The 115,343-nt window shown below is 42.6% G+C and carries 92 protein-coding genes, 1 tRNA gene and 2 pseudogenes (2 of these 95 cut by a window edge); 41 read left to right on the forward strand and 54 right to left on the reverse strand.

Annotated features, from left to right (window positions below):
* Both FNW02_RS07690 and FNW02_RS07695 read right to left on the reverse strand, forming a co-directional pair.
* Positions 1–524, reverse strand: the start of a protein-coding gene (locus tag FNW02_RS07690; RefSeq protein WP_191756959.1) for an NFACT RNA binding domain-containing protein. It extends 1,207 nt beyond the left edge of the window; the window shows 524 of its 1,731 coding nt (coding positions 1–524); its start codon is at positions 522–524; its stop codon lies off the left edge, out of view.
* A gap of 172 nt (positions 525–696) precedes the next feature.
* A complete protein-coding gene (locus FNW02_RS07695) occupies positions 697–1,473 on the reverse strand; it encodes a choice-of-anchor W domain-containing protein (protein WP_191756960.1) in 777 nt (258 codons plus the stop codon).
* A 282-nt stretch (positions 1,474–1,755) separates the two neighbouring features.
* Between FNW02_RS07695 and FNW02_RS07700 the strand changes: the two genes are divergently transcribed.
* The gene (locus FNW02_RS07700; RefSeq protein ID WP_225225506.1) at positions 1,756–2,085 is read left to right on the forward strand and encodes a hypothetical protein; all 330 of its coding nucleotides are present in this window, start codon (positions 1,756–1,758) and stop codon (positions 2,083–2,085) included.
* Positions 2,086–2,198: 113 nt separating this feature from the next.
* On the opposite strand, the gene FNW02_RS07705 is transcribed toward FNW02_RS07700, so the two are convergent.
* From FNW02_RS07705 to prfC, 4 genes are all read right to left on the reverse strand, one after another.
* Positions 2,199–3,467, reverse strand: a complete 1,269-nt coding sequence (locus tag FNW02_RS07705; protein ID WP_191756962.1) for a glycosyltransferase family 4 protein — start codon at positions 3,465–3,467, stop codon at positions 2,199–2,201.
* Between the two features lie 1,089 nt (positions 3,468–4,556).
* Positions 4,557–5,057 carry an RNA recognition motif domain-containing protein gene (locus FNW02_RS07710; protein WP_191756963.1) on the reverse strand — a complete coding sequence of 167 codons (501 nt, stop codon included), beginning with the start codon at positions 5,055–5,057 and terminating at the stop codon, positions 4,557–4,559.
* Between the two features lie 657 nt (positions 5,058–5,714).
* Positions 5,715–8,015 carry a M48 family metalloprotease gene (locus tag FNW02_RS07715; RefSeq protein ID WP_191756964.1) on the reverse strand — a complete coding sequence of 767 codons (2,301 nt, stop codon included), beginning with the start codon at positions 8,013–8,015 and terminating at the stop codon, positions 5,715–5,717.
* A 112-nt stretch (positions 8,016–8,127) separates the two neighbouring features.
* Entirely contained in the window at positions 8,128–9,777 is a 1,650-nt protein-coding gene (gene prfC, locus FNW02_RS07720) for a peptide chain release factor 3 (protein ID WP_191756965.1), read from the reverse strand.
* A gap of 132 nt (positions 9,778–9,909) precedes the next feature.
* Here prfC and FNW02_RS07725 point away from each other — a divergent pair, with 132 nt between their 5' ends.
* From FNW02_RS07725 to hemB, 3 genes are all read left to right on the forward strand, one after another.
* Complete coding sequence (locus FNW02_RS07725) at positions 9,910–10,251, forward strand: DUF4870 domain-containing protein (protein ID WP_191756966.1); 342 nt, start codon at positions 9,910–9,912, stop codon at positions 10,249–10,251.
* A gap of 342 nt (positions 10,252–10,593) precedes the next feature.
* Positions 10,594–10,731, forward strand: coding sequence for a hypothetical protein (locus FNW02_RS07730; protein ID WP_191756967.1), 138 nt, complete (start codon positions 10,594–10,596; stop codon positions 10,729–10,731).
* Positions 10,732–10,886: 155 nt separating this feature from the next.
* Positions 10,887–11,867, forward strand: a complete 981-nt coding sequence (gene hemB / locus FNW02_RS07735; RefSeq protein ID WP_191756968.1) for a porphobilinogen synthase — start codon at positions 10,887–10,889, stop codon at positions 11,865–11,867.
* Between the two features lie 366 nt (positions 11,868–12,233).
* Here hemB and FNW02_RS07740 read toward each other — a convergent pair whose 3' ends face one another.
* Together FNW02_RS07740 and FNW02_RS07745 are read right to left on the reverse strand one after the other, a co-directional pair.
* Positions 12,234–12,602, reverse strand: coding sequence for a putative toxin-antitoxin system toxin component, PIN family (locus FNW02_RS07740; RefSeq protein WP_348535375.1), 369 nt, complete (start codon positions 12,600–12,602; stop codon positions 12,234–12,236).
* A 50-nt stretch (positions 12,603–12,652) separates the two neighbouring features.
* Positions 12,653–12,895 (reverse strand): AbrB/MazE/SpoVT family DNA-binding domain-containing protein, encoded by a 243-nt coding sequence (locus FNW02_RS07745; RefSeq protein ID WP_348535376.1) that lies wholly within the window; start codon positions 12,893–12,895, stop codon positions 12,653–12,655.
* A 565-nt stretch (positions 12,896–13,460) separates the two neighbouring features.
* Between FNW02_RS07745 and FNW02_RS07750 the strand changes: the two genes are divergently transcribed.
* The 6 genes from FNW02_RS07750 to FNW02_RS07775 all read left to right on the forward strand — a co-directional run bounded on the left by FNW02_RS07750 (position 13,461) and on the right by FNW02_RS07775 (position 19,049).
* Positions 13,461–13,751, forward strand: a complete 291-nt coding sequence (locus FNW02_RS07750) for a helix-turn-helix domain-containing protein (RefSeq protein ID WP_191756969.1) — start codon at positions 13,461–13,463, stop codon at positions 13,749–13,751.
* Between the two features lie 544 nt (positions 13,752–14,295).
* Positions 14,296–15,279, forward strand: a complete 984-nt coding sequence (locus tag FNW02_RS07755) for an alpha-ketoacid dehydrogenase subunit beta (RefSeq protein ID WP_191756970.1) — start codon at positions 14,296–14,298, stop codon at positions 15,277–15,279.
* A 181-nt stretch (positions 15,280–15,460) separates the two neighbouring features.
* On the forward strand, positions 15,461–16,876 hold the full coding sequence (gene secD / locus FNW02_RS07760) for a protein translocase subunit SecD (protein WP_191757103.1): 1,416 nt from the start codon (positions 15,461–15,463) through the stop codon (positions 16,874–16,876).
* On the forward strand, positions 16,873–17,859 hold the full coding sequence (secF, locus tag FNW02_RS07765; RefSeq protein ID WP_191756971.1) for a protein translocase subunit SecF: 987 nt from the start codon (positions 16,873–16,875) through the stop codon (positions 17,857–17,859). The genes secD and secF overlap by 4 nt, the downstream gene beginning before the upstream one ends.
* 214 nt (positions 17,860–18,073) lie before the next feature.
* A complete protein-coding gene (locus FNW02_RS07770) occupies positions 18,074–18,466 on the forward strand; it encodes a hypothetical protein (protein WP_191756972.1) in 393 nt (130 codons plus the stop codon).
* A 115-nt stretch (positions 18,467–18,581) separates the two neighbouring features.
* Positions 18,582–19,049, forward strand: a complete 468-nt coding sequence (locus FNW02_RS07775) for a GNAT family N-acetyltransferase (protein ID WP_191756973.1) — start codon at positions 18,582–18,584, stop codon at positions 19,047–19,049.
* Here FNW02_RS07775 and FNW02_RS07780 read toward each other — a convergent pair.
* The 6 genes from FNW02_RS07780 to FNW02_RS07805 all read right to left on the reverse strand — a co-directional run bounded on the left by FNW02_RS07780 (position 19,015) and on the right by FNW02_RS07805 (position 24,038).
* The gene (locus FNW02_RS07780; RefSeq protein WP_191756974.1) at positions 19,015–19,932 is read right to left on the reverse strand and encodes a sensor histidine kinase; all 918 of its coding nucleotides are present in this window, start codon (positions 19,930–19,932) and stop codon (positions 19,015–19,017) included. The two genes, FNW02_RS07775 and FNW02_RS07780, sit on opposite strands and share 35 nt — an antisense overlap.
* A gap of 171 nt (positions 19,933–20,103) precedes the next feature.
* Positions 20,104–20,700, reverse strand: coding sequence for an L-threonylcarbamoyladenylate synthase (locus tag FNW02_RS07785; RefSeq protein ID WP_191756975.1), 597 nt, complete (start codon positions 20,698–20,700; stop codon positions 20,104–20,106).
* 64 nt (positions 20,701–20,764) lie between these two features.
* Positions 20,765–21,667: a peptide chain release factor N(5)-glutamine methyltransferase gene (gene prmC, locus FNW02_RS07790; RefSeq protein ID WP_191756976.1), complete on the reverse strand. Its 903-nt coding sequence runs from the start codon at positions 21,665–21,667 to the stop codon at positions 20,765–20,767.
* Positions 21,668–21,670: 3 nt separating this feature from the next.
* Entirely contained in the window at positions 21,671–22,507 is an 837-nt protein-coding gene (locus FNW02_RS07795) for a Tic22 family protein (RefSeq protein ID WP_191756977.1), read from the reverse strand.
* A 617-nt stretch (positions 22,508–23,124) separates the two neighbouring features.
* Positions 23,125–23,198: transfer RNA gene (locus FNW02_RS07800), tRNA-Pro, on the reverse strand.
* A 288-nt stretch (positions 23,199–23,486) separates the two neighbouring features.
* Entirely contained in the window at positions 23,487–24,038 is a 552-nt protein-coding gene (locus FNW02_RS07805) for a GNAT family N-acetyltransferase (protein ID WP_191756978.1), read from the reverse strand.
* Between the two features lie 407 nt (positions 24,039–24,445).
* Between FNW02_RS07805 and FNW02_RS07810 the strand changes: the two genes are divergently transcribed.
* Positions 24,446–25,165: a hypothetical protein gene (locus FNW02_RS07810; protein WP_191756979.1), complete on the forward strand. Its 720-nt coding sequence runs from the start codon at positions 24,446–24,448 to the stop codon at positions 25,163–25,165.
* A gap of 99 nt (positions 25,166–25,264) precedes the next feature.
* On the forward strand, positions 25,265–26,197 hold the full coding sequence (locus FNW02_RS07815) for an alpha/beta fold hydrolase (protein WP_191756980.1): 933 nt from the start codon (positions 25,265–25,267) through the stop codon (positions 26,195–26,197).
* A 34-nt stretch (positions 26,198–26,231) separates the two neighbouring features.
* Here FNW02_RS07815 and tsaD read toward each other — a convergent pair whose 3' ends face one another.
* Positions 26,232–27,278: a tRNA (adenosine(37)-N6)-threonylcarbamoyltransferase complex transferase subunit TsaD gene (gene tsaD / locus FNW02_RS07820; protein ID WP_191756981.1), complete on the reverse strand. Its 1,047-nt coding sequence runs from the start codon at positions 27,276–27,278 to the stop codon at positions 26,232–26,234.
* A 272-nt stretch (positions 27,279–27,550) separates the two neighbouring features.
* Here tsaD and FNW02_RS07825 point away from each other — a divergent pair, with 272 nt between their 5' ends.
* The 3 genes from FNW02_RS07825 to FNW02_RS07835 all read left to right on the forward strand — a co-directional run bounded on the left by FNW02_RS07825 (position 27,551) and on the right by FNW02_RS07835 (position 28,980).
* The gene (locus FNW02_RS07825; protein WP_191756982.1) at positions 27,551–28,048 is read left to right on the forward strand and encodes a Photosystem I reaction center subunit III; all 498 of its coding nucleotides are present in this window, start codon (positions 27,551–27,553) and stop codon (positions 28,046–28,048) included.
* A 39-nt stretch (positions 28,049–28,087) separates the two neighbouring features.
* On the forward strand, positions 28,088–28,222 hold the full coding sequence (locus FNW02_RS07830) for a Photosystem I reaction center subunit IX (RefSeq protein WP_191756983.1): 135 nt from the start codon (positions 28,088–28,090) through the stop codon (positions 28,220–28,222).
* A gap of 236 nt (positions 28,223–28,458) precedes the next feature.
* Positions 28,459–28,980: a photosystem I reaction center protein subunit XI gene (locus FNW02_RS07835; RefSeq protein WP_191756984.1), complete on the forward strand. Its 522-nt coding sequence runs from the start codon at positions 28,459–28,461 to the stop codon at positions 28,978–28,980.
* Between the two features lie 141 nt (positions 28,981–29,121).
* Here FNW02_RS07835 and gmk read toward each other — a convergent pair whose 3' ends face one another.
* Together gmk and remA are read right to left on the reverse strand one after the other, a co-directional pair.
* A complete protein-coding gene (gene gmk, locus FNW02_RS07840; protein WP_191757104.1) occupies positions 29,122–29,718 on the reverse strand; it encodes a guanylate kinase in 597 nt (198 codons plus the stop codon).
* A 175-nt stretch (positions 29,719–29,893) separates the two neighbouring features.
* Positions 29,894–30,160: an extracellular matrix/biofilm regulator RemA gene (gene remA, locus FNW02_RS07845; RefSeq protein ID WP_191756985.1), complete on the reverse strand. Its 267-nt coding sequence runs from the start codon at positions 30,158–30,160 to the stop codon at positions 29,894–29,896.
* A 350-nt stretch (positions 30,161–30,510) separates the two neighbouring features.
* Here remA and FNW02_RS07850 point away from each other — a divergent pair, with 350 nt between their 5' ends.
* Entirely contained in the window at positions 30,511–31,410 is a 900-nt protein-coding gene (locus FNW02_RS07850; protein ID WP_191756986.1) for a phosphotransferase, read from the forward strand.
* 90 nt (positions 31,411–31,500) lie between these two features.
* On the opposite strand, the gene FNW02_RS07855 is transcribed toward FNW02_RS07850, so the two are convergent.
* The 3 genes from FNW02_RS07855 to hetZ all read right to left on the reverse strand — a co-directional run bounded on the left by FNW02_RS07855 (position 31,501) and on the right by hetZ (position 36,298).
* Complete coding sequence (locus FNW02_RS07855; protein ID WP_191757105.1) at positions 31,501–33,825, reverse strand: transglutaminase TgpA family protein; 2,325 nt, start codon at positions 33,823–33,825, stop codon at positions 31,501–31,503.
* 309 nt (positions 33,826–34,134) lie between these two features.
* Positions 34,135–35,115, reverse strand: coding sequence for a PatU (locus FNW02_RS07860; RefSeq protein WP_191756987.1), 981 nt, complete (start codon positions 35,113–35,115; stop codon positions 34,135–34,137).
* Positions 35,108–36,298: a heterocyst differentiation protein HetZ gene (gene hetZ, locus FNW02_RS07865; protein ID WP_191756988.1), complete on the reverse strand. Its 1,191-nt coding sequence runs from the start codon at positions 36,296–36,298 to the stop codon at positions 35,108–35,110. Before hetZ ends, FNW02_RS07860 begins: the two co-directional genes overlap by 8 nt.
* Before the next feature lie 206 nt (positions 36,299–36,504).
* On the opposite strand from hetZ, the gene FNW02_RS07870 reads away from it, so the two are divergent.
* Positions 36,505–36,978, forward strand: a complete 474-nt coding sequence (locus FNW02_RS07870; protein WP_191756989.1) for a hypothetical protein — start codon at positions 36,505–36,507, stop codon at positions 36,976–36,978.
* A gap of 87 nt (positions 36,979–37,065) precedes the next feature.
* Here the strand turns inward: FNW02_RS07870 and sds are convergent, their stop codons facing one another.
* Complete coding sequence (gene sds, locus FNW02_RS07875; RefSeq protein ID WP_191756990.1) at positions 37,066–38,037, reverse strand: solanesyl diphosphate synthase; 972 nt, start codon at positions 38,035–38,037, stop codon at positions 37,066–37,068.
* Positions 38,038–39,478: 1,441 nt separating this feature from the next.
* Between sds and FNW02_RS07880 the strand changes: the two genes are divergently transcribed.
* Positions 39,479–39,676, forward strand: a complete 198-nt coding sequence (locus tag FNW02_RS07880) for a hypothetical protein (RefSeq protein ID WP_191756991.1) — start codon at positions 39,479–39,481, stop codon at positions 39,674–39,676.
* Positions 39,677–39,729: 53 nt separating this feature from the next.
* Here the strand turns inward: FNW02_RS07880 and murI are convergent, their stop codons facing one another.
* The 5 genes from murI to FNW02_RS07905 form a co-directional block, all read right to left on the reverse strand.
* The gene (gene murI / locus FNW02_RS07885) at positions 39,730–40,608 is read right to left on the reverse strand and encodes a glutamate racemase (protein WP_191756992.1); all 879 of its coding nucleotides are present in this window, start codon (positions 40,606–40,608) and stop codon (positions 39,730–39,732) included.
* Between the two features lie 131 nt (positions 40,609–40,739).
* Positions 40,740–42,647, reverse strand: coding sequence for an N-acetylmuramoyl-L-alanine amidase (locus tag FNW02_RS07890; protein WP_191756993.1), 1,908 nt, complete (start codon positions 42,645–42,647; stop codon positions 40,740–40,742).
* A gap of 615 nt (positions 42,648–43,262) precedes the next feature.
* Entirely contained in the window at positions 43,263–45,143 is a 1,881-nt protein-coding gene (locus tag FNW02_RS07895; RefSeq protein WP_191756994.1) for an N-acetylmuramoyl-L-alanine amidase, read from the reverse strand.
* 641 nt (positions 45,144–45,784) lie between these two features.
* Complete coding sequence (locus FNW02_RS07900; protein WP_191756995.1) at positions 45,785–47,257, reverse strand: cation:proton antiporter; 1,473 nt, start codon at positions 47,255–47,257, stop codon at positions 45,785–45,787.
* Positions 47,258–47,346: 89 nt separating this feature from the next.
* Positions 47,347–47,760, reverse strand: a complete 414-nt coding sequence (locus tag FNW02_RS07905) for an EVE domain-containing protein (protein ID WP_191756996.1) — start codon at positions 47,758–47,760, stop codon at positions 47,347–47,349.
* Between the two features lie 311 nt (positions 47,761–48,071).
* On the opposite strand from FNW02_RS07905, the gene FNW02_RS07910 reads away from it, so the two are divergent.
* A complete protein-coding gene (locus tag FNW02_RS07910; protein WP_191756997.1) occupies positions 48,072–48,818 on the forward strand; it encodes an SIMPL domain-containing protein in 747 nt (248 codons plus the stop codon).
* A 117-nt stretch (positions 48,819–48,935) separates the two neighbouring features.
* On the opposite strand, the gene FNW02_RS07915 is transcribed toward FNW02_RS07910, so the two are convergent.
* Positions 48,936–49,298 (reverse strand): single-stranded DNA-binding protein, encoded by a 363-nt coding sequence (locus tag FNW02_RS07915; protein ID WP_191756998.1) that lies wholly within the window; start codon positions 49,296–49,298, stop codon positions 48,936–48,938.
* Between the two features lie 373 nt (positions 49,299–49,671).
* On the opposite strand from FNW02_RS07915, the gene FNW02_RS07920 reads away from it, so the two are divergent.
* From FNW02_RS07920 to ribD, 4 genes are all read left to right on the forward strand, one after another.
* Positions 49,672–50,679 (forward strand): rod shape-determining protein, encoded by a 1,008-nt coding sequence (locus FNW02_RS07920; protein WP_191756999.1) that lies wholly within the window; start codon positions 49,672–49,674, stop codon positions 50,677–50,679.
* 97 nt (positions 50,680–50,776) lie between these two features.
* Complete coding sequence (gene mreC / locus FNW02_RS07925; RefSeq protein WP_191757000.1) at positions 50,777–51,586, forward strand: rod shape-determining protein MreC; 810 nt, start codon at positions 50,777–50,779, stop codon at positions 51,584–51,586.
* Between the two features lie 23 nt (positions 51,587–51,609).
* Positions 51,610–52,293 (forward strand): rod shape-determining protein MreD, encoded by a 684-nt coding sequence (gene mreD, locus FNW02_RS07930; RefSeq protein WP_191757001.1) that lies wholly within the window; start codon positions 51,610–51,612, stop codon positions 52,291–52,293.
* Positions 52,294–52,563: 270 nt separating this feature from the next.
* Positions 52,564–53,796 (forward strand): bifunctional diaminohydroxyphosphoribosylaminopyrimidine deaminase/5-amino-6-(5-phosphoribosylamino)uracil reductase RibD, encoded by a 1,233-nt coding sequence (ribD, locus tag FNW02_RS07935; protein WP_191757002.1) that lies wholly within the window; start codon positions 52,564–52,566, stop codon positions 53,794–53,796.
* A 48-nt stretch (positions 53,797–53,844) separates the two neighbouring features.
* Here the strand turns inward: ribD and FNW02_RS07940 are convergent, their stop codons facing one another.
* Both FNW02_RS07940 and FNW02_RS07945 read right to left on the reverse strand, forming a co-directional pair.
* A complete protein-coding gene (locus FNW02_RS07940; protein WP_191757003.1) occupies positions 53,845–54,063 on the reverse strand; it encodes a hypothetical protein in 219 nt (72 codons plus the stop codon).
* 409 nt (positions 54,064–54,472) lie between these two features.
* Positions 54,473–56,266: a serine/threonine-protein kinase gene (locus FNW02_RS07945; protein WP_191757004.1), complete on the reverse strand. Its 1,794-nt coding sequence runs from the start codon at positions 56,264–56,266 to the stop codon at positions 54,473–54,475.
* 99 nt (positions 56,267–56,365) lie between these two features.
* Here FNW02_RS07945 and FNW02_RS07950 point away from each other — a divergent pair, with 99 nt between their 5' ends.
* Positions 56,366–56,656 carry a hypothetical protein gene (locus FNW02_RS07950; protein ID WP_191757005.1) on the forward strand — a complete coding sequence of 97 codons (291 nt, stop codon included), beginning with the start codon at positions 56,366–56,368 and terminating at the stop codon, positions 56,654–56,656.
* Positions 56,657–56,839: 183 nt separating this feature from the next.
* Here the strand turns inward: FNW02_RS07950 and FNW02_RS07955 are convergent, their stop codons facing one another.
* The 9 genes from FNW02_RS07955 to rpsT form a co-directional block, all read right to left on the reverse strand.
* Positions 56,840–58,420, reverse strand: a complete 1,581-nt coding sequence (locus FNW02_RS07955) for a serine/threonine-protein kinase (protein ID WP_191757006.1) — start codon at positions 58,418–58,420, stop codon at positions 56,840–56,842.
* Positions 58,421–58,666: 246 nt separating this feature from the next.
* Complete coding sequence (locus FNW02_RS07960; protein WP_191757007.1) at positions 58,667–60,154, reverse strand: protein kinase domain-containing protein; 1,488 nt, start codon at positions 60,152–60,154, stop codon at positions 58,667–58,669.
* A gap of 176 nt (positions 60,155–60,330) precedes the next feature.
* Positions 60,331–60,876, reverse strand: coding sequence for a GIY-YIG nuclease family protein (locus FNW02_RS07965; protein WP_191757008.1), 546 nt, complete (start codon positions 60,874–60,876; stop codon positions 60,331–60,333).
* Between the two features lie 67 nt (positions 60,877–60,943).
* Positions 60,944–61,267 (reverse strand): hypothetical protein, encoded by a 324-nt coding sequence (locus FNW02_RS07970; RefSeq protein ID WP_191757009.1) that lies wholly within the window; start codon positions 61,265–61,267, stop codon positions 60,944–60,946.
* Between the two features lie 377 nt (positions 61,268–61,644).
* Positions 61,645–65,724, reverse strand: a complete 4,080-nt coding sequence (locus FNW02_RS07975) for a DNA-directed RNA polymerase subunit beta'' (RefSeq protein ID WP_348535377.1) — start codon at positions 65,722–65,724, stop codon at positions 61,645–61,647.
* 161 nt (positions 65,725–65,885) lie between these two features.
* On the reverse strand, positions 65,886–67,763 hold the full coding sequence (locus FNW02_RS07980; protein WP_191757011.1) for a DNA-directed RNA polymerase subunit gamma: 1,878 nt from the start codon (positions 67,761–67,763) through the stop codon (positions 65,886–65,888).
* A gap of 164 nt (positions 67,764–67,927) precedes the next feature.
* On the reverse strand, positions 67,928–71,227 hold the full coding sequence (gene rpoB / locus FNW02_RS07985; RefSeq protein WP_191757106.1) for a DNA-directed RNA polymerase subunit beta: 3,300 nt from the start codon (positions 71,225–71,227) through the stop codon (positions 67,928–67,930).
* Between the two features lie 756 nt (positions 71,228–71,983).
* Positions 71,984–72,769 carry a TatD family hydrolase gene (locus FNW02_RS07990; RefSeq protein ID WP_191757107.1) on the reverse strand — a complete coding sequence of 262 codons (786 nt, stop codon included), beginning with the start codon at positions 72,767–72,769 and terminating at the stop codon, positions 71,984–71,986.
* Between the two features lie 114 nt (positions 72,770–72,883).
* Positions 72,884–73,177, reverse strand: a complete 294-nt coding sequence (gene rpsT / locus FNW02_RS07995) for a 30S ribosomal protein S20 (RefSeq protein WP_191757012.1) — start codon at positions 73,175–73,177, stop codon at positions 72,884–72,886.
* Positions 73,178–74,195: 1,018 nt separating this feature from the next.
* Between rpsT and hisD the strand changes: the two genes are divergently transcribed.
* The 3 genes from hisD to FNW02_RS08015 all read left to right on the forward strand — a co-directional run bounded on the left by hisD (position 74,196) and on the right by FNW02_RS08015 (position 77,027).
* A complete protein-coding gene (gene hisD, locus FNW02_RS08000; protein WP_191757013.1) occupies positions 74,196–75,497 on the forward strand; it encodes a histidinol dehydrogenase in 1,302 nt (433 codons plus the stop codon).
* 493 nt (positions 75,498–75,990) lie between these two features.
* On the forward strand, positions 75,991–76,434 hold the full coding sequence (locus FNW02_RS08010) for a universal stress protein (protein WP_191757015.1): 444 nt from the start codon (positions 75,991–75,993) through the stop codon (positions 76,432–76,434).
* Positions 76,431–77,027, forward strand: a complete 597-nt coding sequence (locus FNW02_RS08015) for a Uma2 family endonuclease (RefSeq protein ID WP_191757016.1) — start codon at positions 76,431–76,433, stop codon at positions 77,025–77,027. Before FNW02_RS08010 ends, FNW02_RS08015 begins: the two co-directional genes overlap by 4 nt.
* A 369-nt stretch (positions 77,028–77,396) precedes the next feature.
* Here the strand turns inward: FNW02_RS08015 and FNW02_RS08020 are convergent, their stop codons facing one another.
* Positions 77,397–77,783, reverse strand: a complete 387-nt coding sequence (locus tag FNW02_RS08020) for a hypothetical protein (RefSeq protein WP_191757017.1) — start codon at positions 77,781–77,783, stop codon at positions 77,397–77,399.
* Between the two features lie 725 nt (positions 77,784–78,508).
* On the opposite strand from FNW02_RS08020, the gene hslO reads away from it, so the two are divergent.
* Together hslO and FNW02_RS08030 are read left to right on the forward strand one after the other, a co-directional pair.
* Positions 78,509–79,420 carry an Hsp33 family molecular chaperone HslO gene (hslO, locus tag FNW02_RS08025; RefSeq protein ID WP_191757018.1) on the forward strand — a complete coding sequence of 304 codons (912 nt, stop codon included), beginning with the start codon at positions 78,509–78,511 and terminating at the stop codon, positions 79,418–79,420.
* A 146-nt stretch (positions 79,421–79,566) separates the two neighbouring features.
* Positions 79,567–81,651 (forward strand): chromosome segregation ATPase, encoded by a 2,085-nt coding sequence (locus tag FNW02_RS08030; RefSeq protein WP_191757019.1) that lies wholly within the window; start codon positions 79,567–79,569, stop codon positions 81,649–81,651.
* Between the two features lie 77 nt (positions 81,652–81,728).
* Here FNW02_RS08030 and FNW02_RS08035 read toward each other — a convergent pair whose 3' ends face one another.
* Both FNW02_RS08035 and crtD read right to left on the reverse strand, forming a co-directional pair.
* Complete coding sequence (locus FNW02_RS08035) at positions 81,729–83,192, reverse strand: serine hydrolase domain-containing protein (RefSeq protein WP_191757020.1); 1,464 nt, start codon at positions 83,190–83,192, stop codon at positions 81,729–81,731.
* Between the two features lie 47 nt (positions 83,193–83,239).
* Complete coding sequence (crtD, locus tag FNW02_RS08040) at positions 83,240–84,754, reverse strand: C-3',4' desaturase CrtD (protein ID WP_191757021.1); 1,515 nt, start codon at positions 84,752–84,754, stop codon at positions 83,240–83,242.
* A 705-nt stretch (positions 84,755–85,459) separates the two neighbouring features.
* Between crtD and FNW02_RS08045 the strand changes: the two genes are divergently transcribed.
* Positions 85,460–86,797, forward strand: a complete 1,338-nt coding sequence (locus tag FNW02_RS08045; protein ID WP_191757022.1) for a P-loop NTPase fold protein — start codon at positions 85,460–85,462, stop codon at positions 86,795–86,797.
* Positions 86,767–91,848, forward strand: a complete 5,082-nt coding sequence (locus FNW02_RS08050; protein WP_191757023.1) for a WD40 domain-containing protein — start codon at positions 86,767–86,769, stop codon at positions 91,846–91,848. The genes FNW02_RS08045 and FNW02_RS08050 overlap by 31 nt, the downstream gene beginning before the upstream one ends.
* Here the strand turns inward: FNW02_RS08050 and FNW02_RS38485 are convergent.
* Both FNW02_RS38485 and FNW02_RS38490 read right to left on the reverse strand, forming a co-directional pair.
* Positions 91,845–92,045, reverse strand: a pseudogene (locus FNW02_RS38485) (GNAT family N-acetyltransferase); the annotation flags it as partial. The gene FNW02_RS08050 and the pseudogene FNW02_RS38485 sit on opposite strands and share 4 nt — an antisense overlap.
* A 12-nt stretch (positions 92,046–92,057) precedes the next feature.
* Positions 92,058–92,267 (reverse strand): hypothetical protein, encoded by a 210-nt coding sequence (locus FNW02_RS38490; protein WP_225225508.1) that lies wholly within the window; start codon positions 92,265–92,267, stop codon positions 92,058–92,060.
* A 262-nt stretch (positions 92,268–92,529) separates the two neighbouring features.
* On the opposite strand from FNW02_RS38490, the gene argZ reads away from it, so the two are divergent.
* From argZ to FNW02_RS08070, 3 genes are all read left to right on the forward strand, one after another.
* Positions 92,530–94,641, forward strand: coding sequence for a bifunctional arginine dihydrolase/ornithine cyclodeaminase (argZ, locus tag FNW02_RS08060; RefSeq protein ID WP_191757024.1), 2,112 nt, complete (start codon positions 92,530–92,532; stop codon positions 94,639–94,641).
* A gap of 84 nt (positions 94,642–94,725) precedes the next feature.
* The gene (locus tag FNW02_RS08065) at positions 94,726–95,220 is read left to right on the forward strand and encodes a DUF2085 domain-containing protein (protein ID WP_191757025.1); all 495 of its coding nucleotides are present in this window, start codon (positions 94,726–94,728) and stop codon (positions 95,218–95,220) included.
* Between the two features lie 26 nt (positions 95,221–95,246).
* Positions 95,247–96,023 carry an Rpn family recombination-promoting nuclease/putative transposase gene (locus FNW02_RS08070; protein ID WP_191757026.1) on the forward strand — a complete coding sequence of 259 codons (777 nt, stop codon included), beginning with the start codon at positions 95,247–95,249 and terminating at the stop codon, positions 96,021–96,023.
* A 168-nt stretch (positions 96,024–96,191) separates the two neighbouring features.
* On the opposite strand, the gene FNW02_RS08075 is transcribed toward FNW02_RS08070, so the two are convergent.
* Positions 96,192–98,009: an N-acetylmuramoyl-L-alanine amidase gene (locus tag FNW02_RS08075; protein WP_191757027.1), complete on the reverse strand. Its 1,818-nt coding sequence runs from the start codon at positions 98,007–98,009 to the stop codon at positions 96,192–96,194.
* An 85-nt stretch (positions 98,010–98,094) separates the two neighbouring features.
* Here FNW02_RS08075 and FNW02_RS08080 point away from each other — a divergent pair, with 85 nt between their 5' ends.
* Together FNW02_RS08080 and FNW02_RS08085 are read left to right on the forward strand one after the other, a co-directional pair.
* Positions 98,095–99,696, forward strand: a complete 1,602-nt coding sequence (locus tag FNW02_RS08080) for a CTP synthase (RefSeq protein ID WP_191757028.1) — start codon at positions 98,095–98,097, stop codon at positions 99,694–99,696.
* Between the two features lie 158 nt (positions 99,697–99,854).
* A complete protein-coding gene (locus FNW02_RS08085) occupies positions 99,855–100,277 on the forward strand; it encodes a hypothetical protein (RefSeq protein ID WP_191757029.1) in 423 nt (140 codons plus the stop codon).
* Positions 100,278–100,364: 87 nt separating this feature from the next.
* Here FNW02_RS08085 and FNW02_RS08090 read toward each other — a convergent pair whose 3' ends face one another.
* The 4 genes from FNW02_RS08090 to FNW02_RS08105 all read right to left on the reverse strand — a co-directional run bounded on the left by FNW02_RS08090 (position 100,365) and on the right by FNW02_RS08105 (position 103,233).
* Positions 100,365–100,991 carry a type I restriction endonuclease subunit R gene (locus tag FNW02_RS08090; protein WP_191757030.1) on the reverse strand — a complete coding sequence of 209 codons (627 nt, stop codon included), beginning with the start codon at positions 100,989–100,991 and terminating at the stop codon, positions 100,365–100,367.
* Positions 100,992–100,994: 3 nt separating this feature from the next.
* On the reverse strand, positions 100,995–101,885 hold the full coding sequence (locus tag FNW02_RS08095) for an ROK family protein (protein WP_191757031.1): 891 nt from the start codon (positions 101,883–101,885) through the stop codon (positions 100,995–100,997).
* A 153-nt stretch (positions 101,886–102,038) separates the two neighbouring features.
* Positions 102,039–102,230, reverse strand: coding sequence for a hypothetical protein (locus tag FNW02_RS08100; RefSeq protein ID WP_191757110.1), 192 nt, complete (start codon positions 102,228–102,230; stop codon positions 102,039–102,041).
* A 106-nt stretch (positions 102,231–102,336) separates the two neighbouring features.
* Positions 102,337–103,233, reverse strand: coding sequence for an ABC transporter permease (locus tag FNW02_RS08105; protein ID WP_191757032.1), 897 nt, complete (start codon positions 103,231–103,233; stop codon positions 102,337–102,339).
* 201 nt (positions 103,234–103,434) lie between these two features.
* Here FNW02_RS08105 and FNW02_RS39890 point away from each other — a divergent pair.
* Together FNW02_RS39890 and FNW02_RS08115 are read left to right on the forward strand one after the other, a co-directional pair.
* Positions 103,435–103,791: pseudogene (locus FNW02_RS39890) on the forward strand (element excision factor XisH family protein).
* Complete coding sequence (locus FNW02_RS08115; protein WP_191757033.1) at positions 103,779–104,114, forward strand: XisI protein; 336 nt, start codon at positions 103,779–103,781, stop codon at positions 104,112–104,114. The pseudogene FNW02_RS39890 and the gene FNW02_RS08115 overlap by 13 nt, the downstream one beginning before the upstream one ends.
* Positions 104,115–104,212: 98 nt before the next feature.
* Here the strand turns inward: FNW02_RS08115 and trxB are convergent, their stop codons facing one another.
* From trxB to FNW02_RS39505, 4 genes are all read right to left on the reverse strand, one after another.
* On the reverse strand, positions 104,213–105,586 hold the full coding sequence (gene trxB / locus FNW02_RS08120; protein ID WP_191757034.1) for a thioredoxin-disulfide reductase: 1,374 nt from the start codon (positions 105,584–105,586) through the stop codon (positions 104,213–104,215).
* Positions 105,587–105,926: 340 nt separating this feature from the next.
* Positions 105,927–106,103, reverse strand: a complete 177-nt coding sequence (locus FNW02_RS39495; protein WP_263627722.1) for an Rpn family recombination-promoting nuclease/putative transposase — start codon at positions 106,101–106,103, stop codon at positions 105,927–105,929.
* A 145-nt stretch (positions 106,104–106,248) separates the two neighbouring features.
* On the reverse strand, positions 106,249–106,341 hold the full coding sequence (locus tag FNW02_RS39500) for a DUF2887 domain-containing protein (RefSeq protein WP_348535378.1): 93 nt from the start codon (positions 106,339–106,341) through the stop codon (positions 106,249–106,251).
* Positions 106,342–106,402: 61 nt separating this feature from the next.
* Positions 106,403–106,519, reverse strand: a complete 117-nt coding sequence (locus FNW02_RS39505) for an Rpn family recombination-promoting nuclease/putative transposase (RefSeq protein WP_263627726.1) — start codon at positions 106,517–106,519, stop codon at positions 106,403–106,405.
* A gap of 110 nt (positions 106,520–106,629) precedes the next feature.
* On the opposite strand from FNW02_RS39505, the gene FNW02_RS08130 reads away from it, so the two are divergent.
* From FNW02_RS08130 to FNW02_RS08140, 3 genes are all read left to right on the forward strand, one after another.
* A complete protein-coding gene (locus tag FNW02_RS08130; RefSeq protein ID WP_191757035.1) occupies positions 106,630–107,196 on the forward strand; it encodes a Uma2 family endonuclease in 567 nt (188 codons plus the stop codon).
* Positions 107,197–107,400: 204 nt separating this feature from the next.
* Entirely contained in the window at positions 107,401–107,979 is a 579-nt protein-coding gene (locus FNW02_RS08135) for a type IV pilin-like G/H family protein (protein ID WP_191757036.1), read from the forward strand.
* A gap of 150 nt (positions 107,980–108,129) precedes the next feature.
* Positions 108,130–110,349 carry an O-linked N-acetylglucosamine transferase, SPINDLY family protein gene (locus FNW02_RS08140; protein WP_191757037.1) on the forward strand — a complete coding sequence of 740 codons (2,220 nt, stop codon included), beginning with the start codon at positions 108,130–108,132 and terminating at the stop codon, positions 110,347–110,349.
* Positions 110,350–110,415: 66 nt separating this feature from the next.
* Here FNW02_RS08140 and FNW02_RS08145 read toward each other — a convergent pair whose 3' ends face one another.
* Both FNW02_RS08145 and FNW02_RS39895 read right to left on the reverse strand, forming a co-directional pair.
* Positions 110,416–111,048: an REP-associated tyrosine transposase gene (locus FNW02_RS08145; RefSeq protein ID WP_191757038.1), complete on the reverse strand. Its 633-nt coding sequence runs from the start codon at positions 111,046–111,048 to the stop codon at positions 110,416–110,418.
* A gap of 215 nt (positions 111,049–111,263) precedes the next feature.
* Positions 111,264–115,343: the 3' portion of an FkbM family methyltransferase gene (locus FNW02_RS39895; RefSeq protein WP_191757039.1), read on the reverse strand. The gene runs 1,629 nt beyond the window's last position; only the last 4,080 of its 5,709 coding nucleotides appear in the window; its start codon lies beyond the right edge, outside the window; the stop codon is at positions 111,264–111,266.

A 115,343-nucleotide genomic window follows, 5' to 3' on the forward strand; every position in this document is an offset into this window, starting at 1 on the left:
TCGCTCAAACTGGGGATTGTGCCAGTGAGTTTAGGTGGTGTTTCATAAGTTTGTCCAGTTTGAATCGGTCGAACACTGGATTGTTGCTGACTAACTTGATGGGCAGCTGTGATAATTACATTGCTGGCGTCGGTGAGGATAACGTTGCTATATTTGCCCATAATTTCTGCATACAGATGATATAGGGCACTTTCTCCAGGACGACGAGCAAATTGTAAATCAACAACACGCTCCCAAGGGGCGATCGCTTCAATCCCCACCAACGCCAAACCACCCAACTGGTGTATTAGTTGCTGACTGAAGGTGAAGGTATCTGGTATTCTTGGTGGCGGATCGCCGATGCAAATATGTGCAGCTTGGGGATGCCAGGAAATCTCTAGCCAACTCCGCTGTTTGAGGGTGCGTAATGCCATAGCAATAGTGTAGCGATCGCGCTGATAAACCTGTTCTATCCGCGAGGGTAGCCAGTTAGCGCGTAGTTCGCTACAAGCAGCTGTGAGGGTGGTAAAGTCAACTGGTTGCACAGCGATTAGTGGTTGGCGTTCAAATGTCGATGCTCAGTATACTTCCATCTTCTCTGATTTAGATGGAATAATGCAAAAAAGCGGTCAGCTGTCCTTATCTTTTTAAAGGTCATGCTGATCGCTTCTGTCTTAAGCCGTCTTGTCATTTTGACAAAACTTTAATTGCTGTAGTTTAAGCTAACCCGATTTTTGCCACTTTTTTTCTTTTGGTTGCAACTGTGCCTATAATCCCAACCGCGAAGACAGCGCCGAGTGTACCTGGTTCTGGTACTGATTTTTTTGGTGAATTACCCACTTTAATTTGAAAAGCGAGATTAGAACGCATTGGTTGTGTAGCCGTCCAGCTCATCGCCGCTTTGCCTGTGATTGTAAACGGAGATGTGATGTCACTGATCTGAAGATAATCTATGTCTCTGCTGGAAGTACCTACAGAAGAAACATTGCTTATTACCTGTCCCTGAGAATTCTTCATTTCCTCGTTATTAAAAAGGAGGTTACTTAGTGTCATGGTGCTATTTGTAGTAGCAGTTGTGCGAAGGAAGATATCACTTGCTGAACCGTTAAAATCCATGCTACTTAGCAACTTGCCGCCCAGGGTATAATTAACCTTGCTTCCTGTATATTCTAAGGTAAAATCCCATAAGTTACCATTTCCCCAAACAAAGTCATCTTGGATACTAACTGGAGCACCTTGCTGCACATCACCATTAATCTTTAATTCCCGCTCCCCCGTGTTTAAACTATTGTTGCCAATACGACCTTCAGCAACAAATAATTCTTTAAAATCCCCTTTATTCAGTATTGAGATAAACTCTGCATCTGTAGTCCAGGATTTAGACTCGAATGTAGCAGCTTTCGCTGGATTACTTACGGCAAATGAACCCAGCGTAATTAATCCTAAAATAAAAATCGATTTGTATTGATTTATAGACTTGCTTACAGACAGCATTTTATCTCCTTCGGAAAAAACAACTTACAGTTTCCCAAGCTTAAAACACTGTTTTCTCGGCTGTCGATAAAAAGCCTTCTAGTTCACTAAAGTTTTTATGTATAATCAAGAATTTAAATATTTAAGTATTTACACTTAAAAAACTCAAAATAATTTAGATATCATTTTTGTAAAAAATACTTTAGCATATTACGCATAAATACGTGTAATACTTAAACCAGGATAAAGATTTGAACAAAATATAAATGCTTTAGAAAGCCATAATCTTCTCACAGCAGGTATTTGAGACAAATACACCAGGCTAAACACTCTCTATTATCATTTAAATTGTTTAGCGGTACGCTGAAAAATAACAGTATCTCAGGTATAAAAATTGATTTAGAAATTGATATTGGCGATCGCTCAGTTGATATGACTATTACTCACTTGTTGGTGCTAGTGCAATCTTATCCCTTGATTCTGAATCAGCCCTACCAAACTTGTCATATTGCTTGCATCTCTGCTATTAGTATAAACTTATACTATTTATCAATATTCAAAACAAATGCGATTAGCCGTACACAATTTGTCAAACAAAACTTGCAGGGAATCACTTTAATGAGGCGGAAATAGGGAATTGACAGTTAGTCATGAGTAATTACAAAAAGTAAAACAACAGACTGCTGCCAAATTCCTTGTTCCTTTTTTGCTCTTAACTATTACCGATTAAAGAAGCGAGTGGAGCATTATTGAGCGAGTAGTGCGGGTTCTTGGACTGATTGCTCCAGCAGTTGGCTGTAAAGTTCGCTTAACTGACTTGCTACACCATGCCAACTAAACTTGGTTTCAACACGTTTTCTGCCAGCTTTCCCTAACTCATCTCGCCACTCTGGAGAGATGAGAATTCGATCAATGGCAGATGCAAAGGCATCTACGTCTTCTGGTGGTGCTAACAAACCTGTTTGTTCAGGAACTACAGTAAATTGAAGTCCGCCGACATCACTTGCTACCACTGGTGTACTGCTTGCCATCGCTTCAATTGCCACGAGTCCAAAGGGTTCGTAGTGACTAGGAACGACGCAAACATCGGCGGCTGCGTAATAAGTTGGTAGGATTTCCTGACTGAGACGACCGGCAAGGGTTGTAAAGTCGCTCATCCCCAATTCATTAATAATTTTCTCAATGCGATCGCGTTCTCTGCCATCGCTGTTACCTGGAGTGCTACCACCACCAATAATTAGCTGAAGATTATTAGAGTCACGTAACTTAGATTTGTTTAATGCACGCACTAAGGTTTCTATACCTTTGCGTGGGTCAAAGCGTCCTACATACAATACAATTTTGGCTTCGGGAGCAATTCCTAACTCAGATCTGGCTGCTTCTCGTGTAATTGAACCAAATCGATGAATATCTGTACCACAAGGAATTATATCTATATTGCCTTTAAGAGAAACGAGCGATCGCATGTGTTGCTTTTCCTGCGGACTCGTCGCTACAATCTTTTCTGCTGTCTCTAACACCTCTTTTTCCACTGCTAATCGCTTACTAGCAATTAGAGGAATTGTCTTTATCGTGTTGTACTTAACTGCTCCTAAAGAGTGGTATGTGTGAACCTGTTTGCTCCCTTGAATTTTTTTAAGCTGCATCCCCACCCAGCTAGAGAGCCAATAGTTTGTGTGAACCAACTGATATGTAATACTGTTTTCTTTTTGAAACTCAAGAAAATTATCTACAAATTCTGGTAAATATCCAAAAAGCTGATCTCGCGGCACAAACTCAAGGGAACCAGCTTTTAAACGAATGGTTCGGCAATTTTGGCTATGTTGAACAATTGTGTCTTGCTCTAGACTAACTTTGCGGGTAAACATATCAACTTGCCATCCCAGCTGCGCTAGTGCTTCACCCACATGGCGCACATAAACATTTTGTCCTCCAGCTTCTTCCTTGCCGATTTCAATCGCCGGATCTCCATGGACGGAAATCAAGGCGATGTGTTTTTCAGTGGTAGAGTTCATAGTTTCTGTGTTGCTGATGGTAATAAAGTCTCAGGCCGTTTTAAGTTTGCGCCTAGCACGCTTACCTGAATTATTTAAGAACTTTGAGTAATATTTATTTTAATTTAATATGTCTAATATTTATATACATCTACTGCCAGAAGTATACTTTTTGATTAAGTATTTGTATTTAATTTATTTATTGCATATAATACTTTTGGTAGATGCAATTATTTTTTTTGTAATATAAACACAACTTTAATTTTTTATAGATATATGCATGAGCACATTATTTATCGCTGTGTTAGCAACTACTGTGGCGATATAATACAAAATAGTATTAGTTTTAAAGCTTAAATATTTAGTATTTTTAAGAAGTATTTTATCTATTAAAAAACTAAAACTAATTAATAGTTGAAACTGTAAATTTTACTAAAGTAATTCGATAATGAAATATGACAACTTTCAGCTGCAAATAACTGTATAAAATTTGCTCTAAGTTGTTTATAAACGAACAAGCGAAAACATAAAAAACTCTGCCCATAAGCAAAAAGTATGTAGGCAGTTTTCCCACGCCTTAAAAACTTTTCAAGCTATAGGATGGAGTTTTTGGGCATGAAGGATAGAGCATTGGTGATTCTTCCACATCCTCTATGCGGTGGGTCGGCTTTCCTCTTTATCTACTTTCTTGACAAAGTTTATTGCAGCTTTCGATGAAGATTGACAAATAAAAGCCCCCTCAGTTGGAGACTGAAGAAGCTTTCATTTCATCTACTTTTATGATTTATATAAAGGCGGTTTTTGGTAAAATATGCCTATGTAACAATTAGATTTTATTTCTACTGAACAGTTTTATTTTGCCTAACTCTAATACTTCAGACTTTGGAATATTTGCAAAAACTCCATTTAATGTCATAAAATTTAGCGCCGAGACAATTTGCATGAGAGAAATTTAGCCAAAGGCTATGTTCCATCCCATAGATGCGATTCGCACTCACAAAAATAGCTGCAAGTACTTTTAACTATGCAGCTAGGGAATAATTGATAATTAAAAATTAAAAATCAAAAAACAATTCTGATTTTTAATTTTTAATTTATTTCCCTTGGGGATTAATTTGTGGCTTGTGCAGCTAGCATCTGCTTGAGCTTTTCTAATTCAGAAGCCCAACGGGGATCTGGACGAATAGCATCTGAGTCTGTATTACTTGTACTTTCGCGGGAACCGCCACCACTACCACGACGCGGCTTTTTAGAGCCTTTCTCGCGACGACTACCTTCTTTATTGGGGCTAGGAGTAGGGCTACTACTACTGGGACTAGCAATTTTGGGAGCAGATTGTTCTTCGCTCTCATCACCCTTTGTACGAGGTAAAGCCTTTTCTAGTTTGATGGCTGTATCTTTGAACAATTGACCATTGTACTTTTCAATTATTTGATCAGCTTGGTCGTCATTGTTGACCGTAAGAAAACCAAAACCACGGCATTTGCCAGTTTTTCGGTCTTTAATTAGTTTAGTGGTGACAGCATCACCTTCATCTGCAAAAACTGCTTGCAGTTCTTGACGATCTATTTCTTCTTTTGGCAAATTACCTATATATAGGCGAACGGACATGAACTATACCTCCAGAGTTGAATGAACATGGCAAGGCAAGAAAACAATTACTTGGCTTTGGCTTTTAAATAGATGCTATTGACCAAGACTGCCATAAACCAATTTTTTTATTCCAAACTGTCAACCTATACAATACAGTTTTTCCTCGGGTTCAAGCTTGTTTAATCCAAAAGCTCACACTATGCTGAGCTAATAAAACCTTAATTCTAAGAATTGTAAATTTATTAGCTTACTGCCTGCCAAAATACACGCTTTCTTCAATGCCTTGTTTCGCAGAATTAAATACCATTCCTTACATTATCACGGTATTTTCTACGTAGCTAGTTCAGCGCATACATTTCCAACCATAGTATGATCGCATCGTAGCATAAAAGACAATTTTTTTTTCAAGAGGGGATATTCGGAAACAAAAACCAGCCATTGGCTGGTTGATTTGCTGCTGTGTTGGGAGAATACACGTCGATGTATCAGCAAAAGCAGCCAGACCTATAACAAAGCTGGGGCGCTGAGTTATGTTGGTTGCTATTGATTATGTAAATAAATGTAACACTTGGCAAAAGAACCTGCAACTTTTGTTTACATTCTGGTTTGTCATTAGTCACTTGTCCTTTGTTATTTGTTAGTTAGTTATTTATTTACTTACTACTTACAAAGTAACTAGCCTGTGAGAAAAATATATGCACCCCAAGCCTGTGCCGCGACTGCTAAGACAGTAGACCAAATGGGATGAGGGCTGTTAATGGTTTTACCACTTTGAGTTTGCAGAGTTTGGATGTCAATCCAGGGCGTTGCTCCTCGTCGAAACCAACCTGTGACAGTAATCTGCCGACCGATTAAGTCTTGGTGATTGACCGACTGTCCCAGCCAAGAAATATGATGTAATTTCACCAAACCTGTGCTGGACTGGAGGATTAGGTCTTGTGCCAGGCAGTTGCTAATGCCTTGACGACCTATTAGTTTGCCGACAAGACATACGCTGATGCTGTCAATGGGTAGAGCAGATGGGTCAGCTAATAAGCTGGGTAAGCAGTCGTCAGTTTGTACGGTGGCAGGTTTGATATCGGGAAAAAAAGAATTCATCCGCATTACTGTACCAATGCTAAAGCTAATAAGCAGGCAACCTGTAATGAAAGACCAATCTTCGTATATCCACTTTAGATTCAAAAACTTGAGTGCGAATGCTATTTGCCAAGTCAGCCATATTACTCCTGCAAACAGAAAACCCAAGGGAATTCCCAACCAGGGAGCAATTTGTAATAAGAAAGACTGACGTTTAACCTTTAAGGATTGCTCACTAATAAGATTTAGTTCGGTTTCTAGATGCCAGTGACGAGCTATTTGACAGAGGCGTTTGATGCGATCGCCAATCAAAGGATGGCTATTGTTGATTGTAAACCATCGGCGATAAGGATTAAGAGCATCCCACATCAAGAATGATTCAAAAGATAGATGACTGGCAATAGTACCCAAAGAAAGGCTTTGTTGCTGTCCCACTGGTGTCAGAAGATTTAAGCTTTCCAACTGCCAACTGGTGTGTTCTTGCTTTTCAATATCAGCCGCAATCCCAATAGCAATTTTGATTAAGGCACGAATCAGAGCATTGGGATTACCAGTAATTTCAGCGGCGAGGCGATCGCTATAGTAAAGCCGTAACCGCGACAACCACAAAGCAGTCCCAGTTAGCAAACACCACACTCCATAAACGAGACTAGCTAAGATTGTCACCGGCCAGCGCCAAATTCCTGATATGTTGTTTCCCCACTCCGATACTTGTTGATATAACCCGTAAATCATTAGTGTCACCAGCAACACCACAGACATCACAACAAAATCCCAGTGAGCAATATGCCCTAACTGCGTAGCGTAGATAGTAGCGATTTCATCATCTGCCAGTTGCTCTAACAACCCCTGACTCACCACAATCCGAGCATTATGTGGTAAGTTACCATAGGTCAGAATAATTGGTGCAGCCATTGGTAAAATCCGCAGTTTGGGTAGCTGCCAACCTCGCTGTTGGCAAGAACGTTGTAATACTCTGACTGCTTCGCGACTATAGTTATTCAATACATCTTTGGACAATTGTCGCTGTCCATAAAAGTTTGCCAGTAGCCAATCTAGCAACCAGGGTGATACTCCAACCAAAATCACCAATATTAGTAGCAACAATGGGGTAGGATCACGATACAAAAGCTGCAATGGCTCTAAGAATGGCAGTTTGACTAAAATCTGGTTGGTTAATCCCATGACTAACTTGAGCATTTCCCGGATCACCCAAAACAGGGCGATGAATGTTCCAGCCGCCAGCAGCCGCAAGGGCATTAAATTCAGCTTACGCAGGGGTTGCCATGCCTTGGCTCGTTTTGCTTGTCGCCAATAAATAACGCCAAATAGTTTGGCTTGTGTGCGGCCCACAGATCCCATGAAGCCATTTAGTGAGGCAGTGGGTGAGATGTCGTGGCTCTTGGTTTCTATTATTGTCTCTTTTGGCTTCTCTGGTACAACTGGAGCTTTGAGGCTACTAGGTGGCAGAGGCGAGATTTTGTGGCTCTGAGTTTCTTCTGCTGGAGGATCTTTCGGCTTTTCCTTTAATGCAGCACTTGCTGGGGGAGAATCTGGACGGGAATTATCAAAAGCGATAAATCCAGTTTCGGAATTTTTTGATTCCTTAGATTCCTTACTACGTTGTTTGCGTTTTGTCAGGTGTTCGAGAGCGCGTGTTGCCCACTCTTGAACTTGCGGATGATTACTCCCAGTGAGATTTTGACACAGGGCGATCGCCTTGGGGACTTCGCCACTGCGTGCATAAGCCATCACTAAACCAACCTGGGCTTGCAAGCTAGCAGTTCCATTTTCCTGGTTGCTAGCAATAGGTTCTAGTTGAGTGATCGCTGTTTGGTAATTTCCTTGCTTGAGGGCAACTAAACCAGCCTCCAAAGACGATTCGGCATGTGAAGGCATACAAATTCTGGCACTCCAATCTCTTCTAGGTGATCCACGTTTGTTTTTTGCAAAAGCGCGAACCTCGGATGCCGTGGAAATCAACCGCGCCCGGTTAGTCCTGTCGAGTGAATTATTCTTCCACTGGTTGTTGACTGGAAAATACTGGGGCGATGCCTACGGCGGGCTTCGCCAACGCGCTTAATTTTAACTCTGGATGGTCGCCCTGTAACTGTTGGCAATTCCATTCATTTCGGAATAGCAATACTGGGCGTCCCATGCTGTCTTTGACTGTAGTGGTATTGAATAAACGTCCCACCTTATTCAAAGCTTCCCAACCACCCTCAACCCAACGAGCGACACTATAGGGCAATAAATCTAGTATGGTTTCTACACCATACTCGTTTTGTAAGCGAAACTGCACTACCTCGAATTGCAACTGACCCACCGCGGCCATAATTGGATCGCGCTTGGCTTCATCAGTTGAGTACATAATTTGCACAGCACCTTCTTCTCTCAATTCTGCAACGCCTTTTTGAAATTGCTTAAACTTCGAGGGGTTGGGGTTTCTGAGAGTCGCAAACAGTTCTGGCGAAAAATACGGAATCCCTTCATATTCCAGTTTTTGCCCCGTGTAAATTGTATCCCCGATCGCAAATACACCGGGATTGTTTAAACCGATTACATCACCAGGATAAGCCTCATCAATCGATTCTCTTTCTTGGGCAAAGAGTTTTTGTGGACGAGACAAGCGGACGACTTTACCAGTTCGGGCATGATTCACTGTCATATCTTTTTCAAACTTACCAGTGCAGACCCGGACAAAAGCCACACGATCTCGGTGCTTCGGATCCATGTTTGCTTGCAGCTTGAAAACAAACCCAGAAAACTCCGGGTATGTAGGGGAGACATCACCGACACTACTGTGGTGGGAACCGGGTTTGAGGGCATAGTCAAGGAAGTACTTAAGGAATAACTCTACCCCAAAGTTAGTCATGGCGCTACCAAAGAACACTGGCGTCATTTTGCCTTGATGTATCAACTGCAAATCTAGTTCTGGCCCAACTCCCTCTAACAGTTCTAAATCATTTTTCAGTTGATAGTAAAGGTCTTGTTCCAGCAGTTCTTCAATTCTCGGATCACCTAATTCTACTATCGTATCACGGGCTTCTCTGCTGCCGTGGGCGCTACGTTCAAACAGGTGAATTTGTTGTTTGTGCCGATCAAAAACACCTTTAAAGCGATCGCCCATACCAATCGGCCAGTTTACCGCATAGGTTTGCAATTTCAATTCTTGCTCAATCTCATCCAACAGTTCCAGCGGTTCCCTTCCCGGACGGTCGAGTTTGTTCACGAATGTAAAAATGGGCAGACCCCGCAGTTTACAAACTTCAAATAGTTTGCGGGTTTGGGGTTCTAAACCTTTGGCGGCATCAATTAGCATCACTGCATTATCGGCGGCGGCTAAGGTACGATAAGTATCCTCACTAAAATCTTGGTGTCCAGGGGTGTCTAGTAAATTTATTTGACAGTCCCGGTATTCAAATTGCAACACCGTCGAGGTAATAGAAATACCCCGTTGTTGTTCCATCGCCATCCAGTCGGAGGTAGCCTTACGCTGTGCTCGTCGCGCCTTCACCGCCCCAGCTTCGTGAATTGCGCCTCCGTATAGTAATAACTTTTCTGTGAGTGTAGTTTTACCCGCATCGGGGTGAGAAATAATCGCAAAGTTGCGCCGAAGTTCGACTGCATGATGCAGTTCAGACTGAAGTTCAGTTGACATAACTGTATTTGTTTGCTTTTTACTTAACTTAACTTAATTTTTTCTGACTCTAGCAAGTCTTTCAATCTTAAGACAATGATGCTCGCGATCGGGTCGTAATATAATTGAAAGCCTGTTTAATAGGAGAAAAGAATGTACGACACAGATAAACGAAAGCTTTTATCCGCTCTGTCTCATGGAGCCATTTTTTTTAGCACTGCATTTATATCTGTAGGTGTACCTGTGGCCATATTTTTTGTATCAGATGATCCTGTTGTTAAGGAAAACGCCAAAGAATCCATCAATTTCCACCTTAATGTATGGTTTTATGGCTTCATTATTACAGGATTGGTTTGGATAACATTTGGCTTGCTGTTACCACTAGCAGGTCTTGGCTATCTATTGCACTGGGGACTAACAATTTGGGCATTAGCACAGGTTTTTAGCAATCCTGATACACCCTTTCGCTATCCTTTGATTTTCCGAATTTTATAGCACAAATTATGGTATTGAGTAATCTAGTTTCTGAAACAATGCTTCATTACCCAATTTCCGTGATTAATTAATTTGGTCAGATTTTTTAAATTGTTTCTTTCAATTCGTCCAAAAGATGTCAACCAAGCTGTAAAATACAAAATTGCCCCACAACTTCATGAAGAGTAGGGCAAGGGACAGTTAAGCACTATTTGTAGTCTGTCTGACAGCAGTAGCGTTTAACTTTACTTTTGTGACGCTTTGTCTTGTGTCCATTAATTTTATTTAAAAGTGTCTGATGTTATTTGCTTTCAAGTAAGTAGCAAAAGGTGCTCTAACTTGTGGTAAGCAGTTCTATAAAATATGCAACTGGATGTTGTTTTATACATCAGCTTCACTGTAGATGTTCAAGTTGTCCATGCATTCATACAGCAAATAGTACGTTATCAATTGGATAAAGCTAACCTACTCGACAGTTTGCATTTAGTTACCCATAACTAAGGAACACTTATCTTGTTGGAGTAGATGTTAATGTTTAATAATTAATAATTAATAGTGTGAATACTTGGCTTAAGGGCGTCGTACCATACTTCATGGGACAAGTAAGCACCAGGGTGCAGCATTGACCCGCTTAGTCTTTACCTTTAAAAAGCTCTATGTTTCCGACACATCGCCCCCGTCGTCTGCGTACCCATCCCCAATTGCGCCGGATGGTGCGCGAAACTGTATTAACAACGAATGATTTAATTTATCCTCTGTTTGCCGTACCCGGTGAGGGTATTGCCAATGAAGTCAAATCAATGCCGGGAGTTTATCAGCTTTCGGTAGATAAAATTGTCGAAGAGGCAAAAGAAGTTTATGACTTAGGTATTCCTGCGATTATTTTATTTGGTATTCCTGCGGATAAAGATGTAGATGCTACTGGCGCTTGGCATGATTGTGGCATCGTACAAAAAGCGGCTACTGCTGTCAAGGAAGCAGTACCAGATTTAATTATCATTGCAGACACATGTCTGTGTGAATACACCAGTCACGGTCACTGCGGTTATCTGCAAGTGGGTGATTTGACAGGACGGGTTTTGAATGACCCCACCTTGGAATTGCTGAAGAAAACAGCGGTTTCCCAAGCAAAAGCTGGTGCTGACATCATCGCACCTTCTGGGATGATGGATGGTTTTGTGCAGGCAATTCGTGTGGGTTTGGATGAGGCAGGATTTCAAGACACGCCGATTTTGTCTTATGCTGCTAAGTACGCCTCAGCTTATTATGGCCCATTTCGGGATGCAGCAGACTCAGCACCGCAATTTGGCGATCGCAGAACTTACCAAATGGATCCAGGTAATGCTCGTGAAGCCATCAAAGAAATTGGACTGGATATTGCTGAAGGTGCTGATATGCTCATGGTTAAGCCAGCTTTGGCATACATGGACATTATCTGGCGGGTGAAGGAAGCGAGTAATTTACCAGTTGCCGCTTACAATGTTTCCGGTGAGTATTCAATGGTTAAAGCTGCGGCTCTCAATGACTGGATTGATGAGGAGCGGGTGGTTTTGGAAACTTTAACTGGATTTAAACGCGCTGGCGCTGACTTGATTTTGACTTACCATGCTAAAGATGCGGCGCGATGGTTGCGGTAAAGTAGTCATCTTGAATACTAATTTTGTGGTAAATCTCACGCAGAGACGCGGAGGCGCAGAGTTTTTTTGTGTTTTGGTGTCTGGGCGTGAGATTGTTGTATTTTGGCTTGTAACTAGTGCGAATTTATCTAAACACTCAAACCGTAAGAAAGCGATCGCAGAATATTTCAACAAGTGCCACCCATGACCTACTATCGGCTTATACTCGTGGATAGCGGGTTTTTGTTTGCGTACTACAGCACTTGATTTTGATATTTATCGGCGTTATCGCAAAAAGCCTTTCGAGCGGGTATTTTAGAGATGCGATCGCACCAGCTATAAAATTTAGTTATTCGATAACTTTTAAGTTCTTTCCGAGACTTCTATTTATAAGTCTGAGAAATAACAACTTAGAAAATCTTGCGGTGTCAAAATTGGAATTCCGTTAAATTCTATTAATATCAATAAATCTAAATCACCAGTAACAATTGCTTCGACATTTGCTGCAACAGCCGCAGCCAGAATTATACTATCTTTTTGATCGCGTAATTGAGGCGCATCTACAGAGATAGTTAGACAAGACTGTAGCACATCTTTTGTGGCCTCAATCACATCTTCTAAGTTTAAATTTAAAGACTGGATTTTGGACTGAAACTTTGGACGACGTAAAGTAGTTTCTAGTTCCAGAAATAAAGCATCAGAAGCAAATATAGTTATTGTCTGTTTTTGTGCCAGTATCACAACTTTATCTGGCACTCCTCCCTACAGTAATGCTGAAATCCAAACGTTAACATCAACTACAACCCTCATTTGTCAGTCCAAAGTTCTTGTCTAACTTCTTTGACTATTTGACTGATTTCTTCAAGCGTTGGTTGATTTGGATCTGAACCAGCCTCTTTGACTCGTTCTCTTAATTCTTGTAGTGTTAATCGTTTATAAGTTTTTGTGAAAACTATCTCATCTTCCGTAACTGAGATTTCATACTCAGTAAAGGGCTGAAGCTGTGCCAACACCTCTGGAGGAATTTCTAACTTTCCATCAGCCGTCACTTTAGCAACAATATTTGTACTTATAGTTAAAATTTTCTACTTTTATAGATTTTATCCTTTTCTCCTTCGTCACTTCCATCTCTCTAAATCACCATTGAGATAAAGGTTTATTATCATGCTGTGGGTAAGGCTTTCTCACAGCATACGAAACTTAGGGAACGAATCTATAAAGGTTATCGGTGATGCAAAATATCTTATCCCAGGCGTATTTTGCTATCAATAAAATAATTAAAGTTTTTAGTAAGGACTTTAGTCCTGATAGTCTTTGTTTTAAGCGATGAATCGCTTACTACGAACTAAGATTTTATTTTATGTTTAATTATACGAATCTACTTACAACAGATTTCTTAGTTTGACGTGACTTCCGTTAGTTTGCTATCTTTCAAATGTTCGTTTTATGCAGATTTCCTCCGTGATAATACATAAGTAAAGGTTTACCTTGTTTGCCAGAGTGGGAGGCGATCGCTGATAAAATGAAGATAGTTAATAAATTTTTCTCAAATTGGCATTTAATGTTGAGTTGATTGATTTAGAATATTCTTGATTTTCAAGGGAAGCATTAGATATGGATATGCAAGTCTTGAGAGAACGTGCGGGGCTTGGCCGTGCAGAGGTTGCCTTCAGGCTTGCAATCAGTGAGACTAGTGTTCGCAATTGGGAGGCTGGGCGTACTGAACCGACAATGACGCCAAAAAAATATTTAGATGCTTTGCGTCTATTCAAATGTACACCTGAAGAATTGGCAGCGGCAAGTGAAAAGTCAATTAATCAGCGGCATAAACGCAAACCAGGAAGACCGAAACGCTTTCCTGATAATCAAGTATCTCACGTAACTGATTCACCACTTTACACCTGATTACGCCCTAGATGAAGTTTAGTAAGTATCTTATTTTGTGTCGAGACTTCAGAAAAGCTATAAAATCTAACTTATGCTTTCGCTTACTCCAGTGCGGTTGCTTTAGAGTAATCGACTAAATAATTAATACTAATGTACTACAAAGTAAATTTCCAACATTTTATTGTTGATTAGTCTTAATTATTACTGTATCAACATCTCTTGGTGACAAAGTTTTCCTGTACGAAGCTGCTCAAACTAGCAAAGTTGCCCTATCTTTCTAATACATTGTCAGTGCATAATTTACAGTATATTTACGCTTATTTCTGGTTTGGGGAACAGCTTTGGTATAGTTATCTCGATAATTAATCCCTGCCTAGAGGCAAAATAGCAATCAGAGAGCAGAGGAGTGAAAAAGGCAGAATCTTTTTACCTTTAACCTTTTATCCTCTGTAGTTGGAGCGATTAGTTCAAACAACCTAATCTCTAACTAGTGCGATCGCTCACGGTAATTGCCAAAACGGCACGATAAAATTCTAAAACCATAATCGTACTAAAGGTCTAAATGGCAGAAACACTATTTTTTAACGCCTTACGGGAAGCCATTGATGAAGAAATGGCGCGTGACTCCAGTGTCTTTGTTCTCGGTGAAGACGTAGGACACTACGGCGGTTCTTACAAAGTTACCAAAGACCTGTACCAAAAGTATGGCGAACTCCGAATTTTAGATACTCCCATCGCTGAAAACAGCTTTACTGGCATGGCAGTAGGAGCCGCCATGACTGGGTTACGACCCATAATCGAAGGCATGAATATGGGCTTTTTATTGCTAGCCTTCAACCAAATATCCAACAACGCTGGGATGTTGCGCTACACTTCTGGCGGTAACTTTAAAATTCCTATGGTAATTCGGGGCCCTGGTGGTGTAGGACGGCAGCTAGGAGCAGAACATTCTCAACGACTAGAAACTTACTTCCAAGCTGTACCAGGCTTAAAGATAGTTGCCTGCTCCACACCAAGAAACGCTAAAGGATTACTAAAATCTGCTATCCGCGATGATAACCCAGTGTTGTTCTTTGAGCACGTTCTACTTTACAACTTAAAAGAAGACCTGCCAGAAGAAGAATATCTGCTGCCTTTGGATAAAGCAGAAGTTGTACGTCAAGGAAAAGATGTCACAATTATCACTTATTCCAGAATGCGGCATCATGTGATGCAAGCGGTAAAAACTCTGGAAAAAGAAGGTTATGACCCCGAAGTAATTGATCTAATCTCACTTAAACCGTTAGATTTTGATACAATCGGCGCATCCATACGCAAAACCCATCGAGTGATTGTTGTGGAAGAGTCCATGCGAACTGCGGGTATTGGAGCAGAAGTTATTGCCTCAATTAATGACCGCTTGTTTGATGAATTAGATGCGCCAGTGTTGCGGCTTTCTTCCCAAGATATCCCTACGCCTTACAACGGTAATCTGGAGCGATTGACAATTGTCCAACCAGAGCAAATAGTCGAAGCTGTAGAAAAAATGGTGGCCCAGCGAGTCTAGGGATTGGGGACTGGGGACTGGGGACTGGGGACAAAGTGAATAAATAATCAATGCCCAATGCCCAATACTTCTCTAAGAGAGGCTGCGCTCAGTACAAGTGCTCAATGCCCCATCCCCTAACTCATACTCATAACTCGATAAAAGAGCGCTATTATAGCCTTTGTCAGTTGCGAGTTATGGTATGCAAAGACAGCGATCGCTATTAGTCTTGATTTTAGTCTTGGTAATCGCCGCAATAGCGGTGATTGCCACAATTCCCATACCTTTGGGGCTTGACTTGCGTGGAGGTTCACAGCTAACAATTCAGGTGAAACCATCAGCGGAAATTCCTCAAATCACCGAACGAGAATTAGAAGGTGTGAAGAAAGTCATCGAAGGTCGGATTAATGGCCTCGGTGTTTCTGAGCCAGTAATCCAAACAGTTGGCACAGACAAGGTTTTGGTGCAACTTCCAGGGGTCAATGATCCAGAGCAAGCCGAACGAGTATTGGGAGGTACGGCACAGTTAGAGTTCCGCACGCAAAAGGCTGGAACCGAAACTCAACTGTTTGCTTTCCAAACATCAAGAGCCGAATTGAAGGTAAAGCAAGAAGAGTTGCGAAAGAGCAACGACAAAACAGCTATTGCCAAAAATCAAGAAGACTTACAGAAAAATAATCAAGCGATCGCTGAATTGTTTGAAAGCACCAACCCGCCACTAATTGGCAAGTACCTCCAAGATGCCTACGGCGAACCCACTTCTCAAGGCAGCAATTGGAATGTTGCCATTCGCTTCAACCAAAATGGTGGTGAACTGTTTGCCCAATTGACAAAAAGTCTTGCCGGTACTGGGCGGAGCATCGGTGTTTTTCTCGATAATGAACTAATTAGCGCTCCTACCGTTGGCCCAGAATTTGCTGCTACTGGTATTACTGGTGGCTCTGCGGTAATTACAGGCAGGTTTACGGCACAAGAAGCCAACGACTTAGGCGTACAGCTACGCGGTGGGGCATTACCCGTACCAGTAGAAATTGCAGAGATCCGCACTGTTGGGGCAACCTTGGGTAAAGACAGTATTACTAGCAGTATCTATGCAGGTATCGGTGGTTTGACTTTAGTATTAATATTTATGGTGGTGTACTACAGACTACCAGGAGTAATCGCCGATGTAGCATTACTAATATATGCCTTGTTGACTTGGGCTACCTTTGCTTTGCTGGGTGTCACCCTAACCCTGCCAGGAATTGCCGGTTTTATCCTCAGTATTGGGATGGCGGTGGATGCGAATGTGCTCATTTTTGAGCGGACACGGGAAGAATTGCAAGCAGGCAAATCCCTGTATCGTTCTATAGAATCTGGCTTTTACCGCGCCTTTTCCAGTATTTTGGACGGTAACGTTACCACAATCATTGCCTGTGCCGCACTATTCTGGCTAGGGGCTGGTTTGGTGAAAGGCTTTGCCCTAACTTTAGCTTTAGGCGTAGCAGTGAGTATGTTTAGCGCCATTACTTGTAGTCGCACCTTCATGTTTTTAGCATATACAATTCCCGCACTGCGGAAACCAGAACTTTTCTGTCCGAACTTGCCAGCATCAAATAAGGCAGAGGTGGCGCGATGAAACTGAGTATTAACAAATCGCGATCGCTTTGGTGGACTATTTCTTGTGCCATCATCCTTGCTGGTATCATTTCAATGGTGATTTCTTGGCAAAACCCAAGCATTCGCGCTCCCCTACGTCCTAGTTTGGATTTTGTCGGCGGTACACGATTGCAGTTTGAACGGGATTGTACTAAACCTGGTAACTGCGATCAACCAATTGATATCAATGTCGTCCGAGAAATAGCTAGGGCTGAGGGATTGGGTGACAGCAGTATCCAAATTGTTGCTGACAGAGAAACAGGCGCAGAAAACGGCATATTAATTAGGACAAAAAACTTAGATCGTGAGCAGCGTACCAACTTACAAAAGGCCTTAAGCGAAAAAGTAGGCACTTTTGATGAGCAAAAAAACCAACTTGACACAGTTGGCCCGACTCTGGGGGCAGAACTATTTAGATCTGGAATCATAGCTCTGACAGTTTCCTTTATAGGCATCATTATTTACTTGAGCTTCCGTTTCCAGCTAGATTATGCCGTGTTTGCGATCGTTGCGCTATTACATGATGTCCTAATTACGGCAGGAATTTTTTCGATTTTGGGTTTAGTACTGGGTACTGAAGTAGATAGCCTCTTCATCGTTGCTCTACTGACAATTACAGGTTTCTCAGTTAACGATACTGTGGTGATTTACGATCGCATTCGTGAAACCTTGAAAATAAATCCTAATCGACCAATTGCTGACATTGTGGATGATGCTGTTAACCAAACCCTAGCAAGGTCTATCAATACGACCTTTACCACAATGCTGTCATTGTTTGCGATCTTTCTTTTTGGCGGCGAAACACTAAAAAACTTTGCCTTAGCTCTAATTATTGGCTTCACTGCCGGAGCTTATTCGAGTATTTTCATCGCCAGCACTCTTCTGACTTTGTGGCGAGAGCGTAGCGGTCAAGCTCAAGCGGTGGCTAACGCTGAGTCGATTGATACATCCACTAGTAATTAGTTGTTTGTCATTAGTCATTTGTGATTAATTATTCTCTTCCTCTGCCCCCCCTGCCTCCCCGCTCACTGAGCGTACCCCTACGGGGAAGCAAGCTAGCTGCGCGTAGCGTCTTGTAGAGAAGCCATAAAGCCTGCGGCATAGTTACGCTTGGGGCGCAGCCTCTCAAAAGTGCTGCTCTTTTGCTCCCTCACTCTCCTACCCCCATCTATAGCCTATGGATCAATCCGAACAACCTTCAATAACTGACCCAGCTTTCGCTCAACAGGTGCAAAGGTTACATCGGTTGACAGTATATGGCAGGTGGCTATTTGTTGGCTGCTTGTGGCTCACCATTGCACCTATTTGCTTGTGGAATCTACGTGGAGAAATTGCGCTCTGGCAACAATACTTTACCTGGGTAGCAGTGCGATATGGACTCTTCTATCATCCACTGTCTACTCTGGGTTTAGGCTTTTGTATTGGGATGACCGTTGCTGTTTTAGTTTGGCAAAGTCGGAATATCTTACTGGGACTACCACAACAGGAAAGGCAACGTTTAGAAAAACAAGTTTTTCAAATACGTCAGCAGGGAGCAACTCATCCTTTATGGAAGTGGGTTTGTCATTAAATATTTGAATTGATGCTCGAATTTTTAAATAGTTATTGGTAGATAAATATTTAGCGCTTCATAGCAAAATATGACTTAACAATCACCAAGATATTACCAAAATTGGGTGCTATACATGAATTATCCTCAGCTTCAATTTAGCGATCGCAAGTCTGAAATTGACCTTTGCCAACTCCAAGAACTGTTCAATATTTCAGCTTTCTGGGCAAAAGAACGCAGTCTTGAGGATTTAGGCATAGCCATTGCCAATAGTGACCCAGTAATTTCTGTCTCGGATGGAAATCGACTCATTGGTTTTGCCAGAGCTACTTCCGATGGCATATATCGCGCCACAATTTGGGATGTTGTTATTCATCCAGAATATCGTGGTAGTGGAGTAGGAAGTAATTTAGTACAAACAGTTCTGAGTCATCCCCGCATGAAGTGGGTTGAACGTATATACCTGATGACCACTCACCAGCAGGAGTTCTACGAAAAAATTGGTTTCCAACCCAACACTACCACCACGATGGTGTTATGCAGCCAAGCTAATATTGATGCCCTGTCTGCTACAGAACAGCTTCAGAAATCACTAGGGGGATAGATACTTGTAATCTAATAAACTGCTCACCTGGTTCCTTCGCAATTGGATAAGGCAAGATTTCCAACTTTCCTCCCATAACTTCCACCAAAGTTTGATTGAGTAATAGTTTCATTCCTGGGGAAAGACTGGCATTATCTTGGTCAGTCTGAGGTAGCTTGTCTCCAGACTTAATCAAATCAATTGATTCACTCCAGGGCATAGCATGAGTTGGCACATCTAACCAAATATGAACCAAATTATTTGTAGATATAATGCTACTTGAAATATTAATACTGCCTTCTTCCATCTGAGAAATAGCAGTGTCCACTAAATTTATCAATACTTGGCGCAGCCAACGGTGATCTGCCAAAACATAAATTTCTGAATCTGCGGGCAACATTTGTAAAGAAAAATTGCGATTTGCTGCCAGCATATAAGTTAAGTCATAAACCTCCTCCAAAACTTGGGCTAACGGTCTGGGTTGAATATCCAATTTGTTAGTACCATGTTCGGTTCTAGCAACACTGAGAATTTCATCCATTAGCTTGAGCAATTTTAGTGTCCGCTCGTGAGCTTGGGCAATGAATTCTCGTTCTTCTGCTGGATCTTCACACAGATCTGACAAAATTAACTGATGCAAGCCAATTAAACCATTAAGAGGCGATCGCAATTCATGAGTAGTCCGTGCCAAAAAGCCAGCTTTAAACTGGCTCATTTCCTTTGCCATTTGGTACGCCAGCTGCGTTTGCTGAATTTGCTGCTGAATTAATGGCACATGCTGTTGCTCTAATGGCGCTACTGGGGATGAGCTAGATGAAGCGTTTAATGATCGCGCAAATAACCAACGAAAACCCAACCCCAGTGCTAGTCCTACTCCTAGGTATATCCAGTTGCTCCAATTCATAGTTTGCTAATTTTCAACTTATTAATTGACCACAACAGCGCAAAATAAAGTTCCAGATTTCCCCATTGTTAATCAATCCAACAGAGTCTTCTAGGAGTCGGCTTTGCTCACGAAATTTAGCTACAAGATATCAGACCAAAATGAGGAAAATAACATTATATCTATCTATTGCTAGTTCCCAGTCGAAAAATCTAACTTAACTGCACCTTGACGCAAAATTTGCCAATCTATCCCTGTCCATTTAGCAACGGTGGAAGGTACACCAATTCCAGGCATTTCATCTTGGTAATCTGTAGTTGCGACAAGAATTTGGGAGAATGTAGCCTCAATTTCTGCCATCGTCTTTAAAGGCGGCTGACCGGATAAATTAGCGCTAGTGGTTGCAAGAGGGCCTGTTTCCTTCAAAATAGTTTGGGCGATCGCACTTTTTGGCACTCGGATACCAATTGTCGTCGGGTCAATGGGGTTCATGACTTTTGGTAGGCGATCGCTCGCTGGTAAGACTAAGGTCAATGCTCCCGGCCAATATTTATCTACTATTTCTTGCCAAATTTTATACTCCGTTTCACTACCTTTGACATAAGGCCACAAATCCTCAGCACTAGCTGCCATCAATATCAGAGGTTTGTCCTGACTACGCTGCTTAGCTGCAAAAATTAATTCTGCTCTCTCTGGTACAGCTGCAAGTGCAGGAACGGTATCTGTGGGAAAGCTCACTAAGAGGCCGGCACGCGCGCCAGCTATTAGGGTTTCTAGAGATTGGGTCATATTTACAAAGTTAGGAGTCAGGAGTCAGAAGTTAAGCGCTACTTCTCAACTCATAACTCTACACTCATAACTCAGCACTAATATAGGCAAGGGCAAAGCGTTCAATTCCAGCTAAATCAGCGTGAATTTGAATGTTGCAATAACTACCTTGATTTTGTAGAAGTTCTCGTACTGCATCCGCTTGTCCTGCCATCATCTCAATTAGCCACACGCCACCAGGTTGCAAATAACTGGGAGATATTTCTATCAAATGGCGGATGCAATCTAAGCCATCAGCGCCACCATTCAAAGCTAGACGTGGTTCATGGTTGACGACTTCCGGTTGCAGGGTAGGCAAGATACTGGTGGGGATATAAGGCGGGTTTGACACCATACCACTAAACTGACCTTTGAGGACTTCTAATGGCTCCCACCAGCAACCTTGATAAAATCTAATACGGTCAGCAAAACCTAAATTATGGGCGTTAGTTTGTGCGATCGCTAAAGCTTCGAGACTGTAATCAACGGCGTGAATTGTTGCCTCTGGTAAGACATCTGCTAGTCCCAAGGCGATCGCGCCACTCCCAGTACCCAAATCTACCCAGTGTCCTGACACACTGCTAGCAGCCGCTACAGCTAGATCAATTAAGCACTCTGTTTCTGGTCTGGGAATTAAAACTGCACTCGACACCGCGATTTTAAACTGTCGCCAAGGTGTGACTCCCGCAATGTACTGTACTGGTAAGCGGTCATGTAGTCGCCTTTGCCAAAGTTGCTCTAACTCTTCTAGAGGCTGCTCCATCTGAATCTGAGGCCAATTTTTAAAAGACTCCAAACGAAGCGCCAAACGATCTAACCCGGCTATTTCTTGCAGAAGCCAATCCACTTCTGCTGGTGGGACATTAGAGGCGATCGCCGCTTGGATTGCCTCATAACGCCACTGCCAAAGTTGTAAACCAGAAACTACCTTTGGCTGCTGCTTTGCCATCCCTTAACGTTGCTGAGGCTTTGCAGGCTGTGAATTATTTCGATTGGGAGCAGCAGGGGTCTTAGGTGTGTTGTTATTCCTAGGCAGCGTCTTGATATATTCTCTAGATTCTGGAGACGGCACTAGCACAACTTGATTCAACCAAGGATCGTTTTTATCTTGTAAAGTTTTAATAACCCCATCTACGTCTATTACTTGAATATCAGCCTTGGGATTCTTTGACTTCACTTGGTTCAATAAACCTTGTGCGTCTTGCTTGCTCAAGAATAAAGGAATAAGTTGCTGATTATCAGCTGTCAGTTTAATGGGTACATACCCCTTATCTGGTGCAAATCTGACAGCAAAAACAGGCACACTCTTAAACTGAGTTACCTGTTGCCCACTTTGGCGCAACAACTCCATTGCTCCCTTAATTTCTTGCTCGACAGGTTTAAAAGCAAACAAAAGACGGTTTGGTTGGTTTTTGGTTTGTTGCAATTGCTGATATATCACTCCCATTGGCACTGGTGTAACTTGTAGGTTTTTCACCATTTCGTCCATTTTGGGGTCTTTGCCTTTTGCATTCTTTAGTTCGTTGATAAAAGTCTGGGCTTCCTGCCGACTCATATAAACGCCCGTCACCGAACCACCACCTTTTTGACCATTTTGACCTTCAGGTAACGCACGACTTAGCGGTAAACCTTTGTCGTTAGTAATCAAGTAAACCGGTACTGAGTCTAATTTCTCTTTTATTTGTTGTTCTGACAATGCTAGCACTGGCACACTTGCACCAAGTACTGTTCCCAGTAAAGTACTACCGATTAAGCCCCATGTCGCGCTCCAGCGAACCAATGATTTCATAACTACTCCTCGTATCAATAGTTCAATTACGTTAGATAAATGGTTGGATTTGCACAACACTAACTTGTTTTAGTTATATAGCAATCTACTTGAGTTGTAAAAAACTCATGGTAGCTGTTGACTGTTAACTGTCAATGGTCAAAAAATTGACTGTACTAAAGTTGTGTTTTCCTTTTTTTTCGCCTTGCTATTCACTGCAAAATGCTATGGATGCCTGTTGTATGTCTTCTCAAGCAATGAAAAATGTCTGTAACCCTGAATGTGATGAATGCCATTTTATTGCCTTTGTCTAATACGTGTGACGCCATTTCTTAATTTATCGTTCCACCTGCCGTTAGTTTAATATGTGCTCGAATTTATACAAAACACGATTTTAGAAGTAATTTACTCCTTAGCCATCTAACGTACCTATTAGTCTTTAAGATTCGGCATAATAGTAGCAAAGTAAAATTTGTCTTTTCCGGGAAACTAAGCAATTTAAATGCACATTTTAGCAATAAAACCTCTAGTCAATCTCTAATTAAAACAGAGTAAATTTTGATTTTTTTATTTTATATATCAATAAACCCCAGATTTACTAATGTATCTAGGGTTTATTAACTGAATATTATATAAAATCGGGATGACAGGATTTGAACCTGCGGCATCCTGCTCCCAAAGCAGGCGCGCTACCAAGCTGCGCTACATCCCGTTTAGATAGATCTACATTATTTATGATCTGGTTTTGGCTTGCCAATCATAAAAGCGGGCTTCATCGTAATTATATCAGATGAAGCAGCTTATTGCTCACACTTTTTATTTTTTGTAAAGATGATAGTTAATTTTATCTTTACACTAATAAAAGTTTTAAGCTGACCTAAGCTCTACAAAACATAATACTTGCTTATGTGTCGGTTGAGCTTGTCCAAACCTACTAAATATAGACTTTAACTATCATAGCTGATTTTCTTAGCGCAAGCTGTTTTATTTAGAGTGAGCATCAGTGAGGATACCAAAACATGCCTTTGATCCCTTCTGGATCGGCCATAAACCCCATTGTTCGGTAAAAATCTACGACATGCGGGTCAGCGAAGAGAGTAACATTGCTAATCTCTTCACTTCTGAGTTTCTTGAGCACGTATTTCATCAGCGCTTTTCCCAGTCCTTGATTTTGAAAGTCTGGGTGAACTACCACATCCCAAATAGTGGCATTAAACGCATGATCCGAGGTAGCACGGGCAAAGCCAATGAGCCGCCTTTGGTTTCCTCGTACTTGCCACATTGAGGCAACGAGAAAACTATGCTCAATGGCTTTTTTGACTTTTCTTAGAGGACGACGCGACCAACCAACTGCATCACAAAGTTCTTCTAGTTCATACAGGTCAATGTCTCGCTCCGTGCTGAAGACGATGCGAGTCTCTTTTTGAGAGGCTTCGCCAACGCTACTAGGGCTGGAGTTACCCACAGTTTCCGCTGTATGCTCTTCAAAAGGAGTTGTTCTAGTTGTCGCTACAGATTCAGGAGTACTAAACCAAGTTTTCCAAAAACCCATGCCAACGCGGTTCGGGTAGTATAACTGAATTGGTTTCCACTCTCAAGAGTGTTGATTTACGCTTAACATAGCTACTGCCATTTTTCTCCCTAATACTCAAAGTTTTTCGGTTATTTTCGGGATTTGCAATGGTAAGAGCTAGTTTGAGCGTGTTTCACACCAATCATTTTCAACTTTAGCATTTTGTTGTAAAGCCTAGGAGAAATTCACCAAAAGGGAGGATATGAGAGTGAATTGTACATAAGTAGAGGTATTGAGGATTGGAAATTAGGGACTGGACAACCTCAAAGTGAAACGATATTACATAGTCCCCAGTCACTATTACCCATTGCCCCTTATCTCCAGAGGGTGCTCCCAGTTTCCTAGTTCCCTAATGACACGAAAGCAAGCGAGTCTTACACCTAACAATGGCTTCTGGTTTAAAATCCTCGACACTGGAACTCCTAAAGCGCTTTAACCGAGCGTTTCCTCAGTTTTATGAGCAATTTGTCAGCAGTGAGATTCAACTGCAAAATTTGCGGTTAGCCTACCGTCTCTATAAAACTAGACGCGCTGTTATAGAACTGAAACCGGAAGGTAGCAAGAGTGCCCTGCATTTTGCCTACCGTAACCAGTCTTTTCTCCTCAGCGATATTTTTGGTGTGCTGGCAGCTTATGGGTTGACTATCCACGGCTTAAGTCTATATGGTCAGATCCGACCACCAATGTTAGTTTTTATCAAGCTGCTGGTATCTCGTGGCAGCAAAGCGCTGACCGATAAAACCGCAGAAAATGTCTGCCGCGCCATTCGCGAGGCTCTAGGAGGGCGGTTTGAGGTAGAAGAGATGCTAGCGGTTGAATTCAACCTTGACACTGGCTTAGAGCAGGTACAAACAGAGTTTTACGTCGATCCGGTCTTTCATCTTCCTGCTTTAGTTGTTGAAGCCGATAATCAACCAGGATTATTTTATAAAGTAATGTACGCCATCTGGCAGGAAGACCTGCTGGTAGTCAATGCCAATTTGTTGGTTTGGCGCGGACGTACACGTCTAATTCTCTACTTGTTGGGGCCAAATGAAAGCCTCATTCCTGAGTATCTGGGTCACAAAATTGCTGAAGGGGTGCGACAGAGGTTGCTAGGTCAATAAACATGCAATTAAAAATGCAAAATGCAAAATTCCAAATTTTTAATTTGCCTCTCCAGTTCCATATTTAGTCGCACTCGCCCTTAAGGGTACGATAAAAGTATGGCAAACATCGAAATCTTGGGCGTTCCACACGCATACGAGCTTACAGCTCCCATGTCTTCCTGCCCCCATACTTTAGTGTTTATCCACGGTTGGCTCAATAGCCGTGGATACTGGCAACCTGTGATTTCTCGTCTATCAACCGATTTGCAGTGCCTATCTTATGATTTGCGGGGTTTTGGTGAGTCCCAATCTCACGCAAAAACCGATTTTAGTCAAATACCAACTTCTGCGAGCCTAAACTCTATTTCCAATAGTGTGGTTGGCTCAACTTTCGATTCTCTTTATACTCCTGCTGCCTATGCTCAAGATTTAACAGTCCTCTTGCAACAGATGAATATTACCAGTGCTTGGCTAATTGGTCACTCTTTAGGAGGCACGATCGCCCTTTGGGGAGCTGCTCAAATGCCTGAGTGTGTTAAGGGAGTTATCTGTATTAATGCAGGCGGTGGCATTTATCTTAAAGAAGCTTTTGAGCAGTTTCGCTCAGCAGGTCAGAAATTTTTGCAAGTTCGGCCGCGCTGGTTATCTCAGATGCCTTTGATTGATTTGCTATTTACCAGAGCGAGTGTGGCACGTCCCTTAGAGCGCTATTGGGCGCGTCAGAGAGTGATTGATTTTGTTGTAGCTGACCCGGAAGCTGCTCTAGGAACACTGCTAGACTCTACAACTGAAGAAGAAATTAACCGCTTACCCCAACTAGTATCTCAGCTTAAGCAGCCAGTTTATTTTTTAGCTGGTGCCGAAGACAAAGTTATGGAACCTAAGTATGTGCGGCATCTAGCTAGCTTTCATCGACTATTTCAATATTGTGGTGATAATGTCATCGAAATTCCTGAGTGTGGACACCTGGCTATGTTAGAACAGCCGGATGCAGTTGCAGAGCACATCCAGGCAATAGTCAACAGTCAACAGTTAACAGTCAACAGTTAACAGGCATTAACTTTGAACAAATGATAGATGACTATTAAACAGCTTGATACAACTTCATTACCTGAGTCAGCGCTAACCTAGACTCAACACCCAGGGTGAGAGGCGATTTATGACCACAAGATAGATGTTCAGCAGCCGCACACCCAATCATAGCAGCGTTATCGGTACAGAATTTTAGAGGGGGAAATAGCACACGCAGGTTATGTTCGGCAGCTGCGGCTTGTAGGTTTTTTCTTAGACCGCTATTAGCTGCTACACCGCCACCAACAGAAATTGTGTCTAGACCATAATCAAGAGCACAGGCGATCGCTCTTTTGGTTAGCGATCGCGCTACGGTTTCCTGAAAGCTAGCTGCTATGTCTGCTACTGGTACTTGCTCACTATCTTTCTCTAACTGCTGCACTAAACGTAGTACTGCTGTCTTTAACCCACTAAAACTTGCGTCATAACGGTGATACCCGCCACCAGGTAAAGAAACTTTTCCTTCTGGTAAGGTAAAGGCTTGAGGATTACCTACTTGTGCCAACTTGTCAATGACTGGCCCACCAGGATAACCCAGCTTTAATAATCGCGCCACTTTATCAAAGGCTTCACCCGCAGCATCATCACGGGTTTCACCTAGTGTTTCGTACTTACCACAATCCTTGACGTAAATCAAGCTTGTATGTCCGCCAGAAACTAATAAACTTAAGAAAGGGGGATTTAAACTTGGCTCGCTCAAGTAAGTTGCGTAAATATGTCCTTCCAGGTGATGAACACCCAAAAAAGGTTTGTTGTGTACCATCGCCAAGGTTTTAGCAGCAGTTAACCCTACTAACAGCGCTCCTACGAGTCCAGGGGCACAAGTAGCGGCAATCCCGTCAATTTTTTCCCAGTCTAGTTCTGCTTTTTGCAAAGCTTTGGCGATCGCCTCATTTATCGTTACCAAATGCTCGCGAGAAGCCACTTCCGGCACTACCCCACCATACAACTGATGGACTGAGATTTGTGAGGCTACGATACTACTGCAAACTTGACGATTGTTAACAATTGCGACGGCAGTTTCATCACAACTAGTTTCTATTGCTAAAACGGTTGCCATTAAGAGTGCTGAGTGATAGAGACAAAATGCTGCTTCTCTACTACCCTACAACAACTTCCATACTCAGCACGAGCTAAACCATAGCTATCAGCGCTTCAGTACTCGGAACTCGACAACGACTTGTTTGAGAAGCTTTAACTTTTATTTACTTAAACTTTACTCAGTTCCCACGCAAGAGTATGATGACATCCTAGTTATGCAAATAAACACTGTACAAGCCGCTTCGTTTTGTACAAAAAACTTTTTGTTTTGTAATAAAAGGAAACAACTCCATGCGACGATTGTTTGCTTTGATTTTAGCGATTGGTCTTTGGTTCAATTTTGCCCCTCCAGCAAAAGCTCTGGGGGCTGACCTTGTACCTTGTAAAGACTCTCCTGCTTTTCAACAGCTAGCAGCAAATGCCCGTAATACCACCGCCGATCCCGAATCCGGGATCAAGCGATTTGAGCGTTATTCTCAGGCGCTGTGTGGTCCTGAAGGTTATCCCCACTTGATTGTTGATGGTCGTCTTGATCGCGCTGGTGACTTCCTGATTCCCAGCATTCTCTTCCTCTATATTGCTGGTTGGATTGGTTGGGTAGGTCGTGCCTACCTACAAGCGATCAAGAAAGAAGGCGGCAACGTGGAATTGAAAGAAGTAATCATTGAAGTTCCTTTGGCATTGCCACTTATGCTGTCAGGCTTTACTTGGCCCCTAGCAGCCATCAAAGAATTTCTGTCTGGCGAATTAATAGCTAAAGATACCGAAATTCCCATTTCGCCACGCTAACCCTTTTTGCAACTTTTGATTTATTTGGGAGAATGATTCATGCAGCAGAACTATTTCGTTAAATATCTATCCTTGGGACCAGTTTTACTTTTTGTCAATTTGTCTTTTACAGCCGTTGTGTTGATTTTATTTAACTACTGGTTTCCTGACCTACTTTTCCACCCATTACCATAAATTGAAGACAGGATTAAATAATTTGTTAGCAGTTAGTTGACAATTAACTAATAACTACTAACTACTAGCAAAATAGTTCTTTGAAACTCGTAATGCTGGAATCAGCTAGCGAGTTTCATACTTTTAAAAGCAGGTAAATTAATTTTTCTAAACTTATTAGTTAAAAAACATCTTTGGCTACAATTATTATTAATATAAAAATGCCACCATTCTAATTTAGAGGCGAACATAACAATATGGCGCAAGCAGTAGATGCATCAAAAAATCTCCCCAGCGATCCGAGAAATCGTGAGGTTGTTTTTCCCGCAGGACGCGATCCGCAGCAGGGCAATCTAGAAACTCCAATTAATGCTTCTCCCTTGAGCAAGTGGTTTATTAATAACTTGCCCGCTTATCGCCCAGGTATCACTCCTTCCAGAAGAGGGTTGGAAATTGGTATGGCTCATGGTTACTTGCTGTTTGGCCCCTTTGCTAAACTGGGCCCTCTGCGTGATACAGCTAATGCCAATTTAGCGGGATTACTGGCAAGCATAGGTTTGGTTGTGATTCTTACTGCCTGTCTATCCTTGTATGCGAGCAGCAATCCTCCTAAAGCACTCGCCAGTGTTACCGTACCCAATCCTCCAGCCGATGCTTTTAACTCCAAGGAAAGCTGGAATAACTTTGCCAGTTCTTTCTTGATTGGTGGTATCGGTGGTGCAGTTGTTGCTTACTTTTTGACTAGTAACTTAGGACTAATTCAAGGTTTAGCGGGTTAATTTAGTCATTAATCATTGGTCAGCAGTTAGTAGTTAGTAGTGAAGAAATATCGACTAACAAATGACAAAGGACACAAAGTTTTTTCTTTGTGTCCTTTTCTAATTATTACTAAAAATGGGCGTGTTGTTAAGGGTACTAAATTATCCAAATAAAGCTGCTTCAATGTCTTTTAAAGCGGTTTCAAAATCGTCATTAACGATTTGAATATCAAATTCATTTGCGGCTTTAATTTCTTCTTGAGCACAGCGCAGACGCCGGGCGATCGCTTCTTCAGAATCCTGGGCGCGACCGCGTATACGTTTCTCCAATTCATCAAAGGAAGGTGGCAAAATAAAAATGCTGAGGGCGCTAGGGAAGGAAACACGAATTTGCCTTGCTCCTTCTAGCTCAATTTCCAGCACCACCAACTTGCCAGAGCGAATTTGGTTAAGCACAGCTTCACGGGGAGTGCCATAATAGTTACCAGCAAATTCCGCCCATTCTAAGAATTCGCCTTGAGCAACCAATTGTTCAAACTTACTGCGGCTGATAAAGTAATAGTTTTTGCCATCGATTTCCCCTGGACGGGGAGAACGAGTCGTCACGGATACAGAATAATATAGTTCTGGATGACGCTGTAGAAGCGATCGCATTAAAGTGCCTTTTCCAACCCCACTAGGGCCAGTCAAAACAATTAGCCTGCCACTGGGCGGGCATTCTTTGGTAGCACCACTCTCAATAGGTAAAACTTGCATCATCCGTTCAATCTGTGAATTAATCAATAAATATTATTCATTAGCCAGTAGTCTTGTGTTCGTTACCAAAACCACTGTTGACTAAGGAATTTGTAGCACGGGTGACAGAAAACTTGTCTAATTCACATGGTACTGCTGATACGGTGCAAATAGAGTGAGGCTGTTAACCGATTCTTAATTAATTATCTACAGCCTGATGATCGCGGGAAATTACGAAGCGATTTGCTACCGTTTCCGGCTGAATCGCTGACAGAATTACGTGGCTGGAATCAGTGATAATTACAGCCCTAGTCCGGCGGCCGTAAGTTGCGTCAATCAGTTGGCCTCTGTCCCGTGCATCGGTAATGATCCGCTTAATCGGGGCAGACTCTGGACTGACAATAGCAACTACTCGTCTGGCAGACACGATGTTGCCAAAACCAATGTTGATTAGCTGAATGTCCATATAAAAAAACTGACACCAAATGCGGTGTGAGAAGCTTGTAAGAAACTTATTCCCATGTTATCCCCAAAAATGGGAGTTAAAACGCTTAAATTCACGTCAGCCTTAGTTTTTAAATAAGGTCTGCTTTTTTTTAGCGGTTTATCAGCTAAATTAACTTAAAATCTACCCAAAGATATAGGCGAGATTACACTGATACAAGCTATTCGACTGATGTAAATTTATTTTTAATCACAATCTGATATGGAATTTGATGGAGAACAAAATTGATTGGAACAGTCTCGCGCTGACTGTGTTGGCTCAGTACAATGTCAGTACAGATCGATTAGTGTTTTTGGGTCATAGCGAACAATGTGACGTTTCGCATTAATACACGGGATGCTGAAAATTGCGAGTCATTTCTTCTCCGTATCCATCACCCAATCGCCCAGTTCTGCGATCGCATTTGGCAGCAACACGCCGTTATTGAGTCGGAACTCACGTGGCTGATCGCATTGCATCAAGATACTGATTTGGTTGTGCCATACCCCGTGCAAAACCTTACTGGCACTTTCATCACCTCTGTCGCAATTGATGACATCAGCGAAACGTTCAACTGTACACTATTAAACTGGGTTGATGGTTCTCCCCTAGACACCGAACCCACATCAAAACAGGCTTGGCAAGTCGGGGAACTTATGGCTCGGTTACACCAACACGCAAGCCTTTGGGAGTTGCCTTCGGGCTTTATACGACCAAAATACGACTTTGAAAAATTACATACTTCACTGATGGGGTTGCGATCGCTAGTTAATACTGGCACAATATCTGTTACTGATTTCGCTGTCTTTGAGACTGTGGTGCAGCGAATTTGTGAGGTGATGAAAGCACTCGAAAAAACACACCATAGTTGGGGTCTAATTCACGCAGACCTGAATGAGAATAATTACATCTTTCACGCCAAAGAAGCACGACCCATTGACTTTTCCTGCTGTGGTTTCGGTTATTATCTTTATGACATTGCCTCTACATTAAAACATCTATTTCCCGAAAACCGTAAATCGTTCCTCAGTGGCTATCAGAACGTGCGCCAACTGCCCCATGAATATCAGAATATTTTGGAGGCATTCTTTATTGGGGCAACGGTAGACAATTTTGCTTTTCTAGCATCACAGCCAAATGAACATGATTACCTGTCGCAGGATATACCTTATGTAACCGAAAAGCTCTGTAGCAAATATTTGAAAGGCGAGCCATTTTTGTTCGATTTCTAGCTGTTCTGCTTTGGTATCAGGCTCTACTAGTTATTGTTATAAGTAACTATTTATACAAATATTCTTTATTAGTTGTTTGGCTAAAATGAATTATTCTATGTTTTTAACAAGTTTTCTTGATTTAAAGTCCTTTTTCACTTCTTCCCATCTTTGTCGAAGTTGCTTCAAGTCAGGAGGATGACCACCATAACGCCAGCTAACATAAGCTTGACAAATTTCATCTATTACCTGAGCGATCGCCGGAGTATGATGCTGATGTGATACTTGAGCATATTCCAATGGTGTTTGTGCTGGATGCTTACCTAAACCTTTTTGAGCCGCCCATTGCAGCATTTGTTGATAAAGGCTTTCCATCGCAGGCAATTTCTTTAACCATCGGCGATTGCGCCACTCTCGCCACTGACCCCAACCCAGCCAACCTAAGAAAGCTCCTATAGTCGTTAAGATTAAGCCAGTCAATACACCAAACCAACCTTGAGAAAATAAAGCGAAAAACCAAGCGATCGCCCTAGTTACCCAGCTAAATATTATCCCAAACACATTATTCAGCAAACCCGTCACCGGAGAGGGTAGCCACCCTGCAACCCATTGCCATAAATGGCGTAAGACGCTAAACGTCTGAGTATCCTCAACTGACGGGGGAATTAGGGGATGATTGGGAATTGGATCAAAAGCAAACCAGCCATATTTGGGAAAGTACACTTCCGTCATCGCGTAGGCGTCTGTATTTCGGACAACATACATCCCCGTGAATGGATTAAACTCTCCTGCACTAAACCCCGCCACCAACCGTGCTGGGATGCCAATGGAACGCAGCATCACTGTGAGAACGGTTGAGAAGTGGTCAGGATAGCCTCCTTTGTGCTTGAACAAAAAAGCTTCTACTAAGTCTTCTTTTTCACCCAAATAAGGCAGTTCTAAGGGATTTTGGGGAAGAGAGTAGTTTTGCTTTAAGTACTGGGCTAAGTAGAGAGCCTTTTCATAGGGTGAATCGAGTGTTTTAAAAGACTTTGCCACTCGTTCCCGATTGTAGTTAGCGAATATTTCTTCCGTGCGTTGCCGGACTTTTTCAGCAATTTCAGGAGGAATTTGTAGATAATACTTTTGAATTTGCTGCGGATATTTTGTCGGAGCTTGTCCTAATAAAGTGCGATCGCGGTATGGTACTTCAGATATTACTGTATAGGTGAGGTCTTCTGATAATTCCACAGGCGATCGCAACCCGTCTTCCTTATCAACAGCAATTATTGGTGTAGGAAAGTAAATTTCTTTGGGATAAGCCATCGCTGGAATCAGGTTAGGCAAATCTGATACCACTGTATAAGTTTGCACCACCTCTTTGGTTTTACTAGTAATCCAAGGTGGGGAAAGAAAAATTTGGTAAGACCAAGGCGATCTCTTGATGGTAGTAACATCTTCATTACGAGAAACCTCCCATCCCTTACCTGTATAACGGTCAAATCCCAGGACTCGCCAAAAACCCTCGGCTTGCGATCGCACCCGCATCACAACTTTCGGTGTCATCTCACCCCGGAGATTTTGATTAATCTGGCTATTAAAACCGTAATAAAAGCCCTTATCTACTTTTCCTGGTTGGCCGGTTTTGTTTTGCCCCGTACCACTACTACTGCCCCCCTTATTACCATTACCTCGGCGAACATAACCGGGATTGATAATGCTACGCCCTGTAAAACCTCCTTTTACATCGATAGGAGAACTTACAGGAAATGTCCGTAACTGGTAGCCAGGAAACCGGGGTAAAATAGCAAAAATTGCCAGCCCCAGACTGACAATTATCAAAAAATTAATAATTAAAAATTTTATATTTAAACTTGAAAACTTCCCTTTTTGGAATATTTCCTTTTTTGTTTTTAATTGCTGTAAGCCCAAGCGTGAGCGGTAATCTAATACTAAAGTTGGCAGAGCGATCGCTAAAAATAATAACAGCATCGGTGCAAAGGCTAAGGTCTGACTCAACGTCCCAGCCACACCGATTAAAATTAGTCCTATGACAATTGAATAACCCAAGTTTTTGCGGCGGGGTGTATCAAAGCTATGCAGCACTTGGAGTTGTATTAATAATTCTGCTAAACCCAACCGTGTATCATTCAACTCTCCCACTAACCGCCCAAAGAAAGCGCCCAGTGCTACTAACATCCCTATAGCAATACAGAACTTGATTGTAATATTGGCGTAACCACGACGGTAGTAACTCCAAATTGCACCGACTAAACTCAAAAATAACGCCCAAGGACTGAATGCAGTCTCAGCGGCAATATCTGTTGCCACAATTCCCAAAATAACCAACGCTAGCACTAGCACCCGCAAAGAAATAGAATCTTCCACTTCTGTTAAAGGCGACTCCTGCGTATGCTGCCAGAAATTATTTACAGGGAGACGCCAAAACCGATTCATCCTGGATAAGTTAAACATTTTGAGTCTAAGTAAAGCAATGATGTAGATGCTACGCGGACATAATACTAGTGACGTAAACGACCCCCACCTGAAGCTACTCCCCTTGAGAAAGCTTTCTTACCCTTTCTTTAGAGACACTTTAGGTATTTATGGGGGCCTTGTGCGTCTTATATTAAATGCCCTTCTCAGAGCCGCTTTTCCTAAACCCCTAATGACCGCATGTTGAAAAATAGGATAAGCTTCAAAACCAGGAAAATCATCTTTATATATCGGCGTTGATTAACGTAGAGTGCTAGCGCTGGCAATTTGCTACATTGTGGAACTAATCAAAAACAACAGTGGTTGTTCACCTATTTCTGGAAACTCAAATTCCAGGGTATAGGTCTGGCTAAGTTGCCTACAGTATAATTCTACACTTAAGCTTTCTGGGCTGGAAGACTGTGACGTTGCTAGGGTGCCATTCCCCTGAAGCGTCATAATTCCTTTGGTCGGTAAATCTGCCTGAACAAGCAACTTTGTCAAGTTACCCAAAGACTGGCATTCTACCTTGATGTTCAGAGTACCGACACTAGTTAACCACTGTCTTTCTACCACTGGATTAGTTGATGAAAGTGGTAAAGTTAGATTCTCCAGCAGTTGTTTAGCTGCCAGCAATGACAGTGCCATCTGTTGACGTGGTAGTAAATCTGTGTATTCGCTCTGAATGTTGGGCATTGTTTCCAGGGCATCTACAGATCGATAGGTGCTTCTTAGCACCAGTCCAGCTATATCGTTAAGCGTCTGGGACTCAGTAGGAAAAAAGCTTTCCACCACCTGAACTAATTTTGCCCCTAACGGTACTGAAGACGTGAGTAAAGCTTGACACTGCTCTAGTAATTGCCGGAAAACTCTTTCTGGCAAAGGAAGTGGCAGATTCAGCTTCGATTGCTGTGCCATCCATACCCAGGTAGGTACTAGTGCGATAGATGATTCGTCAACAAAATCTGGATAGTCTGTTAACTGTGTTTCCCAAGGAAACAAAGGTGGGTGGTCTTGGATTTGGATTTGTAACCGACGCTTAAGGACGGCTTGGAAACGTTCTTGCACAGTAGGAATTTCTCCCAGTTGAAAGGTTTGGGGTGTTCCTCTCAATTTTTGCTGGTCACTTTTTGAAGTGGCAGCTTCTTTGAAAAGGTTTTCTCCCTCGTCAATTTCCTTACACTCTACCAAAGGCTGCTCGCAGTTTTTGACATTGTCTGTCAGTAACAAATCGAGAAACTGGTGTTGTAAGGATTCTGAGTCACTATTCATGAGTAGATGCACCTGATCCGGACACTAACGAGTTACGAATTTCCCAAGCTTGTTCAAGAATCTTAAACCATCGTTTTTGTAGTTGTGCCATTGACAGCCCCAAAGTTTTTGCAATTTTTTCGTCGGATTGTCCTTGTTGCTTCAACTCTAGTAAAGAACGCTGTTTATCGTCCAACTGTGCTGTGTATACTTGCCATTGCTGGGGAGTTAAGCCCAAATTTGTGTGCAAAGAAGCTTCCAACCACTCATGAACTAGTTCCCAGCGATGCAACAAGGCAAATCGGATCAGATGATACTTGAAGCGTTGCTGTAAGTAATCCCTCTGACGAGGGGTTAAACCTAAAACTGACTCAATTTCTTGTGCTGATAAATCCTGGAGGCGGAGGGAAAAGTAATCAGCACAGTCAGATTGTTGCCGTTGTTCGAGATAATCCATTAATTCCGTAATCACTACGGAACGTAATGTATCTTCTTCTGGTTCTGGTTCAGATTGCGTCGCCATCGTTGAGCGCAATTGCTGCACTGCTGGCTCCTCCCAAGAACCATCGGCTTCGTTGCTGCTACCTTCTGCTGCTTGTTCTATGTCTACGCTGGTTTCTGGGGGTTGCTGTTGAGAGAAAGTTTGCGCTCGCAAAATAATTAGCTGCTGTTGACGACCTGGTAAGGGAATGCGTCGTTTGCCATAGCGCTCGGTAAATGCCATGTACTCTGCCAACTCCAGTAATGTCTGGGGACGATAGGTGGTGCTGAGTTGGTTTTCCCTGCGGAAAGCGTTTAAGGCCTCCAGATAAAAACTCTGTAAGAAATCTTCAATTATGGTCAGCCGACCTTGATAGCTCAGTTGCCTCTGAGGCGGATTAATGTAACGATAAATAATTGCACTCAAAGTACTGTGTAATTCTACCCGTCCGCGATTTGAACCCAACAGATAGTACCTGAGACACTGTTGTAGGCGATGTCGGGCTAGGGTCATTGCCGAATTTTCTACAGCACCAGAAGCTTGGATACGTTTGCTTTCACTGCAAATCCGGTAGACTTCGGTGTTAATTCGTGTCGCCACATCGTGGCAATTCTGTTCCGAAGCTTTGGTTGACTGCTGAAGCTCCTTGAATAGGAGTTGAAATATCACCTCCACGCCGATAGAATTTTCTCCCAGAATAGTTGCTGTTGCGGCTGAATTCATAGTCTCGGTTTTTTAAAGGCCCTAACATACTTAAATACAACCTGTGCGACTGTGGGTATTGGCTTTGTGTGTTTTGCGTATAAGCTAAACGCAGGCCAATCCTGCGTTGAGGATTTGGCTTAATTTATTGTTCCCAATTTTGTTTCGATTATTCACACTTTAGATAAATGTTATAGCCATTACCCAGGAGCCGTTTACAAGTCATTATGGATTTAGAAGCACAAATTCAATTGCTGATTGACAATGCACCCCACGATGGTATAACACCACAACTTATCGCAGCAATCGCCCCTGCGCTCAGCGCGATCGCTCAAAAGTTACGCTACCCCCAGTACTATATTCTTCAAAGCTTGAAGAAAGATTGGGTTCTAACTACATTGAGCAACCGTGCAAATCCAAAATTGGAAAAGCGCGTGATTTATGCTTTTCCTACCTTACAGGATGTCTCACTAATCTCCTCTGCTGGGCTTGACCCTCAACTAATGGCTACAGCCATTCCTGTCATTAATATTTTGTTCCAGTTGGTGGCACTAGAACCCGTAGATAGCATAGTTTTTTTTGAAACTCCTGGTGCTACTACCAATGCCATTGAAGTACTACGAAGTGAGTTGCAAAACCTCGTTCAACAAAAGCTACAACAAAGCAAATCACAGAGAAGCATACCCCCTGATATCGCTTGAGTTGGTGACTGGGGATAGGGGGAAATGGGTTAGCTGCGGGGAAAACTGTTTCCTAATTCCTAATTTCTAATCCCCAGCCCCTAGTTTTTAATAGAGTCGGCTCAGATTATATTCAGCTATGTTAAGCAAGGCCTGGTGGGATTCTGAGGGTGGCAGAGCCGCAAGATGCTCAGTCGCTAACTTAGCATGGTGAGCAGCTAATTCTCGCGATCGCTGTATACCTTGACTATCTTGAATCAGCTCCAGCGCTTGCTCTAAATCACCTTCTTGGGCAAACTGTCGTTTGATTAGTACTTCCAAGTATGGTTTTTCCTCTAAAGCAAATAAAACTGGTGCAGTCAAATGACCACTTTTGAGATCCGATCCCACTGGTTTACCCAATGTATCTGTTGTACTGGTGAAATCTAAAATATCATCCACAATCTGAAAGGCTAAACCAAGATGACGCCCGTAGTTATACAAATGCTCGGCTGTTCCTGGCGAAACTTCGCCCAGTAATCCAGCTGCTTTAGAGCTGTTGGCAATTAACGAGGCGGTTTTGTAATAGCTCTTTTCCAGGTAAGACTCAATTGAGATTTCAGTATCAAAGCGACTCAATCCCTGCTGGATTTCCCCAGATGCCAGATCCATAATTACTTCCGAAAGTAGTTTCACCACCTCCAGATTGTCCAAATTAGCCAAATACCAAGATGATTGAGCGAAGAGAAAATCTCCTGCTAGTATGGCAATGCGGTTTCCAACGAAACTATGAATAGTCGGAACACCACGTCGCATATTTGACTCGTCCACCACATCGTCGTGTACCAAGCTAGCTGTGTGAATCATTTCCGTAATTTCTGCTAGGCGTCGGTGACGAGGTGTAATGTCTTGTTCTAACATGATCGCCCGCGATATCAGCAAGACAATTGCTGGTCTGATGCGTTTCCCCCCAGCCCCGAATAAATGTTCGGCTGCTGCACAGAGGATGGGGTGGCGATTTCCAACTAGCTGTTTTAGGTTATCTGCTAGTATTCGCAAGTCTGCTTCCACAGGGGTAAACAGGGAGGTGGCTGGGGTCATGAATGGGCGGACTCTGGCTTAGGTTACGAAAGTTTACATATCCTATACTCATTTTAAGATAACCCTGTGCCAGCGCAAAGTTTTCATCAAGTAATCCTACACTTAACTTATTCTTCAAGAAATCTTGATGGCGGTAAGAGTGTCTGTTGCTGGCAGCAAGAACCTTTTTTGTGCATTTCTAATCTTTTGGCTTCGCTTTTCTACACTCATTAGTCTCGAAATAAATGTGTGTAAGCATTACTTCTAAAGTAGTAATGTGCATTTTTGCTCATTTTCTGACAATAGTCCCACATATATCTTTATATTTATGTCAATAAGCAATTGTGCTCTACTTTTTACGAATACGTAGGTATTCTGTATATGGAGCAGAAGGTTTCTTAAAGTTATATTACATCTTATTCCAAAATTGTACGTTTTCTGACATGTAATCAAGACTAAACAGAGTAATATTACTTATTGACAAAATAGATGTTGATTTAAAATTATTACAAATAGAGTTAAGATTAGTTTATAGAAGCTTGACGTTCAAGCATCTAAAAAATTTTAAATTTAGCAAACAAGTTGGCTGAAAAGTCAGAGTCATTGTGTTACGCTAAAATCAAGGGATTTTAAATTTTTCAGATATTCGCCCTCCAAAGGTAGATCACCTACAGATGATTTTACCTAATTGGTGTTGCGAGTCTAAAATAACTCGTCGTTGGTTGAATCTAGGAGATTATTCCTTTGATTGAACCTACGGTATACAGAACTCCTAAGTAAGAGCTACGTAATTTCCTTATAGGAAGTCCTTCGGGTAATCTTCTCTTGTAGGCACTTTATGTACCTTGTTTATTCTTAGGAGTACGATAACACCTTTGAGAAGCGTAGCTACCTACGGAGGAGCCGGCACTATCTTAGGGAGCTAGTCTGTTGCAAAGAGAAGTCTGTAGCTTGCTTTCCTACGGAACGCTACGCGAACCCGCAGGGTGCGTCGGCTACTCTATGGGAATGCCTAAAGGCAAATCGGCGTAGACCTTCGGTAGATGCACAGCGGCTTCTCGCAGAGTAGCTGGCTTGTCAGAGACATCAAAACTTCGGGGAGTTCTCACCTTTGAAGAAACTGGGGTAGTTTATCTCATGCATGACTGGCGTTGGAAACGTCTTCAGCGCAGTTTAAGGCAAGCGTTTCTTTACTATAGTAGTGCGTAAGAAAATAATGCAGGCCAGGTAGACTGCTGAGGAGTGTAGTTATAAATCGCTAGTTAGCAATTTATAACTGCTGTAGGATGTATGGTCTGCAAAAAACTAAATTTAATAGAAATTCGTTAACCGAAGAGAACTGAACTCTCTGCGGAAAATTTTGATATAGCAAATTATAGCCATTAAGGATGCACTTGGTTGGCTAAAGCTTTGCTAATTTTATGAAATTCCATATTCGTTTGGCAAAAGTGCTGGTAGAACAATGATTCACGGAAGTATGTCTATGATGATTTTTATTTTAGCGGCTGGATATTTGTTTACAGTCTACTTGTTATTAGCATTGGCAAAGCGAACGGTTAAAAAAAATGTTTCTGCAAGTGTGCTTTCATCTGACAAAGGTAAACATCAACATGAGAGATCAATAAGAACAACGGTGACTGAAGCTGTCAATAGTCAATAGTCATTAGTCTAGAGTCAAAATAATTTTAATCCTTGACTCTTGACTAATATTAATTATCCAACATGATCTTGTTGGAGTTGGGATGCGGTATCTGTGAAGCATACCTTGTCAACCATTGGCGTATACCCTAGCCATTTTACTCCTGACTGGGCAAATTGTTGCGGACAACCGCTGACAGCGAAGCGAGTTGGTAATGGTAGGTGGGTATTCTTTAAGCCTAGTAAGTCTAATTCTTGGGTACAAGCTGCCACAACATGGACAGCTGGATCAACTAGCTTTACATGAGATGGGAGGAGCGATCGCAATACTGGTGCAAGATGAGGATAATGGGTACAGCCGTGGACTAAAGTGTCAATTTCCTGTTGCAATAAAGGCTCTAGATAGGCTCGCGCTACTTCAGTAGTGTAGGGGTCGTGAATGCGGTTCTGCTCAATCAGTGGTACAAATTCTGGACAGCCGACTTGCCAAACTTGGACATTAGGATCAATTTCGAGAATAGCTTGCCGATAAGCATTACTCTTGGCTGTGGCAGGAGTCGCAATTACACCGATGCGTTTTCCTTGTTGCACAGCTGCCCTTGCCCCAGGTAAAATCACTCCCAGAATAGGTATATTAAATTCCTGACGCACAGTTTCTAGCGCGAGGGCAGAACTAGTATTACAAGCCATAATCACCATTTTTACCCGCTGCTGTTGCAGCCAGGTGAGGATTTCACGCGCAAACTGTAAGATTTCTGCTTGGGAACGAATACCATAAGGAAGTCGAGCCGTATCCCCAAAGTAAACAATTGATTCATTGGGGAGTTGCCGATATACTTGCCGCAATACTGTAAGACCGCCCACACCACTATCAAAGATGCCAATTGGGGCACGTTGGGGTTCTTGATCAGAAAAATCGTAAAGATTCCCTTCAAAAATGGAAGATGAATACACAGGCAGATGTTGATTTAGGTTTTTGAATTTAAAATACAGAATTTAGCAGAAAATTCACCAATTAACCACTAAATACTGCACGTAAAAGAAGTCTAAATACTACCTCTTTAATTAGTAAGTTGTACTACATTTTACCTCTGTTGTAAGTACCTGATGATGCCGCGAGCGATCGCCTCTGCCATACGATTTTGATAATCTGCCGTTGCCAATCTGGGATTATCCTCCCGACCAGACATATAGCCTGTTTCAACTAAAATCGAGGGCATAGAGCTTTTCCTGAGAACGTAAAATCGGGCTTTGCGCGTTCCCCTATCTTTGAGGGTATCGATATTCTGAAGAATGGAATTACGAACTACTTCAGCCAAAGCATAACCACTGTCGTAATAATACACTTCTAATCCATTTACATCAGAACGACCATCAACAGAATTAGCATGAACGCTGACAAACAAAGTAGCATTAACTCGCTCGGCAATATCTACCCGTCCCTGAAGTTCTACGAAAAAGTCAGCATCTCGTGTTAGTACTGCTTGGACACCATTTTGCTCTAAAACGGCTGCTATTCTTCTACCAATAGGTAAAACTACATCCTTTTCTAGCAGTCCGCCTAAACCAGGAGCTCCAGAGTCCTTACCGCCATGTCCGGGGTCAATAACTACTAATAATTTCCCTTTGGGAACCGAGGTACGCGGCTGTGGCTGTGATAAAGGTTGAGGATTATCTGTAGGATCTGGCAATGGTCTCTGATTTAGCGACGGCACAGGCGGCAAAGCAAGGGTTGGTGTTACTCCTTGAGAACTTTGTAATTGTAGAGCCAAAAGCTGGTCACTAACTTGATTGAGTTCCCCAATTTGCACTCCCGCCGCTGGTTGAACCAAGACAACTACAGTATTAGATTCTTGTGGTTGTAAGCGTACCCGCAGGATGGGGCTATTGGCATTAAAAGCAGGGCCGGTGACTTTAGGAGCTAGGTTAGCGTTGTTAATAGTAATGCGGAACAAACCAGACGTTCTATCCCAACCTCCTGTAGCAGATAAAGTTTGGTCGGCTCTAATCAGCAGTTGTGTACCATTACCAGCCAGTTCCACAGATTGAATAGTAGCAGGCGAGGTAGTAGGTGGTATGGGCGGTGTATTACCTCCAGGTAATTGAGCAACACTACGACTGGGCAGAATCACGAAACCACCGATACTGCTCTTGGTTGCCCGCCAGTCAGGACTATTTTTGTCCACCTGCAACGTCATACGAACAACAGGTGTTCTTGTTTGCCGTTGAGTGAATTGGATACGACTGACACCATAGCGATTAATCACCACATCACCTTGCTCTAAACTGGGTGATAAAGATGCGCCAGCAATGTCGATGTTAATTAATCTTTGATCGTCGCTGCGATTTACCTGAATTTGAGGATTACCACCACTGGTGCGGATAAAAAAACCATCGCCTGTGATTCGCAAGTTCTCAATTTGAGTCACGCCTGCTGCTACAGTATTGAGTGTTCCTGTGTTAGGTGTGTTAATAACAGGTTCCGTAACAACATTGTAAATATTTCTTGGGGAGAACAAGGGCGTGGATATCTTTGGGGGAGGTGCTGTCGCTGTAACTTCTCTTTGCTGACCTCCAATATCCGTTGACGAGACTACTTGCTCAACTTTTGGCGTAGGTAATTGTACTGTCCAATTACTAGAACTATTCCCGACAAATTGTACTTGCTTGGGGTCTAGAGTATAACCAGGAGTGAGTTCGACGACTATACGCGTTGTTTGTTGGTCAAACTGCCCAACACGGATAGAGCGAATTGCACCGCCTACCTGTTGTGTTAGCTGCGGACGCCCAAATGTGGTTTCTGGCAAATCAATGACCAGACGAGTTGGGTTGAAGACTAATTGCGCTTTGGGTTGGACAGCCCCCAAAGTGTTGATTTCTAATTTGTTTTGGTTGGCATCAAAACGCCAAGATTCAAGTCTGGCAGCCATTGCCGGCAAAGACAGCATGAAGATAGTTCCAATAGTACTGGGTAGTAACCAGTGTAGTTTCACAGTATTTTCTCCTGATTCACATTTATGGGAGCAGTCAATATTTCAACCTATTGGCAATCCTCACACCCTCACTCCCAGGCTTGAGCCTTGATGCCTTGCTTGAGTTTTGCGCTGATCTAAATACACACTTAATGGCGTAAGATTTTAGCACGTTACTCTGATTTTGCCATGCTGTTAACGCCTAAAAATTTGACCAGCAAAGCATCAAATTACACCAAAAACGAGAAATTAACCAGAATTTAGATAATTCTAATCAATCACACTGGTATCAGTCAGAGATTCTCGCTGTCTTATTAGTGAGCAATGCAACAATACAAAAATTTTCTATTGCTGTCACCAGTTGACAGTCACTATAAGATTAATGTTTAGAAAAATATTTACAGTTAGATATGTCGAATTTTACACAAAATAAGTCTGAGTGACGGCTTGCTTCACTCAGAACTTCTGATAGAAATGAATGCTTCTTGAAAGAAATCAGTGGTTTGAAATTTCCATGAATTAAAATGGCACGAATTTTTTCTCGACACCAGTAATATTCCTAACATATTGATTACTAAATTGTATAAAACTGGAAATCATTGAGATTTTTTTACTCAAGGTTCTAGATTAAATTACTTATCTTCTCTTTAGGTACTGAAGGATACCGCGAGCGATCGCCTCTGCCATTTGGTTTTGGTAAGCTGAGGTTCTTAACTTAGCGATATCCTCTCGACCAGTCAAATAACCTGTTTCCACTAGAATAGAAGGCATGGAACTTTTTCTAAGCACATAAAATCTAGCTCGGCGCACTCCTCTATCTCTGACATTTAAACTTTGGAGAATGTTGTTGTGAACAACGCGAGCTAGTCCCAAACCACTATCGTAATAATACGTTTCTAAGCCACTGACATCCGAACGACCCGGCCCTATTGCATTAGCGTGGATGCTGACAAACACATCAGCGTTAGCTCGCTCCGCCATCGCTACTCGTCCTTGAAGGCTGACGAAAAAGTCAGAATTTCGCGTTAACACTGCTTGCACGCCATTTTGCTGCAAAATCGCTGCGATTCTTCTACCGATAGGTAAGATAACATCCTTCTCACGTACTCCCCCAATACCAATTGCTCCAGGGTCTTTACCACCATGTCCAGGGTCAATGAGAACTACAACCTTTCCTCTGGGAATCGGGCGTGGCTGTGTAATAGGCTGGGGATTGGGATTATTTGGGTCTGGGAATGGTATTCGATTGGGTGGTGGTAGGGGGGGTAAGGGGAGTGTTCCAGAGCGTGTGACGGCTCGACGAGAGCTTTGTAGTTGTAGAGCCAAAAGCTGGTCACTAACCTGGTTGAGTTCCCCAATTTGCACTCCTGCTGCTGGTTGAACCAAGACAACTACAGTATTAGATTCTTGTGGTTGTAAGCGTACCCGCAGGATGGGGCTATTAGCATTAAAAACGGGGCCTGTAACTCTAGGAGCTAGGTTAGCGTTGTTAATAGTAATGCGGAACAAACCAGACGTTCTATCCCAGCCTCCAGTCGCAGATAAATTTTGGTCAGATCTAATCAGCAGTTGTGTACCATTACCAGCCAATTCTACAGATTGAATTGTGGCAGGTCTAACAACAACTGGTGTACGGGGCAATGGCAATGGGTTTGACTGATTATCCGGTGGGTTGGTGAGATTATTATTTCTGGGCAATCTTCCAATCCGAGTAGGCAAAACCACTAGACCACCATTGCTGCTCTTAGTTGCTTGCCAGTCAGGACTATTTTTATCTACCCGCAATGTCATGCGGACACCAGGTGGTTGGGTTTGCAGTTGAGTGAATTCGACACTACTAACACCGTGTCGATTAACTGACACATCATCCCGCCGTGCCAGAGATGGCGATAAAGTTGCGCCAGAGATATCCATGAAAATGGTATTGCGATCGCGGCTGCGATTTACCTGAAGCTGAGGATTACCACCACTGGTGCGGATAAAAAACCCATCGCCTGTTACTTGCAAGTTCTCAATTTGAGTCGCCGCTGGTGTGGCGTTGGCGGCAACCTTTGAGAAATCAGGTTTGGCTTCGGGGTCTGGTGTGACTACACTGTAAATGTTTCTGGGAGATGATGCTACTTTCTCAAGTACTGGCGCGGGTAATTGTACTGTCCAACGACTACCAGTGTTACCAATGAATTGTACTCGTTTGGGGTCTAGAGTATAACCAGGAGTGAGTTCGACGACTATACGCGTTGTTTGTTGGTCAAACTGCCCAACACGGATAGAGCGAATTGCACCGCCTACCTGTTGTGTTAGCTGCGGACGCCCAAATGTGGTTTCTGGCAAATCAATGACCAGACGAGTTGGGTTGAAGACTAATTGCGCTTTGGGTTGGACAGCCCCCAAAGTGTTGATTTCTAATTTGTTTTGGTTGGCATCAAAACGCCAAGATTCAAGTCTGGCAGCCATTGCCGGCGAAGACAGTATGAAGATAGTTCCAATAGTACTGGGTAGTAACCAGTGTAGTTTCACAGTATTTTCTCCTGATTCACATTTATGGGAGTAGTCAATATTTCAACATATTGGCGATCATCACACCGACACCACTTAAACTTGAGTTTTGATGCCTTAGTTGAGTTTTAGGCTGATATAAATACGCACTTAATGGCGTAATTTAGAGTCTATTCTTGTGATTTTGCCATGCTGTTAGCGCCTAAAAACTTGACCAGCAAAGTACCAGATGGTAACAACAAAGAGATAGCCAGAATTAACTCTACTCAGTCAAACCCAGTCAGCAATACTTGAGTTAGTCAGGAATTGATGTTTATTTGTTTGATTGCTGCAATTCATGTACTGAGTAAATAATTCCCACTATGTCAGCGGATCTAGCAAAATTTATGGAAACTCCCTAATTACTTGGAAAATATTCGGATTAGGACTGTGGAGTAGAGTGAGATGAGAAATAGATAACATTCCGAATGCTGGTAAAAATTAGAAACAAACGATAATTTTACAATCTCACGGGACGGAGATTTGAGGAGAGAAGTTTCCACTTGACTTTAGCAAAATCCACCAATCACTTATAGAGTCCTGAGTTCTGAGAATTACTCAGAACTCAAGTTATGCTCTACATCAAGACGCTACCAATAACCGATTTATACTCAGGACTTTGATTAACTGTCTTTAGAATCTGGGGCTGTTTCCAAAGTATCACGATCATTTGACACCATTGCCTGAGGTGGTTCAATTACTAACGACTTTCCAGAGGAACCGTCTAGAATCAGTTTCTCTGAACCCATATCCAAGCTTTCTGGATCTGGAAATACGAATCGTAACAAGGGAGGAGCTAAAAAGGTTGTCAAGATAACCATCATAATAATGGCTGCTCCTAGTGGTTTCGACAGAGCACCGCTGGCAGCGCCGACACCAGCAAACACTAAACCGACCTCGCCTCTGGGAATCATGCCTACACCAATGGCTAAACGGTTGATTTGCGGTTGACCAAACACGCTTAAGCCTGTGATCACTTTACCGAGAATGGCTACTGTGATCAGGAAAGTTGCCATAATTAGACCTTCCCGATTGTCAGGAATTGCTGGGTTCAAAACTCCTAAATCAGTTTTTGCCCCAACAGTCACAAAGAAAATGGGTACAAGCATATCGGCAATGGGACAGACTTGTTTTTGCAGTTCTTTGCGCTTATCTGTCTCCTCTAGGACTAAACCTGCTGCAAAAGCCCCCAGAATTGCTTCTAACTGGATGATGGCAGCAAAGTATGCCATAACAAAAGCGAAGATGAATGCTGGTATTACCAGTCCACCGCGTGTCTTCAGTTGATTAGCGATCGCTACAAAAGACTTATTGAAAACATTGCCTAGCAGAATTGCTCCAAGCAGAAAACTACTGGCGCTGATAATCAAATAAATGACTTTACTCACATCTACCACGCCATCTTTCGCCAAGCTAGCAACTACAGCCAGAACGATGATTCCCAGTACATCATCAATCACCGCAGCGCCAAGAATAATCTGCCCTTCTTTGGAATTCAGCCGTCCTAGTTCTGATAACACCTTGGAAGTAATACCAATACTAGTGGCAGTCAAAGCTGCCCCAGCAAAAATTGCGGGTACAGCGTCGATACCAAATAAAGTCATTAGTCCCACAGTACCAGCTGTAAAGGGGACTACTACCCCCACTACTGCCACGACAACAGCTTGAGTACCAACTGCCATTAGTTCTTTGAGGTTTGATTCCAAACCAATTTCAAATAGCAGGATGATCACACCCAATTCTGCTAAAACAGAAACTACCTCCGACTGCGCTGCAAATACTTCGGGAGTGGCTTCAGGACTTAAACCCGCGGTGGTTTGGAGAAAGGTCATGATCAAAGAACTAGAACTGTCTGCTCCGCCCTCTGGAAACACCAAAAGATGTAAAACAGAGATGCCAACTACTACACCTCCTACGAGTTCGCCTAAGACAGGCGGTAAACCCACTTGGTTTGATAACTCTCCACCAAGTTTACTGGCGAGATAAATTACCACTAAGCTCAGTAGCACCGCTGCTACTACCATTGAACTGTCTGCTGCTTTTGTCGCACTTGCTAGCAGAGGAAAAGAGAAGTTAATTGGCTCTAACAAATACATTTGGTTTTGCGAAAATCCTTCTCCTTATTTTTACGCGTTTATGGAATTTAGCTATTTTTATAGGTGCGCGATAGCTTAGCACCCCTCAATTATTTTGTGCCGCCTATCAACTCAATTAGGTACTGCCAATAAAGTTCAGATATCGGAACTACAGATAGTCTAGGAAGTCGCAGCAAGTCAAAGTCTATGAATTTGCTGTCCTGCTTAATTTGGGTTAGGGTAACGGGCTGATTGACTCTTCCCACTGCCCGTACATCCACAACTACCCTTTTGCTATCATTGAGTGCTGGATCGGCATAAGGTTGACTAACTATCTCTGCTATACCCATGACTTGACGTTCTTTGCCTGTGTGATAAATTAACGCCAAATCGTTCAGGAGCATCATACGTAGATATTTGAGCGCTAAGGCATTGTTGACTCCATCCCAAACTGTACTGCCGTCCCGTTCTAAATCGAAGTAGGAATAATCTTCCGGTTCGGTTTTCAGCAGCCAATACGCCATTACAAAAATCTCCAAATGGGTTGGTGTAATTTTTTAAGTTTCTAAAAATGTAACCATTTCAGCTTTTGACTATGGCAGTGTCAAAGTAGAAACATACTTGAGTACGGAGTCATAAGTGCTGAGTTATGAGTGAAAGTAAAGAGACTATGAGTAATTATGGATTTAGTTTTGCTTAGCACTCAGCGATAACTCTGTAGACGCTTGTACGGCTACCCGCAGAGTGCGGCGGCTCCCGCCGCTCAGAAGTTCAGTGACTCATTGCTTAGTACTGTTGAAGCATTTGTAGATATTTTTCAGAGGAGTGCAAATCGATGCATAGAGCTGCTTTATCCGGTTCTCGGTTTCAAGTTGGGAATCTGTGGAAAACACTACCTTTAGCTTTGCTAGTAGGTGTAATTTTTACATTACCTGCTTTGGCACAAGAAAAAGAAAAATTGTGGCGAACCCTTACTGTTAGTGGTCGTGGAGTGGAAACAATTCCTACAACCCTGTCACAAGTCAGTTTAGGAGTGGAAATTCAGGGTAAAACCGCACAAGATGTACAGCAAGAGGCAGCTCGTAGGTCGTCAGCTGTGGTGGCATTACTAAAGCGCCAAAATGTGGAAAAATTGGAAACTACTGGTATTCGTCTCAATCCAGTTTATAGCTACAACAATAATGTACAACGGATTACAGGCTATGCAGCCAATAATACTGTGAGTTTTCGGATTCCTACTGAGAAAGCAGGTACATTATTGGATGACGTGGTCAAAGCAGGTGCGACACAAATTAACGGCATTAGTTTTGTTGCTAATGATGAAGCGATCGCTAACGCCCAAAAACAAGCACTCAAAGAAGCTACTCAAGACGCTCAACAGCAAGCTGATGCTGTTTTCAGTACCCTCGGTTTCAAGCCTAAAGAAGTGGTAAACATTCAAGTTAATAATGCAAGTGCGCCTCCACCACCTATTTTGTATCGTGCTGAAGCTACTAAAGTATCCAATGCTGATGCTTCCACCCCAGTTATTGGCGGTGAACAACAAGTAGAAGCATCGGTGACGCTACAAATTAGTTATTAGTCGTCTTTTGTCATTCGTCCTCTCTTACAAAGTTCTGAGCACCGCAAGCCGGCGCTCAGACTTTGCGCTTTGTCACTCGTCAGCACAAAGGACGAATGACAGCTGACAAATGACGAATTAAAAATGTTCTGAAGACATATCTGCTGTACCGCCTTCACCATCACGCTTAGAACCTAATAAATCAAGTTGGTCTACTTGTATAACTGGGGTGGAACGGCTGGCTCCTGTTTGGCGATCGCTCCATGTGTCAAACTTCAAAGAACCCTTGACAGCAATTTGCCTGCCTTTACGTACATAATTACCCGCTACCTCTGCCGTTTTTCCCCATAGTTCCAAATTAAACCAGTCAGTATGTTCTCCTTCCTTAGTGCGCCGATTGACAGCTAGTGTCAATTTACACTTGACACTACCAGACTCGAAATATTTTATATCTGGGTCGTTGCCTACACGACCGATGAGGGTGACAACATTGATGCTCATGGGTGTTACCTTTCAGTACAGGCGTACTCATTAATTCAGACTCCCATCATAGCGAATTGTGAAACTATTGAAAATAATGTGTTAAACAGTTAACAATATGAAGGAGATGAAAAATGATACAAACTACTAAGGGAAAACTCGAAAAGTATACGGATATACTGGCTTAACCTGAGAATATAAAAAAGTAAAGGCCTGAGACATAGTAAATATTGCCGGGAATTATATAAAAATATAGTCTGGTTTACTGGACTCAGGATAAAAAAGGTAATAGAATCCAGCACGATTCACTCTTAACCGTTGTAGTAAAAAGTATCGCAAATAGGGGGCGTACAGACGCGTGGGTCTTTTCAGGAACTTTCGCACATCATGGGATATGGGTATCGACCTCGGTACCGCCAACACCCTTGTTTACGTATCTGGTAAAGGCATCGTACTCCAAGAGCCATCGGTAGTTGCAATTGATCAAAATGAAAAGGTAGCATTGGCAGTAGGAGAAGAAGCAAAAAAAATGCTTGGTCGGACACCTGGAAATGTGATTGCTCTGCGTCCTTTGCGCGACGGTGTAATCGCTGACTTCGATACAGCGGAGTTAATGCTGAAAAGCTTTATCCAGCGCGTCAATGAGGGTAGGTCTCTAATTTTACCCCGGATTGTCATTGGTATTCCCAGTGGTGTTACAGGTGTAGAAAGGCGAGCTGTAATGGATGCAGCAGCTCAAGCTGGGGCTAGAGAAGTTTACTTAATTGATGAACCGGTCGCTGCGGCAATTGGTGCGGGACTACCTGTTGCCGAACCGACTGGCAACATGATTATCGATATTGGTGGCGGCACAACAGAAGTTGCGGTGCTGAGTCTCCAAGGTACGGTAATCAGTGAGTCTGTACGCATTGCCGGGGATGAATTGACTGAAGCAATCATCCAGTACTTGAAGAAAGTTCATAACTTAGTGATTGGAGAACGTACTGCTGAGGACATCAAGATTCGGATTGGCTCTGCCTATCCGACTAATGATGATGGTGATGCAATTATGGAAGTCCGAGGCTTACACTTGCTTTCTGGTCTACCGCGAACTGTAACAATTAAGGGGCCAGAAATCCGTGAAAGTATGTTGGAACCTCTATCAGTAATTATTGAAGCTGTAAAACGGACACTGGAACGTACACCTCCAGAACTGGCAGCAGACATTATTGATAGGGGTATTATGCTAGCTGGTGGTGGTGCTTTGCTCAAAGGCATAGATACCCTGATTAGCCATGAGACAGGAATAGTAACACACATTGCTGCCGATCCTTTAAGCTGCGTTGTGCTGGGAACGGGTCGTGTGTTAGAAAACTTTAAACAGTTGGAACGAGTCTTCAGCGGGCGTTCTCGCAACATGTAGCAAAAAATATTAGATATTGGGTGATATTTGGGTTCTATTTGGGTTTTATATAAATAGAATCCAGTATCTCCTTAGATGATAAAAATAATAGGTATAGATGGTTACTGTACGTAGATGGTGGGGTCATAAAGGGTTACAAATCGGTCTGTTATCTCTACTAGTTGGTAGCGCCTGGATGCTGAGACAGACTCAAGGTGCATTACTGCTTGAAATGTACCAAATGATTACCCGTCCTTTGCAGATGTTACAGCCAGGGCCAAGTTCAGAAGAACGTCTCAGCGATGTTCGGTTATTGGAGTTGCAAACCCGCATAGTAGATCTGGAGAGTCAAAATAAAAAGTTACAGGATTTATTAGGCTACGTTGAGAAAGAACCTCTGACATTACGCCCAATTCCAGCACGGGTAGTGGGACGTAGTGCTGACAACTGGTGGCAACAGGTTACGTTAAATCGTGGTTCAAATGTAGGAATTCAAGAAGGCTTTGTCGTTAAGGCTGACGGCGGATTGGTCGGTTTAGTAGAGAGTGTAACTCCTAATACTAGCCGCGTATTGTTAATCAGTGACCTCAAGAGTCAAGTGGGTGTCACGATTAGCCGCACCGCAGCTAAGGGTGTTTTAAGGGGAGATGCTTCTGCGGAAGCTGTGCTGGAGTTTTATGAAAAAGTCCCAAATGTCAAAGTAGGAGATTTAATTTCCACATCTACTTACAGCCAAAAGTTCCCTGCTGGCTTGGCGGTAGGACGTGTGAAGTCTTTAGATTTAAAAAAACTCCCAGCATCAGTTGCAAGAGTTGAGCTTTTCCCGCCGATCCGATCGCTAGATTGGGTAGGTGTATACCCGAAGCCGACAAATCAAGAGTTGGAAAACCAAACGTCGGCAAACCAAGAACTGCAAAAATCTAATTAGATTCTTGAAAATCTTTCAAAACAATGAAGATACCTTCATTTGGTGGCAGCAAGCAAAAACAGCCGAAATCGTCAGAGTCCGTCTTAAAAAGTTCTGAGGGCCCGAAGTCGGCGCTTAGATTTTCTACAAAATCCAAAATCCCAAACAAGCCTTTTTCTCATTGGCATCCTGGGCTACATCAACTTGTAAATTGGACAGTGACGGTTGGGTCTGTACTGTTATGTTTACTGTTATTGCCTACCCGCTTACCAGGTATGGAATTATTGGAAATTGGCCCCAACTGGCTGTTAATTTGGGTAGTAACTTGGAGTGTAAAGCGGACAGTTTTTGCAGGAGCGTTGGCAGGTATAGTCCTGGGGCTACTTCAAGATGCAATGACATCACCTAATCCTACTCATGCTGTAAGTCTGGCGATAGTGGGAATTCTAACTAGTCTGCTCCAGAAACAGCGTTTTATGGAAGAAGATTTTATCTCTATTGCTTTAATCGCCTTTGGTATGGCTTTTTTGGCAGAAACTATCTTTGGGTTGCAATTGACTTTAATGGGCGATGCCTACGGTGGGCATGGTCTACGTAAAGTGGTAGATATCTGGACATACTATCAGCGTGTTGCTCTTGCCTCTGCTATTCTCAGTAGTCTGTGGGCACCTGTTGTCTATTATCCATTAAATCTTTGGTGGCAGCGGATGAAATTGTTAGAGCAGTAGACAGGAGAGCGGAGATAGGAGACAGCAGTGAGGAATCATCGGTGCAGACCTTTGATCCTCACTTTTCAATATTTAGGGATTTTGGGCAACCTCTGGCAATATGGATTCAAGCTAGAGTGAGGTGTAATGTGAATATTAAGGCTGATTTAAGTTGAGACAGCTAATAATATTAACTGGATATTACTGTTTAGTTATCACGATCAAAGCGCGATTCTTCTGTAAAGAGGCTGCGCTAACGCGTCCAAAATATTTACAGTATTGCCCAAAATTATGGATAATTCCCCAGTGGTCGCACAAGCAGATGCATCCCTACCCAATTACACTCAAGAAAATTCACTTCTAGTAACACCGGGAGTTGGATCGAATTCACCAGCAAAGGAAAGAATTGGAAGTGAGTTTGACTCTCGGATGATGCAGCGGTGTTTGGAACTTGCTCGCCGTGCTTTAGGACGCACTTCGCCAAATCCGCTTGTGGGAGCGGTGATTGTTAAAGATGGCGAGATTGTTGGGGAAGGGTTTCATCCGCGTGCAGGTGAGCCTCATGCCGAAGTTTTTGCTCTGAAAGCCGCAGGTGTTGGCGCAGCCTCTCCTCAAGAAAATCGCGCTCGTGGTGCAACAATCTATGTCAGTCTCGAACCCTGTAATCACTATGGACGCACGCCTCCTTGCTCAGAAGGGCTGATAGCGGCTGGGGTGGCAAAGGTAGTGGTGGGCATGGTTGACCCCAATCCATTGGTAGCAGGAGGTGGCATTGCGCGTTTACGTGCGGCGGGGATAGAAGTGTTGGTAGGAGTGGAAGAAGAAGCTTGTCGTCAGCTAAATGAAGCTTTTATCCATCGCATTCTCTACAAACGACCTTTGGGAATTTTGAAATATGCCATGACTTTAGATGGTAAAATTGCTACCAATTCTGGTCATAGTGCCTGGGTAACTAGCCAGGACGCCCGCAGTGAAGTACATCAATTACGGGCAGCTTGTGATGCAATAATCGTAGGTGGTAATACAGTACGACAGGACAATCCTTACTTAACTAGCCATCAGGTGGGGGCACATAATCCGCTGCGGGTGGTGATGAGTCGTCATCTCAATTTACCGGAAAATGCCCGCCTGTGGCAAACTGCGGAGGCTCCTACTTTGGTGCTAACAGAACAGGGAAGCTCTCCTGATTTTCAAGAATTATTGCTCAAAAAGGGAGTGGAGGTGGTGGAATTAACATCACTTACACCAGATAAGGCAATGGCGTACTTATATGAGCGAGGTTTTTGTAGTGTGTTGTGGGAATGTGGTGGTACTTTAGCTGCAAGTGCGATCGCTCAAGGAGCAGTACAAAAAGTTCTGGCATTTATTGCCCCAAAAATCATTGGTGGTAGTAATGCCCCTACGCCTGTGGGCGATTTAGGTTTTTCCACAATGACTGAGGCTCTACCTCTAGAACGTGTGCGTTGGCGCGTAGTAGGTTCTGACTGCTTAGTGGAAGGTTATTTACCTCAAAAAAGTCAATAGTTATTTTATTTAGTCTTGACTGTGGACTAATCCATTGTGATTTTATGATCATGAACACTGACGTTCATGAGCAAGATCACGAATGAGGGATAGCCGAGATTGAATGTAGTGGCTGAGAAAGTCAGTTTCGTTGGGATCTAATAACACTTGCGTTTCGGTTTGTTTTACCAACCACTGCACCAAGCTGGCATCGTCCAGTTGTAAGAGGATCTTTGCTTGGGCGGTTTCAACCACAGACCAAAGCTGACGCATTATCGTAGGAGTCATCAGACCTCAATTTAATCATTAGCTTAGCTGTTTTCAGATTACACAATTCCAGCCGCACCTTAGACATGAATGTAGAACCTGAGACAAGTATTATTAAAAGCTTCATAATGAGACTTATAACTTTTTATAACTTTATGAAGATTAAGAATAGAAAACCCTAGCTTGAAATTGGGCATGAGACATTGGGGAGTCGGTGCTACCCAAAATGTTAGCGAATGTAATACAGATTGTGCATAAAGATACTACAGATACTAAAATCCTTAATTTGCCGTACATATTCTGATTGCATTTCAAATACAACTTAACAAAGAAGACGTTTGCATTGCAGGTATGGAGATAAAAGGTATTTTAACTGCGATCGCCACCTTTGCTAAAAGAACTGTCTCAGATTTAGCATCAAATTATCTGATTAACACCGTTTGGCACTAGACGGATTCACAAAATCATGTAAATCTGCATCCCAAACACTAATGTAAATAAAATCACAGTTTTGTCGGATAATCTGACCTTTCAATTGACCTTTTGAAAAACGAAAATTATCAGACTGACGCTGTTGTACTTTTTGGAGTCCTTGCTGAATGTCGTCAGTGGCTTGTCCATTTAACATCCCATTTAAGGTTGCCTGCATTACTTGTGGGTCTACCGATTGGGCAAAAGCTACCTCGGTTTGACGCAGCACTTTAGAATTACGATCAAATAAGTAGCCAAGGTCAATTTGGTTTGGTACAAGTTTGTAAACAACAGCACGAGTATTGCCCCAAATGCCTCTTAAATCTTGACTTGGCTTACCAAGAGTAGCTTCTACTGAGCTTCTTGATGTACCTGGGGGAAAGGCTGGAACGTTTTGCCTGTTGGGAGTAGCAGTTAATTTCTTGCGAGGCTGGTTGTTTTGTGGTGTGGGAAATGCAGTCGTCTGGTTCTCTGGTTCTGACTGGGATGCTACTGGAGTATTTGAAGTTATAGGCTGGTTTGCTGGTGATGGTACGGGTGCGACTGGGAAGGGGGATACTTTCGGGTTGGGTGTAGACAAAGGAGCAGGATTTACTTGCTGGGGTGGAGAGGTAGGTACAGCTGAGGTTGGAGAAGGTTGGGAAGAAATGGGCGGATCATCAGTAGATACAGGAGTGGGAGGCGAAGATTCTGGCGATGTGGTGGGACTTGTGGCAATGTCTACTTTTGGCTGTTGTTGGCGAGTGATACCAGAAATTGCGATCGCACCTATCAAACCACCCACCACTAAACTGCCAACAATCACAGCAGGTTTTTGCCAACTGGGAATACCAGATCTGTTGATAATTGTACTTTGTTCAGGTAAAGATAATGACTGGGTTGGCCGGGTTGATGCCACAGTTGCAGCTGGCTTTGGAGGAATATGACTCGCAGACTGCAATGCATGTAGCATTTTACTCGCAGTACTGTAGCGATCGCTCGCATGGGGCTTAATTGCTTGATTGAGTACCGTTGCCAGTTGAGGGGAGACATTCGGGGCGTGCTGTTGCCAAAGTATTTCTCCAGTTTGCAGATCAGTTAATATTTGTTGCGGGTGTTTGCCAGTCAGCAGATAAATTGCTGTCAAGCCTAAGCTATAAATGTCAGTAGCGTATACTGGGCGTCCAACAGCTTGTTCACTAGGCATATAACCAGGTGTACCAATCACTAGTGATTGTGTAGAGTGTCCTGGGAAACTCACAACTGAGCGTATCGTCTCCTTCACTGCACCAAAATCAATCAAAATAGGTTTGCTATCAAGGAAACGGAGAATAATGTTCTCAGGCTTAATATCTCGATGAATAATACCTTTACTATGGACATAATCCAATACTATCAGCAGATTCCAGAGAATTTGCCGGACAGTAGTTTCGCTCTCGGCTCCTTTAACTTCGATGATTTTTTTCAAGGTTTGACCGTGAATCCATTCTTGGACAAGGTAAAACTGCCCATTCTCAGAAAAGTAGGCGTAAAGTTTGGGAATTTGGTCACTACTTTCACCCAAATACTCTAAAGTTGCTGCTTCCCGTTCAAAGCGCTTTTGAATTATCTGGTATGTTTGCGGGTCATTATTGGTTATCGGTTTGAGTTGCTTGATAACACAGCGACGACGAGAAGGCATATGGGTATCTTCTGCCAGTAAGGTTTCACCAAACCCACCGACACCGATTACCTGGATAACTTGATAGCGATTGTTCAGCAGCGTTATTGTCATGAAAGGTTATAAGCGTAGACACGCAGCGGTGAGGGGGTTGCAGTCTTCTCTACGAGAGGCTTCGCAAAGGCAAAGCCTCTCGTAGAGAAGGCGGTTCCCGTGGTTAGCGCAGCAGTAGCGAGCCTTGCTTGCGGCACGCTTTGCGAACGAGCGCCTTGCAATAGCCCAGCCCTACGGGAAAGCAAGCTACGCGAGTCTTGTCTACGGCACGCTTTGCGAACGAGCGTCACCCCCGTTCGCGTGTGGCGTGCCGGAGGCATCACCTGGACGGCTTGTCGTCAGCAGTCTATGTGCGGGGCGCACCTTCAAGATGGAACAAAGCAAGAGACAGGTTGGGTATTTGTAGCAGGGAACATGGGACAGGGGACAGGAAATAGGGAACAGGCTTGAAAATCTCTTGGTGTCAGGATTTTATGCTCAGATGATGTCCTAAACTACCTGGCACCAGCTATATATTGAAAAAAAGAGCTTTGTTAGGAGACATCGCCCTTACCAAATGTACATCAGAATATATCCCCTATACTTGAGCTTAACCTGTGATATCTGATGACAAGGCTTTATTTCAGAGCGGAGCTATTTGGTATCACTAACAACCCATCTGCTATTTTGGGCATCCCATAAAAGAAAAAAGCGTACAGAACCAGGAATTACTTTTCCAGTGTTCATCAAATATTTTAACTTAGCATTTACTGTAGCTGTTTCTGCACTTGCCTGTACCAAATTAACTTGTTCAATATCTACGCTTTGAACCTTTCCTCCCCACCAGTCGATGTAAGAAAGATAGCCATCTGGGTGTAGGCGTTTGTTATTTTGATAACCAGGAGATAGCTGATTCCATCCAGTTTGAAACTCGCGTTTATTAATAGTTTCAAAATAGTTTTGCACAGCTTGTTCTGGTGATGGTCTATCAGCCTGTGGCTGTGTTGTGGAAGGAAGTTGAGAAGATGGGGTTGCGCTAGGAATGCCATTATTGAGAAATGGTACTGGTATATTATCCTGCGGTTCGTTACTTATAGAAGGTTCTGAAGTGCTAGAAACTGGCGATTGTACAGGCGGCGTATCTTGCGGTTCATTACGGGTGGAGGATTCAGATAAGGTGCTTGATTTTACTATTGGTTGAGGTGATTTGTTGAGAGCGAAACCAATGATCATAGCAGCACCAATCAAACCACCTGTAATTATACTGGCGAGAAAGATTCCCCTTTGCCCCGTGCCTTGATTGGCAGGTTGAGTAGAAGACCTTGGACTAACAGAAATTGTTTTTTGAAGTGTTGCGGAAACTGCTGGAGTTACTGGTGGTTGGAGATAAGGCACTGTAGGAGCGAAAGTTCCCACCCCAGATTGCAAGACTTCTAGCATTTCTCTAGCAGAGGCGAAGCGATCGCGTGGATGATAAGCGATCGCCCGGTCTATCACCCCGGCCAGTGTAGGGCTAACACTTAAGGCGTATCTGTGCCAAATAATTTCTCCCGTACGTGGATCTGTCTCTAATTCTTGTGGCTGTTTCCCTGTTAGAAGATAAATTACCGTAATTCCTAAACTGTATAAATCACTAGAATAAAGTGGTCTACCAGCCGCTTGTTCACTTGGCATGAATCCTGGTGTACCAATCACAATCGAACTGGTAGGATTGCCTTGAGAATTTACCACTGTTCCCATTGATTCTCGCACAGCACCGAAATCAATCAGTACTGGTTTACTATCACGATGACGCAAGATGATGTTATCTGGCTTGATATCTCGATGGATAATCCGTTTACTATGTACGTATTCTAGTACTGGTAATAAATTTACTAATATTTCTCGGGTAGTACTTTCACTTAATAACCCTTGCTGGTAGACTTTTCCAGTTAGTGTATCGCCTTCAATCCACTCCTGAACTAAGTAGAATTGCCCATCTGACTGAAAGTAGGCATACAAAGTAGGGATTTGGTTTGTTGCACCGCCAAGTTCTTCTAAAATCGCCGCTTCCCGTTGGAACCTCTCCTGCACCAACTGGTAAATCTGGGGGTTATTTTGAATTGGTCTTAGCTGTTTAATTACACAGCGACGATTGGAAGGCATTTGGATATCTTCAGCTACGAAGGTCTCACCAAACCCACCGCTTCCTAAAGTCCGAATAACTTGATAGCGGTTGTTTAGCAGTGTTTGCATAACTTAGCGCCGGAAAGAACAAGGGTATTTTGTGTAGGAAGCGAAGCGAGCGCAACTTATCAATAAAGAAAAGTAGCGCTATGCTTCAACAGCGATCGCATAGAGCATATTTTTCTTTTATCGGAAAATGCTGAACATTTAGTATTATACTATACACTTATTTTTATTTTATTAAGTCATTCTTAATTTTTAAGTAAGCATTAATATTATAATTAATCCAGCTTTATAAACTAATCCTGAAAAAGTTTATCTCTTAAAATATCTTATGTTGTAACGGTCTTGATATTTGCCAATATACTCAACATTCCGTTGTTCTAATTTTGATAACAATCTAGAAGGAAACTGCTTTGGTGAATATATAGGGCGATACCAAGGTTGGTTATTAAAGTAATTTTGTAAACCAGGAGTGTCAAAACGGCGACCGTGACTTGCAAAAATTGAATTTCGCATAATATCTAGTTCCAAACCGTTTTTACCATCTAAATCTGCATCAGTTATAAGTCTTTGGGAAAGCCAGGAATAATTATTAACAGTTGTATTAATAACTGATGGTATTGATGTAGTTGAGAAAGGTGTAGATGGAGTAGAAATAGATGAAATATTTGGTGTTTTTATAACTTGTGGTGTGATTGATGGCGTTTCTAACGGAGTAATATCTGGAGTTTCTTTAACTTGAGATGTGATTGACGGCATTTGTGAAGGTGACACCGTTTTATCTACTACAGGTTGAGAAGTTTTTGTTAAAACTTGACTAATAATTACAGATGCACCAATTAACCCACCTGCAATCAAACCACCGAGCAGTATACCATTGTGTCGATTACTTTGAGGAGTAGGTTTTGGCGTGACATGCACTGTCTGAGGAAGTGGTGCAGATATAACAACGGGTTGTGTTGGTGGTATGGGATTTGTTAGGCTTTGCAAAGCATCCAGCATTGCTCTGGCAGTGGGATAGCGATCGCGTGGATGATAGGCGATCGCTTTATCGATGACCCCTGCTATTATGGGGCTAACATGACTAGCGTACTGCCGCCACACAATCTCACCCGTCTGAGAATCTATTTCTAATTGTTGTGGTTGTCTACCAGTCAGCAAATAAATTACCGTCATTCCTAAACTGTATAAATCACTGGAATAAACTGGTCTACCAGCTGCTTGTTCACTCGGCATATACCCAGGTGTACCAATCACAATCGAACTCGTAGGATTACCTTGAGAATTCATCACCGTTCCCATTGATTCTCGCACAGCACCGAAATCAATCAGCACTGTTTTACTATCGCGATGACGCACCATGATGTTATCTGGCTTAATATCACGGTGAACGATTTGCCGAGAATGGACGTAATCCAGGACAGGTAACAAATTTACCAAGATTTCCTGGACAGTGCTTTCACTAAATAACCCCTGCTTTTGAACTTTTGCTGTTAGAGTATCGCCTTCAATCCACTCTTGAACTAAGTAAAATTGCCCATTTGTGGAGAAGTAAGCATACAACACAGGAATTTGGTCAGTTGCGCCACCGAGTTCTTCTAAAATTGCTGCTTCCCGTTGAAACCTCTCTTGCACCAACTGATAAACTTGAGGGTTGTTTTGAATCGGTCTTAACTGTTTAACTACACAGCGGCGCTTTGAAGGCATATAAGTATCTTCAGCCAGATAGGTTTCACCAAACCCACCAGTGCCGAGTGTACGGATAACTTGATAGCGATCGTTTAGCAGCTGTATTGTCATGGAAGGTTAAAAGCAATAGTTAGTTTGGATATTATCTAATGTAATATCTTATACTAAGTTTTTTAAACAACATTCGATTAACATCAAGTAAATTTTACTACCCACACCAACTTGATGAGAGTCTTTGATTGTAAGCTGGTTACTTCAGCTATTAACTACTTTTACCCAGAAAACTTTTATTTTAAATCAAGTAATCCATCTTCTTTTAACTTGGGATTGAAGCGAACTTGTATTTGTAAACCACGCGCTTCTAGCTCTGTTAGAATTTTTGCTTCTACTCGACGCGCCACATTTTTAATAATTTTAATTTGTGCTAATTCATCATTAGCTGGACTTTGATAATTTGCCTGTTCGTCAGGTGTCATTATTACTTTGACATCAATGGGTTGAGTCCATTTTTCTTTATACTCACTATTCCCCAATGGCACATTGCCGTTTTCGGTAATCCAGGCATTCTCAATGTTTTCTAAAACTGTACGGCTAGGACGTTCAATTGTTTGAGCTTTCACCCAAAAGCATTGTTGTGGCTGACGTACTAAATGCTGTTTTAGGCTCAGATAAACATCACGGGAATATCCGATAAATTGCAGCACTTTTTCTTGGTCAAAAATAGCATATACGCCGATTTTGCCTTGAAATTGTTCAGGTATTTGACCGCGATCGTCAATGTAAGGTAAGTATTCTAAGGTTGCCAAGGAAGGAATATTTGTTTCAGTTGTCATAAAACTTGCTATTTGCTTTCATAATGAAAAATTGTTAATTAGAGAAAAGCATATTCAAAATTACGCGTTACTCAATTTTTTGGTAAATTGCACAAAGGCGACTAGGGTTAAAAATCTTTGCACTGAACATGAAATTTGGTGGTACGTTGATGATGATATATTCATCAGATTCATGATACTTTTCAAATTCTGCTGGCATTCCTTTAGGGGTAGCTAAACTGTAGGGAACTGGCTGAAAAAACAGTTCTGTAAATTCTACTTTTTCATACTGTAAATTCTGACAGATCTGTTTTAAGAAAGCTTCACTTGTCAATAATTGAAATAAAGTTTCTTTGGCTTGTGGTTCCAGAGCAAAACTGCCATCAAAGTTCTGGACTATTTTAAGACGCATTTCGTGTACAGGTAGTTATTAACGACTTAGTGTTTTTATCGTCTCAGTGACAAGACATAGAGACATGATTCAACAGGCTCTACAAAGGTTAATAAACAAAGCAAGCTTTGTTAAGTTGTTAAGATGACCTTTGCAAAAAATTACCACTTTAAGATCAGCCTATGGGATTGTGGGACTTCTGTCAGCTAGAGGAGGAAGCTGACATGATTAAGAATTGTGAAGTTTGAAGTTTGATAAAGTATGAGAGTTTGTCAAAAAATAACAAGCACCAATGCTGATTTTAGTTAGAGCCAACTTTTACTATAAAAATTTTTGAACCAAAAAAGGCAGAAGATTTATCTTCTGCCTTTTTAGTTTTTAACGTTTACCTTTCGGCTTTATTCGTCGTAATCTTCTTCGTCGTCTTCTTCGTAATCGTCCTCTTCGTCTTCTTCTACAAGGTCGGTGATTTCATCAGCAATCAACTCATCCTCGTCATCTAGAATTGACCTTTCTGCGCGTCTGCTACCAAATCCAGATTCACCAAGCGAAGGAGAATCTAAATTATAAGTACGAGCTGTGCGGTCATCTAGAACCATGTCTAGAGGGTCATCGACTTCATCCAAGACACTACTACTGTCAAGAGCAGCATAGTCCTCGATCGCACCTGGTTCTTCATAGGCATTGTAACCAGTACCAGCCGGGATCAATCGTCCAATAATCACGTTTTCCTTTAACCCGCGCAGCCAGTCAGATTTGCCTTCAATAGCTGCTTCGGTCAGTACCCGTGTTGTTTCTTGGAAGGATGCAGCAGAAATAAAGCTGTCGGTGTTCAAAGATGCTTTGGTAATCCCCAATAATACAGGGGTGTATTGTGCACGCGCACCACCAGTAATTGCCATAGCTTCGTTTACCTGCTCAACTTGGCGTAACTCTACCAACTCGCCGGGAAGCATGGTGGTATCACCACCATCATCGATCCGTACTTTATTGGTCATCTGGCGAACAATTACTTCAATGTGCTTATCAGAAATATCAATCCCCTGAGATTGATACACCATTTGCACCTCATTCACCAAAAATGTTTGCACCTTTTGCAAGGCATGGCTAGCACAAGCATAGACTCCATCTTCGGAACCCAGGCTAAAAAAGATTTCCAAAATTTCGTGGGGATTAGATGGGCCATCGCTCAACGGTTGTCCCGCTAGCACATGAGATCCATCTGGCACAATCAGATTTTGTCCTGGGCCGAGAGGATAATCTGTGACTACACCATTCTGTTCCACGACCTTAATGGCGATCGCTTCATCGCCATCACCATAAACTACCTTGACTTCCCCAGCTCGCCGACATAAGATACACGCTTCTTTAGGTTTACGAGCTTCCAGCAGTTCCTCAATCCGGGGCAAACCTTGAATAATATCTCCGGTTTTGGCGCGTTCAAACACCAACAACACCAAGTTATCGCCCCGTTGTACCAAATCGCCATCTTCTATCTGCAACACAGCACCAGGACTGACTCGGTAGGGACGACCGACGCGGATAGTGATGGCATATTCTTTAGAACTAAGAGCCGATTCACCAGCAGCAGATGTAGCAGGGGCATTTTTAACATCTACTACTTGACCAGATTCGACAGCAAAAGCCCCGGGGGCAACTTCTGCACCTTCTACCAGCAAGTCACCCACCTTCACTTTAGGCTGAGTGCTAGTATTCATCGTGATCATGTCTGTGTCACGGCGCAATACTAAGCAGCGACGTACGTTTTCAGTCCCTTTTTGTACGCCCCGCACAATACCCCCCTCTTTACACAAGATTTGGGTACGTGCCACCACAGAGCCAGGGGCAATGGTGATCCCATCTTGTACCTCAAGCGTCGTCTGAGTACTGCCTTGAGTGGCATCAGCGGTAATGTCTCGACGAATTACCAAGGACTCCAAAATTACTAGCTGCAAGCGTTGAATTTCTGGATCTTCAGTATCTAGTACTAATTCAATATCTGCTGCTAAGGGAGAAGCGTTGTGGTCTGCTTCACCTTCGGAGTCAATTTCCAACACTAGCTGGGTTCGCAGTAATTCGACTCCTTCAACAGATTTCACGCGTTCTGAATCTTTGTAAGGAAGTCGCTGTACAGCCCGCAACTGGATAGAACGCCCAGTTTGTTGGCTTACAGATGTAGTTGAAGGCACATCTGGGTTACTTGGTACGGCGAACTCCACTACTGGACGACTCAATAGGGCAGGGCCTTCTGGTGTCTCCACATACTGGATGTAGCGCAATTCTGTAGCAACTGCTCCTTGGAATTCTTCACCTGGTTGGACAAAGGTGTTATCGCGGCCAATCACTGCTTCTGGATCGTCAACCATTAGCAGTTCCCCTGGCTTAATCACCACTTCCCGCAGAATGTCGTTTTTCTGGGTCACTTCTACCACACCACTCGTTTGACAGAAGATATCCTTGACTACCTCGGAGCCAGCTTCAACAAACTGACCATCTTCCACTAACAATAAGGAAATATCTTTGTTTACTTCGTGGGTTTCTTCGGGAATCCACAGGAGAGTACCGCCTTCTACCACTTCATAACCTAGCTTGGCTTTACCTTTCTTCTGGACTTCGACGCCCGCGAATTTCAGGAATCCACCAGTGGTTGTACGATAGCGATCATCAATTAACTCAGCTACTACTTGACCATTTTGCACTTTTGTGCCAGGTGTAGCTCTGAGGTTAAATACCTGGTTGTTGCCAGTGGAGACTAAGTAGTTATTGCGACCTTGTGAGCTTTGAACAGTCACCGTTGCCTGGTCTAAGACCACAGAAGCGGTGATAATCTCAATTTCCCTAGTACTCTTACCAGGAGTAGCTTCGGGCAAGCGCACTACACCACCGTGCAAAGTAGTTAACTTGGTTTCTGCTAGAACCCCATTGGAGGCGATCGCATCACCATTTTTCACCACCAATTCTGCACCTGGTGGTAAGTTATAAACTTCACCAGACAAAATCCAAATCAAGCCACCCCGTGCAGCTGTGGTTGTGGTATTACCCTGACGGTCTGTTTTTTGTTCTGGGACTACTTCCGCAAATTGCACTTCCCCTGCTAAGTCAGAAGCTACATCTTTAACCGCTTTTTCTGTATTAGTACGAGTTGTACGTCCACCAAGGGCAACCTCTGCCAATAGCTGACCTTGTTTTACTTGATTTCCATCAAATACATATAATGTTGAACCTTGAGTCAGATGAACCTCTTGGTTAGCTGGGGTTTCAGAACCTTCTTTTTTGGGTTCTAAAATCAAGATGCCATTGGCTTCAACATACAGAGCATCTTCACCGTGGCGGGTACGATATGCTCTGGTCTTCAATTTCCGAGGCAGCTTAACAGTCCCATCGATTTTAGAGCGTACTTGTTGCGCCACTTCCCCAGTAAACACACCACCTGTGTGGAATGTCCGCATGGTCAGTTGCGTTCCAGGTTCGCCGATACTTTGGGCGGCAATAATCCCAACAGCTTCGCCCAAATCTACCATCTTGGCGTGAGCTAAACTCCAGCCGTAGCAGTGCTGACAGACGGAACGTGCAGCGTCACAAGTCAAGGGCGATCGCACTAAGACTTCAGCAACTCCAGCTTTTTCAATTTTCTTTGCTAAGTCATCGGAAACTGGGGTATTGCGTGGTGCAATCACTTCTTTTGTAGTTGGATGAACTACATCCTCGCCAATTACCCGTCCCATCAAGCGTGTTGCTAGAGGGATCAAGGTTTTGGCCCCTTCTGTCATTGGTCGAATCGGAATTCCCCTGGTAGTGCCGCAGTCAAATTCCCGGATAATTACATCCTGAGACACGTCAACTAGACGGCGGGTAAGATAACCGGAGTCAGCCGTTCGCAAAGCTGTATCCACCAATCCTTTTCTAGCACCGTAAGACGAAATAATGTATTCCGTCACAGTGAGTCCTTCGCGGAAGTTGGTTTTGATGGGTAAGTCGATAATTTCCCCTTGAGGATCTGCCATCAGTCCCCGCATCCCTACCAATTGCCGGACTTGGGAAATGTTACCCCGCGCTCCCGAAAATGCCATCATGTACACGGAGTTGAGCGGATTGGTCTTTTTGAAGTGGATGACTACTTCATCTTTAAGGGCTTCACTAGTACCGTTCCAAGTATCAATTACCTTTTGGAAACGTTCAACTTCGGTAATTTCTCCCCGTTGGTAACGAGTTTCGGTGGCGCGAATTTCTTCTTCTGCTGCTTCTAGGAGCGATCGCTTACTTGGTGGCACCATCAAGTCATCTACACTGATAGAAACCCCTGCTTTAGTGGCGTAGCGAAATCCCAAATCTTTTAATTTGTCCGCCATCACTGCGGTTCGCGCCGTTCCATAATGCGTAAACGCCCAAGAAATTAAATTTCTTAGCTGACCTTTGTCAACCACACGATTGCGAAAAATCATTTTTTCGTTAGTCATTAATCTTGAGTCCTTAGTCATTGGGGATTGGGTACTGGGTATTGGGTACTAGGAAGGGAAAAGGTTAAAGAGTAAGGAGGAAAGGTAAAAAACAGACTCCTTTAACCTTTCCCCTTTGCTCCTAATCCCCAAAGCGGGCTCCGAGTTCCCCTTCTTTGTCCACAGTCCCCAGTCCCTAGTACCTAACTTGCTAGTGCTTCTTGAATCGCCTTATTGTAAATAACACGACCAGGTGTTGTACGTATATACTGAGAAAGCAGATTTCCCTCACCGTCTTCTCTGACTCGGCGGAACTTGTACAGCAACGTCCGGCTACCATCGCCGTTTTCTGTCACTTCTAGGGGTTCTGTATCTGGTTGGTCTGATTCTAGTTCGCCGTCAAATCGCACATAGATGTAGGCGTGCAAATCAATTTGCTCTTGCTGGAAAGCCATAATTACGTCATCTAGCGAAGCAAAATATTTTCCTGCACCTTTTGTGGCATTAGGATTTTCTGCTGTTAAGTAATACGCTCCCAATACCATGTCTTGACTGGGCGTGATAATAGGTTTACCCGTAGCTGGTGACAAAATATTGTTAGAAGCCAGCATTAACAACCGCGCCTCAGCCTGACTTTCCAACGATAAGGGGACGTGTACTGCCATTTGGTCGCCGTCAAAGTCGGCGTTAAACGCTGGACACACTAGAGGATGCAGTTGAATTGCTCTGCCTTCCACCAAAATCGGCTCAAAAGACTGAATACCCAAGCGGTGCAGGGTCGGCGCGCGGTTGAGTAGCACTGGGTGTCCTTCAATTACTTCTTCCAGCACATCCCAGACACTAGGGTCATTGCGAGATATCAGTTTTTTTGCCGCTTTGATGTTATTCACCATGCCACTGCGAATCAAGCGATTGATCACAAACGGTTGAAATAGCTCAATTGCCATTTCCCTAGGCAAACCGCACTGGTGAATCTTCAGCTTTGGCCCGACGACAATTACAGAACGCCCAGAGTAGTCAACACGTTTACCCAACAAGTTTTGTCGGAAACGTCCTTGCTTACCCTCAATAATGTCAGACAAAGATTTCAGGGGGCGGTTATTTGCTCCTACTACCGTGCGTCCTCGGCGACCATTGTCAATCAAAGCATCTACTGCTTCTTGCAGCATCCGCTTTTCGTTCCGCACAATAATTTCTGGTGCCAAAATCTCTTGTAAGCGTGCCAGACGATTATTGCGATTAATCACCCGCCGATACAAATCATTCAAATCACTGGTGGCAAACCGACCGCCATCTAGCTGTACCATTGGGCGCAAATCTGGAGGGATTACGGGGATAACTGCCATTACCATCCACTCTGGTTTAGAACCAGTAGCGATGAAATTATCAATCACCCGCAGTCTCTTTATCAGCTTGGCCCGCTTTTGTCCCTTGGCATTGCCAATTTCTTCTCGTAGGCTTTCAGCTTCTTGCTCTAAATTGATATCAGCAAGTAAACGCAGCAGCGCCTCGGCACCAATTCCTACCTCTACGCCCTGTAGCTGAGAATCTTCGCTATAAATTTGGTCTTCAATTTCCAACCACTGGTCTTCACTCAATAGCTGTTTGTAAGTTAAGGTTTCGGCATTTCCTGGACTCAGGACAACATAAGAGTTGAAATAGACAATCTGCTCAACATCCCGCAAGGGCATATCTAGCAGGATAGAAATATAGCTAGGAATACCTTTGAGATACCAGACGTGAGCTACTGGTGCGGCGAGTTTAATATAGCCCATGCGGTGGCGACGCACGCGCGACTCGGTAACTTCTACCCCACAACGCTCGCAGACAATACCTCTATGACGGACTCTTTTATACTTGCCACAATGACATTCCCAATCTTTGGCGGGCCCAAAGATGCGTTCGCAGAATAAGCCGTCCATTTCCGGCTTCAGAGTTCGGTAATTAATTGTCTCTGGCTTGGTAACTTCACCTACTAACTGACCATTGGGCAGTGTTCGCTCGCCCCACTGCCGAATGCGTTCTGGTGATGCTAAACCGATTTTGACGTAGTCAAACTGATTAGTTTGGGCGGGTCTCATACTTAAGTGCTGAGTTCTGAGTTATGAGTTTTGAGTAAATATATTCAATTAAAAGGTTTGAATAGAGAAATATCCAAGTTCTAAGTGCCAATTGCTAGTATTTAAATACTTAGCACGGGCTAAACGCCCCGCTACCGCTAACGGCACTCAGAACTCAGCACTCTCTACTCGTCTTCTTCCAGCGATTCGCGGGAGAGAGATTCGTATGTTGGTCGTGGAGGGGTGCGCCGGGCTGATTGGTCTGCCATCAAATCGACTTCCACATCTAAAGAACTACCGTCTGCCTGTGTCTCTACCTTATGTACGGCAATGTCCAAACCTAATGATTGCAGTTCTCGCATCAGTACCTTGAAGGATTCTGGTGTTCCTGGTCGCGGAATTGCCTTGCCTTTAACGATCGCATTTAGCGCTTCATTCCGCCCTTGCATATCGTCAGATTTGACTGTAAGCAATTCTTGCAAGGTGTAAGCTGCACCGAAGGCTTCCAATGCCCATACTTCCATTTCTCCAAACCGCTGACCACCTTGCTGTGCTTTACCACCCAAGGGTTGCTGGGTCACGAGTGAGTATGGGCCTGTAGAACGAGCGTGGATCTTATCATCCACCAAATGCACTAACTTCAGCATATAAGCCACACCCACGGTTACAGGTCGGTCAAATGGTTCGCCGGTGCGACCATCAAACACCATAATTTTGCCTGGGTCATCAGGGTTATATACCCAAGTTTTGCTTGTTTCGTCCCGTGCTTCTTGCAATTTGCCATGCACAATTCTGCGGGATGACTCTTCACCGTACATTTCATCAAAGGGAGTAATCTTAAATCGCACTCCCAAATTATGCCCAGCCCAACCCAGCAAACACTCAAATACCTGTCCGACGTTCATCCGACTCGGTACACCCAAGGGGTTAAGTACGATGTCCACTGTTGAACCATCAGGTAAATAGGGCATATCTTCCACTGGCAATATCCGAGAAATAATTCCCTTATTGCCGTGGCGTCCTGCCATCTTGTCGCCCACTTGGATTTTGCGCTTCTGGGCGACGTACACCCGGACTACCATATTGGCTCCTGGTGGCAATTCATCACCTTGCTCACGGGTAAACAAGCGTACGTCAACCACACGCCCTTTTTCACCGTTAGGTACTCGCAAGGAATTGTCTCGTACATCCCGCGCTTTTTCACCGAAAATGGCACGCAATAATTTTTCTTCTGGCGGTTGGTCAGATTCACCTTTCGGTGTAACTTTTCCTACCAAGATATCCCCAGCTTCTACCCATGCCCCAATCCGAATGATTCCTTGTTCATCCAGTTGGCGTAAAGCATCTTCCCCAACGTTGGGAATTTCTCTGGTAATTTCTTCTGGCCCCAGTTTTGTTTGTCTGGCCTCAATTTCATATTTTTCAATATGAATTGAGGTGTAAACATCATCCTGTACCAGCCGCTCAGAAATCAAAATCGCATCTTCGTAGTTGTAGCCTTCCCAAGGCATATAAGCGACGACGATGTTTTGTCCCAGCGCTAATTCGCCACCTTCTGTTGAGGAACCATCAGCTAACACCTGACCTGCTACAACGCGCTCACCAATACGGACGAGGGGTTTTTGATTGAGACAGGTGTCTTGGTTGGAGCGTTGGTATTTGGAAAGATAGTACTTAATTTCTGGGGTTGAGGGTTTAGGACGTACACGAATTTCTGTAGCATCCACATAAGTGACATCGCCATCGGTACGGGACACAATCACCATCCCAGAGTCTCTTGCTCCTTGAGCTTCCAAACCTGTACCCACAAGAGGACGCTCTGGTTTTAGCAGGGGTACTGCCTGCCGTTGCATATTTGACCCCATTAATGCTCGGTTGGCGTCATCATGCTCCAAGAAGGGAATCATGCTAGTAGCCACGGACACGATTTGCACTGGGGATACAGCTACGTAATCAACTTGCTCTGGCGTTGTGGTAGCCCAATCTTGGCGATAGCGCACTGGCACTTGTGGCCCTTTGATGTAGCCATTTTCATCTAAGGGTATATCGCCAGTTGCCGTACGCAGGTCGTCTTCTTCATCGGCTGTCATGTATACTGGCTGGACGTCAAATCGTACCCGCCCATTTTCTACAGGTCTAAATGGCGTTTCTAAGAAGCCGTACTGGTTAACTCGTGCATGGGTTGCCAAGGAGCCAATCAAACCAGCGTTGGGGCCTTCTGGTGTCTCGATGGGGCAAATACGTCCGTAGTGACTAGGATGAATATCTCGCACAGCGAATCCAGCGCGTTCGCGGGTTAAACCGCCAGGGCCAAGGGCACTTAGTCGGCGTTTGTGAGTCAGTTCTGCTAGAGGATTGGTTTGATCCATGAACTGACTTAACTGGCTGGAACCAAAAAATTCTTTAATTGCTGCTACTAATGGTTTGGGGTTCACCAAGGAAGCAGGAGTTAGCACTTCCGCATCCGATACGGTCATCCGTTCACGAATGATTCTCTCTAAGCGGTTTAAGCCTACCCGGACTTGGTTTTGCAGCAACTCGCCTACACTCCTGACTCGGCGATTACCTAAGTGGTCAATGTCGTCGATATTACCGATATCGTATTCTAGGTTGATCAGGTAATCTACGGCTGCCAAGATATCGCTGGAAGTCAGCACGCGCATGGTATCAGGTACAGATAGCCGTAATTTCTTGTTGAGCTTGTAACGTCCGACTCTACCAAGGTCATAACGTTTCGGGTCAAAGAAACGAGAGTCTAGGAGTTGTTGTCCACCTAATACCGTAGGAGGTTCACCAGGACGCAGTTTACGATACAATTCCATCAGGGCTTCTTCTTCAGAGAACTGCCCTTCTTTTTCGATAGTTTTTTGGAAATATTCTGGGTGGCGTAAGGCGTCAAAGATTTCGTTGTCTGATAGCCCTAATGCTTTCAATAGCACTTGGGCTGAGAGTTTGCGGGTTTTGTCGATGCGTACCCACACTAAATCGTTACGGTCTGTTTCAAATTTCAGCCATGCTCCACGGTTGGGAATTAAGCTAGCTGAATAAGTACGCCGCCCATTTTTGTCAATTTCCGATTTGTAATAGACCCCTGGCGATCGCACTATCTGGTTGACAATCACCCGTTCGGCTCCGTTAATAATAAACGTACCGCGATCGGTCATCAAAGGCAGATCCCCGATAAATACCTCTTGCTCTTTGATTTCACCCGTTTCTTTATTAATTAAGCGTGTGGGGACATACATCTGTACAGCATAAGTGCTATCCCGCCGTTTGGCTTCTTCGACGCTGTACTTTGGTTCCTTGAGTTTGTAGTTATGACCCAAAAAGTGCAGTTCTAGTTTGCCTGTGTAATCTGTAATAGGACTAAAGGAGTTAAGTTCTTCTATCAACCCTTCTTCCAAAAACCAGCGGAAGCTTGAACGCTGGATTTCAATCAAGTCGGGTAACAAAAAGGCGGGTTCCATATATTTTTCGTTAGTCATGCCTCTACCTTTGTCAACCTGGTTGTACTTTCCTTTGGACACTGCTGTTTGACAGTTCCCGATCTTAGTCAGTGTCCGCACCTGTTTGGGAACTTCTCCTTACATCACCTGCCATTTACAAGTGTGGGCAAACCCAGCAATTAAAGCCGGAATCAGCGATTTTGACAAGGGGTTTATTGCCCCTAATGAGGGTACAGAATCGCTAAAATCCAGCTAGAAGATTGATTCAATAACAATAGATACTCCAGATATCCCTGAGTTAGATTTGCTTTTTTCACTTCCCCTCCAAAAAGCGCGTTATTTTAGCCTACGCACACTTATATCGTTACGCGTATATCTAATAACACTTCTATCATTTATATCTCAGTGATATACTCATGCAGAGGCAGCGATCTACACCTTTTCGGCTCTGAATAGTCATGGCTTCATCTTGTTGAGTTGTAGTCACAAAGCAATTTTGTTTAAAGATTTTCTATAGGTTAAACATACAGAAGCCGATGTACATACCTTGTGCAAAAGCCTAGCTTAACTTGGTTAAGCACGGTTAGTTTTGTATGAAGCGCATCCGCTTGTAGAGAATCAGAGGATGTTACAGTCGGTAACAACACAAAAGTCAGGCTGAAAAATTCTTAGTTCCTTACCTTTATCATTATGCCGTAAGCAAAGTGTTTTGGAGGGAATAATCTTAGCATATTTTCGTCCTTCTAAAGTTTTATTTTTTTTTGACTACAACTTATAGCAGTACTCAGCCACACTTTATAGTGACAGACCGAACAATTCACGAGCATTTTGGGTGGTTTGGGCTGCGATCGCCTCTACCGTTTCTTCACGCAGTTTGGCTATTTGCTCTGCTACATAACGTACATAGGCTGGTTCATTGCGCCGTTCACCTCGTTTGGGAACCGGAGCTAAAAAAGGGCAGTCTGTTTCAATTAGTAAGCGATCGCTACTCACCATAGCAGCTGAGGATTGGATAGCTTTGGCGTTTTTGAATGTTACTGTACCGCTAAAGCTGATGTAGAAACCTAAATCGAGAAACCATTGAGTTTCTTCCGGCGTTCCACCCCAACAATGCATTACACCTCGTATACTTTTTCCTTGCAGTTTATGCCATTTTTGCAACACTTCTCTGACTTCAACAGCAGCATCCCGGCAGTGGATAATTACTGGTAAGTCGAGTTCTGATGCGATCGCCAACTGCCCTTCAAATACCATGCGCTGTTGCTCATAGTTATCTGCTTTGTAAAAATCCAGCCCCATTTCCCCGATTGCCACCACTTGAGAATCAGAACTAGCCAAAGATTTTATTTTTTCGGCTGTCTCGTTATTCCATTTATCAGCATCTAAAGGATGCAATCCCACGGCAAAGCTGACTTCGGGAAATTTCTGTGCTATGGCTTGAATGCTAGAAAACTCCTCAGGGTGAACACAGGAATGTACTAAACGTACTACACCTGATTGCTGCCATCGCGATCGCACTGTTGCTAAATCTTGCTCAAAAATATCAAAGTTAAGATGGACGTGGGTGTCTATCAACTGCATCATTTATCCTCTCTTACAAAGTCTGAGCGCCGGAAGTCGGCGCTCAGACTTTGCGCTTTGCCATTTGTCCTTAGTCATTTGTCCCTATGATGACTAACAACAAATGACTCATGACTACTCAGTTTGTGTGAGGGGTTTTAGTCGATTAGCCAATTTTGACTTTTTCCTTGCCCCATTATTGGGGTGAAGCACACCCCGCTTTACGGCTTTATCGATTTTGCTGTAAGCCTCGGATAGCCGAGACTCTACTTCTTGTTTTGATTCTGGGGTAGGATTAGTTGCATGGACATCAACAGCACCAATATATTTTTTCATCAGCGTCTTTACTGCTGATTTGTAAGCTTTATTACGTAGCCGATTGCGTTCTGCGATTTCGGCGCGTTTGAGAGCAGACTTTGTATTCGCCACAGTCAATTCCAAAAAGACTATTAAATATGTACACACACTACTAGACTTACTAATATAGCATTCATATTGCCAATGTTAGAATTTCCTAAAAAAATCCCTCTCTTGAGTCTTACCAAAAAGCTAGCGAAAACTCTGATTTCAAGCACGCGATGTGACTGATTTGCAGTTTTAATCACAGTGGCTCTGATAAAATGAATACATTAGACTTATCATTAACCAGATTGCTCAGCTAAGTCTGACAAAGTCCGAGAAAAAGAATGAAATATTTGTTGAAACGAGGCCGGCAGTCGGTCTAAGTCTGTGAACATATTCAAACGAAAGATGAGCAATTATGTCAGAAAGGATGGTTGAAGCAGGAATTTTCCACAGATAAAGTCTATGTTTTCAACAATCTCATAGCTGTAGCTATAGGGAGTGTCAAAGTCAGGTTCTAAGATGAGTGCTAGAAAAAAAAGATTTGACATCAATTCTGAGATATATCGCCAATCCTGGAAATGCGTTAGAATTGAGTACTTAAATAAATAATGAACCTAACTGGTCACTACTTAATTAGGCAGTGCGTCCTTAAAGAGGATGTACCGTCAATGGTAAGGAACTGTAAACTTCTAAAATTAGAGGTTTAAATGCAAAGACTCGATATATCGTGTCTGTACACATGCTAGTTACTACTAGTTACTAAAGTAGAAAAATCAGCAAAAATTATACTCAGACCTGACCTCTCATAAGCTGGAAATGAAATGTGAAAACACACTTCTGTATCCTCGCAAGAAGTGAGAGGTAGGGCATAAGGTTAGTGGTAATGGCACACCCACTCCCTGCCGAGAAACCGACTAGGTTTGTCAGACTGAGCAATTAAGTTGCCTTCTCAAGTAAACCATATGCTGGTAGCCTTGGGAGTATCAAAAAAATCCGGGTTAAGCTAAAGAAGAGAAGAAAGTGAGTTCCATATCCCAAGTGGGTAAAGAACAAGACTGATTCTCAGGCGGGAATATTATAATTTTGGCATTGTCCTTACTCCATGCTGCGAATCATTACTCAGCAGGCAGACGTCAGAGCAGAACTACAACGTATCTGCGATCGCACTCATGACGAACAGGTGCTTCACAAAGAAGCAACGGTGCGGGAAGTGTTGCAAGCAGTCAAGCGCCAAGGCGATAAAGCTGTATTGCATTACACAGCCGAATTTGACAACCAAACTCTCAAACCTGAAGAACTACGTGTTACAGGCTCAGAGTTGGATGCAGCTTATCAACAGGTGTCGAAGGAGTTGATGGAGGCAATTCGGCTGGCTTGCCGCCAAATTGAAGCGTTTCATCGTCAGCGAGTACCAAAAAGCTGGGTACACTTTGGCGATGATGAAGTGGTGCTGGGTAAACGCTATACCCCCGTAGACCGAGCGGGGTTATATGTGCCTGGTGGTCGCGCCGCCTATCCTAGCACGGTACTGATGAATGCAATTCCGGCCAAGGTAGCTTGTGTACCTCAGGTAGTCATGGTAACACCACCTGGAGCGGGGAAAGCAATTAACCCAGCAGTTTTGGTGGCTGCCCAAGAAGCAGGGGTGCAAGAAATCTATCGTGTCGGTGGCGCACAAGCAATCGCGGCTTTAGCCTATGGCACAGAAACGATTCCGAAAGTGAATGTGATCACTGGCCCAGGTAACATTTATGTCACCTTAGCGAAAAAACTTGTCTACGGCACAGTGGGCATTGATTCTTTGGCGGGGCCAAGTGAAGTACTGATTATTGCGGATGAAACGGCAAATCCAGTTTATGTCGCCGCTGATTTGTTAGCTCAAGCCGAACATGATCCGATGGCGGCAGCGATTTTGCTGACGACAGATGCTAGTTTGGCAAAAAATGTACAACTTGCTGTGGAAAGACAGCTAGTTGATCACCCACGGCGAATAGACACAGAAAAAGCGATCGCTCACTACGGTCTGATTGTCGTTGTAGAATCCCTAGAAGCAGCCGCAGAATTCTCAAATGAATTTGCCCCCGAACACCTGGAATTAGAAGTCAAAGACCCTTGGGCACTAATTCCCCATATTCGTCACGCTGGAGCTATCTTCTTGGGTTATTCTACACCGGAAGCTGTAGGAGACTATTTAGCAGGCCCTAACCATACGTTGCCGACTTCTGGTGCTGCTCGCTATGCTTCGGCATTGGGGGTAGAAACTTTCCTCAAACACTCCAGTATTATTCAATACTCACAAACTGCACTGCAAAAAGTTGCTGGTGCAATTGACATACTAGCAACAACCGAAGGCTTACCTTCTCACGCCGATTCAGTACGACGCCGAATTCAGCAGGAAGAGTGATTTGAAATGCTTAATTTTTTCTTATAGTGTTGGAAAAAGTCACTCCTTGGCTCCACACTGAAAGTTTAGACACCAGTTGCCTCACAGGAGGAGCCACTGTGTGGTAGCCAGCCAGCAATTCACGGAGGATTGTTTCCCAACGAAATTGTGGTAGGTAGTCCAAAGAAAAGTTATGTTAGCGAGTCTTGCCTGCGGCACGCTGCGCGTAGATTGCTTCCCCGTAGGGGTATGCCCAAAGCGGGAACGAGCATTACTGGCGTTACAAGCATCTAAAAGTTTGCTTCTGGGCAAACTTTCAGGAAGGTTAATCCCAACCCAGGCAATTTGAGAAAAGGTTCTCTACGCCAGATGCTACCGAAGAAAACCATAGCAACACGCTGGCTCTACTATATAAACTAAGTTCCCAGCATGGAAATTGGTTGATGTAGCATCTGCCAAGAACCTTTACCAAGAACTTAATATAAGAAAGTCTACTCTTGAGGAGACGAGAGCGGTGCTAAAAACTATTTTGGTAGCTCTGGACGGTTCAGAAATTGCAGAACGAGTAATTCAGACTTTAGATAGTTTGGTGTTGTCAAAAGACACTAGAGTGATCTTCTGTCATGTATTCCATAACCCCGATTCGGAGACGGAACTACCTGCTGATCGTCCTCATCCAGAGTCACCAACACTTTCTTATTTCCATATTGAAAAACAATTGCAATCCTATCAAGAGCAAATATCAGTTGATAGCGAATTAGAGCTAGTAACTGGCGATCCTGCTGACGAAATTATTCGTCTTGCTAATATTTATAAGGCTGACTTAATTATAATTGGCAGTCGTGGATTAATTGGTATGAAACGAATTGTCCTAGGTTCTGTTAGTAGTCAAGTGGTGGAAGAGGCTAATTGTTCGGTGTTGGTGGTAAAACCGAACCAGAATCAAGCAATGCCATGACTATAACCCCAGCAGTCACTAAACGACTTACCTTTGAAGAATATCTAGCTTATGAAGATGGCACTGATACCCGTTATGAATTGGTTAATGGAGAATTAATTCCCATGAGTCTGGGAAGTGGACAACATGGGGCAGTAACAGAATTTCTTAATGTTTGTTTTCGAGAAGAAATTATCCGGCTAAAGTTGGATTGGACTTCTAAACAAATGGTTATTGGTATTCGTTCTCCTCGTGCTGGCAGATGGGAGACATCGAGAATTCCAGATGTAGTTGTGATTCCATTGCCTCAGTGGCGGGAGTTGAGAAACCGAGAGGCAATTATCGAACTCAACGAACCACCCCCCTTATTGGTGGTGGAAGTCGTCAGTGAATCAACAAAAATCGTAGACTATCGAGCCAAGCGAGTTGAGTATAACGTTTTAAATATTCCAGAGTATTGGATTGTCGATCCATTAACGAACAAAGTAACTATCTTCACATTGATTGAAGAATTATACGAACCAGCAGAGTTTGTTGGTAGCGCTCGCATTCAATCTCAAACTTTTCCTGAGTTAGAATTAACAGCCGAGCGAGTATTGACCGCCGACAATTAAAAGTAATTTAAAGATTTAAAGAGTTTAAATCCTCACTTGGTTAGTCACTAACTTCTTAAGAAAATCTTGCATTTTAAATTTGCCTTTGTCATGAGTGTTACTGCTAACGCGATTACACCTCAAGCTAACAGCAATATTCCTGTTGCACTTACTATGAAATAATAATTCAGCTCGATAGACTTGCTCTTTTCAAGGGCAATCAATCCTATGCCATTCAATTAGGCATGAAATTTACAGTCAACATTCTTTTTCTAGAAGAGACTGTTCTGACATTTATCTTGAGAGCAAGACTGCTAAAGGATTTATAGGCTGATTGAGAATACATATAGAGACAAGGAAATCCCCCTTGTCCCTACTTCCAGCCGACTATTAAAGCCCTGGAGTTGCCAGAAATTGGCGCAAACTCAACAAACTTAGAGTTTGACCAAAGTTCAGGGGTAGGATTGACACTCCCTCTAAGCGAGACTGTACCCAACCTTCTCCCCAGTACCATTCGTGAAACCCGTCAATTCCTCCACTTAGGAGTAAGCGCAAGCAGTTAGGTTTTAGAACGTCCACTTGATGGCAAATCGCAACTGGGCCAGTCCAAGTTGTAAATTGTAATCCTGGAAGTAATTCTTCTGGCATTCCGGGAGCAAAGCGTTGCACTATAAGCCATTTTTCTAGTTGTTTTGAATGTACCAGGCTATTGTGAATTGCATCTGCTGATGCTTCTATTTCGATCCGTAGTTGGCTTTGTTGAAAAGTACCCAGCATTTTTTAAGATTATATTCAGTTAGAGTGAGTTGTTGTTTTAGTATTGCAAAGCTCAGTAGAAAATACTCCTCAATATTTTGTTTTCTCTGTGAGCAAATGAGAATCATAAGTTAATTTTGTTAAGACATTTGGCACTTCTCATACATTAAATGATTATTACCCATATTTTTTCAATCTTTTGCTTTGTTGCTATCCCACTTGAAAATAAATTTCAAAGCTAATATTTAAAGTCTGTTTTAACTGAGATATTGCACTCCTATCAACAACTGCCCAGGAATTCATTCCTGCTTATAGCAAAAGTTTTCTTTAGAAGACTGATCATAGTTCAAGCCTACTAAACGTGAAGTTGGGCTATTAGCACGTAAATTTATTTTTGAGCAGAATAGTTGGCTTATTGAGAATAGTGGAAGATTTCAGTTAAAAGTGGCTTTAGCTATGAACCTGCGATGTAAATCGTAGGCAGACTATGGGTTTGACAACAATTTGACTCTTATAAAGATGTGGATAATGACAAGACATAAAATGAGGAGAGTTCTTAAGTTTAGCTCAAATTCCTTTTAAGATATGTATTCACTAAATTAGTTGTTGGGTTTACTTGCTTCATGCTATTATAAACTACTGATTTAATATAAATTTAAGTTAAGTTTTGTTATAATAAGTAATAATCTCATTCCCATGTATAAAAGCAGGGGATTTTCAGTAAGACACTATTGGTAAGGTTTTTCATGGCGGATCAGTTAATTCGTGCCACGGCAGCCGAAGGTGGGATTCGTGCAGTAGGTGTGATTACCACACGCTTAACAGAAGAAGCACGAATGCGTCACAAGCTTTCTTATGTGGCAACGGCAGCACTAGGTCGAACTATGGCAGCAGGCTTGCTGATGGCTTCTAATATGAAGCGAACTGGGTCGAGGGTTAATGTCCGAGTCAAGGGTGATGGCCCTTTGGGTGGTATTTTAGTAGATGCAGGATTAGATGGCACAGTACGTGGTTATGTAGCAAACCCCTCTATAGAATTGCCTCCCAATCCTAAAGGTAAGCTAGACGTTGGTGGTGCGGTGGGTAGCGGCTACCTGTACGTTGTTAGGGATATTGGTTACGGTTATCCTTACTCTAGTACAGTGGAACTAGTTTCTGGTGAAATCGGTGATGATGTAGCTCATTATCTAGTAAATTCCGAACAAACACCTTCAGCCATAGTTTTAGGTGTGTTCGTAGGAGCAAGTGGAGTTACGGCTGCTGGAGGATTACTGGTACAAGTGTTGCCCAAAGCTGCTAGAGACGAAGCTCTAGTTGCAACGCTGGAATCACGGGTAGCTGCTTTAGCGGGATTTACGCCGTTGTTGCAAGCCGGGAAGACATTGACCGAAATCTTTGGTGACTTACTAGGAGATATGGGTCTAGCAATCTTTCCCGAAAGCCAAATGCTACGCTTTCACTGTGGTTGCTCTTTTGATCGCGTACTGGGAGCACTCAAGATTCTGGGTGAAGCAGAATTGCAAGACATGATTATTAAAGATGATGGTGCTGAGGCAACTTGTGACTTTTGTGGCAGAGTCTACCAGGCAAGTAGTGATCAATTAGCTGAGTTAATTGTTGATTTACAAGCAGAATCTACTCTCCAAGGAAAAGTATAAAAGGACACTAAGCCGTTAAATTGTTAATGGTATCTGTGGAGAAAGATAATTAAAAAAGTAGCTTTTTAAGCATGAGAAAGTTACTATGGCAGCAATGGAATTATCAACTTAAAACAGATCGCTGTTCAATTATTTTGGTGTGAGAAATGACAGAGCGGGATATTCCAGATATGCCTCCATCGGGAGCAAGAGAGCTAGATAAAAACACAATATTATCGCAAACACATCAATTAACTGAAACTCAAGCATTTGGTGTCCCAGCTGGTGGTTCAACCTCCAAGTCAGTGAAGCGGCGAAAAGAAGAAAATTCCGTTAGCTTAGCGTCTCGTAAAGAAGGATTACCTATAAATAATCACTCAGAAGACACTGTTACACTCAGTGGTAGTTCTAAGAAATTACCACGCTGGCTGAAAAGCTGGGTGTTATGGTCTGTACTGCTAACTTTATTGATTCCTGGCAGTATAGGTTTCCTGGCGATGGCAATACTGTTGAAGTTGCCATCTGCTCCAAACTGTCCATCTATTTTTTGGCCGTTGGCTAGTGCGTCAGTAAGGTTACACTGCGCTCAGTTAGCGGCTTCTAAGCAGACGGTAAATGACTTGTTGCAAGCGATCGCCCTAGTAAAACAACTACCAGAAAGTCACCCACTGCATGGAGAAATTGATCGTTTTTTAGAAGAATGGTCGCGCGATATTTTGCAGCTAGCCGACCAGAGTTTTCAAGCCGGGAATTTAGAAGAAGCGATCGCTACTGCTCGCAAGATACCCGAAGACCTGCCAACTTCCAAATTAGTAGACGATCAAGTTTCTAAATGGCAGTCAGTCTGGTCGAAAGCAGAAGGCATCTACCAAGACTCAGAAAAGGAATTGCAACAAAGGCGCTGGCAATCAGCGTTTATGCTGGCGGCTAAATTACTGCGCGTGGATAATAAATACTGGGCGAGTACTAAGTACGATCAATTGAATCGCACAATCACCACAGCGCGAGAAGATGGCGATAAGTTAGCAAAAGCTGAAGGTTTAGCGAATACCAAAATCGTAGATAATCTACTAGCAGCTATCAAGCTAGCCGAGTCGATTGGTCAAAATAGCTACTTTTATCAAAAAGCTCAAGAGTCAATTCCAGCATTTGGACGTAAAATGCTGGAGTTGGCACAGGCCAAGCTAGATAAGCGGAATGCAGATGACGCTCTGGATATTGTTAGACAAATTCCTGAAAATACAGGGCTGCAAGCCGAAATAGATGACTTTATCGCCTTGGGTGAGGCGCAAAGAAGTGCGTGGATAGGTAATGTTTCTGGGTTAGAGGCGGCGATCGCGCAAGCACAACAAATTGATCCATCAAGGCCAGTGTATAACAAAGCACAAGAGCTTGTTGCTCGTTGGCAGCTGGAAATTGAAGATGTTGCCCGCCTAGAAAAAGCCCGAATACTGGCTAACCAAGGAACAGTCAATGATCTAACAGCAGCGATCGCGGAAGTTCAGCTGATCCCCGCTAGTAATCCTCGTGCCCCAGAAGCTAGGCAAGAAATGAGTCGTTGGCGTGCCCAAGTAGAGACCATCGAAGACCAGCCTTACTTAGAACGTGCCGAACAGATAGCAGTATTCGAGGATATTAACTCCTTGCAAGCAGCGATCGCTGAGGTCAGCCAAGTCCGTAGAGGTCGTGCATTATATCCAGAAGCACGAAGAAAAATTCGTAATTGGACAGCGAAGATTCAGCGAATTCAAGATCAGCCCTACTTAGATCAAGCGCGTGAATTAGCTCAGAGTGGTAATCTACCTGCTGCAATTAGCACAGCTCAACAAATTGCATCGTCGGGAAGGTCACTTTCTGGTGAAGCACAAGCGGCTATAGATGATTGGCAAGGACAAATTCGCGCCAAAGAAAACTGGCAGAAAGCGCAAGAAGTAGCAGTTGCCGGCACACCAGAAGCTTTAGTTGAAGCAATACGACTGGCGGATCGGGTTCCAAATAGTAGCATCTTACGCATGGATGCAAATTTTGCTATTGACCAATGGAGTCAGCAATTACTAGAAATAGCACGCTCCCAAGGTCAGTCTGATATTGCTAGAGGTATTGAGACTGCTAAGTTGGTTCCACGAGGTAGTGCTGCTTACGCAACCGCTCAAGAGCAAATTAAGACTTGGCGGCAATTTCTCAATCCTGAGCCTCAGCCTGATTCTGAGCAATTTCAGCCATCAACGCCAATAACTCCTAATGGACAGTAATTTGCCGTCTGCTTGAATTCATGGGTAGAGACGTTGTATTGCAACGTCTCTACAAATGTTAACCATGCCTACATTTTTCACGCTTGTCTCTCTGCTCTAATCTGTTTATCTGCTTGTTGTCTTAAACTCATGACACCTGCTTGACATAATGTCATTGCAGTAATGTTGCCCGTGTCATCCTTTTCAAAAGAAATACTCGTATTCACGGCTTCAGCAAAGAACTCTGATTCTGATGTGGGGAAGAACTGTAACGGTGATTGTTGCCCACATTGTAGGAACAAATTCCCATGCTGATTCATTACTTTGAACTGCAATCCAGATTTTGTTAAGTATAACCCTGAGTAAAGGTCAGCTTGTGGCAAGGTGATGACTGGTTTTTCTAGCGGGAATACATCAGGCCAGTCATACTCAAGGGCAAGCGATCGCATTACTTCCTGCATAGGCTCGATTTCATGCGAGTTGAGCATGACAACAGCGCCTTTGCCAATGCGTGCGTAAACACGCATTAATGCTACAAATCCTTCATTACTACCACTATGAAAAAAGTAGAAACCATCGCCAACTCCACCACCTGCAAAGAATCCCAATCCTACAAATAATCCATTCCCTAATCCGACAAATGATTCATTCGCTTGTTGTGTTTGCTCTGGCTGTTGGGGATGCAATATTTCTTCTACCGTCTGTTTACTCCACACGACAGGAGGAAACCCATGCAATACTCGCATAAGTTCGACTCCGACCTTGGCTAAATCTGATGCCGTTGTCCACAAACCTGCTGCTGCCATCTCAGGATAAACGTGATGCTTGCCTTCAAGTGGAATACCAGAGAACGAGTGAGCCGTTGCTGCTTTTGCTAACCAATCATTCGGGAGCGGCTGCTGGTAGGTGCTATTTGTCATGCCTAATGGATCTAACACCAATTCGTGCATAATTTCTGGAAAAGGTTTGCCAAGCAAATCAACCAATAGCTGTTGAGCAACTGTCGTTCCGCCACCCGAATAGCGATAATGCAACCCAGGAATGATATTGACCTCTACTTTCTTAGTATTAGCCGGAGGTTCACCATTGAGAACTTGAACCGTAGTTGGTAATAGCTCTGAGTTTAGATAGCCAGGAAAGCCATGCACAGTCAAGCCAGCAGTATGGCTCAACAACTGGCGCAGAGTTATCCGGGGTTGCCAATCTCCGATCGCAGGCACACGCCATGAGGTGAGATAGTTATTGACATCCTCATCAAGGTTGAGACGACCTTCTTGTACAAGACGCATAATTGCTAAAGCAAAAACAGGTTTGCTAATTGAGGCTGCTTGAAACAACGTGTTTGGTGTGACTTCACGGGTTGTTCCAGTTTCACATACCCCAAATCCACGCGCCCATTCGATTTCAAAATCATTAATGACGGCAACACTGATGCCTGGGGTGTGGTAACGCGCCAATTGCTCATACAGGGTTTTCGGTAAACTGAATTTTCCTTCCAGCGCTGTTGCTGGCAGAAGATTATTGATGATACGCTCAATGCGCTGCTCTACAGATTGCAGCATTGGTATACCGTGCTTTCTTGTTCTGGGTTTGTCAGTGCTATCCGATTCTACTTTAGCGCTTCAATCTGCCTGACTACTGTTAGCGCTGAGTAACTCACCCCAGCAGTACCTTCGCCGGGATGGGTGGAGTCACCGACTAACCATAGATGATTAATGGGTGTACGATTAGCAAAACCAAAAGGGCCAAAGGTGGGTATCCTTTGACCAATGCCACCGACTATACCGCGATCGCGTGCTGTGTAATGAGCAAAGGTACGGGGTGTTGCGGCTTCTTGATGGATAATAGTTTCCGGTTTCAAATAGAAGTATTGAGCAAGACGGGCGATCGCCTCTTCTGTATACTTTTGTTTGAGTAATGGATAATTGTCAGTAAGCCACCACGGTGTAGGATCGACAAATGAAGAAGCGATAATTGTCGATTTTCCGTCTGGGGCGCGACCATCTCCAGGATGGCTAACGGAAACAAATAGAGAATTATTTTCGCCAATCGGGCCATTGGCATCATATAGAAATTGTAGGTGGGGAGGACACTCAGGCGGAATCGCACTGTCATCTACGCCTAAATAGACTACAAACGCTCCCGATGCTTGGGGTAGTTTTTCTACCCGGTGTTTATAGCCAGATGGAGCCTGTTCTCCTAACAACTGCACCAGGTTTTGCACGGCGACATTTGCAACTACATGGTCAGTTGCTTCTGTCCACACTTCGCCAGTTTTCTGATTTCTGATGACGAGGGCGGTAGCTTTGCCATTTTCTACTTTGATTTGTTCGACTGTGTGGCGCATTAATAGTTTGCCACCATCTCTTTCTAAAGCTTCTACTAAGCGATCGCTTAATACCTGCATACTACCCTGGAGGTGAAACAATCCTTGGGGTAGTTGGGATACACTCAACGCTGTTGCAGCATATAGTAAGGCTGTTTCTTCAGCGTTGACCTGAGAATACAGTTTGAGTTGCAAATCCAAAAACGTTCTCAGCCGTCTGTCATTTCCCAGCCCACACAACCGTAAAGCATCTCCTACAGTAAACAAGGTGAATGGTACAGTAATTAATGTACTGGGACGCACTGCCTGAGTTAGCTGCCATAAGTCCCACAAGTTACGCGGCGGTAGCACCGGATCGCGTCCTTGAAATTCCCAACTGGCTGCAAACAAAGTTGCCATCAACTGCCAAAAAGGTTCGCTACCGGGAAACTGCCTTTGTCTTTCTGCTTGCCATTTCTCTGGGTCGCGCCAGACGTTAATTGGTGTCACTTCACCAGGCAAATATACCGCACAAGCAGGATCACAAGGTGTCGCTTCAGGTAAATCTATTGCCAATTCTGAGAAAATGCGGTGGTGAATTCCTCCTGATTCTAACCCCGCTACTTGAGTCGCTCCCACATCAAAGGTAAATCCCTGACGTTTAAATGTAGAAGCACAGCCTCCAGGCACAAGAGCTTGATCCAAAATTAAGACGTTGTAACCTCTATGGGCTAATAATGCCCCAGCAGTCAGCCCACCAATTCCCGCACCGATGATAACAACGCGGGATTTACTTTTGTCAATAGCAAGACTAGACATTGATACTTAATTTTAAAATTCTTAATATTTCTACTTATAATCTTACACGATCGCTAAACCTTAACTTTTACAAGCACAATCCTCTTAGTCTTTTTCAATAATCAAAGCGGATTCCCATATCCGCAGGAACTCATTTGTAAAAGAGCTATTCAAGAGAATGAAGGACAAAATTTTTATTAATTATCATAACCAGGCGATCGCCTGACAAAAAACCGGGCATTTACATTTTTTTGTTAACTGAAATACCACAATGGTAATTAGGTATTTCTCATCAGCTACAAATATTTTTCCTTTAGTGTATCAGGAGATGCGATCGCGTTAATTGATATGCTTATATTTAGGACTAAAGCTGATGATAATTTGAGGTTTTGATGAGTAGTACTGAAAATAATTTAATATTCAGGAACACAGCAGAATTGTACTCAACAGTACCTTTTTCTTAGCTTGATATTTTTACAATTTATAGAAATACATTTTTCTCTGTAAACTATTTTTTAATTCGTACTTTTAGGAGTATTTGTACTTATTATTTAATAAATGAAAGCATCACCGGATGGCTCACATCTATGCGAAACAATCCGGAATGCTGTTATTTTAGTTTGTAATTGGAGTGAGATGTATTACAGTAAAGCATAAATTACCAAAAGTAAATATATTTAGCAGATTTTGTAATCTCCACTGTTCCCTAACTGGAGTCGATTAGTTATGCTCCTAGATTTAGAAAGATTTTATCAGGCTTGCAATCCGAGCAGACCGCTAATGATAGGAAATCTGCGCGATCGCCGATACTATATAGATTTTGCTGCGGTGCGGGGTGGCAAAATCATTGAAGCTTTGCAGCGCACGATTACCAAGATATCGCCAGATGCACCGACTTGTCAGCTATTTACAGGGCATCTCGGCTGTGGGAAATCAACAGAATTGTTGCGGCTCAAAGCTGAGTTAGAGGAGCAAAAATTTCATGTAGTTTACTTTGAGTCTACCCATGTCCTTGAAATGGCGGATGTGGATGTGACTGATATTTTATTAGCGATCGCGGGGCAGGTAAGTGAAAGCCTGGAAGCGATGAAAATTGGGTTAAAGCCGAAATATTTTACCAAGTTGTTTGCTGAAATTAGAGATTTTCTGCAAACGCCTATTGAACTTGAGGTAGAAGCAGAGTTGTCTGTTGGGATTGCCAAAATTACAGCCAAAACTAAAGAAAGTCCACAGTTAAGACGACGATTAAGAGACTACCTAGAACCGCGAACGGCAAATATTTTGCACTCAATTAATAAAGAATTGCTAGAACATGCCAACAAACAGTTGAAAGCCCTAGGTAAACAAGGATTAGTGGTAATTGTTGATAACCTAGATCGGGTAGCAATTCGACCTTTACCATCAGGGCGATCGCTGCCAGAATATTTATTTATTGAGCGGGGTGAGCAGCTACGTAAATTGCATTGTCATGTAGTCTACACTATTCCCCTAGCCCTGACTTTCTCCAACGACAGCGCTGAACTTCAACATCGCTTAGGTGGTGGCGTAGCGCCTAAAGTATTGCCAATGATCCCAGTGCGTTTACGCTCTGGAGAGATTTTCCCCCAAGGACTGGCAATGATGCGACAAATGGTATTAGCTAGAGCCTTCCCAGACATCCTACCTAGCGATCGGTTAGGCTTAATAACACAAGTGTTTGATAATCTGGAAACCTTAGATCGGTTGTGCCTGATTAGCGGTGGTCATGTCCGCGACTTGTTAGGGTTGCTGTTTGACTGTCTCCGAGAACAAGACCCACCCTTTGAGCGGGACTGTGTTGAACTGGTGATTCAAAGACAGCGAGATTACCGAGCTAACGCCCTTGATCCCCATGAATGGGAATTAATCTTTCAGGTGGTGCAACAGCAAAGAGTCGGTGGTGACATAGCATATCACACCCTATTGCGAAGTCTGTTTGTATTTGAATACCGCGATCATCGAGGAGCTTGGTTTGCCGTCAACCCAGTTTTAGCAGAGACGCAAAAATTTAAATCATGGTTGAACGACACCCACAAGCAGATGTAAAAGCAACTAACGAGCGTGCTTTGCGGAGTTTGGGACGAGCAGTTGCTCTTTCTAGCGGTCAATTCTCCGTAGTTTTGGTGTGCTGTAACTATAAAGCCTTGCAAGAGCGCGTGTTGCAACGACTCGATGAACTTTTTTTAGGGGCGTACCAGATTCAAAAGGTAGTTTTACCTCACAATGTCAGAAGTCTTTATACAGCTATCCATTTACAGCTTACAGAGCAGCAGCCATCGGCATTGATGGTTTATGGTTTAGATTCAGTGGATGGAATTGATGACTTACTGAGATCAATCAATCATATTCGTGATGAATTTCGCAAACGTCACCCATTTCCGATGATTTTGTGGGTGAATGATGAGGTATTGCAAAAGGTAGTACGTTTAGCACCAGATTTTGCTAGTTGGGCGGCTACACCGATTCGGTTTGAAATGACTACCTCGGAGTTGCTGCAATTTCTGCAACAGGAAACTAACTCTTTGTTCGCCACAGTTTTGCACAGTGATACTGCAAATCAAGAATCTCAAGTTGCAGACCATTATTCAACTTTAGAGCAAGCCTGGGAACATAGCTATGAACTCCACTTTGCCATTAGAGAGTTGCAAAATCGTGGTATCAGCTTAGAACCAGAATTACACGCCAGTTTGGAATTTGTTTTCGGTCTAGATGATTATGTTAGTGACAGAATCGATACAGCTTTAACCCATTTTCAGCAAAGCTTGCAGTTTTGGCAGCAGCAGGGGGAGGAGGGTGAGAGAAACAGAGGGGGGGAAAATTTATTTCAATCCATCCATCCACCCATTCCACCATCTCCTGATCTTCTGCGACAGGGAGTGTTACTGTTTTATATTGGGCTATGTTATTGCCGCTTAGCAGAGCAAAATCCGACAGAAAATCGCCGCCATTGGTCTGCTGCTAAATCTTATTTTCAGCAATGCTCAGATGTTTTGCAGCTGGCTGGACGTCCAGATATAGTCGCTGAATTTATTGGTCAACTCGCTGAAGTTTTGCAACATCTGCAAGAGTGGGAAGAATTGCAGATTGTTGCTCAAAAGTCTTTGGAGTTGCATCAAACCTATGGTAGTCAAATCCAACTTGCTTGTGACTACGGTTTTCTGGCTCAGGTGGCTGTGCAGCAGTCGCGGTGGGCACAGGCGAGTATATTGGCACATGTATCACTATTGAAATTAGCTGAGGCGCAAAAGCATAGTGATCCTTATAAATGCTTGTTCCCATTGCTTTTGGGGCAAATTTATTATTTAGTTTTAGCGAAAGCACAGCGAAATTTGGGTGAGCTAGAAGTAGCTGGTGAATATCTGGAAAAGGCAACAAAAGAACTTCCAGAAGCTTTAGAAAGTAGCGCACCTCAATACGATGCCCATCGTTATATTCGACTATTGCGGAGGTTGCGATCGCTTTATTTTGAAGAAGGTCGGTATCTAGAAGCTTATTGCATTCGCCAAAAACGACGTTCTGTTGAGCAGCAGTATGGTTTTCGGGCTTTCATTGGTGCAGGTCGCTTGCAACCTCAAAGACAAGCGACAAATCCAGCATTGATGTCATCTTCTGGGAATAGCAGCCTTGCTTTAGAAATTGCCGCTTCTGGTCGTGAACGAGATATTAATAACTTAATTGGCAGAATTAGCCGCGCTGATCAAAAGCTGACAGTGATTCATGGTCAGTCAGGAGTAGGTAAAAGTTCTACTGTAACTGCGGGCTTAGTTCCAGCACTGCAAAATCGCGCGATTGGCGATCAAATAGCCGTGCCTGTTGTACTGCAAGTTTATACCAATTGGGTACAGGAATTAGGAAAATCTTTAAGTGAGGCGATGACTCACATCAAAGGAGAAGCAGCCATTGCATCGGAAGCTTTATCGTACTCTATGGATGTTGCGATCGCCGGGATTTTGCAACAATTACGCGAAAACGCTAATGACCATCTGATCACAGTTTTAATTTTTGACCAGTTTGAAGAATTTTTCTTTGGTTATAGCGATCGCAATCAAAAGCAAGAATTTGATAGATTTATTAGCTACTGCCTCAAGATACCTTTTGTTAAAGTTATCCTCTCCCTACGAGAAGATTATTTGCATCGCTTATTAGAGTTTAAACATCTTTCGGCATTAGAAGCAATTAATAATAATATTCTCGACAAACATATCCGCTATCAGTTAAATAATTTTTCACCAGAATATGCTAAAGCGATTATCCGCAAATTAACAGAACGTTCTCAGTTTAATTTAGAACCTGCTTTAATTGATGCTTTGGTTGAGGATCTATCTACAGAATTTGGCGAAGTCCGCCCCATTGAATTGCAGGTTGTTGGAGCGCAAATCCAAGATGAGCGAATTACCAAGCTAGAAGAATATCTACCATATAGACCCAACAAACTTATTGAGCGATATATTAAAGAACTTATTAGAGACTGCGGCCCAGAAAATGAACGAGCCGCTTTACTCGTCTTGTATTTATTAACAGATGAAAGCAACAAACGACCTTTTAAAACTCGTGCTGAGCTAGCCACACAACTAGCAGAATTAGAAGATCCGGCTAAATTAGAGTTAGTATTAGATATTTTAGTGCGCTCTGGGTTAGTGGTTCTTTTTCCCGATGTTCCCGAACGCTATCAACTAATTCATGATTATTTAGTAGACTTGATTCGTTACTTGCAACAACAAGAATCAAGCTTACAGGTACAACTTAATCAGCTACGCTACAAAGTAGAACAGAGTCAATCTGAAATTGAGCGACTCAAAAGTGAACTTAGACAAAAAAAGCAGCAAGCTAAACTGGTAGATACTAATCCTCAGCAGGGATTAGATTTATTAACAGAATTGCGGGAGCTACGCAAGCGCGAAGAATTGAGTCAGTTGGAAATTGAGCAATTGCGCGCTGAACTAAAAGAAAAAGATTTAACAAGTCAACTAGCAGAAAGCCAAGAAAAACAAAGGCTCAGTGAAGTTCAATTAAATCGTTCTTTAAAAATTGCCCTAACTGCTTCCGTTCTAGCCATATTGGGGCTAAGTGTTTCTATAGTGACAGCAGTAGATAGCGAAATTAAAACCCTCAGCGCATCTAGCGAAGCCCTTTTTGCGTCACAAAAAGGTGTCGATAGCTTAAAAGAAGGTTTAAAAGCAGGTAGAAAACTGCAACACACAGTTTGGGTAGATTCCTATACGAGAGAACGAGTACAAACGGCTTTATACCAGTCAGTTTACGCGGTAAGAGAGTATAACCGTTTGGAGGGACATACGTCTGGGGTGAATAGCGCCACATTCAGCCCCGATCGCTCTTTGATAGCTTCCGCCAGTGCCGATAATACAATTAAGCTTTGGCGTCTTGATGGCAGTTTGGTCAAAACGTTGACTGGCCATGAAGATGTGGTTAACAGCGTTAGTTTTAGCCCTGATGGTCAAATTATTGCTTCTGCGAGTCAAGACAAGACGGTAAAACTTTGGAATCGAGAAGGTCAATTACTCAAAACCTTACCAGGGCATGAGGCTGTAGTGAATAGCGTCAGTTTCAGCCCTGATGGTCAAATTATTGCTTCAGCGAGTACCGACAAAACGGTAAAACTGTGGACTCAAGACGGTAAATTGCTCAAAACCTTACAGGATCATGATTATGCAGTCTTGAGTTTAGCTTGGTCGCCCGATGGTCAAATTATTGCTTCCGGGAGTACCGACAAAACGGTAAAACTCTGGAGTCGGGATGGTAAATTGCTTAAAACCCTACAAGGACACGATGATGCAGTTAAAAGTGTAGCGTGGTCGCCTGATGGTAAAACAATTGCTTCCGCTAGTTTGGATCAGACTACCAAACTCTGGAGTCTAGAGGGTAAGCTACTGAGAACCTTGTCGGGACATAGTGCTGGCGTCACTAGTGTAGCTTTTAGCCGTGATGGTAACACCATTGCTTCTGCAAGTACCGACGAAACGCTCAAACTCTGGAGTTCTGAGGGTGTGCTGCTAGGAACTCTGCGCGGACATAATAATTGGGTTAATAGCGTCAGTTTCAGCCCTGATGGTTACACTCTGGCTTCTGCCAGTCGAGACAAAACTATTAAATTCTGGCGTTGGGACGATGTGTTGCTGCGACCAAGGGTTAAGAATGATGATTGGGTAACTAGTATCAGTTTTAGTCTTGACGATCGCACCTTAGCCGCAGCAAGTCGAGACAAAACGGTAAAGCTTTGGAGCCGTGACGGTAAACTGCTCAACACCTTAAAGGGTCATCAAGGTGAAGTTTGGGGCGTTAGTTTCAGACCCAATGGTCAAGCGGTCGTCGCTTCAGCGAGTAAAGATAAAACAGTCAAGCTTTGGAGCCAAGATGGTAAAATACTCAACACCTTGCAAGGTCATAATGATGCGGTCTTGGGTGTAGCATGGTCAGCTGATGGTCAGACGATTGCCTCAGCGAGTAAAGATAAAACAGTCAAGCTTTGGAGCCAAAACGGTAAACTGCTCAATACCTTGCAAGGTCATAAAGATGCAGTGAATTGGCTAAGCTTCAGCCCGGATGGTAAGTTGCTAGCATCAGCTAGCGATGATAAAACAGTCAAGCTTTGGAATCGAGAGGGTAAACTTCTATATACCTTAACTGGTCATAGCCGTCGGGTTAACGGGGTAGCATGGTCGCCTGATAGCCAAACTATTGCCTCGGTTAGTACTGATAGCCTAGTGAAACTCTGGCGTCGGGACGGTCAGTTGCTAACTAATCTCGCGGGAGATGGTGACAGTTTTATCAGTGTCAGTTTTAGCCCCGATGGTAAGACTTTGGTCGCTAGCAGTGATGATAAAGTGAAGCTTTGGAACCGCCAAGGGACATTACTGATTGCTTTGAAAGGTGATAAAGGTGAGTTAACCAGTGTCAGTTTTAGCCATGATGGCAAAACTCTGGCTGTGGGTAGTGGCAAAGGCACGGTGATTTTCCAGAATTTGGCAGATATTAAGCTAGAAAGTTTATTAGCACGAGGCTGTAATTTACTAAAGGAATATTTGCAGACAAATCCAAAGGTAACAAAAAGCGATCGCGCCTTGTGCTCAAGTCGCTAAATTGATTTCTGTAAAAAATATCTTTTATATCCTAGAGGAAAGTCTTCCAAAACACCAAATATTTGATAATCTAAACGTTCGTAAAAACCCAAGGCTTGGAAACTGAAAGTATCCAGGTAGGCTTGACAGCAGCCACGTTGTTTAGCTGCTTCTTCGGCTTTTAACATCATTTGGCTTCCGTATCCTTGACCTCGTAGCCCTTCCGTAACTCAAAGGTGAGAAATGAATAGCCATCCCCATTGTGTTTTGCCAAGTAAACCAGCAACAATTGTGCTGTTAGTATCTCGAATTAAGATAGCTAGTGGCTGGTGTACATCTTTCTCTACTTGACTGTTGTTGTATTCTACAAGCTGGCTGATAACAGTATGAATCTCCTCTAGGTCAGGGTTATCTTCAATCGTTATTGTTAGCTTTGCCATCAGAGTTATGAAAACTAAACGGCATTAAAATAACACGAAATTGTACTTTCAGACCTATGCCTGTTACCCCTCTTGCCATTTCGCCAGCTAGTTTATATCTTCCCTTCAGTTTGTCTCTTACAGTAATAGAATTAAGAACGAAGCCTTTGTAAAGCCTTCAACTATCAAGAGGTAGAGGTTTAGTAGCAGATTTTACAAATTGGAAAAACAAAAATCTGTATCCAAAATAACCTTGTAGCATCTAAACGCTTGTAAAATTTTTATGACTTCCCTGATTCGCTTTTTAATGTGTCCTCCTGACCACTACGATGTGGACTATGTAATTAATCCCTGGATGGAAGGGAATATTCACAAGTCATCGCGCGATCGCGCCGTCGAACAGTGGCAGGGGTTACACTACATCCTCAAACAACACGCCATTGTAGATTTAGTAACACCCCAGAAAGGTTGGCCTGATTTAGTTTTTACCGCCAATGCTGGCTTAGTACTGGGAAAGAACGTCGTCCTCAGTCGCTTTTTACACAAAGAACGTCAGGGAGAAGAACCTCACTTTAAACAATGGTTTGAGGCAAATAATTACACAGTACATGAACTCCCTAAAGATTTGCCTTTTGAGGGAGCAGGTGACGCACTGCTAGATCGGGAAGGACGCTGGTTATGGGCGGGATACGGTTTCCGTTCAGAATTAGATTCTCACCCTTACCTAGCTAAATGGTTGGATATTGAGGTGCTGTCTCTACGACTAATAGATGAACGCTTCTATCACCTAGATACCTGCTTTTGTCCCCTAGCAAACGGCTATTTGCTTTACTATCCAGGCGCTTTTGATTCTTACTCCAACCGCTTAATCGAAATGCGAGTTGCACCAGAAAAGCTGATCGCCATTGAGGAAACGGATGCAGTCAACTTCGCTTGTAATGCAGTGAATGTGGACGGCATTATCATCATGAACAAGGCGAGTGATGCTTTGAAAACACGCCTTGCAGATGTCGGTTTCCAAGTGATGGAAACGCCGCTTACCGAATTTCTCAAAGCTGGTGGTGCGGCTAAATGTCTGACCTTGCGGGTGACAGAACCAGTTAGAGACGAAGTTCATGCCAATGTCTCGGTAGAAAGCCGCGTCATTCGGATGGAAGGACACTTACTGGATGCTGGTTTGATTAACCGTGCTTTGGATCTGATTGTGGACGCTGGGGGAAGCTTCCAAGTCCTGAATTTCAACTTGGGAGAACAGCGGCAAAGTACCTCAGCCGCCGAGGTGAAGGTGTCAGCACCATCGCATGAAGTGATGGAAGAAATCATCTCCCGGTTGATTGATTTAGGTGCAGTAAATTTACCCGAAGATGAGCGAGATGCCAAACTTGAGCCTGTGATCCAAGCTGGTGTAGCTCCTGATGATTTCTACGTTAGTACAATTTATCCCACCGAAGTTCGGATTCGTGGTCAGTGGGTGAAGGTGGAAAATCAGCGGATGGATGGCGCGATCGCTATTACCCAAACTCCTAATGGTATAGTGGCACGGTGTAAAATCTTACGCGATGTCGAAGTAGGCGACCAAGTTGTTGTAGACGTGTTAGGTATCCGCACCATTCGCAAAACTGAATCGCGGGAACTACGCAATACTCAAGAATTCAGCTTTATGTCCGCGGGTGTTTCCAGCGAGCGGCGTGTGGAATTAGTCGTCGAGCAAGTGGCTTGGGAATTACGTAAAATACGAGATGCTGGTGGTAAAGTAGTTGTCACGGCTGGGCCTGTGGTCATTCATACAGGCGGCGGCGAACACCTAGCGCAACTGATTCGTGAAGGCTACGTGCAAGCTTTGCTGGGTGGTAATGCGATCGCAGTCCACGACATCGAGCAAAATATCATGGGGACTTCCCTCGGTGTGGACATGAAGCGGGGTGTCGCCGTCCGTGGTGGACACCGCCATCACCTGAAGGTAATTAATAGTATCCGCCGTTACGGCAGTATTGCCAAAGCAGTTGAGGCTGGAGCGATTAAGAGTGGCGTGATGTATGAGTGCGTCCACAATCATGTACCTTTTGTGCTTGCCGGTTCCATTAGAGATGATGGGCCTTTACCTGATACTCAAATGGATTTGATTAAGGCACAGGAAGAATATGCCAAACAACTAGAAGGTGCGGAGATGATTTTAATGCTGTCATCAATGCTGCACTCAATTGGGGTGGGAAATATGACCCCTGCGGGTGTGAAAATGGTATGTGTGGATATTAATCCAGCTGTGGTTACTAAGTTGAGCGATCGCGGTTCTGTCGAATCGGTGGGTGTGGTGACGGATGTGGGATTATTTCTCAGTCTCCTGGTGCAGCAGTTGGATAAGTTGACGAGTCCGTATATTGCTAAGGTAGGTTAAATCTCACGCAGAGGCGCAGCGAAAAGTATGAGCGCCGGCTCCCGGCGATCATAACTTTTCAAGACAGAGGCGCAGAGGAAGGGAATGGCAAGAGTAGCTTTCAGTAGATTGCAAATTAATTGGGTCAGTGCGATCGCTGATTTTATACTGGTGGGTATGGTTTTAGGCCCGCCAGTGGCTCCCTTTCTGGCTGGGTCTGGGGTGTTTTTGCTTCCGGGAATTGCGGACATCATTTATTTCATGGGTAATCATGTCTGTCCGCAACCGGATTTGGGGTTAGATTTAGCACCCCCGTTTATTATGGCTGTGTGTATGCGTTGCTACGGCACTGTAACGGGTTTGATGATTACTCGTCTGCTGTATGCTGTAACTGGTGGTAAAGGTTTTTACTGGTTAAATCAGTATGGCTGGAATGGTGCGGCGCTCTCTAGCGTATTGATGATGGCTTATCCTCTGGAGTTGGCAGCGCAGGTGTTTGGTTTGTGGAGTTTTAATAATTACGTGGTTACACCTTTTGGGATGATTACGGGTTTAGCGTGGGGGTTGTTTACTATGCCCATATTGCATAAGTGGCAGTGAGTGGGTAACGTTAAAATCTTCATCCCATGAGAACTGACTCCATTTTTTATCAATTATTTCAGAACTTTCCCAGCATATTTTTTGAATTGATTGGTGAATCTGCCGCAACTGGTAATAACTATCAATTCACATCAGTTGAAATCAAGCAAACTGCTTTTCGTATAGATGGTTTATTCTTACCTTATATTAATTCTTCTGACCAGCCGATATATTTTGTAGAAGTTCAGTTTCAGTCTGATTCAAGATTTTATTCGCGCTTTTTTGGCGAAATATTTTTATACTTCCGTCAATATGACTTACCTAATGATTGGCGTGCAGTTGTACTGTATCCTCAACGTAGTTTAGACCCAGAAGTGCCGATGCAGTATCGTGGTCTATTGTTAACTCAGCAAGTACAGCGTGTGTATTTGGATGAGTTAGGGGAAGAAACAGACCGTTCACTAGGCGTGGGTGTAGTGAAATTAGTTGTAGAGTCAAAAGAAACAACGGTTGAATTAGCAAAGCAATTAATTAACAAAGCTGAACAAGAAATTGCTGATGAAGCTATCCAAAGCAAAATTATAGAATTAATAGAGACGATAGTGTTCTACAAGTTCCCGCAAAAAAGCCGACAGGAGATAGCAGAAATGTTTGGATTTAGTGAGTTGAAACAAACGAGAGTATATCAAGAAATCAAAGAAGAAGCTTTGTTAGAAGCTGTACCTCGATTATTGGCATTGGGATTGACAATGAAGCAGGTGGCAGAGGCGTTGAGTTTGTCAGTTGAGCAAGTACAAGAGGCAACAAAGCAAATTTCCGATTGATGCCATGCCAAGACAACCTGCTATATGGGAGAACTTCATATATAAAAGTAATGTTTGCTAAGTTGTGGCAAGCCGAAAAACTTAGGAATCAAAGGCAAAAACTTTCTCTTTTTTGCAAAGCTTACATTTTTTCTTGAATGCTTTCAAACTACTTCACAGTATTTCTGTTTACTGCACACTCCTAAACCATTCTGTAACACCTTCTGCGATCGCTTTTGCCATTTTCTTCTGTTCTTCTGGGTTTACCACCTGCTCAAATTCATCAGGATTGCTCATAAAACCCAATTCCAGCAATACCGATGGCGCTGCCGCTGGACGTGTTAGCGCTAAGTTATTCCAAAACACGCCGTATGAAGGTTTGTTTAGTGCTTTGACTACATAATTGTGCAAAAATATTGCTAGGCTGTGGGCTTGAGGATGATACCAAAAAGCTCCAAATCCCTTAGTTTTTTCAGCATCGCCATTATCTGGTAGAGAGTTGTAATGTATGGAAAGAGCGATGCATGGTTCTTGTTTACTAATAATTTCCTGACGTGCTACTAGCGAAAGATCTTTATCATCTTCCCGTGTCATTACCACAGTCGCCCCTCGCTTCACCAACTCATCGCGCAGCAACTTAGATACCACTAAATTTACATCTTTTTCCAAATATCCAGTCGGGCCAGTGGCACCAGACTCTTTACCTCCATGTCCTGGATCAAGTACAATCTTGATGCCAGCTAAAGGCTTGCGTCTATTGTGTCCAATTGCAGGTGGATGACGCAAAGCTAAAACCAGGGTTGTACCGTCGTATCTCAGCTTATATCCCCACTGTTGAGCTTTTTTGAGGTTAAAAGTGTATTTTACTTGTCCTGGAGCCACCTGCTGCCAGTCTAGGCGAGAAATTAGGGGGTTGTCATCTAGGCGAATAATGTCTGTTTGGGCAGTGGTATTGTAGAGAGTAAGGGTGAAAGTGCGGTCATCTTGTTGCACGCTGACAGGTACGGGAATTTGTAAGGGAAAAAATATCTCCGTCAAACCAGGGAGTTGGCGATTTCGGACACTGCGGATTACCGTCTGTGAGGGAATTGCACCAGGTAAAGAGCGGGTTTCTTTGCTATTAATCCAAGCACCATAATCTAGGCGTAACCATTCACCTTCCTTTGCTGTAACTGTTGCCCTTGTCCCTTTCGGCAGTGGTGTAAGTCGAGAATAATCGGTACTAGGGCCAGTGCGAGCCACGCCTGACTCTGCTGTCACCTCAAAAACTGGTAACTGCGCGGGTGAAAGGATTTGAATTTTGCCGGGCCCTGGTTGAGTTATCGTCTTGCCGTTGAGGGTTAGTTGAAATTCCGGTTTACCCAAATCTACATTTTTGCCGGAATCCTGAACAACAGCACCGGAGATGGTATTGTTACCGTAAATTAGGGAACCAAGCTGTTGTGCTGTAGTGCAACCTTCGTACTTTCCTACGGTAGACTGGGCAGTAGGCTGATTTCGCCCCGTGAGAGCTGCCAAATTACTTGGCAGTTGCGCCTGTTGGGGTTGCGGTGAAAGGGCTACAGTTTGATTAGCCAGCTTGACAGATACACTGGCATTGGGGGGTGCGATCGCGCTAAAACAAATTAGTTCCCCTGGTAGTCTAGCAATGTCAACTGCTGGAGTCAGGGAATCTTTGGCAAAGGCTAACCCCTGTGGTAACTCTGGCTGATTCGTAAGCCTTGTCACCTTAATCTGAAGTTCTTGGTTACGGTGACGTACAGTAAACAAATTCTCTCCCAACTGCAAGGGGAAACTTGGAGAAAAATGACCAGTCTTGCTGCGGGTAATTGGCTTACCATTAAACAAAACTTGTCCATCAGGTGGTGCTGTACCAAGAAAGAAGATTTGTTCAGCACTTGTCTGGTGGTTATTTTGGGGATAAACGACTAAAAGAGATGGCTCTGCCAATGCTACGGAGGAAGTGACAACACAGCCTAATACTACTAATCCTAAAAGGTTTTTCACGGTCAAATCACAAAAGATTTCACCACAATGACTGTGGCACAATGACGAGATGTATTTTTAGAAGTTGCTAGAAATTAAAACTATTATGACTAAGTTTATCTTTGTAACTGGAGGTGTAGTTTCCAGTATAGGCAAAGGCATTGTAGCAGCAAGTCTAGGGCGTTTGCTCAAATCACGCGATTACTCGGTGTCGATTCTCAAACTAGACCCTTATATCAATGTCGATCCAGGGACAATGAGTCCTTTTCAGCATGGGGAAGTATTTGTTACCCAGGATGGCGCGGAGACAGATTTAGACTTGGGGCATTACGAACGCTTTACCGATACTTCAATGTCGCGATTGAACTGTGTTACTACTGGAGCAATATACCAGGCAGTAATCAATAGAGAGCGGCGCGGAGACTACAATGGCGGCACTGTGCAGGTGATTCCTCACATCACCAACGAAATTAAAGAGCGAATTTTAAGAGTTGCCAAAAGTACGAATCCATCAGTTGTAATTACTGAGATAGGTGGTACGGTAGGAGATATTGAATCACTACCGTTTTTGGAAGCGATTCGCCAGTTCCGCAAGGAGGTGGGACGGCAAAATGTGTTGTATATGCACGTAACGCTAGTACCGTGGATTGCTTCTGCGGGTGAGATGAAAACTAAACCGACACAGCATTCGGTGAAGGAACTGAGATCCATTGGTATTCAACCGGATATTTTAGTTTGTCGGAGCGATCGCCCTCTACCTAAAGGATTAAAACAGAAATTGTCGGGATTTTGCGATGTACCCGAAGAATGCGTCATCACCTCCCAAGATGCCAAGAGTATCTATGAAGTACCGCTGAATCTGGAAAAGGAAGGCATGGCGCAGCAAGTGCTGGACTTGCTGCAAATGGAACAACGCCAACCAAATTTAACCCAGTGGCAAACCCTGGTACAACGTCTACATAGTCCCAAATACGAGGTAGAAATTGCCATCGTTGGTAAATATGTGCAGTTAGGTGATGCTTATTTATCTGTAGTAGAAGCCCTGCATCATGCTGCAATCTCAACTTGTGGCAAATTGAAACTGCGTTGGGTAAATTCAGAGGATTTGGAAACTGAACCAGCTGAAACCCATCTTAAAGGTGTCAATGGCGTGATTGTGCCAGGAGGTTTCGGTATTCGGGGGGTGGATGGTAAAATTGCCGCGATTCAATATGCTCGCGATCGCCAAATTCCCTTCTTGGGTTTATGCTTAGGAATGCAATGTTCCGTAATTGAATGGGCCAGACACGTAGCAGGATTAACGGATGCCAATAGTGCGGAATTTGACGCCTACACCACTGACCCAGTGATTAACTTATTGCCAGAACAACAAGACGTCGTTGATTTAGGCGGTACAATGCGTTTGGGACTTTATCCTTGCCGTGTGCTACCTGATACTTTAGCTTTTAAGCTCTATCAAGATGATGTGATTTATGAGCGGCATCGGCATCGGTATGAGTTTAACAATGCTTACCGCGATCTGTTGTTAAAGTCTGGCTATGTTATTAGTGGTACTTCTCCCGATGGACGTTTAGTCGAAATTGTGGAATTATCCAACCACCCATTCTTTATTGCTTGCCAGTTTCATCCAGAATTTCAATCTCGCCCAAGTACCCCTCATCCTCTATTTAAAGGGTTTATTCAAGCCGCGATCGCTCTTTCTCTCTAAACTCTCAATTCATCAAGACCATTGTCAGTGTTTTAAAGTAATGCAAAATTGAAAATTTTAAAAAATTAATTTTGTGATCATGAAGGCGACATTATTGAGGAAATGTTATGACTTACTGAGTGAAAATCATTCATAAACTTCAGCCTTGAGGAGATTGTGTGGCGTACTGGGTGAAAATCCTTTACGAGAGGAAAGAATATGTAGTAAATTTTGAGCGTGTCCATGCTTTTTGTTATGAACGCAACGGCAGGGTGACTTTTTGGCTACCCGACAGTGCTATTCCCATAGTGATTAACCCGCAAAGTAATCTGGAAGACTATCAAAAAGTTCTGGATTATCTAGAATGCGTTACGGATTTGGAAATAGATCATGCCCACTGGGTGAAAATCATTTATGAAAAAAATGAATACGTAATTAACCTCAACTGCATCAGTTCCTTTTGTCAGGAAGCGAACGGCAGGATCACCTTTTGGCTGCCAGATGGCACTATCCCCATTATTATTAACCCTGTGAGTAATCCCGAATCTTATCAAAAAGTTTTGCAATTCGTTAAAAAGGCAACTGGATATTCTTTGTCATGAGAATAAGGCATAGAGCATTAGGCATGGTGTGAAGATATTTTTATAAAAGTGAGATGCTCCCAAACTCCACTGCTTAAGTACTCACTCCTAACTAATGATTAATTCTCCAAGGCGCTTCAATACACTGATTACTTGATGTAGTTCTGAATCGCGTTCAATTGATAGCGCATAAGATTGTGCATACCGAGGTTGTCCTTGTTGAATTAATTTGATAAAAACAAATTCCCTACCGTTAATTAATAAACCAAAAGTTGGTTGTGCAGGATTTGGATTATCAAGCATATACGCGAGTGCTTGGGGTAGGGCTACCATCACATCAAATTTACTGCTTTTAGATTCAATAACAAGTATCCAACAACGTTTTTGAATGACAAGGACATTAATATTTCCTTTAACGATAAAGCCTTCATCTTTAGCAGAAATCTCGATAGAAGTCTCGGTTTCAATTTCAAAAGGAGGTTGATAAAACCCAGCTAAATCGAGTAAAGGAGACAGCACTACCATTTTTACCGTCTCTTCTGACATCAGACGGCGCTTATTCAAGTTCAAATAATTGCTTTTCACTCGATCAAGCGCTTGCTTTTCACCATCAGTCAGAATTGGTAAATTCTCTGTCCATTCTGGAAAGAAGTTGGTGTCTGTGGTAAGTTGCAAACCAAATTTTTCTTCTAATTCGTAAAGACTAATGTCTCTGGCTGGGATTATTTGAACCATAATCTAAAATCTCGAATAGTTTTGCCATGCTAACTTTGCTGCACCCACTATCCCGGCAAAGTTGCCCAACTCCGCTGGCAAAATTTGTAAACCCGCGCGTGAGGTTGGCATTACTCGCTTCTCAATTTCCGCCTTCATAGCTGGTAAGAAAAACTCAAAGCTGGCACAGACACCACCACCAATTACGATCGCTTCTGGTGTCAGCACATAAATCAAACTCGTCAAACCAATAGCTAAATCCTTACCATATTCTTGCCAAAAAGTCAAAGCTTCGGTATCTCCTGCTTGGGCCAAAGCGCCCAATTCTGCTGCTTCCCTGAGAGTGCGGCGACGAATTGCATTAACTGAAGCATACTGTTCCAGAGAGCCTTGATTGCCACTATTACATATTGGCCCATTGGGGTTGAAAGTAATTAAACCCAATTCTCCAGCGGCTCCTTTATGCCCAACAAACAGTTTGCCATCCAGGATAATTGCGCCACCAACCCCAGTTCCTAAAGTCAGCAGAATCAGATTTTGAAAGTGGCGACCAGCACCTAGCCAAGCTTCTCCTAATCCCGCGCAGTTAGCATCGTTAGCGATAACTGTAGGTTTGCCAGTTTTGGTTTCTAACCAGTCTGCTAAAGGCACATCGCGCCATCCTGCCAAGTTAATAGCGATTTTGGCAATGCGTCCTGTGGCATCGGCAGGGCCAGGAGTACCAACACCAATAGCAACAGTTTGATTATCTGGATCAATTTGAGCGATCGCATCCAGTATCACCTCCACCACCGCTGCTGGTGTTGCTGGTTGGGGAGCCGCCACAATCAAAGATTGTAAGCAAGTACCATCAGATGTAAAACGCCCCAACTTAATCGCTGTTCCCCCCACATCAATGCCAACTACTTGATCCACAATGGCCAATCCAAAATCTTTATTTGTATAGAACCACAGATGAACACAAATAAACACAGATATTTTTATCTGTGTGTATTTTTATAGAAAGTCTGTAACAAGATTCCGCAGAGTGTGCCGACTTGAGGCAAGCAGAACTTTTACAGACTGTGTTTATTCATGGTTATTAATAATTCGCACATTCGCTACTGGAGATGAACGAAGACTGGATTGCTCCTGCCAAGCTGAGATTGGAGCACCTCTTAAGATACCAGCCAGGGCAACGGAAAGTACAAATCCACCAGTAGCAGCGGCAATTAATGTCAGGTTATCTTTCACGTAAATCTCTCTATTGTTATTTGTCATCTGTTATTTGTCATTTGTCCCCGTTATGTTCGTCCGAAGCCGACGCACAGACTTCTCTGTTTGTCATTGGTTTTTTGGGTATTAACCACTGATCATTGACTAATGACTACTTTCGGATTCTATTTTCTCGCCGTAACCGAGGATTGACAAATTCGTTTAACCCCTCACCCAGTAGTGATAACCCTACTACCATGCATGTCATCGCTAAACCAGGGAAAAGGGTAGTCCACCAAATGCCAGTAGGTAGGGCTTCTAGCGCTTGTTTTAAATCATGTCCCCATTCTGGCACTTCTTCTGGAAGTCCTAGTCCCAAAAAACCCAAACCGCCCAACACCAAAATGGCATCAGCGGCGTTGAGCGTGAATAGTACGGGTACGCTTTGAATGACGTTAAAAAATAGATATCGAGATAGCACAATCCAAGTGGAAGCGCCCATTGCTTGAGCAGCTTCAATGAATACTTCCGTTTTTACACTAACGGTGTGGTTACGGACAACGCGGTAATATTGAGGGATGTAAGCAATGCTGATTGCGATCGCTGCGTTAATTATTCCACGCCCCACTACAAAAGCCAGCGTCACAGACAGAAGTAGCCCTGGTAAGGTATAAATACTATCCATAATAAATAGCAATACCCTATCCAACTTACCGCCGAGATAGCCACTGAGCATACCCAAAGGCACACCGATAATCATACTCAGCGCTGTTGCCAAAATTACCACTTGCAAAGCGGCTTGAGCGCCAAATACTGTCCTAGAAAAAACATCATAGCCTAGGCGACTGGTTCCAAACCAATATTTAGCTGAGGGTGGCTCGTGAATTGGATTGGAAAGAAAATCCTTGGGGTTTTGCAGCCATCCCCAAGTCTGGAATACGGGAGCAAAGAATGCCAAGAAGATGAAAAAGAGGGTAATGGCTAACCCTATGAGCATTAGTTGTTGAGAAAGGTTAGGACTACTGGCTGAACGTAAAAATTTTGGCAGTTGCCGTTTTGTAATGGCCATGAGCGATCGCCTGGATCAAGCAAGATACGCTGACCATTTTACATACTAGGGATTAGGGATTGGGGATTGAGTAAACAAAACATCCTTAATAAAAGTCCGACGACTTCGCGGTGGATACAGAGCTACACTGAGAGAAATGATATGCCTGCAAGAGATATTTATCATGATGCTGTTAAGAATGCCTTAATTCAAGACGGCTAGATAATTACAGATGACCCTCTACATTTAAAGTGGGGTCAAAAAGATATGTATGTAGATTTAGGAGCCAAACAACTCTTAGCCGCAGAGCAAGGAAGTAAAAAAATAGCTGTAGAAATTAAAAGTTTTGTTAGTCCCTCAGAAATGGCAGACCTCAAAGATGCCATTGGTGGATTTATCATGTATCGTGCTGTTATCCATCGCCTGGAACCAAAAAGAACATTATATTAGGCAGTGCGCGACAGCGTATTTACAGCTTTGTTTGAGGAACCAATTGGTACACTTTTAATAGAAACTGAGAATCTAAAGTTACTCGTTTTTAATCCAGAAAATGAAAGGATTATTCAATGGATACCTTAGATAATTATCGACATATTATCAAAGAAGTATTAGTACCCTACATACAAATTCCATATTCCCACGCAGCTATTGAATGTCAAGCAGTCTTTGATAGCGAAAATGACAGTTATTTGCTGATAACTTTAGGCTGGGATAATATCAAGCGAATTCACGGTTGCTTAGTTCATATTGACATTATTGATAGTAAAATTTGGGTGCAACGGGATGATACAGAAGATGGCGTAACCTACGAATTAGTAGCAGCAGGAATTCCCAAAGAAAAAATTGTCTTGGGATTTCACCCACAAAATGTTAGGCAACACACCGGATATGCTGTCACCTAAGTTATAAAACACAGTATTAAGTCAAGGCTGCCACTTGAGCGAACGGTAGTAAGTAATGGGGATTAGGGAGGTTTTCCCTATTCCCTATGCTCCATTCTCTAAAGATTACTTTCAATCAACTGGCGGTATTCGCTCTTTTGCTTAACGCCTTTGATTTCCTTCACCAATTCCTTATTTCTGAACAATTGAATCGTCGGCGTTCCTGTCACATTAGCATTCTCAGCAATATCTCGATCTTTGTCGATGTCAATTTCCACAAAGTGAATTTTGCCGTCAAATTCATCCACGACCTTATTTAAAATTGGCTTGAGGGTATGGCAAGGGCCGCAGCCAGGAGCGACGTATTTCACAAAGAGTAAGCGATCGCTTTCATGGAATAATTTCCTTAAAGCATAGCCACCCTCATGGCGCGTCGCATTTAAATTAAATCCAGCTTCTTCTTCAGCTTCGGTTTTCTTCGCGGCTGGCTGATGTTTTAATTCATTATCTGCTGTTTCTGGCTGTTGATGGAATTCTTGAATCAAACCACTGGAAGACAACCAACGTTCTGCCAACATCGCCGCCATACAACCAGTACCCGCGGCTGTAATTGCCTGACGAAACTCATGATCTTGCACGTCGCCAGCCGCAAAAACGCCTTCTACACTCGTTTCCACAGTACCGTGCTTGGTGACAATATAACCCACCTCATCCAGTTCTAATTGTCCTTTAAATAGAGAGGTGTTAGGAGTGTGACCAATGGCGTAGAATAAACCCTTAGCGTGTAGTTTGCTTTCTTCACCAGTTTTGATATTGCGGACTTTCACCCCTTCCATGTGACCGTTACCAAAGATATCCACGGCTTCAGTGTTCCAATGCACTTGAATTTTTGGGTTACTCAAAACCCGGTCTTGCATGGCTTTAGAAGCCCGCATTTTATCGGAACGCACCAGCATATTTACCTTAGAGCCGTATTTGGTGAGGTAAATTGACTCTTCTGCCGCCGAGTCACCAGCACCAATCACAGCCAGTTCTGCACCATGGAAAATTGGGGTAGCACCATCGCAGATTGCACAAGCCGAGATACCTCGACTCCAAAATTCATGCTCGTTGGGTAAACCTAAACGCTTTGCTGTTGCACCAGTTGCAATCACCAGACTGTTGGTTTTAACTTCCCTTTCTTGCGATCGCACTGTAAAAGGACGCTGACTCAAGTCAACTGAGATCACATCCTCAGTATATAACTCTGCACCCCAGCGTTCAGCCTGCGCCTTCATCTGATCCATCAATTCCGGCCCGGTAATCCCTTGGGGAAACCCAGGAAAGTTCTCGACTTCCGTCGTTGTCATTAATTGCCCACCAGGTAATCCCCCGGCTTGGAAACCTTCAAATACAACAGGTTTTAGGTTAGCTCGTCCTGCATAGATAGCAGCTGTGTACCCTGCTGGCCCAGAACCGATAATTACTAAGTTTTCTACTGTGGGGTTAGTCATGGCTATATTATGAACTCATAACGACTACGCTTAATATAGCATAACAAATTATGATTGGCCACGCCACATGGTAAGCAATCATAAAATGCCTACATAACTATGCGCTCAACACTTGCCAAACACCTTCTTAATCGCTAAGACTGTTCTTGCAGATATTTCCTGATAGTGTCAACATCTAGTTCTAAAAATTCTGCTATTGCTTGAATGGTCATACCTTTATCTACACATTTTGATACTAATTTCAATTTGTTTCTAGTTCTGTTTCCGGCTTTGTCTTTGCCAAGATACTCTCGTACAATCGAGTATTTTTGAATGCATCTAAATCAAGCATGGCTTCAATTTACTCTAAAGCAAGATTGGGGAACTTATAAAATACAATAGCTTTGATAAATGCTATCATTTTCTTTTGAAGATTTTCATTGGGTAAATTTCCTCTTGCCTGATTGATTAGCTGTTGGGCTAAGGAAGTAGCTTTTGTCGGTGTTTCTACAAATAGTTTGGCAATTCCTATACTCAAAAAATCTTCAGTTCTAGTAGAAAGTTAATTCAGGTAAATACAGCATAGATGTTGTTCGATTAAAACCTAATAGCGTGGGTGAGGTAGAGTTTCATGAATGCGTTTGTAGTAGATAACAATTGCATACTAGTCTAAGTTTGCTGGTTTATTTATATTGACGAAAGTAAACAACAATTTCCTCAGAAAGTCGTTCGTAAAATTCTTCATATTTGTATGTTTGCAATTCTACAAAGTACAAAGGTTCGCTTCAAATCTCTTGACAGGAGAAAATAACCCGTCTAAACGAAATGATTGTTGTTTTATTCACGTGCAGTAAATGTATAGATATTGGGATTAGTTTCAGGTTTTTCAATAAGTTCAAAAAATATCTGTGGTAGTTCCTTAATAAGTTCGTAAAAAATTACATCTGTTTTCATTGATGCTACTAATGGCAAACTATACAGCCGTTTTGATTTGGATGGAATACATTGTAGCTTTCATCTGTTGAGGTACGTATGATAGATACAGAAGCGTTATTTGTTATGTTATGTCCCTCACGATTACAAACTTAGAGCAGCTACAATCCGAGCATCCAGAATGGCAGATGGAGCTAGTAGAAGGGAAAATTATAGTTATGGGGCCATCAGATTACGAGTCAGAGGAAATTAGTACTAGGTTGAGTACCTTTTTGAATAACTGGGTCATGTCGCGCAAACTGGGACGAGTAACTGGTTCTAGCGCGGGATTTATTCTGCCAAGTATAGAAGAGGGCGACTCTGAGAGAAGAAACCTACGTGCGCCTGATGTGTCTTTTGTTCGGGCTGACCGATTGAAGAAGACCAAGCGCGACTTTGTAGAGTTAGTTCCAGATCTAATGGTTGAGGTTAAATCAAAAAGCGACAGAATTAAACCGCTTGAAGAGAAAATTCAGTTATTTTTGCAACTTGGATCTGTAGTCGGCATACTGATTGACCCTGACAAATTGACAGTAACAGTTTACCGACTAAACCAAACTCCAGTGATGTTACAAAATGGCGAGACACTTACACTACCAGACTTGCTACCAGGTTGGGAACTGGCAGTATCAGAACTGTGGCCACCTGAGTTTGAGTAAGGCACTTTCACAATCGAAATTGAGAATCTAGCCCTTGGTGACACCAGGGGCTTAGTTATGTCTGTGTATATTAGAGTGCAAGGATTTTGGATTGTGCTACCGAATCTTCCCAAACTTTTTTTCCCAAGGTGATAGGAAAGCGATCGCGAGTGGGTAAGTTACATATAGAACACCCAAGCAACCCCTACCCCTGGGAAAACACTTATGAAAACCGAATTAAAAGCCAAGTTTCTCCAACACATTCTCGACAAAAAGAAGGGAGATGAGGGTTTTACACTCATTGAACTATTAGTAGTAATTATTATCATCGGTATTCTGTCTGCGATCGCGCTACCTTCTTTCCTCAACCAAGCTAACAAAGCCAAGCAGTCAGAAGCAAAAACTTATGTAGGTTCGATGAACCGCGCGCAGCAAGCATTTTACTTAGAACAGAACAGATTTGCAGCTAATGGTGACTTTGGTAGTTTAGGTCTTGGTATCGCAACAGAAACCTCAAATTACAAATACACAATTTCTGGTGGTGGTACTACTGCTCCTAGTCAAGTAAGTAACCAAGCAGCAACAGTAATTCCGGCTGCACCGCTCAAAACTTATATGGGTAATGTAGGTGTAACAACGCAAGCTTCTACCAGCGAAGCTACCACCATAGCTATTTTATGTGAATCTGAAAAACCTAAAGTTAACGGTGGTATAGATCCAGCTGTCTATTCTACTAGCGGCAATTTCGACTCCACCAGTAATTCACCTTCTTGCTCCGCCAACTTCATCAGCTTATCTAAGTAGAGAAGTGATTTCGTAGGTGAGCAATCTTTCACCTACAACATTTGACAAAAAAGTTAATTTGTCATGACGGCTTTTATTAAGCTAAATTACGTATTTTCCCAAGTGGGTAGAGTATTCTGCCCACTTTTTATTTAACTGTGAGAATAAATCATGATTACCGATGTAAATAACTGGCAGCAGATGGCTGAGCAATGCTTGATTAAAGGGAATTATGCACAAGCTGCTAATTTATACGAACAAGCAATAGAACAAGAGCCTCATGTTACTTCATATTATTGGCATTTGGGATTGCTGTTACTATTACAAGGACAAGAAGCAGAAGCTCAAATGACTTGGATGCTGCCAATGGCAGAAGCAGATACAGAACATTTGTCCAAATTGACAAATGTTCTATTTCAACTTTTGCAAATAGAAGCAGAACGGCGCGAAAAGCTAGCAGAATATTCTCTAGCTTGGTTAATTCGCCAGCACATGAAAGAGATTAATCCTGATGAAATGAATAATTTACTTCAAATTCTGCTACTTTCTCTCAAGCGAGAAAAGTTTGAAGAAATTGAGGAGATGAGTCAGTGGGGACTAATTGAGAGTTTGAAATTAAAAGAAAATTTAGATATTGACGCCAAATTATTGATGCAAGTTTTGCAGAAGATTTTAAATACCGTTCCTTTACATCCAATAAATCTTGATTTAGTAGAGGCTTGTTTACCTTACTTCCCTGATGCCGATCAAAGCTTCCGTATACTGCTTCCTGCTGCCATGAAAATTGGACATACTTTACAGCAGCCTAAGCTAGCAGCATCTCTACTTAACTTACATTTACAACTTGAACCAAATAATGTAGAAATTTTGAGACATTTAGCGACTTTTTATCAAGATGCTCGCAATTATTGTCAGGGCATAGAGACAGCTAAGTTATGTTATTCCCTATCAGAAAGCTTAGCTGATAAAATCTTTGCACTCCATTTACTGTTGAGAGGTCTAATGTCAGCAGGAGGATATTGGGCAGAGATATGTACAGCTTGTAAAGAGTTAGAAACTATTGAACAACAGTTTATTGAATCTCAACCAATTATTTTAGAAGAAGGCAGAACATTACGATTGCTGACACCATCTTTTGCTATACCTCACATTAAAGATTCTCCTGTAGATTTTCGAGGAATTCATAATAAAGTAGCTCAAATATTTAATAATAATATTAAAGAAATAGCTCAATCTGAGAGTAAGAGTTTTAAGTTTCAAAATATTAATAAATCAACTTTAAATATCTCAACTAAAAAGTTGAGAATTGGCTATGTGTCTTATGCTTTAAGAAACCATTCGGTTGGTTGGTTAGCTCGTTGGTTATTTCAGCATCATGACCAAGATAAATTTGATATTCATACTTATTTTATTAATTACAAATTAGTCAATGATTTTCTGCAAGAATGGTATGTAAACCATGCAGGAATATGTCATCTATTGGGTATGAACGGCTTAGAAATAGCCGAAAAAATCTATCATGATGAAATTGATATTTTAGTTGACCTTGATAGTATCACTTTAGATATTACTAGTGAAGTGATGGCACTCAAACCAGCCCCTATACAAGTTACTTGGCTGGGTTGGGATGCATCAGGCATTCCTGCAATTGATTACTTTATCGCAGACCCTTATGTATTGCCAGATAATGCACAGGATTACTATACAGAGAAAATTTGGCGATTACCCCAAACTTACATAGCAGTAGATGGTTTTGAGGTTGGTGTACCAACTCTCTGCCGCGATGACTTAAATATTCCTATTGATGCTGTTGTATATCTCAGCGCACAAAGAGGATATAAACGCCATCCAGAAACAACAAGGTGGCAGATGCAAATTATTAAACAAGTACCTAATAGCTACTTTTTGATTAAAGGGCTTTCTCAGGAAGAAGCAATTAAACGCTTCTTTTACCAAATTGCCGAAGAAGAAGGTGTAGATTGTTCTCAGTTACGATTTTTACCCCAAGTTCATCAAGAGTCAGTGCATCGCGCTAATTTAGGCATTGCAGATGTTGTTCTAGATACATTTCCCTACAACGGAGCGACAACAACCTTAGAAACATTGTGGATGGGCATTCCATTAGTAACGAGAGTTGGTGAACAATTTGCGGCGCGTAATAGCTACACCATGATGATAAATGCGGGTATCACAGAAGGCATTGCCTGGACAGATCAAGAATATGTAGAGTGGGGTGTGCGCTTGGGGAAAGATGAGGCTTTACGCCAGCAAGTCGTTTTGAAGCTGAAGGCATCGCGGCAAACAGCACCCCTGTGGAATGGCAAACAGTTTACCCGTGAGATGGAAAAGGCTTACGAGCAAATGTGGCAAATGTATATTGAAGGAAAATAAGCTCGTAGTGAGGGCTTCAGCCCTCAAAATAGATGTTAATAAGGGCTGAAGCCCTTACTACGAACATTAAAAATTATCCCAATCACTACCATAATCTCGCACTGGATATTCAGTCCAACAATCACGCAGCCATTGTCGTCCACAAACTTGTAAATACCAGTGAACACTACTTTCAACCCAGTCATAAGGAGATTTCACTAAGCCATGTTTAACTGGGTTGTAATGAATATAGTTAATAGTTGCATAGTAATGTCTTTCCGAACGAATAGCGTGATCGCTCCAACGATACCAAATTTGTCTCTTAGTTACATTGTCTTCTATATTCCATTGGCGAGAAACTAAACCATGTATTCTCCGAAACAAGTCACTCAATACATCAAAATTTACAACCTGAACTAGTAGATGATAGTGATTAGGCAAAATAACCCAAGCACATATTCTTAAATTTGTAGTGAGTGCTTCAGCGCTCCTCTGTTGCTCTCCACTGGCACAAAATTTATTAAATATTATATCTAAGAGTTGCTGACGGCGAGATGCAGTGTTTATATGACACTTGTGCTCATAACAAGCTACCGTTAGCAGGTAAAATTGCTTATCTCTTACTTCATGTGGTGGTGAGTGTGGTGGATAACCCTGACTTAGGCGATATTCAACTAGTTCAGCTTTTTGCTCTATTGTGAGTTTGCGATATTCATACATATATTTTTAAGCACTCAAGTGCTTACTACAAACAATTCAAAAGTTTGTAGTGAGGACTTTAGTCCTCATTTATAATTACAAACTTAAGCACTCAAGTGCTTACTACAAACTTGTTTATAAAAGGCTTCTAAACCGAATGGCACAGGATTTTTTTGCGAAATGCTAAGTTATTACCCACCATAGGAAGCTTAGCTACGATTAGACAGGCGTCATCTCTAATTTACGATTAAGCTATCTACATCGCAGAATGGAAGATTTTCTGCTTTGACTTGTGCGATCGCCTGTTGATTGTCTATTCTTAAAGTAATTCGAGTATGAATTTGAGATAAAAGAGTTTTCCATTGCATATCACTCATCTTACCTAGCAAAGAAATTTCTGGCCCCTCAGTTATATCTACATCACCTTCCATGAGCAAATTCATGGTTAAAGACGATAAAAGCATATCAGCTTCGTCTTCAGAAACGTTGTGAGTATCTATCAGGAGAGTTAAACGACTTTTATCTGGATGAGTAGTGAGAGTTGAAATAACACTTGCTAAATCTTCATATAGTAGGTCTTCTGGCTGTAACCAGTCTGGGAAAATAATTAGGTTAATATCTTTTAAATTGAGTTGCTCTTTGAGAGCGATCGCCTGATGTTTATAGAATAGTTCTTGGAAGAGTTCTCCCATTTGAGCAGAGTGAGAACGACTATCAAGAAATGTTGGATTTTGATGCATTTTTTGCTTAATTTGCTCTGTTTTTTGCTGACGCAATTCAGAGTTAATTCCGAGAGCAACAGCCGACTGAATATAAGCTTCTTCACTGTTTGTAATTAAATCAAATATTTGGAGTTCTCGTAAAAGTGATGCTCCCTTTCGAGAACGAGAGGGTTCTGTTTCCATGACCACCGTTGGTAAACCTACTTCCAACGGGTCTATGAGCGAAGTCATACCAGAGTAAGGATAAGAATCTAAGTAGATATCACAAAGTTTCAAACGTTCTTTAACATCAGCACGGTTTGTTGCTGGGTCAAGAATGAGCAACCTATCCTCGCCAAGACCATATTTAGCAAAAGTAGTGATTATGCGCTTACGAAAAGCAACACAAGGATAGGAAGATGACCAATTTGGATTAAACGGATAAAGTAATAGTACAGAATTAGGTACGCTAGCAATTATCTTTGCCCAAGTTACTTCTTGCTCTGGAATTATTTTGTAGTAATTAGCTCCTGAAACATAAACCACAGTAGTTTTAGTAATTCCCAAATTTTCTCGGCTAATAGCGGTTGTAGCAAGTATTTTATCTTCGGTTCCAAAATCAAAACACTGGGGAGAACTGTCTAACGTAATTAGCTTTTCCGTATAATGTTGTTGAGCATTCTCTTCAGTTTCAGAAAGTTTACTTGAAATATAGTAATCTATATGAGGCATACCAGTTGTTACAGGAGAATTAGCATCAACCATCTGGATTCGCGCTAGCCGATACAAGGAAAGCAAGGTAATTTGATGGGTAACTGCGGTAACATTGGTAGAAATGAACAGGATATCTAAATCGGCTTCCCGAATAGTTTGTACCTGATTTTCTAAGTTTGTTGGAAGTTTAATCAGAGCATCTGCATGACCCGTACAATATCGTTCTAAACGATGATTACCTACATTTAATGTAAAGAGAATTACCTCAAATACATCTCTATTTAAATGTTTATATACTGACAAAGCAGCAAAGGTTTCTGTCTGTGGTTCAAAATGGCTAGCAAGAATACCTACTCTAATTTTTGTTCGTTCATCCAAGCGGGTTGGGAACTCGTATTCAATACTGTTATTAAATTCTTGTAAGTATGTTTTCATGATATCTGCACGTTTTGTGTAGATATTTTTTAGATTTGCTTTATTAAAATATAAAGGAATAAAATTTGCTGTATGTGTAAAATAGGCAGCAATATCTTGCCAAAATTTAGACTCACAATGACTGATAATGTTTCTATGAAGATAATTAATGAATTTCTCAATATATTGATAATAATTATCAGCCTCTCCTATCTCCTTAAAATAAAGGGGAGGTTTAAAAGTAAATTTGAGATAATCCTTAAGTAACCAGCTAGGAATTTGAGTCAGATCATACACTAAAGGTAACTGGTGAGGAGGGCAATATAGCATTGCTACTAGGAGATACTGAATGGCATTTTGTTCATTAAATCCCTTAGCGACTATTGCTAATATACCAGTTACAAAGCTTTGTTCAGTTTCTATGAGTGATTCATTCTGTATACTACTATTTAGTAATGCTTGATGAGCCTCACCAAATTTAGACAAGTATAGTTTTTCAAGTAAATTTTCTTCTTTATCTAACCACGATTCAGCAATCTGTTTTCTCAATAAGCGTAATTCTTTTAATACAGATATGTCGGAATTTTCTTGTTGATATTTGGCTACTAAACTATATAGGTTATTGTTTAACTGATAATTTCGTATGAACGTTTTGATTTCACATTGTTCTATTAGCCCATTGAAGTGATTTGCATTCTCATGCATTTGTTGCCAATTTATTACTGCTTGTTTATTTTCGTATTCCAAAATAATTCTTGCACTGATACGAGGTAGCAAAGCTGTCCATTGAATATCAGCTAAATTTCCTACCAAAGAGATTTCTAATCCTTCATTAAGGTCTATATCTTCTTGTAACAGCAAATTCATCGTCAGACCAGATAAAAAGATTGCAGCATCCTCGCTAGAAATATCACTTGTATCAATAAGTAGTGTAGTCTTTTGACTGTCTGAATATTCTGCTAATGTTTTAATTACTCTTTCTAAATCTAAGCTGATTAATTCTTCTGGTTGTGACCAATCAGGAAAAATAATTAAATTAGTCTCTTTAAGGTTTAAATGTAAAATAGTAGTATTAATTAGAGCAGCACTTACATTACGGGCCATTGTTGACCAAGAAAACTTTTTAGCTTGTGCCAAACCTGCGGCAATTAACGAATTGCGAACACCAGGTTTTTGCACCTCAAAGAGTGCGTTTGCTAGTGCATCGACATCATCAGCATTCACATAGATTGCTGCTTCTCCCGCTACTTCTGGTATTGAAGCATTAGGACAAGTGATTACAGGACAACCACAAGCCATTGCCTCTACTATAGGCAAACCAAAGCCTTCATATTTGGAAGGATAAGCCAGTGCTACTGCACCTGAATAAGCAGTGACTAATTCCTCATCGCTGAGTGGGAGAATATGAACAACACTGCCTAATGTATAGGCTCTAAACTCAGGTGCTAATGTGGCTCTATTGCCTGTACAAACAATATCAAAGCCAGAACTACTAACAAGTTGAGAAAAAGCCTGAAAGAACAAAACACTATTTTTATAATTATTTTCGATACCTACTAAAATAAAATATGGTTTTGTAATACCATACTTGATTTTAAAATTGTTAATTTCTTCAATATTTGCAGGTGAAAAAGCGCTTTCAACTCCACAATGAGCTACAGTTATAGACTCTCTGCTTATTTCAGGAAAGCAGCTTACTAAATCACGCGCCGTATGTTCTGAAATTGTTATGTACTGAGATGCGTTTTGAATAGCCTGATGTTTTTCTCGCCACATAGGGCTATTAATATCCCATCCCATAACTTCTGGAATCATGTCATAAGCTATGAAAACAGAAGGTGTTGTAGTCGGTGTTGTGTAGTAAGAAGAGATAAACACCTCTGCACCCTCTTCATCACACACTTGCTGTAGCATTTCCCGGTCAGCATCAGTGTTTTTGTAGTCGTAAAGTGGTACAGCGCGATACTTAATACCAGAGATTTTGGGAGCAGTTCCAGCGCGGTCAAGCACAACAATATGCTTAGCAAAGCCATTATTAACCCATTCTTTTAGTAAGGATGTCCAGACACGAGCAATCCCAGTTGTATTGAGTTGGAAAAATACACTATCAATTAAAATATTACGATGAGGTAAACTTTTTGCTTTTTCTTTAGCTAACTCGTAAATTTTTATAGTTTCTTTAACATATTTATCCCAAGTAAACTTTTGAGCCTGTTGAACAGATTTTTTAGCTAATTTTTCTCGATATTCGGGTTCACAATATAGTTTAAATATGGCATCACAAAGCCCTATTGCATCATGAGGATCAAGCATAATTCCGGCATCTTCAACCACTTCAGGTAAGGAAGAAGTGTTAGAGGTTATTACTGGAGTTCCACATTGCATGGCTTCTAATGGTGGTAAGCCAAAACCTTCATATAAAGATACGTACATGAATGCTAATGCTCCTGAATACAGAGGAGCTAAATCTTCATCGGGAAGATAACC

This window comes from Komarekiella delphini-convector SJRDD-AB1 (assembly GCF_014831675.1).
Classification (GTDB): Bacteria; Cyanobacteriota; Cyanobacteriia; order Cyanobacteriales; family Nostocaceae; genus Komarekiella.

Coding starts and splice junctions, on each gene's coding strand:
- FNW02_RS08035 (WP_191757020.1), bottom strand. CDS start 83,192: ATGCTGCAATCTGTAGAGCAGCGCATTGAGCGTATCATCAATAATCTT.
- trxB (WP_191757034.1), bottom strand. CDS start 105,586: ATGACTAACCCCACAGTAGAAAACTTAGTAATTATCGGTTCTGGGCCA.
- FNW02_RS07870 (WP_191756989.1), top strand. CDS start 36,505: ATGGATTTAGAAGCACAAATTCAATTGCTGATTGACAATGCACCCCAC.
- FNW02_RS08105 (WP_191757032.1), bottom strand. CDS start 103,233: ATGGCCATTACAAAACGGCAACTGCCAAAATTTTTACGTTCAGCCAGT.
- FNW02_RS07905 (WP_191756996.1), bottom strand. CDS start 47,760: ATGGCGTATTGGCTGCTGAAAACCGAACCGGAAGATTATTCCTACTTC.
- FNW02_RS07780 (WP_191756974.1), bottom strand. CDS start 19,932: ATGAATTGGAGCAACTGGATATACCTAGGAGTAGGACTAGCACTGGGG.
- FNW02_RS07980 (WP_191757011.1), bottom strand. CDS start 67,763: ATGAGACCCGCCCAAACTAATCAGTTTGACTACGTCAAAATCGGTTTA.
- FNW02_RS07910 (WP_191756997.1), top strand. CDS start 48,072: ATGCATAGAGCTGCTTTATCCGGTTCTCGGTTTCAAGTTGGGAATCTG.
- FNW02_RS07965 (WP_191757008.1), bottom strand. CDS start 60,876: ATGACAACTGAAACAAATATTCCTTCCTTGGCAACCTTAGAATACTTA.
- hisD (WP_191757013.1), top strand. CDS start 74,196: ATGCTGCGAATCATTACTCAGCAGGCAGACGTCAGAGCAGAACTACAA.
- FNW02_RS07825 (WP_191756982.1), top strand. CDS start 27,551: ATGCGACGATTGTTTGCTTTGATTTTAGCGATTGGTCTTTGGTTCAAT.
- FNW02_RS08130 (WP_191757035.1), top strand. CDS start 106,630: ATGTCCCTCACGATTACAAACTTAGAGCAGCTACAATCCGAGCATCCA.
- FNW02_RS07715 (WP_191756964.1), bottom strand. CDS start 8,015: ATGCCTTCACATGCCGAATCGTCTTTGGAGGCTGGTTTAGTTGCCCTC.
- FNW02_RS07710 (WP_191756963.1), bottom strand. CDS start 5,057: ATGTCCGTTCGCCTATATATAGGTAATTTGCCAAAAGAAGAAATAGAT.
- FNW02_RS07775 (WP_191756973.1), top strand. CDS start 18,582: ATGAATTATCCTCAGCTTCAATTTAGCGATCGCAAGTCTGAAATTGAC.
- FNW02_RS07920 (WP_191756999.1), top strand. CDS start 49,672: ATGGGTATCGACCTCGGTACCGCCAACACCCTTGTTTACGTATCTGGT.
- FNW02_RS07695 (WP_191756960.1), bottom strand. CDS start 1,473: ATGCTGTCTGTAAGCAAGTCTATAAATCAATACAAATCGATTTTTATT.
- FNW02_RS08090 (WP_191757030.1), bottom strand. CDS start 100,991: ATGGTTCAAATAATCCCAGCCAGAGACATTAGTCTTTACGAATTAGAA.
- tsaD (WP_191756981.1), bottom strand. CDS start 27,278: ATGGCAACCGTTTTAGCAATAGAAACTAGTTGTGATGAAACTGCCGTC.
- FNW02_RS07860 (WP_191756987.1), bottom strand. CDS start 35,115: ATGAATAGTGACTCAGAATCCTTACAACACCAGTTTCTCGATTTGTTA.
- remA (WP_191756985.1), bottom strand. CDS start 30,160: ATGGACATTCAGCTAATCAACATTGGTTTTGGCAACATCGTGTCTGCC.
- FNW02_RS07900 (WP_191756995.1), bottom strand. CDS start 47,257: ATGTATTTGTTAGAGCCAATTAACTTCTCTTTTCCTCTGCTAGCAAGT.
- hemB (WP_191756968.1), top strand. CDS start 10,887: ATGTTTCCGACACATCGCCCCCGTCGTCTGCGTACCCATCCCCAATTG.
- FNW02_RS07915 (WP_191756998.1), bottom strand. CDS start 49,298: ATGAGCATCAATGTTGTCACCCTCATCGGTCGTGTAGGCAACGACCCA.
- FNW02_RS08065 (WP_191757025.1), top strand. CDS start 94,726: ATGGCAAGAGTAGCTTTCAGTAGATTGCAAATTAATTGGGTCAGTGCG.
- FNW02_RS08015 (WP_191757016.1), top strand. CDS start 76,431: ATGACTATAACCCCAGCAGTCACTAAACGACTTACCTTTGAAGAATAT.
- FNW02_RS07830 (WP_191756983.1), top strand. CDS start 28,088: ATGCAGCAGAACTATTTCGTTAAATATCTATCCTTGGGACCAGTTTTA.
- FNW02_RS08050 (WP_191757023.1), top strand. CDS start 86,767: ATGGTTGAACGACACCCACAAGCAGATGTAAAAGCAACTAACGAGCGT.
- hetZ (WP_191756988.1), bottom strand. CDS start 36,298: ATGAATTCAGCCGCAACAGCAACTATTCTGGGAGAAAATTCTATCGGC.
- FNW02_RS08115 (WP_191757033.1), top strand. CDS start 103,779: ATGGATACCTTAGATAATTATCGACATATTATCAAAGAAGTATTAGTA.
- FNW02_RS08140 (WP_191757037.1), top strand. CDS start 108,130: ATGATTACCGATGTAAATAACTGGCAGCAGATGGCTGAGCAATGCTTG.
- FNW02_RS07855 (WP_191757105.1), bottom strand. CDS start 33,825: ATGAATCGGTTTTGGCGTCTCCCTGTAAATAATTTCTGGCAGCATACG.
- secF (WP_191756971.1), top strand. CDS start 16,873: ATGAAACTGAGTATTAACAAATCGCGATCGCTTTGGTGGACTATTTCT.
- FNW02_RS08020 (WP_191757017.1), bottom strand. CDS start 77,783: ATGCTGGGTACTTTTCAACAAAGCCAACTACGGATCGAAATAGAAGCA.
- hslO (WP_191757018.1), top strand. CDS start 78,509: ATGGCGGATCAGTTAATTCGTGCCACGGCAGCCGAAGGTGGGATTCGT.
- FNW02_RS07725 (WP_191756966.1), top strand. CDS start 9,910: ATGTACGACACAGATAAACGAAAGCTTTTATCCGCTCTGTCTCATGGA.
- FNW02_RS08045 (WP_191757022.1), top strand. CDS start 85,460: ATGCTCCTAGATTTAGAAAGATTTTATCAGGCTTGCAATCCGAGCAGA.
- FNW02_RS07815 (WP_191756980.1), top strand. CDS start 25,265: ATGGCAAACATCGAAATCTTGGGCGTTCCACACGCATACGAGCTTACA.
- FNW02_RS07755 (WP_191756970.1), top strand. CDS start 14,296: ATGGCAGAAACACTATTTTTTAACGCCTTACGGGAAGCCATTGATGAA.
- secD (WP_191757103.1), top strand. CDS start 15,461: ATGCAAAGACAGCGATCGCTATTAGTCTTGATTTTAGTCTTGGTAATC.
- FNW02_RS07940 (WP_191757003.1), bottom strand. CDS start 54,063: ATGACTCCTACGATAATGCGTCAGCTTTGGTCTGTGGTTGAAACCGCC.
- prmC (WP_191756976.1), bottom strand. CDS start 21,667: ATGGCAAAGCAGCAGCCAAAGGTAGTTTCTGGTTTACAACTTTGGCAG.
- mreC (WP_191757000.1), top strand. CDS start 50,777: ATGGTTACTGTACGTAGATGGTGGGGTCATAAAGGGTTACAAATCGGT.
- FNW02_RS38490 (WP_225225508.1), bottom strand. CDS start 92,267: ATGGCAAAGCTAACAATAACGATTGAAGATAACCCTGACCTAGAGGAG.
- FNW02_RS07945 (WP_191757004.1), bottom strand. CDS start 56,266: ATGACAATAACGCTGCTGAACAATCGCTATCAAGTTATCCAGGTAATC.
- FNW02_RS07795 (WP_191756977.1), bottom strand. CDS start 22,507: ATGAAATCATTGGTTCGCTGGAGCGCGACATGGGGCTTAATCGGTAGT.
- FNW02_RS07805 (WP_191756978.1), bottom strand. CDS start 24,038: ATGGGTTTTTGGAAAACTTGGTTTAGTACTCCTGAATCTGTAGCGACA.
- prfC (WP_191756965.1), bottom strand. CDS start 9,777: ATGTCAACTGAACTTCAGTCTGAACTGCATCATGCAGTCGAACTTCGG.
- FNW02_RS08100 (WP_191757110.1), bottom strand. CDS start 102,230: ATGACAAATAACAATAGAGAGATTTACGTGAAAGATAACCTGACATTA.
- FNW02_RS07835 (WP_191756984.1), top strand. CDS start 28,459: ATGGCGCAAGCAGTAGATGCATCAAAAAATCTCCCCAGCGATCCGAGA.
- crtD (WP_191757021.1), bottom strand. CDS start 84,754: ATGTCTAGTCTTGCTATTGACAAAAGTAAATCCCGCGTTGTTATCATC.
- FNW02_RS07990 (WP_191757107.1), bottom strand. CDS start 72,769: ATGCAGTTGATAGACACCCACGTCCATCTTAACTTTGATATTTTTGAG.
- FNW02_RS08080 (WP_191757028.1), top strand. CDS start 98,095: ATGACTAAGTTTATCTTTGTAACTGGAGGTGTAGTTTCCAGTATAGGC.
- FNW02_RS08135 (WP_191757036.1), top strand. CDS start 107,401: ATGAAAACCGAATTAAAAGCCAAGTTTCTCCAACACATTCTCGACAAA.
- FNW02_RS07785 (WP_191756975.1), bottom strand. CDS start 20,700: ATGACCCAATCTCTAGAAACCCTAATAGCTGGCGCGCGTGCCGGCCTC.
- FNW02_RS07955 (WP_191757006.1), bottom strand. CDS start 58,420: ATGCAAACACTGCTAAACAACCGCTATCAAGTTATTCGGACTTTAGGA.
- sds (WP_191756990.1), bottom strand. CDS start 38,037: ATGACCCCAGCCACCTCCCTGTTTACCCCTGTGGAAGCAGACTTGCGA.
- rpoB (WP_191757106.1), bottom strand. CDS start 71,227: ATGACTAACGAAAAATATATGGAACCCGCCTTTTTGTTACCCGACTTG.
- FNW02_RS08145 (WP_191757038.1), bottom strand. CDS start 111,048: ATGTATGAATATCGCAAACTCACAATAGAGCAAAAAGCTGAACTAGTT.
- argZ (WP_191757024.1), top strand. CDS start 92,530: ATGACTTCCCTGATTCGCTTTTTAATGTGTCCTCCTGACCACTACGAT.
- FNW02_RS07750 (WP_191756969.1), top strand. CDS start 13,461: ATGGATATGCAAGTCTTGAGAGAACGTGCGGGGCTTGGCCGTGCAGAG.
- mreD (WP_191757001.1), top strand. CDS start 51,610: ATGAAGATACCTTCATTTGGTGGCAGCAAGCAAAAACAGCCGAAATCG.
- FNW02_RS08030 (WP_191757019.1), top strand. CDS start 79,567: ATGACAGAGCGGGATATTCCAGATATGCCTCCATCGGGAGCAAGAGAG.
- FNW02_RS07730 (WP_191756967.1), top strand. CDS start 10,594: ATGCAACTGGATGTTGTTTTATACATCAGCTTCACTGTAGATGTTCAA.
- FNW02_RS07705 (WP_191756962.1), bottom strand. CDS start 3,467: ATGAACTCTACCACTGAAAAACACATCGCCTTGATTTCCGTCCATGGA.
- FNW02_RS07810 (WP_191756979.1), top strand. CDS start 24,446: ATGGCTTCTGGTTTAAAATCCTCGACACTGGAACTCCTAAAGCGCTTT.
- FNW02_RS07970 (WP_191757009.1), bottom strand. CDS start 61,267: ATGCGTCTTAAAATAGTCCAGAACTTTGATGGCAGTTTTGCTCTGGAA.
- FNW02_RS08070 (WP_191757026.1), top strand. CDS start 95,247: ATGAGAACTGACTCCATTTTTTATCAATTATTTCAGAACTTTCCCAGC.
- FNW02_RS07770 (WP_191756972.1), top strand. CDS start 18,074: ATGGATCAATCCGAACAACCTTCAATAACTGACCCAGCTTTCGCTCAA.
- FNW02_RS07960 (WP_191757007.1), bottom strand. CDS start 60,154: ATGACAATACAGCTGCTAAACGATCGCTATCAAGTTATCCGTACACTC.
- ribD (WP_191757002.1), top strand. CDS start 52,564: ATGGATAATTCCCCAGTGGTCGCACAAGCAGATGCATCCCTACCCAAT.
- FNW02_RS39505 (WP_263627726.1), bottom strand. CDS start 106,519: ATGAAAACAGATGTAATTTTTTACGAACTTATTAAGGAACTACCACAG.
- gmk (WP_191757104.1), bottom strand. CDS start 29,718: ATGATGCAAGTTTTACCTATTGAGAGTGGTGCTACCAAAGAATGCCCG.
- FNW02_RS07880 (WP_191756991.1), top strand. CDS start 39,479: ATGATTCACGGAAGTATGTCTATGATGATTTTTATTTTAGCGGCTGGA.
- FNW02_RS07975 (WP_348535377.1), bottom strand. CDS start 65,724: ATGACTAAGGACTCAAGATTAATGACTAACGAAAAAATGATTTTTCGC.